Source organism: Klebsiella sp. 10-1, from assembly GCF_009758445.1.
In the GTDB taxonomy this organism is placed as follows: domain Bacteria; phylum Pseudomonadota; class Gammaproteobacteria; order Enterobacterales; family Enterobacteriaceae; genus Klebsiella; species Klebsiella scottii.
In genome coordinates, this window is record NZ_WQRE01000004.1 from 1 (window position 1) to 115,343 (window position 115,343).

Genomic DNA, 115,343 nt, shown 5'->3' on the forward strand with positions numbered 1-115,343 from the left:
GACCAGTTGAGCGGATTCGCGTTTAAACTCTGCACTGAAATTTCTTTTTTTCATTGAGGCACCTGTAATGTTCTGAGGTGAGCATATCACCTCTGTTCAGGTGGCCAAATTCAGTAAACCACTACAGTTGCGAGAACAATCTTCCGGCAGGGCTTCGCCTGTCTCTGAGGGCATCGGGGCAATTGGGATCCATGCATATCCATAAGCCAGGAAGTCCACGGAAGAATGAATGTATTCTGCATGGAAGAAGGCTAGCTTCGTTTGGTGTTTTTTTCGCGCGGCTCCCAAACGCGAGTAATACCGTTGTGGCTTTTTCCAAAAGATTCGATGGTATTGTATCGTCAAAGATTATTTCTGGTAGTTTGGAGAGCGATACCGCAGCAGTCATAGTCTCATTTACAAGTCGATTAAATGGCGCGTAATCGTACAGCGCCAGATAAAGTTTAGCGTCCACATCACTTACATCTTTGACTGATACCCCTCGAAACTTTAGAAAGTTCTCAATCGCTGCCAATTGTTGACTATGGTCTGCTGAATAGAACTGTTTAAGATTAACAGCAGCAAGGGTGTTTATATCGACCATTGATCCACGGTCCTCAGGAGAACGTAACTGTAGTTCTCCTACTATTGACACGAATGATTCGGCCGATACTCCGGAAAGCTGTGCGCCGAATACACCAGCATTTTTCTTACCCTCATCACTGAAGCTTGCGGTCGAGCATATGACTTGGAACCTCTCGGCTGGTATACCAAGACGTTCTCTTAGTCTACGTATCAATAATCCGACTTCAGCACCTTGTGCTCCTCTGTAAAGATGAGCTTCATCAAGAACGATAAGAAATTTCTCGTCCGGGCAAGCGTCCAACCATTCTTTTGTTGCGTCAAATATGCCACGCTCAATGGGACGCATCATCATATATTCAAGCATCGAATAGTTTGTAATGAGAAGATCGGGTGGAGATGCATGAACTTCATGGCGTGTAATTAGTTCAGAATCGTGTGGACGGCAGATTGCTCGCTTCGCCCAAGGCACAGGAGCTTTACCCAACCAGTCGGAAACACTTTCTTTGGATGGCCATTTTCCCCGTACCTTTAAAGTATCAAAGAGTTTAGCCGCGCGGTATTCTTCCCCGTCGGAAGGGGAATGTTCATAGCGTCGTTTCGCATCCTCGATCTCACCGAAAAATTCACCAATAGATGCTAGTCGTTTACTATCTTTATTAGGTGTGCGCAGGCCCGCATATGGGGTACGGCTGGTATAACGCGCGAAGAGGACGGGACGCTTAGCCCATTTTTCGAATAGAGCAACGGTTTGAGGGGAACCGAACATTGTTCGCAATCGACTTAATTGGTCGTTCACGAGGGCGTTCATAGGATAAAGCACTAATGCGCGAACAGCATTATATTTTTTAAAGCGCTCTGGGTTCTCGCAGGCTTCAATTGCGAACTTGCCTAATATCGGTAAGAGGAATGATTCAGTTTTGCCAGAACCTGTTCCCGTCATAATCATAAGGTTTCGATTATTGTTGAGAATCTCTTGTAGGGCCTCCAATTGATGGGTATAGGGGGAAGGGTAAATTACTGGTTTTCCTGATTTTGTGTCAGAAAGAACTCTCAATGCTTCAAGTGCCGCTGGTGGCAAACTATCAATCTCATTATAAGGACTGGCGCTCTTATAGCGGGGAGTCGATTCCAGATATGGAGCCTGATAGATGCCACCGATCTGATTCAATAGTTCACGACGCTGTTTGACTATGGAAGGGTGGCCGATGTGATATGTCGCCTCGATATAATGCGTCAGGCTCTGCCGTAATTCGTCAATTGTTTGTTGTATTGTGGCTGTTTTCATTTAGTGCTCCCATACTAATCCCGAGTTAGCCAGAGGGATTCCTCTAGCCAATGAAGTTCTTCTTCACTATTATGTAAAGGCAGTGAAAATTGCAGCAAGGCGCGATGAGGCTTTAAACGTTCACCGACCAGACTAAGACGCCTAATCGCCCAAGAAGGAAGAGGAGATGTAAAGGACAGCACAGTTATCTCCTTTTCATAAACAACTCTGACCTGTTGCGGAGAGCCAGTAAGTGCATCCATCGCAGCGAGTAATCGCCAGGCTTCATCACAATCTCGAAAGCGCGCATCTCCTGAATGAATATCAACGAAGCGTTGGACTAATCCGTCCCGAATTTCGGCAAGGCACCACAGTCTTGCCCCGTAGCGTTGTGGGCGTCGGGCAATATAAATTCCAGCATGTTGTTCGTTTATTGACTGCCATCGGCCTTTATAGTATGAAGTTGTATTGCTAATATCAATTATCTCAAAATTCTCTATTTTTTCCGGGTGTATATCGTTGGGGAGTCTGCTGATCCACGATTTTACAAGTTTGTCGGCTGTAATCGAAACTGGTGCACGTAGCCATGTAATCATAGGTAACTCAATAAGTCCTAGATCGATAAGTGTTTGCCGACATGATTGCGTATTGCTTGGTGTGAGTATTCTTAAACCACTCGGGTAATAAACGAGATTAAAGTCATTTACCTGTGGCGGAGTGACATCATCACCAGCCACTCCCACTATAATGAATGTCCCATCTCTTCGAAGCACAAACGCCGGTGGAGCAGGGCGCAAAATGAGGTTCGTTTCCCCCGCGATTTCGTCCCGCATTTCAAGAAGATCACCCAAGTTGACAAGGTCGTCAATAATATCGTAGATGAGTGTCTTTAAGTTCTCAGGCTCGTCAGTTAATGGACCTAGGGAATTCATTACGAGTGAGCATACTGTCCGAATCGAACAAGGAGCTTCAATGAAAACGGTTCTCCGCAACGCTTGAGCGATTAATGCATTATCAAGTTTTTGCAAGTCAGGAAGTCCTAATGAGCGAGATGAATACTTTAGGCAATCAGCCCGGCTAAGTATTTTAATATTGTTCATAAGACCTCCGTCTTAGAGCTCGTTTTCTGGCAGTGTGCGACTAGACGCGCAAAATACGCTCCACGTATTAGCGCAGAGTTTTTCCGTAGCATATCGAATGCATTTGGTGATGCGAGGTCCGAGGGTTTCACAGTATGCGGTTGAAATGCCAATTTCAGTGCAAGACGATAGAGGATGTCTGTTTCCGGAATTTTATAAGCATGAGCCAGTCGAAAGAATTCTAGTTCAGCAGTTTCTGCATCATGATCATATTGCCAATCTTGTGCGCTCAATAAGCCTGAAGCGAATCCTTGTGAATAATAAACTCGCCTATAAAGAAATCCAATGTCCCTTTTACCAGTTTGAACCTTGTTTATATCTTCTGCCCAGTCATTACCGCATAGATATCGTTCAAGTTCTTTTTCAAGTGTGAGAATAGCGTTGCGCCGAGCCAAAAAAGCCATTGGTCCTATCAGCCTCCGAGCTCCCTGCCAATACCGCAGAGCATTGATAATGGTTAGCGGCTGTGGTTCTTCTGCGGACACATGAGTCAGAATATTCAGATCTCGAAAATCAGAAATTTGGCGCTGCGAAGCCATAGCGATCACTTCGTAAGTTTGATCATTGATGCTTGCAACAAACAAACCGCCCTTACCACGAAGCTCTAGTCCGGACAGAGCCTGTTCATAGTCCACTTCGTGACCAATTTCAACAGCGTTCAAATCATATCTCTTTACAGAAGGCAGACTTGTTTCCTCTGTATCATCGGTGAGTCGGATAGTACGTTTGTCTAAACGTAGCCACCGTAAAGATTCTGCTTTCTTGTCGAATCGCACGCTCTCTAGGCCATATTCGTCCAACGATATGAGCAATTCTATACACGCGGAACGATCAACATGTTCAATGTAATTGTCTGCTGTCAGTTTCTGTACGATAAGTTTAGATATTCTCTCATCGTCAACAGGAGCCTTGTAATTGCCAATCGGCTCTATATGAAAAAGCGTGCCGTCTGCGTTGAAGAAACGGATTTCCAGTTTAACAATACGCCCGGCAGGAGCCATAAACCTCAGGGTGGCTGCGTGGTCAAGAAACTGCTCTAATGTGGCTCCCTGCGGTTCAAGCTTGAGGCTAACCCCTGCTTTTCCGGAGACAGTCTTTTGCCAAGGTGCTGCTAAACGCACCCTAATGAGGATTTCTTCGCTTATTATGTTGCTGCCGGTAGCTACGCCGAGTGCAGATAAAGATACATAATACAAACCTATTGGAAGCTTACCGAGCGAAATGAACGTTTTTCCGTTGGGTTCCGGACGCAGATGTACAGGAGGATGTTTATTAATAATGATCTGTAATTCGTCGGCTTCAACATCCGATGCTAGGTAAAACATGACAACTTCTGTGTCAAGAAACTCCAGCGCGTCATCTACATTGTTCCATCGGGCAGTCATACCTATTGATTCGGCTCGTATGCCTAACTTATATCCAAGCCCAATCGACGATAATGCTGCTATTTTTCCAGCATCTACTTTCGTAGGAATTGAAAATTGCCAAACGTCGGCTCCAGTTGTCTGTGACTGAACAGGAGTAAGCGATAGACTATCGATAACTTCAGTGGGCACTGTATTCGAACAGACAAGTAAATAAGCTTGGTTAGCTTTTACATGCCGTCCCGTGACTTCAACAGCCGTACCATCTGAACGTACCTTTAGTAGCCGTAAAGTCGTTGCAGGGAAAAGCAGCCTTTCCTGCAAAGAGGCTGTAACTTTTTCAAAAGGGCGATCGAATTCGAAAACAGAATGATTATCAGTTGGGTATGCCGAGAGTGGTTCTTCTGTTCCTCCGGTGTAAGAAAATAATGCCCGGCCCGGCATCCATGCATTGCCTCCACCATAATAACGAAAGCGCATATGAGAGTGTTCTAAATCAAGCGGGGATAGTCCGGCCTGACGAAGAGATGTTGCAATGTCGGGAATTACGAGCCTTAGGTTCCACTCTGTTAAACCTCTTTGCCGTGCAATTAGCCGAGGTTTTACTGTACAAGTTTTCGAGATAGTTACATTTTCTTGGATACTTTTTGAAGAAGATATAAAGCTTGTACTATACAAATTGACGAAATGAGCCTCACGGAGTACTCGTCTTACTTCCTTTAGGCGAGTACCAAATGAACCAAGCTTATCGAAGTCGTCTATGATGCGGCGCAATGTGCTTTTCTCAATGGGGGAGATAACATCAACGACATCTTCAAGACGCATCGCCATTACAATTCGTGCTGTTAGAGTTTTTTGTTGTAAGAAACCCTCGAACCGAGATGAACCACCATGATATTCATCGCTTAGTAGTTCACCTATTTCTTCTAATGTAAGCTCACCACTTCTAGTCAGTAAATGGCGAAGATTGTATAGGTGATCGGCAAAAAAACGTTGTAGATATCTTGGCAGAATGGCTTGCGTGATTGGCCAAGAAATAATAGGGAACTGCTGTGCCCATGACCCGGAGGGGGTGACACTATTAAAATCAGTAGTAAATCGTCTATACCATATACGGATTTGATCACGGTCTCCAAACTTAGGCCAGGAGGGAAAGGCTATAGCAAAGGAATCCCAATATTCGGTTCCGTCATATGTGTATCCTATCTCAGCAGCGGCAGCGATCCATACCAGCCAAAAAGTGCGAGTAGCACGTTTTGTTGTATTCAAGTTGGCATTGAGAAGCGATTGAGCAGTAGAAATCTCTGCTTCGCTCAGACCATGCTCGATCGCATAAACGGGATAATTTTCGGTAGTCCGCAGATCACGTAGTCGAGAATAATGCTGGTATAGCCTCTCTTGAAGTTCTGCTAGATTCACTTCTCTTCCTCCCAACTCCTTTAGGCAATTTTACTAGTTATTACGTCCAGTTTTAATCCTTTAATTAGTAAGGATATATCGTCCCGTCTCCAGTTCTTATAATAACCCTGCCTTAGAGCTCGCGGTTCAATCCATCTCTTACGCGCAAGTTCAGATATTTCATCAATAGTTTTTAAGGTTGAAAGGTCGGGCGTACCCCTACCAGTCGCGAGAATTTCTTTTGCATTTTCAGCGAGCTGGCAGAAAAATACCTCTCTTTGGATTCCATGACGTAAAACCGCTTGGTTAATCCCGAGTTGTTTCAGGGCAGCTTTGATAGTTCTGAGCCGCCAATTTGAGCCTTCGCCAAAGCAATGTTGATCGGCATACGGGTGCTCTGCGAGTCGAAGATATTCACGCATCTCCCCAAATAACTCATCGGTAATATGAAAATGCCCCCAGCCGACGGTATAACCGATTGGTTCAAAATAACTTATGCTATCTAGCTTCAGTCGATTATAAAGTGATGAACGTCCCATGGAAGAACTTGTTGTTACTGCGAGTAAGTGAGCGTATTTATCTTTACCAGAAATAATGCCCGTCGTTGAACCATAATTTCGTAGGAAATCGTCATAAACTTCTCGTGAGCGGATTAAACAGGCAATCGCTTTACCGCCTAAAAGCATATTGTAGGGGGGAACCGCTCCAAGAACGTAAGCATCAAGTATGTTAACTAGCCGACTTGATCGATCATTAGATGTCCATCCGATTAAATTATCACGTACAGATAAGTTAAAAACTGGATCTCCTAATGCAAATATTCCAGCAAGTCGGTCATGCCCTCTGTCCCACACGAGGTACCGCATGCGGCGACCGTAACCATTTGATACTGGAACAGACCAGGTTAAAGATGCTGCCCTAAAGAGTTTGGATTCGAACGAATTCGCAGAAACTTTTATCAATGATAAGCGAATCTTAGTTGGATCAATCTCATTTCCGTTGGCAAAATATGGTATGGCACTTGGCAAGAATTCAGATATAAATTGCTCAGAGGAGCGTAGACGTTCTTCACGTTGAGCGCTGTGCAGTTGACGGATAGATTCTTTTCCTGACTCAGGACGAACTAGTGTTCCATCCGGCCCTTTTTGAAACCCCAGCTGTGTAAAATGTGAGCGTATTTTGCGTTTTAAGCTAGCCTCTGGGGTAAAGGCTTGTGCTACTGGGGCTTTCTCTCCATTGCTCTTACACTTAACTGATTTCAATGCCTTACCTTAATCTTCTAATTCAGTTAGTTAATGTACAGTTTATAATACTTGCAGGTTACTTTCATCACAATGGACATAAAATTTTTCTTACTTCCATAGTTTTAACATTGGTCTTCTGGTGGGGGGCATTGATTAGCGGTCTAACATAAAAGACTTGATAATCTGTGTTTCTCTATTGTATTGAAAATGATATGTTTTTTATTTTTTCAAGTATTGAAGAATCTATGTGAGGTGATCAGGAAAAAACGGCTGGATTAGTGTGTGAACTTTTCAATCTCAGTGGATGAGAGTACGCTCCCAAGTAGAAATGACTGATCTTGTTTAGCAAAAGCATCCTGTTCATTTTTGATACTTGGATTTACATTGGATTCTAGCACGAACGAGGAACGAACAAATTTTCTATTGGTAAATTTCATAGATGCAAAGCGGTTCTCTGCTAAGCCATTTACAGCTAATAGGTCAAACAGCACTACACCCTCAAAACCAAGTTGATCGAGTTCAATTGCCAGACCTTTTAATTGACGCAAAGGGTGAAAATCCGCTGTGGCAGTTATAACAGCTATTTCACCAATAATGCGTATTTTTTGAATCATAATTTTCACATTCTCGCTGTATATAAGCTATCGATCGCAGAATATGTGTTTTTAGATAAACTTATTGCCTTTTCAAGGGTATCTATCATGCGACTGCCATCTGCAAACTCTTCCATATGGAAAAGTGTATGACGATGTTTCCTATAGAATGTATAGCCGTTATTCAAAGCATCCTGCATCCCTACATTTCTAACCATTGCACTGTATTGAGGTTTTAAAGTACATAACCCACGATTGATATCAAAAAAGTCGCCAAAACCATGTTCTGCATCTTCAACAGACATATTGTAAATGCACATCTGCTCTTTCAGCACTCCTTCGAGAGCCCGTAGGTCCGGATAGAGTAATAGGCAATAATCTGGTAACTGTGGTGAGGCTAATTTCACACAACAGCTAGAGATTAGCAGTTTTTTTACTGATTCAGGTAAGAGTTCATAGCTTCTAGGAAATGCCGTTTTTATATAGTCATCGGCCATCTCCTTTCTAACTATCTCAGCGCTACTATCATCTTTACGATATAAGACTTGTTCTAATCCTTTGAGATCCAGTAAATCTGTAAGCATGAAAATAACACGACGATAACATGACAAAGGTTTACCCTGTATTTGTAAAACTCTTGTCCGTCGATGGTGAGTGAGAGTTAAGTGGTCTTGATGTGCAATACTTTTCAGCGTTACCTGCTTACAGTTGTCCTCATCACGTAAGAGATTGAGTTCAATATCACCAGCCTCCAAAACACATTCTAATATAGGATCGAATGATTCTGTAGTTATTCCTTTCAATGAATAATTGACGTTTTCAAATTCTGCTGGGTCGATTGTATCCCTTAAATATGAAGCAAGTGTTTCACCAACTGGTTGATTTTTACCTAGTTTCCACTGAATCGTAGTTGTACCTGTATGGTTGAGGTGAAAATCAACAGTTGAGAATTCCGACCCAGTAGAGCCAAAAACCACCCTTTTCCTTTTGGGAAATGTTTGTATATCTCCATCAAGCTGATAGCCGTGAGATTCCAGAAAGTTCTGGATATTGAGATCAAGGTTTTCTCGGTTAAGATTCAGATCTCTGTAGTCAACCACGATTTTCACACCCCTTTCTCTCAATTATTTGTAATCTTTTAACAGAAGATTATAACACCATTTTTAAATTAAGTCATGCTCTATAAAGTGATGATGGCGAAGATTGGTATTCCAGTAAAAATCCTAGTTTATTAGATAGTTAAACGGCAGTGTGGAGTCGCCTCGGTGAGGCAAATGCAAAGGGAAGGTGGCATATAACGAAGACTCAAGCCACACGCTTTCATGCGGAACGGAATTATTTTTAATGGAATGCAATTAATTATAAGATCAGAGTTAATTTATAATAACACCATATAACTATAGTGGTGGTTTTAAATTGATTATTCTAACTGAAAAATTGGAATTTCAAGTGAATTTGCGATCAACTAAAAGATTTTCACATATTTAGAATACCTTTCAAAGGCTGGTTGTAAAAATAATCACCTACAGTTCATTATTTCCTCCTTAGGAACAATATATTAATCTCTGCCAGTTATGCTTATACTATATCTAAAACCCCAAACCCCTTTCACCGCTGCAACTGAGGGGCGCTAAGCCCGGCTATATAGGGGCAAGTTTTTCTCCTGTGAGCTTTTCGTTCTTCATATCAGCTTCTGGTTAATCGTTTCCCAACACAACCCGTCCTGCAAGGGTAAATGGCACGCATGCTGCGCCCTTGCACGACAGAACGATGCCGGGAAAGCGAACCGTCAGGCGATACGAAGACGAAAATCACACGACTGATGGAGAAAAATCATGGCCATTTCCCTGCATACCACCTGGACAAGCGCCCCTAACACCGCAGCGGCGACCAGCGTATCCCCGCTGGACCCGTCAGGCTCCTCAAAAACGAAATTTTCTAAAACCAGAACCGACATTTACCAGACTGTTACTGACAACATCATTGCAGCGCTGGAAACTGGTGTAAAACCGTGGTCCTGCCCGTGGCAGCGTGTAGATGGCATGTCTGGTCTACCTTCCAATTACGCCACTGGTGCGGCTTATAGTGGCATGAATATCATGTTGCTGTGGTGCAGCGCATCTAAACAGGGTTTCAGCGATTACCGCTGGATGACCTACAAACAGGCACAGGCAGCAGGTGGACAGGTTCGTAAGGGTGAACGTGGCACAACAGCCATTTTCTACACCACACTCGAAAAGGAAAACGACGCCGGAGACGTTGAACATATCCCGATGCTGAAAACCTTTACCGTATTTAACGTTCAGCAAATCGACGGTTTGCCCCTGACAACTGAAACGGGCAGTCCGGAAGCAACCTTTGACCCGGTGCCGCAGGCTGAGAACCTGTTACGGAAGAGTGGCGCAAACATCATCGAGAAAGGACAAAACGCCTTTTTCAGCCCATCAACTGATGAGGTCTGGCTACCGGAGCGCCATCTTTTCGCTGATGCGGCAAACTTCTACGCTACCGGCCTGCATGAGCTGGTTCACTGGAGTGGGGGTAAAAAACGCCTGAACCGTGAAATGAAAGGGAAGTTTGGCAGTGCGGATTATGCAGAGGAAGAACTTGTCGCGGAGCTGGGAAGTGCCTTTCTGATGGCGGATTTGGGGATCGATGGCGAAGTACAACATGAAAGCTACATCGCTTCCTGGCTGAAAGCGCTGAAAAACGACAAGCGCTATATTTTCAAAGCGGCCAGCGCAGCCTCTAAAGCACATTGTTATTTGATGAATAAACTCTGAGGCCGGAGCCGGATAACCGCAAGGGAATGCGGTTACATGTTTTTTACCGGCAACGCTGCAAGGCGCAGACTGAGGCGGAACGCAGCACAGCGAGTACCGAACAGTCTGCGCCTTGCAGTGGAATGAACAAAATCGACCGTCCTGGCGATATCGCCGCCAGGACGGTGAGGCCATCCCGATGGCCTGAGTAAAAGCTTACGTATAGCGGTCTAATGACAGGTGTTTCAGTTCATCAACGGTATAAATGCGAAACACCAGACGGTGGCGTTCTTCCAGCGGGACGCGCTGATGGTTGATGATGACATGCCTGATGCTGTCAAACAGCAGTTCAAGCGCACGCTTCTTCTGTTGATCGGGCACAACATAAAAAACGTAAATCCACTGCTTGCGGGTACGGGCCAGCAGGTGGCTTGCCATGATCGACTGATAACGGGCTCGGGTTTTCAGGCGGCGCTCGGTTTCAATGGCAACAACCTTACCGTCAGGCAGAGTCAGTAACCCGTCCGGGCGATGTTTCACCTGATACTGGCTGATAAAGGTGGCACGGTCACCGTTAATCCATCCTGAAGCGCCTTTCTTCTCCAGAATAAGCCTGGCGGCCTGATTATCAAGATGATGCTCCAGCGTCCAGCCGGTAATTTTTGATGGTTCAAACCGCGCGGGAAAGATTTTATCATTCGGGGTTAGCACCACGGCCAGCCCGTCGCTGGTGATCCCCCATAATGAAATCTTCATTGTTCGTGATTCAAGCGCATGCTTCTGTATTAACCCCATTCGCTCTGTTTTTGCCAGCAGCGAATAAAGCGACTTATGATCCCGGAAACCAAATAGCAGCATCAGCGTTTTAAAATCGCTGTAGGTTTCTTCTTTCAGGAAGTTCAGCAGTTGTTTTATTTTTTCTCTGTTGCGTGTCTGGCGCTCTTGATATGTCGAAATCAGCATACGCGCTCCTTAAAAATCCAGCGGGGACAGGTGTTCTTCCTCATCAGGTTGGGGCTTTGCCGGTTTGACTTCGTTTTCGTCGAAGAAAAGAGCCGGATGCGATGTCATCTCATCCAGCGCGGTTGGTTTATCATCGTCACCAAAATCCAGTGCGATCTTCACAGGTGCCGCCGCTGCGGCAATATCAGGGGAAACAGAAAAGGTTTTTAACCGGCGCTTTCTGACCTTTATCGGTGAAATTAATGATGCAGAAGGTAGCGTTTTTGTCGTAAAGATAAAGCTGACAAAATCGGGCAGGTTCAGGATCATATTGCTGTCAATAAAGAAACGTTCGGCCTGGCGGATTGTGCGCTCACTGTCGATGGTTTCCGTCAGCATATTATCCGTCTTAGCCTTACGGAGTTCGTCATCCACCAGAATCGTGCCTGACATTCTTGCCACCCATTCCGCTGTATCCGGGTCCATAACCCGGTATACCAGCTTGAATTTTGCATTTTCTACCACAGCGCCGACAACGGCGTCACCTTTCAAATCTGCCGGGCAGTCTTTTAAATCGGCGATGGACTGGTGGTCCATAATAATATGCACACCTTTATCCCGCGCCGCACCTAGACCTTCCAGCGCTGGTCTGGATAAATGGTATTTCAGTTCGGAAAGATAAACAGCAATGGGGCGGGGGACGTCTGTTATACGGTCGCGCCTTTCTGCTAACTGGTAAAGGCGAACCAGCAGCATCCGCTGTGCGGTTATAATTTTGCTGTTTCGCATGGAACCGACAACATAACAGCAACCACCTTCATCAAATATTTTCCTGAGTGAAAAACCTTTCGGTGAATTAACGGCATTGAGTAATGCCAGTTCCTCAATCTTGCCGAAAAATGCTTTGATTCTTTCAGCAATACCCTGAACATAATCACCGTTATAAACATCCCGGAGTGTTGCCGATGGATTATCGCTGACAAATTGCGCGGCGATACGCGCGGCTTTTCGGTCATCAATGCGATAAAAGTCAGATTCCTGTCCTTTTTCCGCAAGGCTGAACCCTGCAACAAACAGTTCTTCCAGTTCATCGGGCGTAATATCTTCAATCAGGTTTAACTGGTATTGCTGTTTTCGTAGGTCAATTAAGGCAAAAGGCTTGCCTGCATCCTCACAGGCTTTGCGGTAAAGGTGTGGAGCCCATTCATCATCCTTGGGGTCCATAACAAAGACACCTTCACCGGCCAGAATGCTCTGGTAGAGCAATATCCCGGCTGCGACCCCTTTACCGGCTCCGGTGGTGCCAATAATGTCCGCGTGTTGTTTCTGCCAGTCCTTTAACGGGAGATACATCGGTTCATTCTCCCTGTCCATGCCAGTAAAGATTCCTTTATTCAGGTCGATATAATCCAGCGGGTTATAATGCAGAGTTTCCGGTAGCAGGGATTTCACGGTGCGGACATCAGTACGTAATTCCCGTTCAAGGGTGGTCTTTTTAACAAGGCGTTTCTTAATTCTATCCAGTTCCGGCGTGAATACCCGACGAAGCATAATATGAAAAATAATCCCGGTTACAGTGAATACAATCCGTACTGACCAGGCCAGTACTGTATTATCACTGGTGAGTTTTATTTTATACAGCCACTGAAAGGATCCGATAACTATCGGGGCCAGTGTGCCAGAGAGAAAACACAGCAGGGAAAAAGCAATAATCAGCTTTTTCCAGAGCGGCGCTTTCTGCCGTTCATCGTTTTTCATCGACGCAAAAAACGGCATCGTCAGCCCCGCTAATAACGCCAGTATCAGTTGTTGCTGTTGTACAAAAGCGAGCAGCGCCAGCATCCCGTTCACTATCGGCGACAGTGAAGCGGCAAGCTTATTTAAAACCATCGTGCCTCCTTCGTCAGCTATTCGCCCCATGACATCGCCCCGTCAATTCGCCCCACGGTGTCGGGCGAAAAGGCGGGGCGAGTGTATGGGGTAAAGAAGGTGACCGCTGTGCGACCATGTGCAGGAAAGCATGCTTCCCTGCACCAAACGGCGTGCGCCAGTACATGCGGGCTGGACGCCCTTATTGCCTGTCGCATGGGGGTAATGTCGTGGCTGGACGCCGCGTCAAAACCCCCGAGGTCAAAGGCGGCACACCGTCGCACGCTACGCGCGACCACCCCCTTTAAGACGGTCGCTTTCGCCTTTTTCTTCCCTTGGCTCGTTCCTCGCAGCGGGAATAAAAGGGAAGCTGACCTTTAAAGAGGGTGGTCGCGCCACGCTACCGGCTTTTGGCCGGAGACTTAGCCGCGACGGTGTGCGGGGCGATGCCCCCCAAATAAAGCGCTGTCGTGGGCGACAGCTTTTCGCTCGCTGGGGCGGCGAAATTTATTCGGCTCCCCCCGGCCGGCAAAATCCGCGTGGGCGCGGCTGTTTGCCGGTGAGGCGCGGTGCCTGTACTATTTTCGCTCCTTAACCCGCGAAAATAATTCTGTCCGCTGCCTCATTTTTACGGCCCACATTTCTTCACTCCTTAATTCGCGAAAAATGTGCTGGGCCGTAAAAACCTGAAAACCGCCACGCCTTAAGCCTGATTCGGCTGAAATGTTTTGGCGCTATAGGGGATCTGCGAATAAAACTAAGGCAGGGATTAATAGTGGCTCTCGCGGATTTCCCTGATGATGTCGGAATAACACTGACGACTTTCTTTAATGCTGGTTTCATCCAGCGTAAACCCTCGCCGGTTGGCTTCATCTGTCAGCGTTATTCTGTCGGTGGGATTCAGCGTTTGCATCAACTGCAATAACCGGCAGACAACCCGGTAGTGATAAATTTCATAATAAAGGCCGCATCCGTACATTGCCTCATTTTCAATGTGCTCAATAACACAGGCTGCGCGCATGGAATCCCCACGCTGATGTGTCCAGGGATGCTGAATAAAACCCGAGTTGGTCATAAAGATAACCTCCGCTAATTAACTACGCACGCGGCCAAATTTACTGATTATCTGGCTGGTGATTGCCGGGTCTGCCGAATCGCACTCAAGTAAAAATGATTTTCTGGCATCGGCAGTATGGTCCGGCAGAAAACCGTGCTTGTTCTTTTCCACGATATTAAAGAATGCGCGTTCGGCCGAATGGCATTCATTGCCGCCGCCGTTACCGGTGGCTTTACCGTACATGCATAACACCACTTTACAGGTGTCAGCGGCCATGACGGAGGTTGAATATGACGCCATAATGCAGAGCAATAATGCGGAAGATATTTTTTTCATCTCGGTCACCTTCATATTTAAACGAGGGTTGCGTAATTCGATAATTTATTTATTGAAGCCCTTTACTGAATACACCTCTCATGTCTTTGACATGAAGGGGTTTGAAATAAATATCACTCATGCGGCGTATGTCACCGTGAATATCAATGCTGACTATCACATCAATGCTTTTTAGCACCTTGCGTAACAGCACGTCGAAAGGCATGTTCCGGCAGTCGGGGTTTTCATAGCAGCGGTCAATTAACCCTTCAATACATTCTTCCGGGCTGCCCGCATGCAGGGAGGTCATCAATCCCTCATGCCCGGAACCGACGATTTTCAGTGCATCCCAGGCTTCCCGGCCGCGAATTTCTGCCAGTAATATCCGGTCCGGGTTCATACGATAATTGGCACGTATCAGTCTGCCGGGCGTGACAATAGCATTATCCCCGGCATCCGCCGGATAAAAGAGATGGACATAATTGGTGTGGTGATAAAACCGGATTTCGGGATTATCCTCAATGGTGGTCAGCCTGAGGTGCCGGGGAATATGGTGCAGCAGCGTTTTCATATAGGTGGTTTTACCGGATCCGGTTTCACCGACGATAAAAATCGTCTTGCCGTATTCCACCGCTTTTTCCATAAAGCGGGGCATATCCTCACTCTGATAATAGCGGGTCAGTTCAACATCTTTGCCTTCCGTTCGCTCCTGACCGGTGACCTGATTATAAAATCCCGCATCAATCCATGACTGATGTGTTTTCTGCCCGAATGCAGGCTTGCGCAGCGTAATGGATACGGTATTGCGCTCACAGGCCGGGGGAATAATGGCCTGAATGCGCTCGCCTGATTCAAGCGTGGCGGAAAGGATCGGCGAGGTGTCGTCGATGTTATCGTCCTGCCAGGACGCCAGCGCTCTGGCAAAGGCGTAACACTGACGCAGCGTAACCGGGGCTTCGTGTCTTCGCCATTTCCCCCGGATTTTGGTATGCAGTTCACCCGGCCGGTTAACGGCAATTTCCGTCAGGCCATCCTGCGCAATAAACTCACCAAACAGCTGGTTTTTCATAAAATCCAGCGACAGGTTTTCAGCGTTCATACCACCTCTTTTTCAGTCGCAGCTGCCAGATGGATGAGAAATCAATATCGGTGCCGGTCATGATGCCGATCACATCACCCTGATTCAGGTACAGTGTGGGCGGGATATTGATACTGTTATCCAGCGTCGTTTTCGCCATTTCCGCCGTGGCGGCGCGGGTGTTTTCGGTGTAGTCGGTATTGCGGTCTTTCCCTGGGGCAGCATCCGACGCCGCCGCTGCCACGTCCTGGACGGTACTGAGCATCAGGGCATTGCCGAAGCGCTCCCAGAAGTGATTGTCGATCCAGCCTGAGATCCCCGCCTCGCCGAGCGGGCCGCTGGCCTGCGTATTGCTTAGCGGGATTTGCAGGCTGCCGGGCTCAGGCGTGCGCAGCTCCGTCCACAGCACAAACATCCGGCTGCGTCCATGCTGCAGCGCCCCGGTGCGGTAGATGCCACGGGCGACCGTTCCCGCCGGGATCAGCGTCACATGGTTGCTGGCGCTGTAAACATCTTCACTGATCAGACAGGAAATATGCCCCCCGACATCGGACACGAAGCGCCACATCATCGAACACGGGATATAGCGGTCCACCGGGATATAGAGATCAGGATCGAGGCCCAGCCGTCTGACGCCGGTGACACGGGCGACGCCCGGATTGTCGTTGTTACCCGTTTCCGGCGCAGCAGTCTCTGGGCTGCGCAGGCGGCCATCCTTTCCCCTGGTCAGTACTGACGGACAGGATGTGTACGTCGTGGATGATGACCGACTGTCGGACGTTTCTGCGTTGCTGCGCGGTTCATCCGGGGACGTGCGTACATTATCGGCCGGCATTGTTCGGGTGTTGTTCGGCCCGTCAGCCAGCGCGGCTGCCTTGTTCAGGGCGGGTGGGGTCGGTGGCTGGGTCGGTGCGGGAGTGACGGTCTGACGGGCAGGGGCTGTTCGGTCCTGTGTGTGCGGCCCAAACAGGCCAAACGGGTTACTGTCCATGCCCAGATTTTGACGCTCATGCAGCGTCTTTCCGGCAGAGGGCGGCGGCGCGGTGTCTGCTTCTTTCTCATTACCCCCTTTCAAGGCACTGAAAAGACGATCGCCGCCGGATGCCAGGGCGATCACCAGCGCCAGACTCAGCAGGCTGACGATCAGTGTGCGGCGACCGGATGCCTTACGAAAACGGGTCACTTCCGGCTGGCCGGGCGGTGTTCTTTGCTCCGGCTCCTGATACGCCATTGCCGCACGGGCGCGTTCGCGGGCTTCCGCTTCCCGCTCTGCGGTGGTTTTTTCCGGCTCGTCCGGGACAGGTTTATCGGTCATCTGGCCTCCAGCGTAACGGACGGTGAAACGGTGTCGCTGCGGGTTATCGCGATGCGCCCGAACCCGTCGTTTTCGATCCCTACCACCGAGGTGCCGTAACGCAACACCAGTTGTGGCGCTGCCGGCACCACCATCACAATGTAATTACCCTGCTTAACTGTCCGGGGCGTGAGCGCCTGCTCCCGTCCGTTAACCACCCGGAAAACAGACGGCAGGGTTTTGATGGGGGAAAAACCGATATAAGCAAAACGACCATCATCCCAGGCAAAATCCGGTGCGATGGAGGCCGAACCGGCGGCGACCCGTTTGGTGTAGCGCCAGTTGCGTGGCGTGCTGGCCTGTCCGAATGCTGCCGCTATCTGCTGCTTCTCCTGTCTTTCACGCTGCTGCGTCTGACGCTCGGCGCTGGCGGCGGCGGATTGCTGGCGAACCTCGGCCGGATAGTGGTAACGGATAACGAACGCCTGCGCGGGGGAATCGTGGTCCAGTACGTTCAGCTCCAGGCTGTAATCACGCTTTGAGGTCACCACGAAGAGGTTGGTCTTCCAGTCCTTTGCCGTGGGCAGGAACACCTGGCTGATGTTGTTGCCGCTGGCGTCCGTCACCGGCTGGGTGATGGGGTTCGGGCTGACGCCGACCCGGTTATCACTTTTCGTGACCGTCCAGCCTTTTGGAAAACCCGCTTGTGCATCAATCACAGTTTCATCGCCGTCAAACAGCAGCGTGGTGACGTAGCCGGGACGGGTATTCACCACGGTGGCGTTCTGGCTGTTATACGATACGTTCTGCATCCGGCTGTCATAGCCGCTGCCGCGCGGGGTGGCGGCGCTCCATGCCGCGCATGACACCATTAAGCCCGTCAGGAGCAGGATGTTTTTCAGCATCATTCGCTCCTCAGTTCTTTATCGCGCTGGTAGCTGGTGACGATAAAGCCCAGCGGGTTCACTTCCCGCTGGCTGTCCGTCAGTTGCTGATGCGGGACATAGCGGTAAGTGAGGCGGATATTCCAGAAGTCCGTTTTCACTGAATTATCAGAAATACGACGGAGGGTGCGCTTAATACGAAGTGTTGCCAGGTTATCGGGTCCGGTGGCAGGTGCATGCACATTAGAAATAATGTCGATATAGACGACATATTCGGCTTTATTAAAAATAACGTCCGGAGCCTGGTTGCCGTTAAACCTGTCCAGATAATCCCGGTTCACAGTGTCGCTGTTAAATAACTGTACGTCGTCGTAATCACGCTGGAGGGAGAAGTAATTATACCCTTCGCGCAGACTGACATAGTGTGCCGCCAGTGAGTGGGCCAGTGCTTTTTCAGACGCAATATCCCGCTCTTTAATGCGGGTCATATACTCATAACGACCGGTCTGTTTGTCCACCGACCACAATTCAATGTCAGTGGTTTTCAGCGGCAGCAGAATAATCATGGCCGTAATTGCCAGTGCAGCCAGAATCAGCCCGGCAGCGGCCACCCGCCAGGCAGTTTTGCGGGAACGCTCTTCCTTTTCCAGCAGGATGGATTCAAAAGAGCGCGAGACATCGATGATGCGCTGAATATCAGACATGGTGAGTCAGCTCCTGAATTATGGCGGGGGAATTAACCGGCTGAGGATCGCCGGACACCGGCGGGAGGTCGTCCTGATGCTGCGCGCAGCCTGCAAGCGCGCACAGCACCAGAAGCAAGATGCTGAATTTCATGAAAGCCTCTTATCGGATAAATGCAGGAAAGCCGCACCGTTGGCAGAGGCCACGGCGTGACGGAGAGATGAGATTAACGGTCGGCAGGATTACCGGGGACGCTGCTGATTCTGGCGTTTCATGCGTTCAATGGCGGTGGCACGTTTCTGCCAGGCGCTCACCGTTTTGCCCGCCCCTACGGCAATGAATCTGCCGGTTGTCGCTGCTGCGGCCATGCCTCCTTTGGCGGTCAGTCGGCCCCCGGTCTTTATGCCGGGTCCGGCAACGTCGGCAGATTTGCTGGCCAGTCCGCGCAGTCCGCTCATGGCTGCACCCTGTAACACGGCCTGTACGGCGGCACCGCTCAGCGCAGTGGCTATTTTCGCTGAAAAATACACCACGACGCCTGCGGCAATCCCGGCCAGCAAACATTGCGCCGCAAGGGTCACCATATTGCTTTCAGCAGACGTTGCTGTCGCTGCATCCAGTATTTTATTCAGGTAGTTGATGGCGATTCGGACAGACAGGGCAGAGAACATGATCGTTAAGATTGCGGTAAATATTGTTTTCAGCCAATTATCAAACATGGGTTTAAGAAAACCGTACAGCAGGCAGAAAATAAAGAGTGGGGCGGTGGTGGTCATTAACAGAATGGTGATTTCGGCGAGCAGGTTGACAAAGGTTGCAGCGAGTAACAGAACGATTGCACCGCCCCAGACCAGCACCTCGGCAAAGCCGCCATTCACTTTAACGTAGGTGGCGGTATCGAGATTAAACAGCGTTTGCCCCAGCGCTTGTGCCTTTTCCCACACCGTGTCGAGCAGCGCCCAGACATTATCATCGCCACTGATGCCGTCCTTAAGCCCTTCAATGGCCGCAATGATGGCATTCAGCCAGCCCTCGCGGTTTAAAACAAAGGTGGTGATCAGCAACATGCGGCCCACATCCCAGACAACATCCTCAACCGGTGTCTGGAGTTTACCGCCAAGCGTCTGATACCCGCGATACGTAATAAACAGGGTGAAGGAACTGACGATAATCACACTGATCAGGGTGCCGTAGGTAGAAGACTGACCTTCTAACACGGCATTGAGTCCATCCATGATGTTTTTGTCCATACCAACAAAAATACCACCGGACATGGTGCCTCTCATTAGTCAGGAACAGACAGGGGATAAAACAGGGAGGGATCCCTGTTTTTGTTGGCGGGGATCTTACTGAGTGACGGATTTTCTTTTTTGAGCTTCCTGCTGAAACAACGTCTCGAATTTCTCCCTGATACCGGGTTTGCCTGTCTGGGCAAACATTAATGCTGCCCGGTGTGCAAACTCGCAGTTGTCGCTTGCCTCGCCATCCCTGAGGCATTGCGTATAGACCTTATAGGTTTCATCGGGATGTTCTTTATACCAGGCTTCTGATTTCGTCTCTTTACAACCGGATAAGACGAGAATGCCTGACATGACGGATAAGGTTAATACGGGTTTTAACATGTTAACCTCCCTATAAAGAGTTCAGATCGGCAACGAGCGCAGTTAATTGCTGTTGCTCAAAGGCTTTCTGTTTTTGCTGCTCCAGCAGCGTCGCTCGCTGTTCAGTCTGTTTGACTGACATCTCCCACTGGCTGGTCAGCGCATTCAATTGTACGCTTTTGGCCGCGATGGCGTTAGCCAGGTCCTGTGACTCTTTCGAATCCTGCGCATTAGCAATACGGTCTGATAAATCTGATATATCGCCGAGCGTGCCCGTGATCTTGTTTTCAACCTCGGACGTATTTTCTATCGCTACGGCCTGATTCAGGATCATCTGTTTGCAGCTGTCCAGATAGCGCTGCGAAGAGCTGGAGGGGTTACAGGTATCGAACGTTTTATATTTGTTATACAAGCTATTCAGTTCAGACGAATATGACCCGCTCTGGTTGCTCAGCAGGTCATCCAGTGAAATACCGTTTTGACGAAGATTATCAATATCGGTTTTCAGGCTTTTGGCCTCGCGGAGAAATGCCTGAACGTCACGCACGCCCGTTGCCGTGGCTAATTGCTGCTTGTAGGCATCAAGTTCACTTCTATAGTGGGTGACGGTTTCCTGCCACTGCTGGAGTTTCTGGATCCACTGATTCATGGATTCGGTATTCTGTACGGCGTCGAATACCGGTATTCCGGCGCTTAGTGCCTGGGTGGAAATTAACAACGATAATGCCAGTATGATATCTCTGAACTGCATTTTCATTACCTCCGTCATGGATATTACAGGGCTTGTTGAAGGAAGGCGGCTTTCCAGTCATCAGGCTGCATTCCTTCCTGATACAGGGTGTCGAACAGTTTCAGGTTGTCTTCGCTGCCGCTCAGCACTTTGGTAAGTTTCCCGAGGCCTGATAAATCCATTTTCGCCATCGCCACAAAAGGCCGGGTTTCACCTGCGCGTAACGGCATTTTCAGGACCACCATAGAGCGCTCACCCGGATCGAGGTTTCTGACGATGTCGTACACGCTTTCCGGCACTTTCATCTTTTCCACGTAATCCGCCCGGCTGGCTTTCGGGTTGGCAAGAAATATCTGCGAGCTGCACTGCTCGATAATCGCCGGGGCAATCGGGTGTTTGACGATTTCGTCAGGCGACTGCGTGGCGGGGACGAAGATGCCGTTCAGCTTGCGGATCACCTTCAGCATATTGAGCGAGAAGCGGGATAATTCGACATCGGCCAGCCATTTCCAGAACTCGTCCATGAACATCACCAGCCGGCGACCATCCAGCAGGCTGGTGACGCGGTAAAGCAGATAAAACGTGATGGGGCCGCGAATATCTTCATCATCGAGAAATTCCGTACCGTCGATACCCACGTTATCGACGTCTCTGATGTTGAAGGTGTCCTCCTCATTGTCGAATACCCAGCCGAACTCGCCGCCCTGCGCCCACTGTTTAAGGCGAATACGTAGCCCGTTGGTGCGGGCGTCGAGGGTTGGTGGCTCCGGCAGGACTTCCAGTAGCCGGGTGATACCGAATTTGCGGTATTCCGGCGGGTAGTCGAGCATAATGGTATCCACGGCGGCACTGATGCGCTCCTCATCGCGCGGATCGAGCGGCTTACCGTTGCGGCGGCACAGCATGCGTACCAGCCGTTTGATAAAGCTGATATTTCGCCGGGTTGGGGCCAGCGAAAACGGGTTAAACCCGGTGGGAGTGCCGGTACCGATACGGAAGTAGCGTCCGCCCATCTGGCGTATTGCCATCTCCGCCGCCCGGTCCTTGTCGAAATACACCGTGGTGAACCGCTGGATTGTGGCTGAGGTGCTGAACGTCGCCGGATTGCGGTACTTCTGCATCAGTTGCTGCATCATGGTCATCAGCATCGTTTTCCCTGAGCCAGTTTTACCAATAATCGCCGTATTACCCGGCGTTTTTTCGTTGAAGTCATCCCGTCCGCTCTGGCTGTCGTGCAGGTTCAGGTAATACCCGCCACCGCCAGGGGATTTGAGGATGGCGATGGCATCGCCCCAGGGATTGCCGTTTCGTTTATGAGGATGAAAATTGTGCAGGCTCGCCAGGTCGGCAAAGTTCTGGCTGCTGACGGCCACCAGACGGGGGCGCAGCGTATACACCCCCGGCAGTTGCGCCAGGTACGCGGCGGGCAGCGACAACGTGGACAGCGTCGTCATGATGCCGAGGTCGGCGAAGGGCTGCGCCAGCGCGTTGGTGTCCTTCACCACCTGGTTGGGGCTGTCTGAGGATACCAGCAGGGAGAAGTGATATTTCCCGCAGGAGACATGCCCGGACTGGAGCAGGTCACGCAGGACAACCAGCTCTTCGCGCTGCGAAATGGCGTCGTCATCCGCCGAAGTCAGGCGCTTTTCCGCCAGACGAATATGCTTCTGTGCCTCATCGCGGGCCATGCAGGTGAAGGACTGCGTCAGCACATACTCGCTTTCGGCATACAGCAGCGCGTCCAGCAGGCCGGTCGCGGTCTCCGACGAGTAATCTTTGATTTCCAGACTGCGAAAAAAGCGGGAGCCGCAGACGGTCTGGCATTCGGCGGTGTCGGTAGTAAAAAAGACATCCGCTGTGCTTAACGTTTCATAAAACGGCGCCCGCGTGACCGCCACCTTTTGCCACTGGCCGGTGAGCAGGCGGTGATAAAAGGACAGCTGGGCGGAATACACCCGTCCGTTTTCTTCATACATCCCCAGCGGCGTCGCCGTATAGCGGGACAGCGCGGAAGCCAGTGCCTCCCGGTATTCCAGCATCATTTTCAGAGCATCATCCAGCGCCGCTTTGCGTTTACCGGACGGCTGCGCCTTCATGGCCTTTTTCTCCAGCGGAGAGAATGGCGCGTAGCAGAGGGTGAAAAACAACCGGTGCCGCCAGAACGGTTTTTCGCTGATAGGCTGGTAATACAGCCGGGTCACTTCATCAGAAAAGGGAATACCTGAATTCGCGTCAAAGGCATCGTGGTACTTTTCCCGGATACGGTGAAGATAAAAGGTAACCGGTAGGCCTTCATACGCACGAATAATGTTATTGAGATGCGTCGCCATTAACGTCAGGTGATGTTCATCCTCGCATTCAAAAACGGTGCCCTCCAGTTCCCAGCTGGCAAGCAAATCACCCTGGCGGTTTCTGATGACGTGCGGGTGAATATGGGAGGAATACGGAATGTATTTCTCCAGCGTAACGCGCTCGTTTAACTTCATTTTTTCAATAAACTCCGAGACGTCGACGGCGTCATAGTGGTTTGCCAGCAGGGCATTGGCACCAAAATGTTTATTGGAGCCAAACCGGCCACGGGTTTTAAAGGCCAGCCAGAGCAGCCCGAAATAGTGAATTTCGGTTCTGGCCTTTGCCTTCATCTCCAGCCAGGCAGGGATAAGCAGTAATATCAGGTAATAGCTGACATAGACCGCCAGCAGGACGATGGCCCCGCTGACCATCACGAACGGCACGAGGGGAATGCCGGCTATGGCGGCAGGCCGCGTCAGCGCTTTGTTCAGCGTAGCCATCGTTACCTCACTTATGATGCCCAGTAGGCACCGAAACCTGACGCCCCGACGATAAGGATGGCGCCAATGATGACGTTGCGCATGTCGTGCAGGCTCTTGCCGTCAAACAAGACTTTGTATCCCACCCACATGGTGGCGAGCGTGATGGTGACGGCGGCCAGTCCGAGCAGTCCTGTGGATGTGTTGCTCAGCGTCTCATTGGCTTTATTAAATCCGCTGTCTGCTGCCAGCACCGGGCTTGCTATTAACAAGGAAGAGAGGACGGGCCAGTCAGTTTGTTTTCGTTTCATCATTGTTCCTCTTGGGGCCGGGAAAGGGTAACTCGCCGCGTATCACGGCATTGGGGTAGCGCAGGGATGTCAGAACTGAAGTGGCGTTATCGGTAAGCTCGCCACGCATGACGGCGGTGGGGTAACGGATTTCAGGCACGAGCTTTTCGGCGGCTGGTCGCTGTCGGTCTTCTCGCGTTGACGGTACGGCGTAGCCGATGCGCTGGATGTAGCTGGTCTGGTTAAACGCGGATTCCGGCTGTTGGCCGGTAGTGAAATTTCCTGAGTAGTAGCAACTGAGCGCACGCTTCAGGGAACGGCCGCGGCGGTAGCAGTCGGTGAGGATGTGCTCAAAGACGGACAGGTTGGTACAGGGGTCAAGAAGGTCACGGGCGGTCACGTCGTAATGACGGAAGTTGGTGCTGGTGATTTGCATCAGCCCGACCGAATAGCGTCGGCCCTGTGCTGCCAGCCACCCGGTGAGGCTGATGGCCTCATCCCTGCTCGTGGGGAAATGTGAAATCACGCCTTTGCCACTGGGCAGAATTTCAGCGATGGCATACGGATTCAAACCGGATTCGACCCGCGCCACATCAAGCGCCGTGGACGGGTGAATGCTGGGGGCGCACTGCAAAGCCGCCGCCAGAAATACGGTGGTGGAAAGCATGATGGCCTCAGAATGGTAAACCGGGCAACGCGTACCGCCATCAGACGGCACAGGGCCGGGAAAAGGGGGTAAGGGCGGTTAAAAGGACTGAGTATCCTGTGTCGCGCCACCGTCATCCCTGGGCTCAAGGAGCACTAACTTGCCGGAGATAGCAATACCGGGTGTCAGCATGATATTCAGGCCAGACTTAACGTTATGAGCGAACGCCACGCCAACCCTGGTCCAATACGTGTTTATTTCGCCCTGTGCATCGGGTTGACTTTCCTGAGTGACAAATACGTGGTAAATGGGTTTTCGCATGACGCCTCCTCTAATAAAAACAACAATGAGTTAAATGAATGTCACATCCCAATTCTGCATTCCGGTTTTAACGGGTCAGCGAGAACATTCAGCGGCACCCTGAATTGTGGTTTTGTGACAGCCTGAACCTTATTTTTAAAGAGCAATACCCGACCTGGGGAAATTAACGACCATTCGGGTAACTATTATGTAATGAGGTTTTCAGGATCAGATATTCAGGGCGGTATATAAACGATAAATTCAAAGTTAAAATGAGAGAGATAAATTAGTGGTGGAGGGGGTAAGCTCTGCGAAAAATAAAAGTAATTGAAATGTATAATAAAGACGACTGTATATTCATAGTTAATGACAGAGACATGTAGAGAAAATATTCCTGTATGTCTCTGTGACCATTATTAACGTGTTCGACGTTCAAGTTTTTCCTGGCATTCTGTGCAGGTGGTTATGCCCGGGAGTGCCTGCCGTCGCTTTTCAGGAATGGACTTACCGCATAGACGACAATGGAATAATGATGGCGTAGACCCTGGCTTAAAACGACTCTGTTCAATCATATCCTCGAGTCGTTGCTCATTAAATTCCTGATCGCGGTCGATCTCATCTGGCATGTGCGGCCCTCCGGTCTGACGCCTCCTGTTCATAAAGTGCGATACGCTTCCAAACGATGGTCAGTGACAACCCGTCGACTTTCGGCAGCAGGGTTTGCGTTACCTGCATCATGGCGGCCAGCGCATCGGCCGATTCCAGGTTGGCCACCCGGAATTGTTGCCATTGCCGCCAGATGGCCGCATCCGTCTCTTCGTCCGGCTCTGGCGTCCGGCCATAAGGCACACGGACGCCCAGTAACCGGCGGCGAAGGCAAACTTCGTTGGAGGTGAGGCCAAAATACTTATTGAGTAGCGCAATTGACCCGCCGAGCCGGATGGCATGATTGATACGTTGCTGCTGCAGAACCTCCTCACGGGATTTAGCCAGAAGCAGGTGTAATGCGTCGTGATGAACCGTCACAGCCAAGAACTGCGCAGACTCCCGACTGATGATAAACAGCTCGTCTAGTGATAATTGGTTGAGGGCATTCATTTCGTCGAAAGTGAATCCGAGCGATTCACAGTAACGAATGTTGCCATCCTTCAATGCATGCAAGGCATCGGTTAAAACGACGTAATTCAGTGACGGGATAATCATGGTGTTTTCTCCCTTCAGCCTATTGAGCGGCGGACTAATTTAATATTGATCCATTCGTCAATCTCCGATTCGAGCCAGGCGACACTGGCTGGGCCAATCTTGATTGAGCGAGGGAAGGTACCGTCTTTCATATACAGATAGATTTGAGAGCGCTTCAGGCCCGTTTTTTCTTCAACCTGTTTCAGACGTAATAACTGATGAGATGTCACGGTATTCTCCTGTGGAAGATGTAGCGCTAGCCGGGAGATAACACGACAACACAAAGTCGTGGTGCGGTGAAAGTTGATGAACCCGTATTACGGGAAATCCAATCCTTAATACGGGTTTTTATAGCGAAGGGCATCATCTTACTTTTGTGTTGGTAGGGAAGGGGGTGATCCGCGCTCAAGCGCAGTTTTGAGCGTGTCGCCACTGAATCGGTCGGTAATGCCTTCCTCTGATGCCCATTGCTCAAAAATGGATAGCAACTTGTAGGGCTTTCCTATCAACGGGCTGATAGTTTCATTATTTCTACAGGCAAGCCAAAATAGTCTTGATAGAGGGGATGATATGCGTGTGGAAGAATCCGAGGGTGATTTTTTTTCCAGCCAGCCAGTTGAATAGTTTATTTAACTCAGTTTGCCTGATAACAAAACATGCATCCTTCGGTAAGTTATAAATAGGTAAGTAGGCATCATTAAAGCTTAAATCTATGCCATTTAATGAGATTCCATTGCGTAATGAAATTCTATTGTGAACTAGAAAGGTTTCCCCTGATAAGGAAACAGTGATGCCATAGTTATTGTTCCCTCTAAGTACAGGTGATGGTATTTTTAGATTGTGAGCAAGTAGGCATTGTATGAGAAAATATTCATATCCAAAAAGACTTGTATCAATGACGCCATGAGCAGTGTGAAAATATTCACCTTCGGTGCTGAAAATTAAGTTGCTCTCGCTAAAAAAAACGATTTCACCCGACGTAATTTTGCCGTCAGGTAAGTTATTATCTTTAGGTTTTAGCTTCAACTTATGGTCATGGGATTTTATTTTCCTCAAGGTAATTGGAGACTGAAAGTATATCGAAAGGAGGGTTTTTCCCTGCAGAGCATATCGATAGATATCACTTTCTTGTATTTTCCTAATGCCGTTTTTCTTTGATGCTTTAACTGCTTCTTTGATAGTTAACCAGTCTGAGTTTACATTTTTATTCTTAAAAAAAGCGAGTCTGTCTGACATAACATATCTCCTTTTAAATATGCGTGCTGATAAATATAATGCCCTCTCATAATATGAATAAAGAATGACTGTTGATGGAAGGTTGGATGTTTTTCCAGTATTATCCATTCGTATTGATTTGCAATATAAGAATGCCGCAAAGACTTCGCGGCATTTTGGTTTATTTTAAATTTGGATTAATGTCGGGGTTTTCAAAATCAGGAACAAAGGAAAGATATTTTCCACCAATCTTTATAGCCCGTCTGTTTGCTTCTGCATCATGAATGTGTAACGGTGGGGTAACACCCTCTTTCGCTACAATGCCTGTTTCTCTAAAGAACCCTTCGAAACCTGCGGGAGAGAACATCAGCAATATCTTGATAGGTTTAATGCTGTTATTTCTAAATTGGTGATAAATGCCCTTAGGTACATAAACAAAATCACCAGGGTTTGCCTGAAAGATATTTTCTCCGGCTTTTACGGTTAATTGGCCGTCTAGTACATAAAATATCTCATCAGCGTCTTCATGAAGATGCCAGATCGGACCACCACCAGGCCCAACAAACCCCTGAATAATAGAAATGTTGCCGCCGGTGTTTTCTTTGTCAAGCTTAATAGTATAGGTATCATTATTTAACCAAAGCGGAACGCCTTCATTGTCTCTAATAATAAATGGTTGCATTATTTGTACCTCACGGTTATGAATTTAAAGAGAGTGGCCGCCATCGATAACTATTCGTGTACCCACTAAGTAGTCAGACTGGCCTGAGCAGGACCAAATAATCGCTTGAGCGATCTCTTTAACATCGCCAATACGCCCAATGGGGATCAAATCGTGCCATCTTTTGTCACGGTCTGCCGCCGATTCGCCGGGAAGTTGGGTCATTTCGGTGGCCAATGGACCTGGGTTTATTGAGAAAACGCGCACGCCGTGCGTGATAGCCTCTTTTGCCGAGACGCGGGTCAATGCATCAACGGCAGCCTTTGAAGCGGTGTAGGCTGCCGTGCCCGGAATATTCAGCCCGATAGACATATTTGATGAAATATTAACGATAGTCCCGGCCCGGTTTTCTTTCATCGACTGAAGTTCGCGCTTCAGACTTTCAAACAAACCAATGACATTAGTATTGAATACGTGATTAAAGTCTTCACTGGAGGTTTCATCGACAAAACCAAAAGAAAATACTCCGGCGTTATTAACGGCAATATCAAGAGTACCGACTTTATTTTTAATTTCATCAAACAGGTTATCTATTAATTGATTATTATTTACGTCGAAAGGAATAACCCATGATTTGCCAGGAGTCTCGGAGATCGCTTGCGCCGTCTCTTCTAGTTTCTGCTTATTTCGACCTGCAAGAATAACGGTTCCGCCAAGTCGTGAAAATGCCAAGGCTATTTCTCTGCCAAGTCCACTGCCTGCGCCGGTTACAAGAATTTTCTTTTGCGAAAAAATACCACTCATCGGTTCTCTTCCTTATATAAAGTAATCTTCGACTTTGCCACCAAGGAGAATATCGCCGCACACCTGCAGGACTTTTTCCTGCGCGACAGCGTGCTGGCAAATAGTGTTGATATCACGTAATGCGCGATCAAAAGGTGTTTCATGGGTGTAGATAGAACCCCCACCCTGTAGGTCATACAAGCTTGAAATGATGGTTCGTGCGGTTTGAAAGGCATTTCTTCGACTCAAAGCTGACTGCACGCGCCAATGAGTAATATCATCATGAGCGGCATCGGCTTCGAGCGCCTGCCATAATGTACTTACGCTGGTGAGCGCCGCGTTTCTAGTGATGAATAACTGATTCTCTGCGTTAGCCACCGCCGTCTGTACGCGCTTTGAGTTTCGCCATTTCACATCATTGATTCTGTCTGTGCGGTCGTCGGCGACGTCGTAGATATAGTCCAGACAGGCTCTCGCAAGCCCCAGCGGGATACCGGCCATTTTGCGTAAAATTGCATCCGGCGTTTTGTGCAGTGGCCCTTGACGTTTTGGTTCCGAGAAATTGAACGCGTGCTGTTCGGGAATGAACAATCCTTGCGTGGAGTAGTCCTGACTGCCGCTTCCCCGCAGGCCGGTGGTGAACCAGGTGTCGGAAAAAAGGTAGTCGGCAGGACGCGCCAGCATGACTCGCCAAAGGGGCTTGCCGTTATCATCCAGTATAAGATTGCCGTTACGGTAGAGGAAGCAACCTGCCGAGATGACATCGCCATGAGGCGATCCGCTGGCAAAACGCCATTTGCCAGTGACAATGTAGCCGCCATCAACTATCTCGGCTTTTCCCTGCGGGTGTATCCAACCCGCCACAGCCAGATTGGCATGTGGAAAGATCTCTTTGGCACTTTTTTCTTCCAAGAAACCTGAATAAATACCTGAGTCACAACCAATCATGGCGCACCAGGCGGTAGCCGTATCGCCCCGGGCGAGTTCTTCCAGCACAAGGATTTGCTCAATCGACGTCAGTCCGGCACCGCCCCATGATTGCGGGAAACACATTCCAAATATCCCAATGCCACGTAGCCTTTCAATAATATTGAGTGGTATCCTGCGATGCTCTTCTATTTCACGAGCGGAGTTACGTAATTTGCCACGTAAATCTCTTAGATTAACTAATATATTGCTAAATGTATTTTCTTCATGAGTTATCATGGATGCGCCTCAATAAATGAACCTATATAATTAAATCTTAAAAGTACATATTAGTTATTATTAATAACTATATCGCCCGGATGCGAAAATTCCCTTTGGGTCTAAAGTTTTTTGCAAGCTTCTGATGATTTCACCTTCACGAAGCGTTCTGGCATTACGACTATTGGCGAGAGGATGTTCTACGTCCAAACGATAAGGGTAAAAACCGGAAGCACTAAATTTTTCATGAAGAAGTTTCAGAGCCCGATGAGCTTTTCTTATTTCCTCTTCTACGCGTTCAAAACGAATGGATACAACGAGATCAATAATCTGATCACTCAGCATATTAATTGTGGCGCCGCAGCGCACGCCAGTAGACTCGAAGATATCGTCGAAATGTAGATAAGCCTGTTTAATAGCCTGACCGGTAAAAGGAAGCAGAGGCAAGAAAAATATCCAGCCTTTGCCTTCGGCATCTATTTCAGCCGGTGTAGTACCGAGCGTCTTCTCCAGAAGGATATCATGATATTTAGTATCCCCTTGATAGGCAGCGTTGACTAGATTGGCGACGATATCATCTTGATAAGGATTCATAGGGCTGTCGTTCCAGATCAAAGAGATGAATTTCTCGCCAGCTTTTACAAACTCGGTTTCCAGCGCGGTGGAAAGTGCCGATACTACTGAGGCTGCTCCCGAAAGGGGCAAATGAACGAGAAACTCGCCCTTATTCGCACCATACGTCAGTGTTGATGTTTCATCATAAACCTTAAGTACACCGTGAATTAACCCTTGTGCTGACCAACGCTGGAAGGTATTGATAGCATACTCTAAGTTTTCGGGAGAAAAGGAAATATAGGCGACGCGAGATTTTTCTGGTCGATGAAGTAGCCGTACAACGCCACCGGTTATAATTCCGAGATTCGATTGGGTGAATAATTGCACCAGTGAAGGACCAATCCCGTGGGAGTATAATGCGCTATGTTTTCCCTGTTCCGGCCACCAGCCCACTCGGTGCAGTGTCCCGTTGGCGAGAACAATTTCCAGGCCGAGAAGATCTTCTGTACGCTGGTGCCTCAACCCGACGCCCCGATCGAGAGCATTACCTAAAAAACTCGTTTCTGCAGATGAGGCTGTCACATTAATAAAACGATGGGTGTTCAGTAATTTTTGCGATAATATTCCCTGCGTCACACCTGGCTCAATGACAGCATAACCCTCTGCGATATTAATCTCGCGAATTTTATTTAATCCGGTCAGCTTCAACTGCACGGCGTTGTCTGACGGAGGTTTTGTTGAACCTAGCCCCCAATTGTATCCAGTTGAGTAGGGATAAAGCGCTGTTTCTCCGTCAAATTGATCTGCCAGCTTAACAATACGAATTACTTGTTCAATACTGGAAACATCCACTCGGCCAGAAACCGATGGGGAAGTATATTCACCAACATCATTCGGTGTTTTTACATAGGCGACGACGTTTTTATGATCTAAATGCTGTTCGAGAAAGGAGATGAACTTTTTGCTCATTTAATCAATCCTCTATTTTTCGATAGCTAATATTCGGGTTCAGAAAGAAATAGTGCATTTCATTACTGTATGAACCATCGTGATTTTTCAATCGTCCCGGACGCATCCCCTCAAATTCAAACCCTCCCTTTTGCGCGACTCTTTCTGACGCGATATTGCCTTCTTTGACACCAAGTTCTAAACGTACATAACCAGCTTCATTAAAGGCCCATTTTTTCAAAAGATTCAGCGCCCTTACGGCGTAGCCTAAACCACGATATTCCGGCAATATCCCGTAACCCACATCACCTACATGAGGTGGTACAACATTGCGGATAACAATTTTTCCTACAGCATTACCAGTTGAGCATTCTATAATAGTTAGTAATATATTAGGGCCTACGGCTGAATTAAGCCCGCAACGCCTGATTTTTTGTTTTATTTCATCAAGTGATGCTGTTTCGAATAAACCCCACTTCGATGATTCAGGATTTGATTGCTCTAACCATATACAAAATGTGTCTTTTGTTTCAGCTAAACGTAGTGCAATTTTTTCATCGCGATAAATATTACTATCCACTGCAGGGAATAATAGGGTTTTTCCCGTATTAGTTTGATTATTCAATAATGAAAATACTGCAAATTCCTCTAGCTCTGAATTTGCATTAAATTTTTGTGTAATACCTTCAAAAGTGTATCCGCTCAATATAAGGCTATTAATGATTTTATGATGATCAATCAGAATGTGAGTCTCAACTCTCAGTGTCTTATATTTTTCAAATAAAAAAACTGAAAGTTTACGGAATAGTCTGGTTTTTATTTTTTCTCCTAATGGCATATGTATGTTAATGTCTAGAATTATGCTGCTATCATCATTTTCTGATGGCCGCAAGAAAATGTCTCCTATATGCTCCGGCTTGCATTTTCGTATAACAAATATTTTATGTGTGTATGATTTTTTATTGGGTGTGTCATTTGATAACCTTGCCTCGCAACTTTGGTCGATAATTTTATCACTCTCGCTGTGGTAAATGATTGGGATCTCATGCTTGTATTTTTTTTCGGGAAATAAGTGCGATTCCGGAATAGTTTGAATGTTATTTTCATAGCCTAATGAATTAGTTTCACTGTTCATGGTCTATTCCTATTGATACAGTCAGATATTTGTCTGAGGATTAACAGCAGGCGTATCGTAACGGTTGTTTCTCAAGACAGGGAGTAGGGTGACAATCGCCAATCCAGCTAAAAAAATACCGATGAGAGTTGGTGCACGGTAGCCATAACCTTGGTCGATTGCATAGCCGCCGGCCCATGAACCAATAACTACTCCAAGACAAATAACGGAGGTATGCATAGTGTTAATTAATGAAGTATTAGGGGCTGCTTTAAACACGCGTGAGGACATGGCAGGAGTGAGAGTAATACCAGTAAGTCCTAAAATCATTACAGATATCAGCACTAATATTTTATTTTCGTAGAAGGTATAAAGCCCAAACAGTGCAAGTACTAGCACGACGCTTCCGGTGAAAACAACTTTAATCGGCGATTTATCTGCTAGTCGACCTACAAGAAAGTTACCAATTACCGTGAATGCACCGTAAGCGAAAAGAATAGCCGGGATATATGGAGTATCGAAACCGACAGTGTTTTCAAAATAGGGAACGAAGTAACTGAATGTCGCGAATGTAGCAGCAATAATAAAGAAACTTGTAATAAAAGCCCCCCAGATTGATCTGTTTATAATTGAACCAAATTCAGCCTTAATACTACCCTTGACCTCCGCCTTGAATTTAGGAACAATCAGTATAATACCTATTCCAGCTAAAGATGTAAGGACAATAATTAATGCGAAGGAAACTCTCCAGCCATAATACTGGTCAAGTATTGCTGATAGTGGCAGTCCCGCCACCGTCGCTATCATCATCCCGCCCAATACGATGGAGGCTGCAACGCCAAAGCGTTCCGGTGGAACCATTTTTGCCGCTGTCAACAGCGCAAAACCGAAGAAGGCTGCCGAAGATAATCCGGTCGCAAACCTCGCTACTGCTAAAAGATCATAAGTTGCAGAAACGGTTGCGACGACTTGGGCGACAAGAAATATGCCAGTAATAGTCAATAATGCTGCTTTATTGCTAAGTTTAACTAAAAATGTAGCAAGCAAGGGACCACCGAAAACCATACCTAATGAATAAATGGTAATTAAATATCCAACTTTAGGAATGGAAACACCTAAATCAGATGACATGGATGTGATTAATCCTGCGATCATGTATTCAGATGTTGTCATGGCAAATAGAGTAAAACCTAAAACATATATTGCTGCTGGTAGTGGTTTATTCATAAAAATTCACTCGATGTGATTAACAGTAATGAAACTAATACCCTCGATCATCAGCTTTTGTAAACAGAATATGAATCATAATTGTTATGACATTTTTCACCAATATAATCTGCTGGTTTATCGAATTGTCGTGTTAGGTTAGGAGGTTAAGATATCGAATTTAGGCAATTAAATTGTCATCGGCATATCTTAAAAATAGATAATGTTATTTATTTAATTGATTTTTCTGAATGTGTAAATATCGAAAAGGAAAATAACAATGAGTGAATACGTGCAAGCAATTGTGAAATCAGATACTGGTGGTTTTAGATTTACCGATGTACAGCGGCCAGTCAGAAGGACGGAAAGTGATATTTTAATCAGAGTTTCCAATATATCACTTAATCGGGGAGAATTAGACTTTCCCTGGGAATCGGATAAGCCTGCCGGATGGGATGCATTTGGTATTGTGATCGAGACCAGCACCGACGGTCAGGGACCAAAAATTGGGGAGCGGGTATTAACATGGAGTTTTTCGGGTGCCTGGAGCCAATATCGCGTTGTCGATCGTGCCAATGTCGCTATCGTGCCAGAGAGTGTATCTGCAGCGATTGCAGCAGCGTTGCCGGTGGCAGGATTAACGGCGCTGCGTTCTCTGCGATCCCTTCATTTGCAGCCGGGCCAGTCTCTGGCCGTTACCGGTGCAACGGGCGGAGTCGGGCATTTGTTGGTTCAGTTGGCAATGCATGCCGGTATTAAAGTTTCGGCGGTGGTGCACAGTCAGCGTGGATTCGATTGGCTGCAAGCCAGCGACGTTAAACCCAACGAGGTACTATTGGCTAAAGAATACCCTTTTGAGGGAACCTTTGATGCACTGGTCGATACCGTCGGTGGCGATTTACTGGCTCATCTATTAGACAATGTTGTTCCTAATGGCACAGTTCTCATTCTGGGCGTTGCCTCGGGACAGGTGGCGAGCATAGACACCACAATTTTGGTATCACGAGGAATCGATCTGATTTCTTATAAGGATTATTCCCCGGCCGGAGAAGATTTAAACACCTTGCTCACTCTCGTTGATGAGAGGATCATTAAAGTATACGCGGATAATATTGGTAGTTGGGATAAAGTCATTAAACAGGATTTCATGCATCTTCTCGCTCCAGGCAAAGTCACGCTCAACGTACCTCAGGACTAAGCTCAACTCGTACATAGTCCTCTATGCTGTCGCCACGCAAGGATATTGCAATAATTGTGGCGACATAGCGTTATCTTTTAACTAATAACACATTGATATTTAACTTCTGTCAGTTTTTTTTGTATCTTGATACCTCCACGAGGCATAGATGTTCGTGTAAGAGATGTAAGAGAAGACTTATGGATTTAAACGCGCTTAAAATCTTTATTAAGGTAGGGGAAACGCAGAGTTTTACCAAAGCTGCGCAGGCATTGGGCCTCACCCAATCAGGGGTCTCACGTGCAATTACCAGGCTTGAGCTCGACCTTCGTGTTACCTTGCTTAACCGCAATACCCACTCTGTAAGTCTGACTACCGATGGCGTTTTTTTATATGAATCCTCAAAAAGCCTGATTCATGAAATGGATGAGGTTGGGCATTCGATTACCGGCAGAACGGTATTCCCTGAAGGCGAACTAAAAATAACGACACCTTCTGCCTATGGCCGATTGGTAATTATTCCTATGCTCAAAGAGATTCTGGACAGATATCCGGCATTAACAATTGACGCGGTTATGACTGACCGATTGGTTGATTTGGTGGAAGAAGGCTTTGACGCGGCGATTAGAATTGGCAGCGTACAGGACTCACGGCTTATCGCCAGAACTATTAAGCATTTACGTTTTGTCACCGTTGCGTCACCGGAATATTTAAACAGCCACGGAATTCCTAAAGAGCCAGCGGAACTGGTACAGCATAACTGTCTGGCTGTTAAAGCACAGAGAACTGGGCGTAGCACAAAGTGGTTTTATTCTATAGCGGGAGAACAGCAGGCTTTTGATATTAAGGGTAATCTGGTCGTCGATACTGCGGATGTACTGTTAGAGGCGGCACTCAGCGGGATGGGAGTTGTTCAAATAATGGACTTTGCGGTCGGTAAATATCTCGAAAACGGTAAACTGGTCGAGCTACTACAAGAATACTCCGAGGCTTCGATTCCGCTTTCATTAATTTATGCAAAATCGCGCCATCGTTCGCCTAAAATCAGTACATTGCTGGCGGCGTTAGGAATAAATACTTGACCCCCAACACAGATGCAATTGTGCTTGATTTGTGAGGGGCCAAATTCAACATCCTGCTCAATTCTGTGACTAAAAACCAAGCTTTGTATGAAGCTGATGGTGTTTTAAGTATATAGGCGAAGTATTTAGTCTTAAACGGGGCTCATTAGCTGAGCCCTTTTTCAAGCTTATCAATCGGTATATACCGAAGTTCAGACTTTGGACTGCTGATGGCCCAAAATATAGGATGGCACGAATTCCTCTCTGCATCTGTCCAGATAATCTGACCACCACTGCATCATCGCCTTGCGGGCTTCCAGATGCTCCGCCTTGTGGATGTAGGCTGCCCGAACGCTATTGCGCTCCTGATGGCTCATCTGACGCTCAACTGCATCCTGTGACCAGAGACCTGATTCTATCAGGGCACTACAGGCCATTGCCCGGAATCCGTGGCCGCAGACATCCTCTTTAGTATTATATTCCATAAGCCGCAGCGCCTTATTAACCGTGTTTTCACTCATTGGTCTGGATGGATTATGGATGCTGGGGAACAGCAACTTCTGATCACCGGTGATTTCTCTTATCTGCTTCAGTATGTCGATGGTCTGTCGTGACAGCGGCACAATGTGCGGCGTGCGCATTTTCGCCCCCCTGCTGGAATAGCGGACGCCTGGGAGCGGTTCTCGTGTGGCGGGGATCGTCCAGATTTTATTTGTGAAACTTATCTCTGTCCAGCGGGCAAACCGCAGTTCGCTGGAGCGAATAAAGACATGCAGGGTAAGAGAAACAGCCAGCCGGGTTAATTCCCGTCCCTGATGATAGCCATCAATGCGACTCAACAATTCGGGTAGTCGTTCAAGGGGAAGGGCGGGGTAGTGTCGTTTAACCGGTGCTGCGATGATACCTTCGAGATTCGATGCCGGATTGCTCTCAATCATCCCCTGATGCACTGCATGCCGCATGATGTTGCACATATGCTGCCGGGTACGTGCTGCGACTTCCAGCAGACCTTTTTGCTCAATGCCTTTCAGCAGGTCGATAAAGTGACGAGGTTTCAGTTCAGCTACTGGCAAGTGTCCAATCACAGGAAATATATGATTGTTCATGCTGGCAAGCAGACGGGAGGCGTGGTTCTCAGACCATGTTCTGTTGCTTTTATGCCAGCTCAATGCAACGTGCTTAAATGTTTTTTCCGGTGAGCGGGCTGCTTTATCTGCAATACGTTGCTGTGATGGATTGATATTCTGCGTTAGCAGCTTGCGTATACCATCACGTTGCTGACGAGCGTAAGCCAGAGAAACATCGGGATAGGCACCTAAGCCGAGGCGAGATTCTTTACCATTGATACGATATTTGAGATACCAGAGACGTGACCCGCCTGGATTGACTAAAAGGTACAGTCCATGAGAGTCGGAAACTTTGAAGGGTTTAGCGGATGGTTTTAAGCTACGGATTTTAGCGTCGTTCAGAGACATATGGTGGTCACTCCATAATCGAACTGAAATGACCCCAAATCAGACCACCAATCTTGCCCGATGCGGAGGGGGAAATGAAAATGCATCGGGAAGATTTTTCACGCTAACATCGGGGAGTCGCAAGGCCATACCAAAAATGCAGTCCGGCGCGTGTGAAGCTCTTCGGATTATTAGCGTTGCCCGGCGTAACGCAGTCAAAGCCCGCAAGCAGGTGATTAATCAGCTTCGTGCGTTGCTGATTAGTGGACCGCAGGATGTTCGCGACAAACTCTGGAAATCGAAACCACATGAGTGCATAGTCGCCTGCATTAACAGCGAAGTGTCAGAGCACTCTCCATTGCGTATAGCTCTGTGCAGCACGCTTCGAAGCCTCGCGAAGCGATGGTTGGCCCTGACTGAAGAGATGAATGAACTGGACGAATCACTCGATAAACTGACCCGCAAATATGCCAGTAACCTTCGTAGTCAGTTTGGTGTAGGTCCACATACAGCTGCAACGCTGCTGGCAGTTGTAGGCGATAACCCCGAACGTTTAAAAAATGAAGCGGCCCAGGCATCGCTCTGTGGCGTAAATCCGTTACCAGCATCATCAGGAAAAACAGTCAGGCACAGATTAAACCGTGGCGGCTCACGTGAAGCAAACAATGCTCTGTGGACCATAACCCTTGTGTGTATGCGAAGTGATCCGCGAACACGAACCTATGTCGACAGACGAACTCGTGAAGGGCTATCGACCAAAGAGATACTAAGATGCCTAAAACGTTAGATCGTCCGTGAACTCTATCCATTGATTTTATCGGACCTCGCCTATGCCAATCACCCGATCTTGACATAGGAGCGTCAATAGCCCAATGGAACACTTCTTCCGTAGTCTGAAGAATTAATGAGTATCAGTAGTAGATTATACATTCCATGCAATAACGGGCTATATCACTGGGTTTTACAGTGCGCTCAGGCAGCATGAATATAACGGAGGATTATCACCAAACGAATCGGAAAACCGATACTGGAAAAACGCTAAAGCGGTGGCCAGTTTTTGTTGACAACTACATTTCTTATGACTAAATGGCATGGAGTTTGCATGTTTCAGACTGGGGGGAATCTATGTCTGAAATGCTTAAGTTTACACCGCATGAGTTGAATGTTATGAGTGAAATCATATGGAAACTCGCATCTGAAAAAAACTCTTTCAGTTTAAGAAGTTCACTGTTGCCTCAAGTTACCAGTTTGCTTGGTGCGGACTACGGTGCTTCCTATGTCTGGAGTTCGGATAGCAGGACTTCACATGATGGGGTTGCCATTAATATTGATGACAGTGCGATACGCAAGCACGACCTTGAATTTCAATTTATTGATCCAATCACACCACTGTTAAGCGCAAAAACTAATCCAACTCGCGTTTGCGATGTTATGCCACACACGCTGCTATCCAGCACTCGCTACTATCAAGAGTTTCTCAAACCGAACGGGTTATTCCATGGAATAAATGTGTTCTTCACCAGAAACCATATCAATGTGGGCGATCTTAGAATTTGGCGCTCTGAAAAGCGGCCAGCATTTTCATTCAGGGATGGTCAAATATTATCAGTCTTACAGCCCTATTTTTGTCAGGCACTGCCACAACCCTCTAATAAGACAAGCCTTTTAACCGGGAGAGAACAGGAGGTGGTGAGTCTGGTCAGCAAGGGATTGAGTGATAAGGAGGTCGCACGCCTCCTGGATATTGGCTTTACCACCGTAAGGTCACATCTGACCCAGGCACTCCGAAAACTCGAATGCGTGAATCGTACCGAGTTAGCCTCAAGAAGATTTGATTAACTCCTCAATGTTGAGGATACAAAGACTCACAGCAGGTTGGTATTAATAAATATGTACACATTTCAATCGGGGAATAACTGTGAGTAAGAAAAGCCTTCTTGTGCTGGTATGTATCATGGTGATTCATGGATACGCTCATGCAGCAAACCAGTTACCAACAGACCTTAACAAACTTACTGCAACTGAAGCAGCTCAGATGATATGCAAAAAACAAATCACCAGTGAGCAGTTAATACGAGCCTACCTGAACAAAATTCAATCACATCCCAACCTTAATGCATTTATTAGCGTAAATCCGGACAGGGCTATAGCAGAGGCAAAGGCATGGGATAAAAAACAAACAACGAGTAGCGGCTGTTTGCCTCTGGGAGGGGTCCCGGTGGCTGTGAAGGATAATACTCAGGTCATCGGATTTCCTAACACAGCAGGAACACCAGCATTAGCTCACTTTATGCCCAAGACTACCGCGCCAGTGATTCAGAAATTAATTGATGCGGGCGCAATCGTAATTGGTAAAACTAATATGCATGAACTTGCGTATGGTGCTACCGGTTATAATACCGCCATGCACATGCCCGGAATCGTTGGCGTTCGCAATGCATATGATTCCAGCCGTATTCCAGGTGGTTCCTCATCTGGAAGTGCCGTCGCTGTTGCTGCAGGTATGGTACCGATAGCAATGGGCACCGACACTGGTGCTTCGGTCCGTCAGCCGTGCGCATTGAATGGCTGTGTAGGATTTCGCCCAACTACTGGACGTTATAGTCAGCAGGGGATAACCCCAATTTCGCATACGCGAGATACAGCTGGCCCTATGGCGCATACCGTTGCTGATGTTGCATTGATGGATCATGTGATCAGTGGAGCTGAGATTCTGCCCCCAGCAGAGCCGCAACACATACGCTTAGGTATTAGCCCTTATTTTTGGCAAGGTCTCGACAAAGACGTTAGTGAAAATGCCCACCGTGCTTTGCAAAAGCTCAGAGAGGCAGGTGTTGAGCTCGTTGTTACAGAAATGCCAGGTCTTGAGCAGGCAAACGTTGCAGTTTCTCTGCCCGTTGTGGTTTATGAAGGAAAGCACGACCTGATTAAATATCTCAGCGATAACCAAACAGGTGTGTCTTTCGAACAGGTAGCTGCCAAGGTGTCCAGCCCTGATGTAAAAAATATTTTCGACCACGCATTGATACCACAAACAGTAGTTGATGCGAATGGCAGTATTGTTCCTGCGGAGGTTATTCACCAAAAAGCGGTAACAGAAGGTTTGCCGCATCTGCTGAACATTTATAAAAGAGCATTTGCTAACAATCGCCTGGACGGACTCATTTTTCCAACATCACCTGTGATTGCACCTCTTGCCGATGACAAAGTCAGTTCCGGTGCCGAGTTTGCAAAACTGATTCATAATACTGACCCAGGAAGTAATATCCGTTTACCCGGCTTAAGTATTCCTGCGGGATTGGGTGCGCAAACCCATATGCCTGTAGGTATCGAAATCGATGGACTCCCAGGAGACGATGCGAAAATTCTGGCAATAGGTGCAACAGTCGAAAACATAATCAAAGAATAATTAATCAAAGAATTAATGGGCTGTAAATCAGCCCATTAATTTATTTTCTCGCATCCAGAAACTGCTCCCTATAAACTTTAGGTGACAAGCCAAACTGTTTTTTGAATGAACGGCTAAAATGAGTACTGTGTGTAAATCCCCATTCAAAAGCAATTTGTGAGATCAGCTTATCTTTCAAAGCAATATTTTCCAGATCCCGGCAACAAAATTCCAGGCGTTTGACCCAGATGTATTGCGCTAAAGGTATTTCTTCACCCTCAAAAATTCTATATAAAGAGCTAACTGACATGCCCAGGTCTGATGCGATCGTAGCAACAGAGAGTTCTGATTCAGCAAGATTCATCTCGATATGTTTTTTTATTCTTTTCAGGTGATAAGACTTCACAGAAGTTAACTGAGTTTGATTGTTCTGGGGCATGCTCTGCAGTGCCCCGGCAACCATTTGCAAAATTGCACCAGATACACCTGACTGTGCCTCAGGCGGAAGAACGGAAAGTTGCTCTAATGAGGTAAGAAAATTCGATAACAGATAACCCATGGCATGCTGTCCAGATATTTTATATGCACACAATCTCTCCGGTGCAGTAACATGTTGTTTTAAAAGCATACGTGGAATTCTGAGGACCAGTTTCTCAAAATCTTCATTAAACCCCATACGATAAGGGCGTGTGCTATCAAAAAGGATAAAATCCCCCGGTTGAAGTCGAGCAGACCTGTCATCCTGTTCAAGATATCCATTTCCTTTCAGCTGTAAACTGAAGAGGAAGTACTCATCATCACGTCTGTCCATTCTGATCTGACGGCTGTTGCGAGATACAGTCTGACTACAGGCGTTCAATTTCATGACATCTATTTCTGCGACGCGGTCATGGAGAAGCTCAGCATGTATAGCTTTCGCCGGTGAGGAACTTGTCATTGCTAAATCAAGAGCAACAAATCGCTCACAAACTATTTGATGCCAGAAATCGTAACGTTGTGATTGCGGAAGCGTATGAGTGCTGATCAACATGTTAATTCCCCATTCCAGATATACTAAGACAATCCCTGCAAAAAAGATGCCCTGATTACACTGGCAGTGAATCTGGTCAAGGGAATCGGTAAAAACAATCAGTTTATCTGAAAACTTCCGTCAAAATGCATGCGTATATAACGCACATTGCTGGAGTTGCACCATTATGAGGCCCATCACATATTTGCATGCTTCGTAAAGGTGCAACAGCACTTGCAGTAAGTTTGAGCATGGATGGCAATAAGGCAGGTGCAATGGAGGGTAGTGGCTGGCTGTAATAATCCCCGGAGCTTTCTCAACGAACAAAGTAAAAAATTACAACGTCAACACCGGGGTAGAAATAATGGTAATGCGCAAAATGATAGCGAGTCTGCTGGCGGTATCTGGTTGTTATACTCTTTCCGCTTCAGCTTATGATGCTTTTGATTGGGATTCTCCCTGGGCTTTTGGCGACTGGAGCGGAATGAGAGAGGATCTCAGTAATGAGGGATTTAACTTCGGGCTTCAATATCTGAATGAAACTGCTGCAAACGTTGCTGGAGGATATGATACCAGTACAGATGTGGGTACATCTGACCAAACAACAGCCTTGTTCAGTTATGACCTGAGCAAAATGACTGATGTTGATGGCCAGCTCAATGTCATCCTGACAAACCGCAATAACCATCGTCTGATTACTACTGAAAGGATCAGCGATCCTCGTTCAGGCACATTACCTAATCTCAGCCAGGAGGTATGGGGATATGGTTCTGTTAACCGTATTACTCGCCTGACATATACGCAGGGCATTGCTGACAAGATGTTCCAGCTTACTTTTGGGAAAATGACTCCCACCGCCGATTTTTTTCCGAGCTATCCTGAATTCCAGTCTCTTTTAAACAGCGGCACTGTTCCGGGCATCAGCCCCATCTGGTACGGCTGGCCAATTGGTTCCTGGGGTGCACACCTTACCTGGAATATTACGCCGGAAGTATATCTTCGAGCAGGGGTGTTTCAACAGAACCCAGAGTTAACGAAAAATGATAAGGGTATGTCTCTGACCTTCTCTGGTGGCCAGGGTGAAATATATCCCGTACTGCTGGGATGGCGTCCTCACTGGGGACCAAATAAGCTGGTCGGCAATTACTTCATAGGGGCTTTTTACAGTAATGTAACTGCTGATGATGTTTATGAAGGTAAAAATGGTGGTGCCGAGGCGCTTAATCCTTCGGCGGGTTATAAACAACACAATAATAAGCGTGCCGCGTGGATCTATTTAGACCAGCAATTAACGGGGCCTGGCGGTGAGAGCAAGAAGGGGCTAAAAGCTTTTATTAATGGTGAGGTGAACGATAAAAGCACATCAGTTCTCCAATATGCATATGGTTCCGGAGTCTATTATACAGGTTTGTTAGAGAGTCGCCCTGATGATATTGTCGGTCTGGCTGCTACTTATATTAAAATTAACGACAGATGGTCTCAAAATAGAATAATAGCGAACGAACTTTCAGGGTTAACAGATTATTCGGATCCGCGTTATTTGCCGCCAGGAAGTGGAGAGGTTTCTGTCGAAGTTTTTTATCGAATTAAAGCAACAGGATGGCTGACACTCCAACCCAATATCCAGTATTACCACTCACCGGGGGCGAATAACAGCGTGCCCAATGCCTGGGTTATAGGTTTACAGACGAAAATTGATTTCTAATTAGCAGGAGACAGTTGGATGATTAAATTTACCCCTTTAACTTTGGCGATTATTATTGCCTGCTGCCAGTATGCTAATGCTGAGGAGACAGGGAAAAATAAGCCATGGATGAACAAATCGCTTGATGCTGATCAACGTGCTGAAATGCTTGTGAAAGCAATGTCGCTGGACGAAAAAATTCGCCGGGTACACAGTGAAATGGCGCTTCCTATTTTAGGATTTGCCGTACCAGCAGGAGCTATCGGTTCTGCTGGTTATGTGCCAGCTGATAACAAACTGGGGATTCCAGCTTTGCAGGTCAGCGATGCCAGCTTGGGTGTTACCAATCCTGCGGATGTCAGACCAAAAGATGGTGCTACTGCTTTGCCGTCAGGGTTATCGAGCGCGGCAAGCTGGGATCCTGTATTAAGTTATCAAAACGGGCAGATCATCGGCAATGAAGCGTGGAGTAAAGGATTCAATATCTTACTTGCTGGAGGAATAAACCTGGCACGAGATCCCCGCAATGGGCGAAATTTCGAGTATTACGGCGAAGACCCGTTACTTGCAGGCATTCTGGTGGGAAACAGTATTCGGGGCATACAAAGTCAGCATGTTCTTTCTACGATAAAGCATTTTGCGATGAACGATCAGGAAACTGCTCGCCAGGGGATGAGTGCAGATATTGCGGAAGATGCGATGCGCGAAAGCGATCTGTTAGCCTTCAAAATCGCGATGGAGATAGGGCAACCGGGCGCAGTAATGTGCGGCTATAACCGAGTAAATGGCACCTATGCGTGCGAAAACGAGGAGCTATTGCAGAAAATACTGAAGGATGACTGGAAGTATCGTGGATTTGTAATGTCAGACTGGGGTGCAGTTCATAGTGCAGGAGCCGCACTCAAAGGACTGGATATCGAAATGGGGTCTCAGTTGGATAAGCTGCTTTATGGAAATGTTTGGTTTGACAAACCCCTGGCAGAGGCAGCCAAAAATAAGCCTGAATATGCAACTCGCCTGGATGACATGAACCGCAGGATCTTACGTTCCCTCTTTGATAGCGGTTTATTTGAACATCCTCCAACCATCACACCGATTGATTACAAAAATCATGCTGAAAAAGCCCAGCATGCGGCAGAAGAAGGAATGGTATTGTTGCGAAATGAGTCCCGATTCCTTCCTTTAAAAGATAGGGAACAAAACATCCTCGTGATTGGGGGCAATGCAGATATCGGTGTACTGACAGGGGCAGGGTCATCACAGGTCACCCCACCTGGAGAGCCTCCAATGATGGTTCATACTGGTGGAGAAGGAATGCTGAATTCACTCCGGGATCAGACTTGGTTTAAGTCATCCCCACTTGTGGCGTTGAAGGCTAACTTACCGAAAAGCAACATTACATTTAATGATGGCCGTAATACGGCTGAGGCGGCAGCATTAGCGAAAAAAGCCGATATCGTTATTGTATTCGCAACGCAATGGATGATGGAAAGTTATGACGCCTTCGATTTGTCATTACCGGATGGTCAGGATGCGATGATTGAAGCTGTAACGAAATCAAATCCGAATACTGCTGTTGTACTGGAAACGGGTGGTGCCATTAGTATGCCCTGGCTGAATAAAACTAAAGCGGTTCTTGAGGCCTGGTATCCGGGCTCCGCAGGTGGTCCGGCTATTGCTAATATTCTTACGGGCGTTGTTAATCCATCAGGTCATCTACCTGTGACTTTCCCCAAAAACCTTGCGCAATTACCAAGACCCGAAATTGTCGGGTTTGGTCTCTCTGATCACGCTAAAGTGAATGTGGATTACAACATTGAAGGTGCTGATGTAGGTTACCGGTGGTTTGCGCAGCGAAATGAGAAAGTCTTGTTCCCGTTCGGATTTGGCCTTTCATACTCAAGATTCACTTTCAAAGGATTGCATGTTGACTCTACAAATCCGCTGCAGCTGAGCATGATTGTCAAAAATGTGGGTGATACAAAGGGGAAAGTGGTTCCGCAATTTTATCTGCACAGTGTGAATAAACGCCCTGCTACGAGATTGCTGGGTTGGGACAAGGTGGAACTTGCCCCCGGTGAAGAGAAACGCGTGGCCGTCACAGTTGATCCACGCCTGTTAGCTGATTATTCAACCAAGAATAAGCAATGGGAAGTGGCTGCAGGGGATTATATCGTCGTTGCTGGAGCGTCCTCAGAGAACCATGCTGAAAAAGCTAAGGTGGTATTGAAACCTGCTACGTATACAGACACCGCGATCAGCCATTAATGAAATGTATTAGGTCAGACCTGATTTGACAATTATCGTGTTCAAAACACAACAAAATCTGACAGTCTGCCGGGAGTGAACAGCGGAAGTTCGCAATTGAGTCATCACAGGTATTAATAACATTACTGCGTGTTAATCAGATAAAGATCCCGCTATACCATGTCGTTGTATAAAGTTCTTTACCTGACAAGTCGGTCGCCATTTATTGGCGACCGACTTGTGCATCAAATCTCCCTTAATTAATTCCTCAGAATCTGTCTATCGTCTATTCGATTTCCATCCGTATTGACCTGCTCCCCCATAAATGAGTACAGAGCGGACTTAGTAAATTCCGCTTCGGCACGAAGTAGGCAGTCAGGGAAGACATGTTTGCTCTGAGCGTAGCGCGGAAGTTTGCAATGGTTTTAATAACGAAGGAAGGCACTGCCAGCATTACGATGCATTTATGAACGGGGTGCAGGTCACACGTCGAACAGCATTTGTTAGAACATGGTTATATTAGCCATCGGGTCGAAGTATCAGACGATATACGCTGGATACCAGTGCTACGGCCAATATTAAAGCCAGACATTCATTCATAGCCGTTTTAACCGGTACAGCAGACATTCCAGCCTGGCTTGCTAGCAGAAAACACATGTTTCCGTCCAGGGCCGGAGCTGCTGTCCTAACCCAACATCTCAACAATCCACCGAGCAGAAGAAATGGTATAATAGTCAATGAGATGAGTAGAGGGCTAAGAAAATAAGGTTGAACAGCAAAACGGTAAAGAAATGCTATACAAACGCCAACAACCACTCCGATGAGCATTTTTAAGGCCATATCATAAGGTTTTTTTAGGCTTGCTAACGCCATTGTAAATATGCATGTTCCCAACGTGACAAGTTCTCCGGCAGCCCAACCACTCAGATAAAAAAAACATGCGCACAGCAAAACACCAGCGCTTGCTAATAATGCAAAGCGTAAAGCTTTTATTTTATCATGACGTTTTTGAGCAGGATCATGAAGTGAAAAATTGGAGCGCCATTTCAATAATCCACTATGCCAAACTTCATCTGGAGTCGTTTGTGTAAAACGTGTTGTGATAATTGTAACTACGATGACACCGATGAATGTACACTGAATGCGAGATAACGCGAGTTCCCAGGCATGATGCTTCAGCATTAATGCTGGAACTAAGATTATAATTATAGTTACTGCCATCATTTGTGGTGCATAACCTTTTGTACCTAGGCTAATTCGCATCGCAAAGATGGTAATAAATATAGTCAAAGAAATTAAAGCGATAATAATCCATGCCTGGTTTGTGATTTTGAGGATAGCAAGCCCAAGTAATGCGCCAGTAAGGGTGCCTATTATACGATAGATACCCCGCTGGAACATCATACCTCGAGTCTGTTGAGATATTACCCATACAGGCATTGCTGCCCAATAGGCGTTCTCAACACCAGCCAACATTGCGATTGAAAAGGATAACCAGGCAGCAATACTCAGCCGTAGACCGTGTGAAATATGTATGTTCATAAATTTTTATTAATTTTTTAATTCATTCATTAAACTGTATTTGCCTGACCAGACGAGGGGCTGTTTCAATCAAGAATATGCCAATAAAAGCGCAGGCTAATGAAACACTACCAACGATCAGCATTGGGGCCTTCAGACCAATATGGTCAGCTATTCCACCGGCAATAACAGGCATTAGCACACCACCAACAAGTTCACTTATGGCTGTCGGTATGCCCACTGCGACTCCAATCATATTCCCTGGAACTGACTCCCCTGGAATAATTGCGAGAAAAAGTGGTGCGAGACTAAAACCAAAAATGCCAGCAATGAACAGAATAGAAAACATAGCGACAGGAGTATGTGTGTAAAACACGAACCCAAGCATGAGCACTCCATAAGCCGCGGCACAGGTAACGAGAACCGCACGCCTTCCAACATAGTCAGAAATTGCAGGGCCTACAATCATTCCAATAAAACCGCCAAATCCCCAACCGGATACAATCAAACCAGCAGTAGACAGTGGCAGGGATTTTACTTGGGTGAGATACAAAGTGACAAAAGTCGAAAAGACAAAGAGTCCGGTCTGGAATAATGAGCCAATGAGGGTTGTCAGCCAGATATTACGATAACACAGTACCTGCCAGAGATTATTTTTAGGCATGCTGTGTGAAGAGTTATGTGTAATACATGGCGACTTCATGGTCCTTATCAGCCATAGGGTGATAGCGAAACCAGGTATCCCTAAGATGAAGAAAATCCAGTGCCAGGACATATATCCACTCATCTGAGTGGCGATGACAGGACCCAATCCGATCCCAAGTAAAGGAAAAAATGATTGATGTAGTCCCAGATTCAAGCCTTTCTTCTCTGGCCGAGAGAAATCGGAGATTGCGGCTACACTACTGCTGAATACCCCACCTTCTCCAATTCCAAGCAGCCCTCTGACTATTAACATCTCACTAAAGCCTTTTACAACACCAGTAAAACAAGTCATAAGAGAAAAAAATGCCGATGAGAAGATCAATACTTTCTTTCTGCCAATAATATCCGATAGATTACCCAATCCCCATGATGAAACAGCCCAGGTAAGGGCAAGCACGGACGCAATAGCACCAGCCTGTAAGTTGTTGAGACCTAGCGCGGGTATCAATATCGGAAACAAATAAACAACGACCAGTCGATCAAGCCCCACAACGCCGAAAAGCAGGGCAAGCATTATAACCATCCGTTTCTCATAGCGAACATCATCAGGCGAAAATTTGCTCATCATCTTACCCTATTTAATATAGTTTTAATCAGGCTTCTTCATCTTCTGAAGAAGTGTTAACTCCATCATCAAATAGTGGAGCATCATTCCTGTGAACAGGACGCAAAGATTGGTTATTGAAAATTAACCGGGTGACATCATTTCGAGAATAGTGACCAACAGCATCCCCTGAAACCTTGGCCATTGTTACAGCATCAAGATTTATATCAGCGTAAAGAATACCTTCTTCGTCTTCACCAAGGGGGGCGACAAGGGAAGCACCATCAGGGCCATAAATGCGTGCGAAGCCACCACCGGTTTTGAGCAGTGCGCGTTGTTCATCGGTTGAGCATAAAAGGTCGACAGTGTCCTGAGGGGTGATTGCACAGGGCGCAATGACATAGCACTGGCCTTCAACGGCATAGGTGCGTGAAACAGCGGTATTAACCTCACCACCGATTGCGGGCGTCACTTCAGTATAAAGTGAGAAACTTGGCCACGCAGCGACATGAATCTGCTCATGCTGGCTGTACATGGCAAATTTTGTCAGAGGCTGAATATGTTCCCAGCAACATAGTGCACCTAGTTTACCCAATGCAGTTTCGTGCACGGCAATATCACCACCATCGCCCTCTCCAAATACAAGACGCTCAGCATGCGTAGGTTTCAGTTTGCGACGAGTAGCGATGGTTTTGCCTTTATCGTCAATGATTGCCTGTGACATATACAGGCTTCCGTTATCTCTCTCAGTAAATCCCATTACAAGGTGAATCCGGTTATCAGCAGCAGCTTTCTCAAGCCTCTGATATTGCTCACTTCCGACAACAAGCGCTTGTTTATGGTAGGCATTCATAAACTGCATTGTCCATGCAGGGGTGCCAAGCCAGACAAACCATGGGTAACCAGGCAGAAAATTTTCAGGGAACGCAACCAGACTGGCACCGTTTTTGGCAGCTTCGGTAATGATGGTTATCGCTTTGTCAATGCTGGCATCGAGGTTCATATAGACAGGTGCAGCCTGCACAGCGGCAACACGATAGGCATGAGAATAGATGGTCATACTGAATTCCTTAAACAGGAGGGGATTATCACTATCATTAGGTAAATTCAGTCAATGGAGTGAACCCTGTTTCCTGCTTGTTTTGACCTCACTTACTCCGTACAAAGGTTATTCTATCTTGTGAATACTGGCGGTAGCTTCATCAAAATCTTAAGCGTTAAAAATCCCAGCAGTGCTGGACTGATCTCGCGTTCGCAGACAAATAATGAGAATGGAATCGACCTGACCGCGAGGGGGATCGGTCTGAAGGTAGGGCGGATCAATTTTTGCGGGTCTTCCGCAACTGGGTGGAACCTTTCATGCCAGAGGACTCATTACCCGTCGCCTCAGTAACGCCAACCCGGCGCGTCCGTACATCTGCCGCTTCAGCATTTTCAGGCGATTGACGTGTCCTTCGACTACACCGTTACTCCATTTGCTGGTGATGGCTTCACATATTGCTGCTGCATCAGCTTCCATCCCGGCAGCAACACGCCGAAGCTCAACAGGACCGCTTTCGCTGACATCAGTGAACCACTTATTTAGTTGTTACTTATTTTTGGTTTTCTGGATCCGGTAGAAGTCCAGCACAAGTTCTTGTGCTATTTTCAGCTGCGGTTCTTTTCGCACATCAGCCCGATGAAGTGAGAAGCATAATTTTCTTCCCCCCTTATTATTCGCCATGGCATCAACCAACGGCTTACGCGAGAAGCTGACGGAAGACGGGCGGGTTTAGTAGCCAGGCCAGCCCCACATGTTCGCCATCTGGCAACCTCATCCCTGACGGTTGTTTCGCTACCCTCGAAGCCATTTGCCACCATTTCTTACCATATCTGGCTGGCATTATGATCACCGCGTTCGCGCCGTTCTTCCAGCCACTCACGCCATAGATTCAGAAGGCCGGGTCTTGTCGGGCGCGTCGGCATTTCAGGGAATGTACCGGACTGGATCCAACGCCTGACCGTTACACGTGATAATCCGGTGGTGCAGGATATTTCACGGATCCCACATCCGTTCTTATGAAGGGTAATTACCTCCACCCAGCGTTGATGACGTTTATTACGAGTCTGCTGTTTGAGACGCTCCGGGCGGCGGATATTTGCCGTTGGTATCTCTGGTTCAGATGATTTCTTTGGCGATATCTCACTGGCGACAAGACGTATCAGAGGCATATGTCTGTACATCATCCGTTCAAGTGCATCGCCTATGTTTTTCAGGAGGTGCCAGCGATCTGCCACCTGCCTTGCCTGAGGCGCACCTTCACTTGCTGCAGTAGCATAGATATCGCCACGATCGTGAGAAACAACCTGTATTTCAGGATATTTTCTGAACCAGGCTGCCAGAGCGCTGATCGCGACCGGGGAGCAGGACCAGAGGACGATGAGTCTCGAGATTGACTATTAAAGTACCGTAACGATGGCCTCGTTGCCATGCCCATTCGTCGATTCCTACATTTGGTGTAGCAGGTTGCTTTGTCTCAGGAGTGTCTATTACTCTGCGAAGAAGGGTATCCGCGCTGGTTCGCAGACCTGCCGCTGTTGCAGCCCGCCGTCCCGCTTCTCCACCGGCAATCAACCCCAGTTGATACTGTAATTTTTGCAGTGACTGCGAAACCTGCTGCCTTGAAGCAGCAAAAGGAGCCAGGGATTCGGCAAAGATTTTACGTGAACAGGATGGGTTACGACAGTACCAGTGGCGAACGGCAAATATCAGCCAGAGCGTCTGCCCGGAGCATGGCAGATGCTATATTCTGCGTCGTCGACAGCTGTGTACATAACTGCTGCGCTTCATGCATTCAGGGCAGCGCGAGGTTTTGCGCGTTGCCTGCAAATGGATGATCACTCCATCAGGGCCAGAAGTTTGTCGGATTGATTGCCACCCGCCAGGCAGTTGCAAAAGCGTCTTAAGTGAAGGCATAGAGTTATCCATAACTTAAAACAGCTTAGGTCTTTGTTATCTAATAAGTTTAATTGTTTTTCTTCCACCCAAGTTGCGGAAGACCCTAAAAAATATACCAGCATCCAAAACGATCTCCGGCTGCCCCTGCTGTAAGAAGTAGCGCTGCAAACGTTAAAGTATAGGCGTCAACTACCCATTGTAGGCCTGTAATCCCCGTTCTGAGGCTGCTTCCTATTTCCGGAAGTGCAACATTGACTATCGTGATATCCAGTTGGACCACAAGAAAACCAAAGCTGTTCGCAAGTAAGGTGCCTGTTACGGAATTATCCGCTCTTTCTACAGCAACAAAAAGGTGGATGAGATTATCGAACAGGGGCTGGTGACCCTTGATGATGCCAAACGCGAAGCGCTTTTTGCCTCGGCCATTGAACTTGCCATCGCGGATGTGGCTCTGCTTCCGCTTTATCATCCCATCAACGTCTGGGGGCTGCGCAAACCTCTGAGCTATCCGGGACGCAGCGATGAGCAAACCATTGCCATGGAGATCGGCGTGGCTGGCGGCGCAGGCGCGCAAACATGAAACACCGGGATCTGATCCGCGCCGGGCTACTGGTACCGGCAGGCAATATGGCGCTGGAGTATGAACTGCCGCGCTGGTTGCCGGAGACGATTGCGTTGAACGTCGCGCGTGTGCGGCGTCCGGGCAGTACAACGTTTTCTGCCTCAGCGCTGGAAACGATGCAGCAAAATATCGCTCCGGCGCTCGACCAGATGGATCGTCTGCCGCTGAAGGTGGCGCTGTTTGGCTGTACCAGCGGCAGTTTTGTTGGCCGGCCCGATGCGCCGGAAGCGATTGAGCGGCAAATTACCGCGACCCTCGGCGTGCCCGCCGTGACCACCGCCCATGCCGTCATCAGAGCATTGCGCGCGCTGGGGGCGAAGCGAATTTTTATGATCACTCCTTACCCGGACGAAATTAATTTCGCCGAGGTGGCGTTTTTGCGCCGGTACGGCATAGAGACCACGGGCTATAAGTCGTTCAACTGTTCGTCGGCGTATGCGTCAGGCTGCCGCAAGGGGAGCACGGTTTATTAATTTCAGCCCGCTACGCACGGATATGCCGTCAGAGGCCCGAGCCGAATGGTGGGTAGTCGCCCACGGCAGCGATGCGGCGTTGATGCTGGCGTTGATTCACGAGATTGTCGTCAATGGAGATGCCGATCCGGCGTTTCTCGAACACTACTGCGAAGGCTGGCCGCAATTCGAAGCCTACGTACTGGGAAACGCCGACGGTCAGGCAAAAACGCCGCGCTGGACGGCGGAGATTTGCCGGATCCCGGAAGACGAGATTGCCTCGCTGGCCCGTGAACTTGCCGGGAAGCGGGTGCTGGTGACGGTCTCGCACTCCTTACAGCGCGCGGAGCATGGCGAGCAGCCAGTATGGCTGGCGCTGGCTGCGGTATTAGGCCAGCAAGGATTACCCGGCGGCGGCTACGCCTATGCGCTGGGGGCTACGGTAAACATCATAACGTGGTCGCCTTCCCGGCGCTTCCTCAGGGCGTTAATCAGGTTAAGACTTTTATTCCGGTGGCCAGGATTGCGGACATGCTGCTTCATCCAGGTGAAGGCTATGACTTTAACGGTCAGCGGCTGCTCTATCCGCATATCAAACTGGTATGGTGGGCCGGCGGCAACCCGTTCCATCACCATCAGGATCTCGGCAGGTTGCGTCGCGCCTTCAGCAAGCTGGATACGCTAATCGTTCATGAGCCCTTCTGGACCGCCACGGTGCGTCATGCCGATATCGTTCTGCCTGCCACCATGACCCTTGAGCGTGACGACATCGGCGGCACACCGACCGATCCTCTGTTGGTGGCAATGCAGAAAGTAAGAGCGCCGCAGGGCGAGGCGCGGGATGACTATACGATTTTTACGGCGCTGGCACGACGTTTTGGCGCGGAACATGCCTTTACGGAAGGTCGCAGCAGTCAGCAATGGTTGCGCCACCTTTACGCACAAATGCAGGAGAAACTAGCAGAGTATGGCATTAACGTGCCTGATTCGACGCCTTCTGGCAGGCAGGAACGCTGCTATTGCCACAGATTCAGGACGGCGATCGGCTGATGCGGGGCTTTCGTGCCGACCCGACCAGCGCGCCGCTGCCCACGCCCAGCGGGAAAATCGAACTTTTTTCACGCACTAGAGCCCGTTTTGGCTATGCGGATTGTCCGGGTCATCCGGCGTGGCTGCTGCCGGGGCAGCAACCCGATCGGCATCACTCCCTCTGGCTTATCGCGAACCAGCCTGCCACGCGACTGCATAGCCAGCAATGGAGCGCGCAGCACAAGCAAAAAAACGGGAAATATGTCAGATACACCCGCTGGACGCCGCGAAGAGAGCGATTTACTCGGGCGATATCGTGGAGATTTTTAATCCGCGCGGAGCGCTGCTGGCCTGCGCGAAGGTAACGGAGGACATCATGCCCGGTGTGATTCAGGAGCCGACCAGCACATGGTTCGATCCGCTGAAACCGCTGGCTGACGCGCCTTTTTGCGTCCATGGTAACCCTAATATCGTCACCCTTGACGAAGGCACTTCATCGTTGGCACAGGGGGGTACCGGGCAGATCGCCACGGTAGAGATGGTAAAATATGAGGGCGTTCTGCCGCCGGTAAAAGCGTTTATCCCTCCGCTGCTGACGGCAGCCATCAAGCCCCCGCCGGAGGTATAATGCTCTGCCCGCGATATTGCGGGCGCGTTTTAATTATCCAACTGGCTGATGATGGCAAGACGTGCGCGATAGCCGTTGCGGATATGCATACAGGCTGCCTCCTGCGCCGCCTCGGCATCGCGGCGGGCGAGGGCGTCGACCATTGCCTGATGCTCGCATTTCGCTTCTTCCGCCCGATCAGACAGCGCGTAGGTCGTGCCGCGCAGCAGAGAGAGGTGGATACGCAGGTTATCAAGCATTTCATTAAGATAAGGATTATGGGTGGAGCGATAAATCTGACGATGAAACAGGCGATTATGATCGTGCAGCGTTTTACTGTCGGTCATCGTTTTCTCCGCATCGACCATCCTTTGCAGGAGTGCGATTTCTTCATCGGATGCGGCGGTCACCGCCAGCTGCATGGCGATTTTTTCAAGCCCTTCACGGACGGCAAAAAGCTGACGCAGGCGATCGTAGCTGATATTGGCAACAATCAGCCCACGCTTGGGGCCCGGTTCCGCCAGGCCGAGCGTTTCCAGTCGGTGTAACGCCTCACGTATCGGCGTTCTGCTAAGACCAAACTGCGCTGCCAACCGCGTTTCCTGTAACCGTTCGCCGGGGAGAAGTTCGCCGCGTTCAATCGCGGTAATCAGTATCTCAAAAGGTGACGATGTCACATCACGCTCGCCAGGTTTTAAGTTCATAATTTTTAATAAATATTTTCCAGTTTGCAGGTAAGGCTGCTGGGGTCGAGTGCAATTGATGATAGCGTCATATTGCCACAGTAAATAATGTTTTATCGCTCATTTTGTTATTAGCATAGCTAAATAACATCTTTTGACCTTCGCTACGTCGCTGATATGTTTACGTCATGATTTATTGTATACAAATGAATTCAATTAATCATTGTATTGTTTTATATGATTTATTTTAGTTACCAGCATCAGGGAAACCATCATGACGATATCAGACGTCGCATCTGTCCCATATCCGCGAGGGGCGCAACTCAGCCATTTTATTCATCACGCACATGAAATTCGCATCCCTGCCCCGGTTCTGCATGAAGCGAAACGCGCGTTGATCGATTACCTCGGCGTGGCACTCGGGGCGGTGAATGACGATGCGGTACGGGCGGTACGGCAGGTTGCCCGCGTCTGGAACGCGACGGGCGAGGCGCGCATCCTGCTTGGCGGAACGACGACGCCGGGGCTGGCGGCGCTGATTAACGCCACGATGGCGCACGCGGCGGATTATGACGATACTCATCCCGCCGGGGCGGGGCATCCTGGCGGCCCGTGCTGGTCGACGGCGCTGGCAATGGCGCAGGCGCATCCGGTCAGCGAGGAACGCGTGCTGAAGGCGTTTATCGCCGGATTTGAAGTGATGGCGAAACTGGGCGGCGGCTGGGTGCCAGGCGTCGGACGCAATCTGCAGCGCCGCGGCTTTCATCCGACCTCGATCGTCGGGCGAGTCGGGGCTACGGCGGTAGCCTCTTCAATTCTCGGGCTTAACGAAGCACAAATACAAAACGCGCTCGGCGCGGCTGCGACCATGATGGGTGGACTGCAAAAATCCTCCGGTACCCACGGCAAGCCTTTCCATGCGGGTAAGGCGGCAATGGACGGTATTCTTGCCGCGCAGATGGCGTCCGAAGGTTTTGTCGGCGCGCACCATTTCTATGAAGCCGACGGCTGGGTAAAAAACTTTATTCAGGACGGCAGCGCGGAGCTCCCGCCGCTTGATTTCGGCGAAAGCTGGGAACTGCTGACCAATGGCTACAAGCTGTATGCCAGCTGCCGTGGAACGCATGCCTCCATCGAGACCGCCCGCCAGCTTTACCCCCAGCTTAAAGGACGGAAGATCGTTCGCATCAAGGCAAAGGTGCATCCAATGGGAATGGTGAACGCGGGGATCCTCAATCCGCAAACGCCGCTGGAGAGCAAATTCAGCATTCCGCACTGCATTGCGCTGGCGCTCAGCGGGTACGCGCTTACCGATACGGATTTTACGCCGCAAACGGTGGCCGATCCCGCCGCCCGCGCGCTGCTGCCGCTAATGAACGTGCAGGCCGTTGAGGGGCAGTCCGCTAGTTCGGCGTTTATTGACGTCTGGCTGGAGGACGGCGAGAAACTTCACGCCGCGACTGAGGTGTATCGCGGCCACGCGCAAAACCCGTTAACCGATGAGGAGCTGCACGCCAAATTCGACTCTCTGGCGATTCCTGCTCTGGGTGAAGAGTGCAGCAGCGCGCTCTACCAGGCCGCCGCGCATTTTGACAGTCCCGGCTCGCTGGCGCAGATTACCGCGCTGCTGGCAGGCGACAACGCCGACTTTAGTAAGGATACCTATTAATGACCATCGCCCGACAAATGGCAGCAAACCTGCTGCGCTTCTCGCGCCAGACGTTTTCACCGGCAGCGCAGGAGCTGGCGCGAACCGCCATTATTGATACGCTCGGCGTAACGCTGGCAGGTGGCGTGCAGGACGGGGCGGAGAAACTTCGCCATGTGATTGCGCCTTCTGCGGCAGCCGGCAAAAGCCGCGTTTTTGGTACCGATTTGCGCCTGAACGCGCTGGATGCCGCGCTGCTGAACGGCGTATCGTCCCATCTGCTGGATTTTGATGATTCCAACTCCTGGCTGCATGGGCATATTTCTGTCGCCGTGCTGCCCGCCGTGCTGGCGCTGGCGGATCAATATGAGATTAACGGCGAGGCGATCGTGCGTGCTTATCTTTGCGGGTATGAGACCGCCGTGCGGATGGGCAAAGCGGTCAGCCCGTTCCAGTACCGGCACGGCTGGCATCCGACGACGACCGTGGGGATTTTTGCCGGTGTTGCCGCCTGCGCCGTACTGCTGGCGTTAACGGAAGAACAAACCGCGACGGCGCTATCAATTTGCGCGTCATTATCTTCCGGCATTAAATCCAACTTCGGCAGCCAGACCAAGGCGCTGGTGGTGGGGCAGGCGGCGCGCAGCGCGGTCATGGCGGCCCTGCTGGCGCGCGAAGGCTTCAGTGCCGGACAGACGGCGTTTGAGCACCATCACGGCTATTTCAACGTTTTCAACGGCAGCGACAACGTCGACCCATCCGCGCTGACCGAATCCTGGGACTGTACGCCGTACATTCTTGATACCGAAAAGAGCAACAACTTTAAATATTTTTCCTGCTGCTACGCCATCCTGTCACCGGTAGACGGCGCGCTGGCGCTGCGCGAGCAGACGGGACTCAGTCCGCAGCAGGTGGAGCGTATTGAGGTGCAGGTCCATCCGATCCGTTTCCCTCATATCAATATTCCACAGCCGGAGAATCCGCTGGCGGGGAAATTCAGCCTGCATTATTGCGTGGCGCGTGCCTTTGTCGCGGGCACCCTGACGCTGGACGATTTTATTGAAAACACGCGTTTTGCCGATCCGGTAACCCAGGAATTATTGCGCAAGGTGACGCTGAGCTGCCATGACCAGCCGACGACCCACAGCGCGTACGTGACGCTGACCGCCACCGACGGACGACAGTTTCATCAGCATATCGCGGGAGCCCGGGGCTCCAGCCCGACAAACCCACTGCCGGAAGGCCTGCTGGCGCAAAAATTCCTCGATTGCGCTGGCCGGGTGTTGTCTCCTGACGATGCGCGGGGGCTGCATGCGCGCCTACTGCAAGACGACTATCGCTGAGCGGAGCGGCCATGACATTACAGTTAATCCCCGCCGATATTTCGCCGCTGTTTGCTGGCGTTATGGTGTTTTGCAGCTTTTTTACCTCGGCGCTGACGGTCGCTATGGGCCTGGGCGGCGGCACGGCCCTGCTGGCCGTGATGGGGCTGGGGATGCCGGTAGCCAGTCTGATGCCGGTCCACGGGATGGTGCAGCTGGGATCGAATCTCAGCCGTACGTTCATTCAGCGTATTTACGTCGTCTGGCCGCTGGTGCTGTGGTTTTTGTTGGGCAGTGCCGTCGGTATCGCTCTCGGCGCGCCGCTGGCGGCCGCGATTCCGGACAGCTTGGCGCGTATCGCGTTAGCGGCGTTCATCCTGTGGACGGTTTTTCACAAGCGTGGCGAGGCGAAGCCGCTGAACAAGCTATTTTTCGTCATCGGCGGCGGGATCAGCAGTCTGGGGACGATGATTGTTGGTGCGACCGGCCCGATGGTCGCCGGGCTTATCAGCTCTCAGGGGCTGAAACGGCAGCCGCTTATCGCCACACATGCGACCTGCATGGTGCTTCAGCACGGGCTTAAGATTCTGGCCTTCGGCCTGATGGGGTTTGCCTGGTCCGCATGGCTGCCGGTGCTGACGGCGATGATCATCAGCGGGGCGCTGGGTACCTGGCTGGGCTCGCGGCTGCTCGATAATCTGCCGGAAAAATTGTTTCGCATGGTGTTCAGGCTAACGATGCTGCTGTTGAGCGCACAGCTGATATGGCAGGGCGTGCAGGGATGGCTGAGTTAGACCATTTTCTCATTTGTTCCGGCATATTCGTTATTTGCCAGGGGCTGGGGGATGCGCTGAACATAGTCAGACAAGTTGATAGAAAATATTAGTAAATATAAAAAATTAACCGGGAAAAGGGGCGATTATGCGCAAAAGTATCAAAACGGTGGCGGCAATTCTGCTGATTGCGTCCGGGAGCTTCGTCCTCCCGGCGTATGGCGCAGACGCGTCCGCCAGCAGCGGCGAAACGCTGAAGAAAATTAAAGCTCGCGGAGAGCTGATTTGCGGCGTGCATCCTGCGCGCCACGGCTTTTCCTCCATCGATAATAAAGGCAACTGGGTAGGGCTGGATGTGGATTTTTGCCGCGCGCTGGCGGCGGCCGTTTTTGGCGATGCGAGAAAAGTCCGCTTTACGCCGCTCTCTACGGCACAGCGATTTCCGGCGATTCAGTCCGGAGAAGTGGATGTGCTGTCGCGCAATATCACCGCGACCCTGACCCGCGACGTGTCGCTGGGTCTGAATTTCGCGCCGCCTAACTTTTATACCGGCACCGGCTTTATGGTGCGCTCCAACAGCGGAGTAAAGAAGATTGAGGACCTTGACGGCGCGACCGTCTGCATCACGCCCGGCAGCAGCACCGAGCAAAACGTGGCGCAGATCTTCACCTCCCGTCATCTGCACTATACACCGGTCGTGATTGAGAATAACAAAGAGTACGTTGCCGCCTACTTGGCCGGGCGCTGCGACGCGATCGCTCGCGACAAGGTTGCGCTGCCGGGAGTGAAAAACTTCGACGCGGAAAAGCCGGAAGACCATACGATCCTGCCGGGTATCTATTCGAAGGAGCCGCTGGCCATGGCGGTGCGCAAAGGTGACGACCAGTGGTTTGATATTGTTAAGTGGGTGGTTTATGCCACTTTCAACGCGGAGGAGCTGAAGATCAGCCAGGCGAACGTGGACGAGCAGCTGAAATCCGCCGATCCGGATGTCCAGGCCCTGTTGGGCGTGAGCGGCGACTTTGGTCAGAAGCTGGGGCTGGATAATAAATGGGCTTATAACGTGGTGAAGCAGGTCGGTAACTACGGCGATATTTATAACCGCCACTTTGGGCCGCAAAGCACGGAACCCCTCGATCGCGATCTGAATAAGCTATGGAACGACGGCGGCCTCCTGTATGGCTTACCGATTCGCTAATCTGAGCGTCCCTGCGAGCAGGGACCTTTCTTTTGGTTTGTATGCCCGATCCTGACATGATGAAACAACCAGAACACGCAAATACCTGCACACAATATCCCGCTGCGCCGACGCGGGACGCCGCGTTTCGTCCCTCCTCGCTCGTCGACAGCAAAACCACGCGCGCCTGGTGTTACCAGATCCTGCTGGCCGTACTGCTGGTGTGGTTTTGCGGATGGCTTTACAACAACGTGGTGGAAAACCTGCAAACGCAGCGCATCACCACCGGCTTCGGCTTTCTGAAGCAAAGCGCCCAGTTCGCCATCGGCGAAACGCTAATCGACTATACCCCGCGTGACACCTATGTGCGCGCGGTGCTGGTCGGTTTACTCAACACCCTGTATGTCACCGTCTGCGGCATCGTGCTGGCAACCCTGTTGGGCTTCATCGTCGGTCTTGGCCGCGTCTCGAAAAACTGGCTGCTGGTGAAGCTGGCGGAAGGCTATGTCGAGCTGCTGCGCAACGTGCCGGTTATTTTACAGGTGATTTTCTGGTCGGTGGTGATCCGCAACCTGCCGTCGCCGCGCGCGGCGCTCGAACTGGGCGGTTTGGGCTATCTGACCAACCGCGGTCTGACCTTTACCGTTTTGCAGGCGCACCCCGGCTGGCTGTGGACGTTTTGGGCGCTGCTGGCGGCGCTGGCGTTAAATATCGTCCTGTCGACGCTGATGCGACGGCTACGCGAGCGGCAAGGACGCCTGCTACCTGTCGCCCGCCTGCGCGTGGTGCTTATTATCGCTTTGCCGCTTTTGGCCTGGTGGTTAGGCGGCGCCCCTCATGCGATTGACCGCCCGGAACTGCGGGGCTTTAACTTTCGCGGCGGCTTTACCATCAGTCCGGAATTCACCGCCTTGCTGCTGGGTATTGCGCTTTATTCCTCCGCTTTTATTGCGGAAATCGTCCGCGCCGGGATCCAGTCGGTGCCGAAAGGGCAGTTTGAGGCGGCGCGTTCGCTGTCGCTATCGCCCTGGCATGTGATTCGGCACGTCATTATTCCGCAGGCGATGCGGGTGATGGTGCCGCCGCTGGCCAGCCAGTATGTCAGCCTGGCGAAAAACAGCTCCATTGCCGTGGTGGTGGGCTATCCGGAACTGGCGAATATCAGTAATACCTTAATGAATCAGACCGGCCAGGCGCTGGAAGCGATCGCCATTATGATGGTGGTGTATTTGATTATCAGCAGCACAACCTCGCTGCTGATGAATATCTTTAACCGCTACGTCGCCATTAAAGAGCGCTAAGGGGGGGAAATGCAACATTCGGCTATTTACTGGCTACGGCGTAATCTGTTCAGCAACGTTGCTCAGACTGCGCTCACCCTGGCGCTTCTGGCCCTGATTTTCATGGTTGGCGGCAAGCTGCTGCGCTGGGGCGTGACGGATGCGGTATTTACCGGCGGCGTGGAGCAGTGCCGCGCGGCGGCAGGCGCGTGTTGGGCGGTGATCGGCGAAAAATACCGGCCGATTCTGTTCGGGCTGTATCCTTATGAACAGCAGTGGCGTCCGGCGCTGGGCATGCTCATTTGGTTCGTCAGCGTGGGATTGTCGCTGTCGCCCGCGTGCTGGCACTCGCGGTTTTTGTGCCCGCTGTGGGCCGTTGCGCTGGCGGCAATGTCCTGCCTGATGAGCGGCGGCGTATTTGGCCTGCCGCCCGTTCAGTCTGCCGACTGGGGAGGGCTACCGCTAACGCTGCTGCTGTTTTCCGGCACGGTGGTTATCGGCATGCCCGTCTCGTTAGCACTGGCTCTGGGACGACGTTCGCCGCTGCCGTTTTTGCGCGGGCTGTCGGTGATCTTTATTGAAGGATTGCGTGGCGTGCCGCTGATCACCATTCTGTTTGTCGCGGTGAACGTGTTTCCGCTGTTTTTGCCTACCAATATGGAGATCAACAAACTGCTGCGGATCATCGTCGGCATCGCGCTGTTTTTCGCCTGCTATCAGGCGGAAGTCATCCGCGGCGGCCTGCAATCCGTACCGCGTGGGCAGTATGAAGCGGCGACCGTGCTGAACCTCGGCTACTGGCACACGACGACGAAAATTATTCTGCCGCAGGCGCTGCGCATCTGTCTGCCGGCGGTAACCAACCATATTATCGCCGCGATGAAAAATACTTCATTCGTGATTATTATCGGCCTGTTTGACGTCCTTACCGCCACCAGTGCGGTGATGCAGGACCCGTTGTGGCGGCGCTACTACATCGAAACCTACGTCTTTATCTCGGCCATTTATATTTTGTTCGGCTTTATGCTTTCCCGCTACGCCATCTGGGTAGAAAAACGCATTGATGCCAGCCACCACTCTGAAGGAGTCGCCTGATGTCCGTCGCATTACCAAACCCGATTATCGAAATGAACGCCGTCAGCAAATGGTACGGAAAATTTCAGGTGCTGAACAACGTATCCTTTAACGTGGCGAAAGGGGAGCGGGTGGTGATCTGCGGCCCGTCGGGTTCGGGAAAATCCACGTTAATCCGTTGCATTAATCGCCTGGAAGAGCATCAACAGGGGCAGATCCTGGTGAACGGCATCGAAATGAATGACAACGTGCGCAATATCAACCGCATTCGTTTGAGCATAGGCATGCTGTTTCAGCAGTTCAATTTGTTCCCGCATCTCAGCGTGCTGGACAACCTCACCATCGGCCCGCGGCTGGTGCGCAAGATGAACCACAGGCAGGCCACGGAGCTGGCGATGCACTACCTGGAGAAAGTGCATATTGGCAATCAGGCGCATAAATTCCCGCTTCAGCTGTCGGGCGGCCAGCAGCAGCGGGTGGCAATTGCCCGTGTGCTGTGCATGCAGCCGGAAATTATGCTGTTTGATGAGCCCACCTCGGCGCTCGATCCTGAGATGATTAAAGAGGTTCTGGACGTGATGCTGGATTTGGCGGAGGGCGGAATGACCATGATCGTCGTTACCCATGAGATGGGATTTGCGCGCACGGTGGCGGACAACGTGATCCTGATGGCTGACGGGCAGATTGTTGAGTCCGCGCCGCCGGGACGCTTCTTCAGCCATCCGGAACATCCGCGCACCCGACAATTTTTGGAGCAAATATTGAGTCACTAACCTAACCGCGCGCGTTGCTTTTGATTATTCCACAATAGCGCCTAAGGCTTTGCTACGGATTGTTCAACGCGCTGCGGCCTCTTTACTTATAGGGCCGCAAAGGCCACGGTTTGACGATAATATAGGCCATAAGCGAGCTGATGACGACACTAACATACCGCAGGAGGCCTGCAACAATGCTCTGCTCAGGCTCCGAGCCTGGGTAAGAAATACCATGACGTCCTTTTTCAATTTGCCCACCGATGGCGATACCCACAGCAAGCGTCAGTCATGTCGCGGTAAAATCATTTCCTGACAGATGCCCGATGACCGGCAAAATATGCCTGTTCATGTCGGCAAGCAGACGGTCGGCGGTGTTCTGCGTGCTCTTATGCCATGCCAGCTTATTGCATCTGAACCGGATAAATATTCAAAAAAGAGGCATTAAAAAAAACGCTTAAGTCTCCTTAAGTGGGCTTCTCAAATATGAGCAAACACCTTGGGATCCACTTCGGAGTTAATGAAACTGCCGTTCGTAGTTGCTTATTCCATGTCTGTCAGAAACGACAGCATCCGTAATCAGACTCGCTTTTGCCCACATTAACGTCAGGATGAAATTTATCTTCCGGTAAGTTGTATATTCGGTGCATCAACCCTGAAGCATCTGTCCAGATTATTACCTGCCAGAGAGGATGCATGCTCCCGTACGCGGTAGCTCTGTTTACCGGGTTGTTTACTCACCAGACCCGCTTCTTTCATCAGCCGGCTGGTTTTATAACGGCCAACATCTTTACCTTCATTTCTCAGTAATCTGGAGGGCGTTCTGGCTCCTGCTGAAGATCGGCTTATCTGATGCAACTCTGCCCCCCTGCATCGAAGAGCTTCACGCGTAATATGCGATTTTTTACTTTGCTCCCGGTGATAATAAAAAAGACTCTGGTGCACTCCCGGTACCTGGCAGAGCTCTTTTACGCTATATGGCCCGCTTAATGCGGTGATAATTATCAGGGCCTTATGGAGTCCGACATTAGCAAAGCCGTAGCTTTTTTCAGGATATCTTTATCTCTTTCAAGGCATTTTACCCGCTCTTCCAGCTCCCGAATATACTTCTGTTCAGGCGTGAGAGGCGTTACGCGGGTATTGCCCGAAATGGCTGGAGCCAGCTCCCCACGTTCCATTTGTAACTGCCTGACCCAGCGACGCATTGCCGTAATACCCACGGCAGAAGCTTCGCTGGCGTCCCTGAATGAACAGCCATGGTCTACAACGAGTTCTGCGCATTCGCGCTTAAATTCAGGAGTAAATATTCGTGCGCTCATATGATCACCTCATCAGTGATGTCAGTTATAACCTCTGAGCGTGTCTAAAACCATTGAACCACTACACCTACAAAATCACGCTGCCAAAGTTCAGCGGGTTGCGCATCACGTGGGCCAAGGTATGTAAATTTTCAGTACAGACTTCCCGCGACCAGGCGCCGCCGAGGCAAATCCGAATGGCGTCCGGCGGGTTGTTATCGGTACAGAAGGCGGCGCTGGAGACGGCGCTGACCCCGAGATCGCGCAGCTGCACCGCCATTTCCGCAGGGTTCCAGTTAAAATGCCGCGGGAGCAGCAGCCACAGGTGGAAGCCCTCCGGGGTTGCCCGATAGGTGAACTCCTTGAGAATGTCGGCGGCTATTTTCTGGCGGATCGCCGATTCGGCGCGTACCGACTGCAATACCCGGTCCGCCGTCCCCTCCTGAATCCACTGCGCGGCCAGGGCATTTGTCAGCGGACTGGCCATGACGTTCAGCGCCCGCAGTGCTCCCGCCAGCAGCTGCGTATTGCGTTTCCCCGGTCCTTTGACAAACGCCGTGCGCAGCCCGGGGCCGAAGCATTTCGACATTCCGGTAAGATACCAGGTCAGTTCGGGAATCAGCTCGCTGAAAGAGGCGATATGCTGAGTCGCCAGCGCGGCGTACGCCTCATCCTCGATCACCGGGATACTGTAGCGCAGCGCGACGTCCGCCAGCGCCTCGCGCCGGCGTAACGGCAGGGTCAGGGTGGTCGGGTTCTGGATCGTCGGGTTGACGTAGAGCGCGCAAATATTGCCGGTCTGGCACTGATGTTCAAACGCGCGCGGCAGCGGGCCGTCCTCATCGCAGGGGAGGGATTGCAGCGTAATATTTAGCTGGCTGGCGATGGCTTTCAGTCCGGGATAGATCAAATCGCTGACGCACACGCTGCCGCCGTGGCGACACAGCAGCGTCAGCAGCCCCACCAGCGCGCTGTGGATCCCCGGCGCGACCAGAATCTCGTCGATGCTGACCGGCGGCAGTTGCTTCTCCAGCCACACTTTCGCCATCGCTTTATCATCCGCGAGGCCGCCAAAATCCTGGTAGCGCAGCAGGCCCAGAATATTTTTCTGGGTAAACAGGTTAATGGCCCCTGCGGCGATCGCCTGCGCCAGCTCCTCTCCCGGCTCAATCGGCGAGTTCATGGTCATCTCATAGCTGCTGCCGCCGTTGAGCGGTACCGAGGGCACTTTGCCGCGGATAAAGCTCCCCAGCCCCGGGCGAGAGTCGATTAGCCCGCGCCGCTTGGCTTCGGCGTAACCGCGGGTCGCCGTGGTGTAGTTAATCGCCAGGAGAGCCGCCAGATCGCGCAGCGGCGGCAGGCGGTCGCGGGGCTGAAACTCTCCGCTGTTGATGCCATCGGCAATGATATCGGCAATCAGCAGGTAGGCCGGGCGCGCCGTATGCTGCTGTTGATGGATTTTCCAGCGGTTGGCGATTTTGTTCAGCATAGGGCTCCCCCTGAAAAGAGCGGCAAAGAGAGACACTATTCCCTGTTGTTCGGTGCCATGCAATCATATTTAATATTGATTGCATCATTGATTGCATAATGATTTTAATTGTGTGCATTTGTGGTGCAAAAAGGCATCAAATCGGTGCATTCCCGCGGAATAGTGTGGGTTCTGTACAGAGCTGAAGGCGGGGCGACTGCCGGGATAAAAATTTTTTAGCGCACAATTTGAGCAATTGATAGGTCATTGATTGCATCACCGCGAGCGTCCTCTGGCACGGCGCTTGCTCTACTCCCATGGCATCACCTGCGGATGTGCCATAACGGGGAGAGACACTCCCCCTATAACTATCGGGAGAAGAGCGCTATGCCAAAAGTCACATTACCAGCCCACCAGACCGGTGATTTCCTGGTCGATTATGAAGAGAAAGTCTTTGAGGACGTAAAAGCCGAGCCGGGGCAGAAAGCGCTGGTAACATTCCATACCGTCGCTTTCGAAGGTTCGATCGGCTTCGTCAATATGCTGCAGGCGACTCGTCTGCAGCGCAAAGGTTTCGCCACCTCCATCCTGCTGTACGGCCCGGGGGTGATGCTCGGTGTGCAGCGCGGGTTCCCCACCCTCGGCGCCGAAGCTTTCCCGGGCCATCAGAACTACGCCAATCAACTGAAGAAGTTTATGTCCGAAGGCGGGAAAGTCTACGCCTGCCGCTTTGCCCTGCAGGCGCTGTACGGCCACGGCGAACCCTCCCTGCTGGAAGGCATTCGCCCCATCAACCCGCTGGATGTACTCGATCTCAAACTGCTCCACGTGCGGGATAACGCAGTCATCATCGACACCTGGACGATGTAAACGGAGGCGCATGATGGCTGAATCACGCATTATCCGCGCGGCAGCAGCCCAGATTGCACCGGACCTTCATGAGGCCAGCAGGACGCTGGCCCGGGTTCTGGAGGCAATCGACGAGGCTGCAGAGCAGGGAGCGGAGATCATCGTTTTTCCGGAGACGTTTGTCCCCTACTACCCCTACTTCTCGTTTATTACCCCGGCGATCAGCGCGGGAGCCGCCCATCTCAAGCTGTATGAACAGGCCGTCGTGGTGCCGGGGCCGATCACCTGCGCCGTCGGTGAGCGCGCGCGTCTGCGCGGCATCGTGGTCGTCCTGGGGGTAAACGAACGCGATCGCGGTACGCTCTACAATACCCAGCTGGTTTTCGATGCCAGCGGCGAACTGGTGCTCAAGCGGCGCAAAATCACGCCGACCTACCATGAACGTATGATCTGGGGGCAGGGAGACGGCGCCGGGCTGAGGGTGGTGGATACCGCCGTCGGGCGGGTGGGCGCCCTGGCGTGCTGGGAACACTACAACCCGCTGGCGCGCTATAGCCTGATGACGCAACACGAAGAGATCCACTGCAGCCAGTTTCCCGGCTCGCTGGTCGGCCCCATTTTCGCCGAGCAGATGGAGGTCACAATTCGCCACCATGCGCTGGAGTCCGGCTGCTTTGTCATCAATGCCACCGGCTGGCTGAGCGAAGAGCAGATTGCTGAACTGACCCAGGATCCCCACCTGCAGAAGGGGCTGCGGGGCGGTTGCCACACCGCTATCATCTCGCCGGAGGGCCGTCATCTGGCGCCGCCGCTGACCCAGGGCGAAGGAATACTGGTTGCCGATTTGGATATGGCGCTGATTACCAAACGCAAACGGATGATGGATTCGGTCGGCCACTACGCCCGCCCGGAATTGCTTAGCCTGCGGCTGGATAACACGCCGGCCCGCTATGTCGTGACGCGTGAAACAGAACCCGAAACCGGAGGAGGTCGCGATGCAGAACATACCGTCCACGCGCCAGCAGCTGATTACTGAGCTGCTGACTCAGGGGGTTAACGTGATTAACCCGCAGCAGGAGCACGTCAGCCGCCACGGCGGCGCCGGGCCATCGGATCATCAGGCGATGAACATTGACGGCGTGACGGTGATGGTGCCGATATACACCCACGCCGCCCATCGCTCGCCGTGGCAGGTGAAGCACGAGGCGTCCGGCGCCGCCCGGCTGTTTAACAACGCCATCCCGGTGCGGGAGATTAGCTTCGCCAGCAAACCCAGGTTTTATGATCGGCAAACGGCGGACGGGATCCCCTATTCACACATTGCCACCCTGCACGGCACGGACGTCCTGGCGACCACCATCCTACAGACCTGTATTCGCTATGAGAACCGGGCGAAGGCGTGCCAGTTCTGCGGCATCGGCCAGTCGCTGGCCGCCGGGCGCACCATTGCCCGTAAAACGCCGGAGCAGCTGGCCGAAGTCGCGAGGGCGGCGGTGGAGCTGGACGGGGTAAAACACATGGTGATGACCACCGGTACGCCGTCGGGCAGTGACCGCGGCGCGCGCATTCTGGTGGAAAGCGCCCTCGCCATCAAAGCCGCGGTGGACCTGCCGTTGCAGGGGCAATGCGAACCGCCGGGGGACGCCAAATGGTTTACGCGGATGAAAGAGGCCGGTATCGATGCGTTGGGGATGCACCTGGAGGCGGTAACGCCGGAGGTACGTGCGCGCATTATGCCGGGCAAGGCGCAGGTCAGCGTCGAGCAGTACCTTGAGGCCTTCGCCGACGCGGTGGCGGTCTTCGGGCGCGGGCAGGTCAGCACCTATATTCTTGCCGGCCTGGGGGACACGCCGGAGGCCATTCTGTCGCTATCGCAAACGCTGATTGATCTGGGCGTCTATCCGTTCGTCGTGCCCTTTGTGCCGATCAGCGGTACGCCGCTGGAGCACCATCCGGCACCGGACAGCCGGTTTATGTCCTCGATTTTGCAACCTCTGGGCCAGATGCTGAACCAGGCGCATTTGCGCTCCAGCGATATCAAAGCTGGCTGCGGCCGCTGCGGCGCCTGTTCGTCGCTCTCCAGCTTTGAACAGGCCACGGCCTAAGGAGCGAGCGATGAATGAATATGCCGGATATACCATTAAATGGGTCACGCTGCCGTGGGAGCGCGAACAAGCCTATGCGCTGCGGCGGCAGGTTTTTTGCCGCGAGCAGGGGCTGTTCGCCGATGACGATCGCGATGAGATCGATAATCACGCCCACCTGCTGGTGGCGCTGGGCTGCTTGGCCGGCTGGCACGACCGGGTGGTAGGCACGGTGCGCATCCATCAGCAGTCGCCGGGAGTCTGGCTGGGGTCGCGGCTGGCGGTGGACGCTGCATATCGCCGCCAGGGGCAGTTGGGGCCGATGCTGATCCGCCTCGCGGTATGCAGTGCGCATGCCCTGGGCTGCGAGGCGTTTTATGCCCAGGTTCAGCATCAGAACGAACCGCTATTTCGCCGCATGCGCTGGCAAACCCTGGAGTGGCTTGAGCTGCGCGGCGTCAGGCATGCCCGGATGCAGGCCGATTTAGCGTTTTACCCGCCCTGCGACGATCCCCGGAGCGGGATGGTGATCCCGACCTCGCGCCCTCCGCGAACCGCTGACGCCGCGGCTTTTCTGACGGGGGGGCGCGTATGAATCCGAGCCTGCCGGCGCTGATCGCGCGGTTACACGCCTTTAGCGGCATCGCGCACAAGCGCGACATCCAGCAGGTGGCGCGCGTGCTGCGCGACGCCTGGCCCAATCCGTGTCCCAACGGCGATGACTGCGCGCTGATCCCGGACGGCAGCGGCTACAAGCTGCTGGCGATAGAGGGATTTATCAACCGCTTTGTGGAAGAAGACCCGTGGTTTGCGGGCTGGTGCGGGGTGATGGTCAACCTGAGCGATATCGCCGCGATGGGCGGGCGCCCGCTGGCGGTGGTCAACGCGCTGTGGGACGAGGCGCAGCCGCACGCGGCGCAGATCTTACAGGGGATGGCCGCGGCCTCGCGCGCCTATCAGGTGCCAATCGTCGGCGGACATACCAACCTGCGCAGCGAGTGGTCGCAGCTGGCCGTAGCGGTGCTCGGCGAAACGGCCAGTCCGCTCAGCAGCAGCGCAGCGCAGGCCGGGCAGACGCTGATGGTCGCCATCAACCTGCAGGGGAGGTGGCACCCGCCGGGAAATAACTGGGACGCGGCGACCCGTGCGGATCCCGCCGAACTGCGCCGGGCTCTCGCGCTGCTGCCGGAGCTGGCCGCCGAGGGGAGCCTCTGCGCCGCGAAGGATATCAGCCAGGCGGGGCTTGCCGGGACGCTGACGATGATGCTGGAGAGCTGCGGCCTCGGCGCTGAGGTAACGCTTGAGCAGATCCCGATCCCGCCGGATATCGACCTGGAGCAGTGGCTGTGCGCCTTTCCCAGCTTCGGCTTTCTGCTGGCGGTGGACGAGGCGCGCTGCCACGAGGTGGCGCAGCGCTTTGCCGCCTGCGGTATCGCCTGCGCCGCGGCGGGGCATTTTACCCGCGAGCAAAAGCTGCTCCTGCGCTACCGGGAGCAGCGCGCGTGTTACTGGGATCTGACGCAACAGGCGTTTACCGGCATAACTCACCAATAGAGGAACAGATAATGCCTGCAATGCATTTTGTGGTGTGCTGGCCTGACGGCAGCAAAGAAACCTGTTATTCGCCATCGACGGCGATTGAGAAATACCTGTTGGTTAACCATCCCTACGCGCTGAACGAGTTTGTGCAGGTGACCACGCGCGCGCTGGATGAGGCGAGCGAAAGGGTCAAAGCGAAGTTTGGCTATTACTGCTCCAGTGCGCAGGATCAATCGGCGGCGATTGTGCAAAAGGCGGCGCAGTTCAGCCCGGAGCAGAGAGTTACGGTAGAAAAAATCACCCCCATTACAGCCTGACCTTAACCGAGAAAACGATGAATACGAACTCCTATCCTGTCGTCATTATTGGCGGCGGTCAGGCCGGTCTTGCCATGAGCTGGAGCCTGACGCAAAAAAACATCCGTCATATTGTGCTGGAACGCCATCGTCTGGCCTGGGCCTGGCGGGAGCAGCGCTGGGATAACTTCTGCCTGGTGACGCCAAACTGGCAATGCAAACTTCCCGGCTTTCCTTATGACGGCGACGATCCCCACGGCTTTATGCTGCGGGACGACATTGTGGCCTATATCGAACGCTACGCCCGGAGCTTCAACGCCCCACTGCGCGAAGGGGTCAACGTCCAGCGGGTAGTGAAGCGCGACAGCGGGTTTACGCTGTTTACTTCCCTCGGCGAGCTGCAGGCCGACCAGGTGGTGGTCGCCGTGGGGAACTACCATCACCCGCGCTTTCCGGAGCTTGCCGCCCGGCTTCCCGAGCGCATCGTGCAGATCCATTCCGCCCACTACAAATCCGCGCAGCAGCTGCCGGAAGGGGAGGTGCTGGTGGTGGGCTCGGCGCAGTCCGGCGCGCAAATCGCCGAAGATTTACACCTCGCGGGACGCCAGGTGCATTTATGCGTCGGCAGCGCGCCGCGGGTGGCGCGTTTTTATCGTGGCCGCGACGTGGTGGACTGGCTTGAAGATATGGGCCACTACCGCCTGACGGTGGAGGATCATCCGCAGGGCGAGGAGGCCCGGCGCAAAACCAATCACTATGTGACCGGGCGCGACGGCGGGCGCGATATTGATTTACGCGCGTTTGCGCTCCAGGGAATGCGTCTGCACGGGCGTTTGCTGGCGTATGCCGATGGCAAACTGCACACCGCTGACGACCTGCGGGCCAACCTTGATGGCGCTGATGCCACCGCGCAAAAAATTAAAGACAGCATCGATGCGTGGATTGCCCGGCAGGGCATTGATGCCCCGGTCGAAGCCCGCTACCAGGCGCCGTGGCAACCCGATGGGCCTGCTGAGCCGATCGATCTGGCGGCGATCTCGGCCATTATCTGGGCGGTCGGCTTCCATACCGACTTCAGCTGGATCGAGGTCCCGGCGTTCGATGAGAAAGGCTATCCGCGCCATCAGCGCGGTGTCTCGGTTGAGGCGGGCCTCTATTTCCTTGGGTTGCCCTGGCTCTGGACCTGGGGGTCGGGGCGTTTCGAAGGCGTAGGCGATGACGCTCTGTGGCAGGCGGAGATCATCGCGCGCAGCGCCGGGCATATCGCCGCGCAGGAGGCCGTCGATGCGAACAGTGCAGAGTGAGCACGATCCCTTTCTGCGCGACTTCTGGCGGGAAGAGTCCGCGCGGCTTTACTGGGAAACGGATTTTACCGAGGTGGTGGAAAGCCTTGACGGCAGCCCGCGCTGCCGCTGGTTTACGGGCGGGCGCACCAGTCTCTGCTTCAACGCCCTGGACCGCCATTTAGCAGAGAAGGGGGAGAAGTGCGCAATTATTCATCGCGACTATCTCGGGCAAACGCACCGGCTTAGCTATCGCGAGCTTTGGCAGCAGGTGAATACCCTCAGCAGCATGATGCAAAGCTGGGGCGTGAAGCCGGGGGACCGGGTACTCATCGCCCTGCCGATGACGCCGCTGGTGGCCGTCGCTATGCTGGCGTGCGCGCGTATTGGCGCGGTGCATGTCGTGCTCTATTCCGCTGTCACCGATGAGGCTCTGATGCAGCGCATCGCCGTCAGCCAGCCGGTGCTGCTGTTGCATAGCCGCGAGCAGCGAGGCCGTAAGGAACTGCCCGTTATCGCCGGGCGGATGGCCGGACTGCGGGTGGTAGATACGCACAGCCGGGCGTTTGGCGAGCTGTTGGCACGACATCGTGGCAGCGTCGTGCCCTGTACCTGGCTTGCGGCCTCCGCGCCTTCGCATCTGCTGTTTACGTCGGGGACTACAGGAACGCCGAAAGGGATCGTCCGCGACACGGGCGGTTACGCCGTGGCGCTGCTGGCCAGCCTTGCACATCTCTTTCGGCTGCGGGACGACGAGATTTTCTTTACTACCGCCGACGCCGGCTGGGTGACCGGGCACAGCTACGGGATCTATGGGCCGCTGCTGGCGGGGCTGACGACGGTGCTCTGCGAGGTTAACTCGCCGGGAGAATACTGGTGGCAGATGGTGGAAACCCTCGGCATCACCCGGATGCTGACCATTGCCGGGGCGATCCGCATGGCCCGGCGGCAGGGTAAGCCGCGCGCCGATCTGACCTCGCTGCGCACGCTCTATCTCGCCGGCGAGCCGCTGGATAACGCCACCGATGAGTGGGTGGCCGCACAGCTGAGGGTGCCCTGCGAGAACCATTACTGGCAGACCGAATCCGGCTGGCCGCTGCTGGCCGGCTCCGGTAGAGCGCTCTCGCCGGTGTTCACGCGCGCGGCTGAGGTGGTTCATCCCGCCAGCGGGAAAACCTGCGCGCCGGGAGAGACGGGCATGCTGGTGATTAACAGTACGCTTGGCCCGGGCGGGATGTCGACGTTGTGGCAGAATGATATCCAGCACGACCAGTACTACTGGTCGTATCGGCAGCGACAGTGGCGCTATGCTACCCACGATTGCGCGATAAGGGTTGGTGAGCGGATTATTATCCAGGGGCGGATGGATGACGTGATGAATATCGGCGGCAAGCGCATCGCCACCGCAGAGATAGAAAATGCCCTGATGGGGCTTGAGGGGGTTGTCGAGGTGGTTGCCGCCGGGACGGCGCACTACCTGCTGGGGGAAATGGTGGCGCTGTTTGTGGTCACCGATATCGCCGATCCTGCGCAGCAGGCCGCGCTCAAAAAAAACATTTGCGCCCGGCTGGTGGCGAGATGCGGTCGCTTCGCCGTGCCGCGGCGCATCCACATCACCTCGGCACTGCCTAAAACCTTCTCCGGGAAGGTGATGCGCCGCATACTGGCTTAGGAGCGGCAGGCGCCTTGAGCCTCACCTGCGCACCTCTCGGAGATCGAAACGGATCGGGAGCGTCACGCTGAACGACGGCTGCCCAGCCCCAGCTGATGGCGGATGTTTTCGACCACTTCCGGCGTGGCGCTGCGCCAGGCGATCTGGCGTGCCAGGTCGGCGGGTAGCATAAAAAGCAGCAGATAGCAGATCAGCGTGACTCCGAGCAGGATCAGCAGCGCATGTAACAGAGATTGCCCCAGAAACGGCATCAGCTTCTCCGTTTTAAACCGGGATCGAGGACGTCGCCTGCGATATTGAAAGAAAGCTGTGATCGCTGAGGTGAGACTGTAGCGCGGACATGTCATTTGTGGTCAGAGAGACGGACATCTCAATTTATTTACTACATTGTATATCAAAGCTAAGTTCAGATGTCCGGGCCAGGGAAAAGTTCGAATGTCCGCTTAGTGCTGTGAGTTCAACAGGTCGATGCAACGCTATCCTTAATCGAAGGGTGCGTAGCCCGGAAAGTAACGGCATCGCGGAAAGCTTCGTGAAGACGATAAAGCGGGACTACACAGCATCATGCCAAAAGCGGACAGCCAGATGGCGTTGATAAATCTGGCAGTGGCGTTCAGCCATTACAATGAACATCATCCGCACAGTGCCCTGGGATACCGCTCACCACGGGAATATATACGCAGAAAGTTATCGTAACCATAAGATAGAAAAAGCGTCTGGATATAAAGAGTCAAATCCAATTATGAAAGTAAGGACAACAGATGCAAGAGCATTAGAAGGGCTCATCGCCAAATTATATAAATTGCAAGGGGTGACATCGGCTAAAACGTTTATATTATTATCAACCTATTTGGAAAGAACTATTCAACCTGAACATAGTCCTGAAATCGGTTTGTCGCAAAATGTCGATAAGTGAATAAGATTGTTTTTAATTAAAAATAGATAGCATGCAAGTTATGAGGTGGACAGTATCGCGAAGGAAACATCAGGATATGTCACCTGAGTGTCGCGATAGATGCCCTTACCGGGAGGATGACATGGACAGTTGAACAAGCGTGTATGAGGCGAAAGTTTCGTTAGTTACCTGATTTATCGAGTAATCTTGATTAACTGTATCTGTTTTAATCGCGACAACTTTCAGGATATATTTTATTTTTATTGCAACGTTCCATAGCCTCGCACGAATGAGATTTGTGCCCGGCCATTGACAATTTTCCAGGCATCGGAAGGCGGAGCAATAAAGCCTTGTAGCGCCAGTACCTGTAAAAATACGGCATCCTGCCGCATATTCAAAGACAGAAACGCATTGCGTAAAGCGTTAATGGCTTCCACTTCCACGCTCTCACTTGCCACCAGCAGAGGCATCGGGGCAGGATCGCTGTAAGTCAGTATGCGAACATGGCGTGTTATGACCGCTGAAACGGCGCTGGATGCATTCGCGGATGCCTGGGACGATAAATACCCACAATCAGTAAAAGCTGGCGTGCGTACTGGGAAAACCTCAATACGTTCTTCGGCTATCCGCCTGACATCCGAAAATCTATCTACACCACGAATGCCTGAACAGCGTGATCCGCGTAGCTATCAAGAAGCGCAAGGTGTTCCCGACGGATGACTCGGTACGAAAAGTTATTTACCTGGCAATCAAGGTTGCATCGAAAAAATGGAGTATGCCGCTCCCGAACTGGCGATGAGCCGCTTTATTATCGAGTTCGGTGACCGCCTGAGCGATCACCTTTGACGTGGTGGCAGTTACACAGAATTATTTAAAGGGTTACTTTTTTTTGAGTTTAATAACAAACCGGCCTTTTTTTTGGTTTTTTCGCCTCTGTCGCCATAGGTGATTGCGATATTTAAAAAGTCATCAGTATCTGTATCAAAATCAAGCTCTATTTCTTCGTGCTGATTAGAGTTGAGTAGTTCATACGTTTGTTCAATATTCACAGCTTTTATCACTGTCATAATCTAACCCTTGTCATTGCAATGTCTCTTACAACACATTATTAAATGTCATTTTCATGACATACAAATGACAACAATCTATCCTAGTATGTTCCTGTCTCTCTGCAAGAGGGCTATGGGGTTGCCATCTAAGGGGAGCGATGCTCCCTGTCCGCGACATGAGGAAAGCATTGATGATGATCCCACCTGTACTTTTTGCTGGCGCCGCCTGATGGGGCAGGCACCTTTCCCTGCCTTCGATGTACCGCGGCTTTTCATCGGTAGCCAAACCAACCATGATTATCGTCACACTTTCCACTACAAGCACTTGAGCTGTATGCAGTGATTCGTTATAAGGATGCTCAGGACGTAATCAGAATGACCTGAGCGAAACCTGGTTCCATTGTTGCATTATCCGGCAACAATGGAATCAGGTTTTTTTTTGCTTTTTTTGGTATGCCTTCGTCAGAAAGGGTCCCAGAATTAAACAGTGAGATGGCTGAAATGAAAGTAGAAAAAATACTCAGCAACAACGCTGTCCTGCTCTCCAACTCTAAGCAAGAAGAGATTGTGGCAATTGGGCGGGGTATTGGTTTTGGCAAAAAAGCGGGAGATGTGATCGACAATAGCCAGATTGAGAGTCAGTTTATCAAAAAATCAGAAGGTCTGGCTGATGTTCTTTCGCAATTATTGTCGGAAATTCCGCCGGCGTATCTGGCCGTCACGCAGCAGATCATTAACTTGGCGCAACAGCGACTGGTTATTACTGTGCAGGATACTTTGTTTCTCTCATTAAGCGATCACATCAATTTTTCCATTCAGCGGCAAAATAGTGGGCTGGCGATAAAGAATTTTCTCCTGTGGGATATTAAACGTTTTTATGCCCAGGAGTATTCTGTTGGACTTGAGGCATTACAACTTATTGAGAGCAGACTAAATATCAGACTTCCGGAAGATGAAGCTGGATTTATTGCCCTGCATCTGGCGAATGCCAGAAATAGCAGTGATATGCAAAGCACGATGCAAAGTGCCACCATCATTAAGGATGTACTGACGATCCTGAAATACGATTTGAACCTGACCTATGACGAAGAATCTCTGGATTATCAGCGCTTTATTACCCATCTTAAATTCTTCGCACTGCGTCTGATGAACCGTAATACCATCGAACATGGTGATGAAAGTATTTATAAAGGGATTACCGATATGATGCCCGCTGCCTATGCTTGCGCGATGAAAATTCATGGCTATGTGGAAAGGAATTATCAATGCCAGCTCACCACCGATGAAGTAATGTTTTTGACTATCCATATTAATCGTCTGAGCGGTGGTTAACAGCAGCAATATAAGGAGAAAACAGTAATGCAAATGAGATTTCCGGAAGGTTTTCTGTGGGGTGGCGCGATGGCCGCAAACCAGATTGAAGGTGCATGGAATGAAGGCGGAAAAGGTATTTCGACTTCAGACCTGCAGCCACAGGGGATACATGGCAATGTCGTTGAACGCGATGGCACCAACGACTGTATCAAGGATGTCGCAATCGATTTTTATCACCGATATCCTGAAGATATTAAGTTGTTTGCCGAAATGGGCTTCAAAGTTTTACGCACCTCAATTGCCTGGGCGCGTATTTATCCGAATGGTGACGATGGCGAACCAAATGAAGAAGGGCTAGCCTTTTATGAACGTCTGTTTGATGAAATGGCGCATTATGGGATCCAACCGCTGATCACGCTTTCCCACTACGAAATGCCTTACGGGTTGGTCAAACACTACGATGGCTGGGGCAGTCGGGCAGTGATTGAGTTGTTCGAGCGTTATGCGCGTACAGTCTTCACCCGCTATCGGGAAAAAGTGAAATACTGGCTCACTTTTAATGAAATTAATATGGCATTGCATGCGCCATTTACTGGCGTCGGGCTGACAGGAGAACGAAGTCATCAGGAAATTTATCAGGCTATCCATCATCAACTGGTCGCCAGTGCGCGCGCAGTTAAAGCCTGCCATGAGATCATCCCGGATGCCAGAATCGGCAGTATGCTGTTGGGGGCAATACGTTATCCTGTTACCTGCAAACCGGATGATGTACTGAAGTCACAACGTGTTAATCGAGACTGGCTTTTCTTTGGTGATGTACAGGCCCGTGGCGCGTATCCAGCCTGGATTAAGCGATTTTTTCGCGATAATAATATTGAGTTGACCATGACAGCACAGGATTTGCAGGATCTTAAAGAAACGGTCGATTTTATCTCTTTCAGTTATTATATGAGTGGATGCGCTGCCGCGCAGCCGGAATTATATCAGAGCCCTCGTGCGAATATTACCCGGATGATCCCTAACCCATATCTTGAGAGTTCCGAATGGGGATGGCAAATCGATCCACAGGGGCTGCGCTTCCTGCTTAATGAATTGCACGATCGTTTTCAGAAGCCATTGTTTATCGTGGAGAATGGGCTAGGGGCAAAAGATATACCCGCTGCAGACGGCTCAATTGAGGATGATTACCGCATTAAGTATTTGAAGGCTCACCTTGTGCAGGCCAGAGAGGCGATAGAAGATGGCGTGGAGTTGCTGGGTTATACCAGTTGGGGGCCAATTGACCTAGTAAGCGCCGGGACTGCGCAGATGTCGAAACGTTATGGTTTTATCTATGTCGATCGTGACGATGACGGGAACGGAACACTGGAACGCCGACGGAAGAAGAGTTTCTTTTGGTATCGTGATGTGATCCACACTAATGGCGCAAATCTGGCTGATTAATATCCAGTCGCAGCAAGAGGAACAAACCGTTTTTTATCGCGGTATAGATTTGACAACCCCAACATCATCTATACCGTCTCCTGTGGCTTTTTTGTTCCTTTTTATGTTCTCCTTCCGTGAAGGAGGAATACCTGTGGCCTGATTAATCATGTCGGAAGTTTTAGCTATCAGTAATAAAAAGCATCTCCTGGGCTGATAAAAGACGTCAAAAACGGGGAGACAGAGCTGGGTTGGAATAATAATGTTCCGAATCGACATACCTGATATTAATCAACAGGGCCTGATTTATCTCTGTTCTGCTTTCTGATTTTCTCGGCGATAAAATTTAGTGATAAGTTTCACAAATTAGTCAGTTGCAGTGGTAATTTTCAACAGAACTTGTTAAAAGTAGTTATCAGCTAAGGACGTAACCAGATAATTTCTGGGCGAGACCTGGATAAAGCAGTGTGTTTGCACACTGCTTTATCCAGGTTTTTTTTTGCTTTTTTTCCTGCTGGCCAGCAGAGATGGGCAATACAAAGGGTGGCCTGATTATTACTGTCGTTTGTGAAACGGGATGTCTCATTATGAATAGCAAAGTACTGGCAGAGGATATTCTGCAACGGGTGGGTGGAGAGAGTAATGTTGCAACGCTCGTGCATTGCGCGACGCGCCTGCGTTTCAAAATTGTCGATAACAGTAAAGTGAATCTGGCAGAACTCGAAATGCTGGACGGCGTCATCGCTGTGGTTAATGGGTCTGGTCAGTTACAGGTGGTGATTGGCAACCGCGTTCCGGAAGTTTTTCGCGCGTTTGGCGAGATATCCAGCCTACTGGATGACGGTAAAAAACAACCGGTTCAGCATGAGGAGAAAAATAAAGCCTCATTACTGGGGCGGTTAATTGACTTAGTTGCAGGGATCTTCACGCCGCTATTAGGTGCGATGGCGGCTGCGGGGGTGCTGAAGGGGGCCCTGGCTATTGTACTTGCCGCAGGATGGCTGGGTAATAAAGAGAGTACTTATATTATTTTGCATGCAGCATCTGACAGTATGTTTTATTTCCTGCCGATGTTGCTGGCAATAACGTCGGCGCGAAAGTTTGAAACCAATATATTTGTAGCCGTTTCTATCGCAGGGGCACTCATCTACCCCAGCGTTCAGGGGTTATTCGATGCAGGTCAGCCGGTGACGTTCTTTGGCCTGCCGGTCGTCATGATGAAATATACCGGTACGGTGATCCCGGTAATCTTCAGCATCTGGCTGATGTCGATAATCGAGCGTTTTTTGAACCGGTATATTCATGAAAGTGTGCGCAATATTCTGACGCCGTTCTTCTTGCTGACGTTGATGGTCCCTCTGACACTAATGACTATCGGGCCCGTTGGCATTTCAATCAGCCAATTTGTCGCCTCTCTCTTTGTGTCGATTTATAGCTTTAACCCGATTATTGCCAGTGCGCTGATGGCCGCAGCGTGGCAGGTACTGGTGATCTTCGGTGTGCACTGGGGTTTTGTGACAGTCTTTATCAACGATATTTCCGTGATGGGACACAGCTTTCTTAAAGCCGCTTCCAGCCCGTCTGTTTTTGCGCAAGCCGGGGCATTACTTGCAGTCATGCTGCGTACCAGAGACAAAAAACTGAAAGCTCTGGCGGGGAGTACATTTATTGCTTCATTGTTCGGCATTACCGAACCGGGGGTTTACGGTGTGACGTTGAAGCTTAAAAAACCCTTTATCTGCGCGGTGATTGCTGCAGCATTGGGTGGCGCAGTGGTGGGTTATGCCAAAAGCTCGGCTATTTCACTGGGCATGCCGGGGTTGCTGACTCTGCCAATTTTCTATGGTGAAGGTTTTGTTGGCTTCATTATCGGCTGTAGCATCGCCTTTATTGGCAGTCTGGCTCTGACATTAGTGGTAGGGTTCGATGATCCCGTCGCACCGCCAGTCGTTGCAGAAAGTGTGCCTGGGGAAAATCGCGCCATGTCACGCAAAACCCCGGCTGCAAAAGCGGTTTCGGCTGTTGCCGAGCAGATTACTGCCCCGGTTGCAGGCACCCTTGTCCCGCTAGCAGAGGTCGACGATAAGGTTTTTTCAGCAGGGATTGTTGGACCCGGCCTGGCCATTCTTCCGGACGAAGGGCGAATTTATTCCCCGGTGGATGGGGTCATTGCAAGCACTTTCGCCAGCGGTCATGCCATTGGCATTCGTTCAACGGCGGGGGCGGAGATATTAATTCATGTCGGGATTAATACCGTTCAGCTTGATGGGCAATATTTCGATATGCAGGTAAAAGAGGGCGATGAAGTGATAAAGGGCCAGCTCCTGTTGATATTCGATCTAGATGAGATAAAACAGGCAGGCTATGACATCGTAACGCCGGTTATCATTACCAATAGTGAAACCTGGGATGGGTTACAAATCAGCGACAGGACTCACATACTATCTGGAGATGCAGTGATGTCGCTGTTGCGGTAAATTTGCTGATTGCGGAATAATAGAGATCGCAGGCCATGATTATTGTCATGGCCTGTTTTGACTATATTAATGCATAATTGCTCTACCCCACAGGACGTAACTGATTTAATTCAGGCGAGACCTGCAACTGACGGATTATTATCCGCCGGTTGCGGGTCTTTTTGTTTTAAGGGGATTCAATATCGAGGGGAAATAATGAAGGTTAAGAACCAGATCTATAAAAAAACCATAATTACGGTAGCATTATTGACGTGTTACGCAGCCGGTGGGCAGGCGAAGACGCAAAAATTAACTATCGAGCAGCGTATGGAGGTGATGGAAGCTCAGTTGCACGCAACACAGCAGAAACTACAAATGTACGAAGAAAGAGAGAAAGCGCAGCAGCATGCTGTTGCCGCATCCACAATATCTACTGCGCCTCGATCGGTTGCGACGACGCAGACTGCGGCTATAGTGCCAACTGCAGAACCGGAATTGTCTCCCGGGACGTTGAAAAGGATCAGCCAGTACGTACAGGATGACAGCGGCTTTAAATATTCCGGTTATTTCCGTTCCGGTTGGGCGACTACCACCAACGGCGGGCCTAAATCATGGGGAGTGGGGTCGCTGGGGCGTTTTGGTAACGAATATGATGGCTGGTATAACCTGGCGTTAAAAAAACGGGCATGGCGTGACGGGGATAAATCCGTCTGGGCAAACGTGCAATTCGAAGGTGATCTGGGGCTCACGCAGAGCAATGAGTCATTTGAGAAAGGAATGTCGGGCGGTGGAATGGGCAAACTCAGTAAGCTCTACGTGGAAGGGAATGGGCTGCTGCCGTTTGCTCCTGAAGCCTCAGTATGGGTGGGTAAACATACGCTGCCTCAGTATGAAATTCAGCTTCTGGACTGGAAAAGCAACCGGACTTCATCAGGTGCTGGCGTAGGGATAGAAAACTGGAAGCTACCGGTTGGCGCACTCAGCATGGCGCTGACGCGTAATGATGTAGATAACTACAGTACGGTTTGCGCGTCAGGCTCTTCCGCATGCAACGATACGACACAGGTGAACATTAATATTGCAGAAGTTCGTTATAAAAACCTGCCAGTAACCGAACATTCAACTCTGGAACTGGGAGCGAAATATGCCTTCGCCAACCAGACGAATGAACAGAAAAAAGCACAGGCGGATAATGACTATTATCAGGTGAAATCCTCCTGGCTCGGGCAGGCGATTTTACGTACCCCGGTACTGGAAGGGGCAAATGAGTTAACACTGCAGATAGCCAACAACTCTCTGGCTAGCCAGTTTATGAATATCTCTAGCGCCAATCCTGATTTTGATTTCAATAGTTCTTACTATGGTATTCACCGTGGTGGAATCGGGTGGCGACTGGTGGATCAAGGAGAGGTTTATTTGGGAGAGAAAATCATCATGGCACATGCATTGGTATATGGCCGTGGTTACGATCTGTATTCACCCTATACCGGCGCGCATACTGATTTTAAAACCGCACGCGCGGTAATTCGCCCGTCATGGATCTGGAACAAAAACATGCAGACCGCCCTGGAACTAGGCTGGTTTACACAGGAAAATCGTACCAATAACACCTCGTTGAATGAGTCTGGCTATAAGGTGACATTGGCGCAGGTATATAAAGTGGATACCAGTATCCTCAACTCCCGCCCCGAGTTACGTCTCTATAGTACTTATCTGAAAGCGCTGGAAAACGAGATTGATCATCAGAGATTTAATGACGATAAAAATTATCAGATAAGTTTTGGTGCGCAGGTCGAGGTGCTTTTCTGACTTGTACAGCAGAGAGTGGGAGTTATTCTACTGACACTGTCTGCCATTAATAAGCTGCGTTGATGGATAGTGACGCCATCAACGCAGAAAGATAACTATCCCCATTATACATCAGGCAGGGTGGATATTTTTAGTGTTTATAAAATATTGCACCAGAATATCGCTAAGGTAAAATTTATCACCTTTATGGTATATAGACTATTATCTCTATTTCCACTTAAGCCTCTTTTGGCAGGCCGGCGACGGCTATGCAGGATCTCGCGGGTGGGTTTTTACCATTAAAAAATTTTTTATAGACCTCATTGAACTGTGGAAAGTGGGACATATCGGTAAGAAAACAGGTGGTTTTAATTACAGTATCCAGCGATGCATGACTTTTTTTAGAATTCCCTCAATATTTTTCAGTGATTGACAGGCTTGATTTTTATACCAGACCTGGCTTTTCTCGCCATATGCGATGAGGCAACAAGACTTTTTAAAATGTGTCATGAGTTCGACCTCTTGGGTTAATAGAGCCTTCACGCCATTAATCAAAAAAAGAACAGTCCATGTTCTGAAACGCAAAAAGAAATATTGGTATTAGAAAATTACCTACGCTTTCACTCCGGTATTCCATCTCCCTTCGTAGCTTATTTAACTTCATGAAATATAATAAATTGTGCAAATTTTGTATGCTAAAAACGATGATATTACATGTAAATATATGATGGGATGAACGCTTTCCCACAATCATTCGGGTGATCTGATCGCGCAGGGATCATAACATGACGAGAATCCCAATGTTCTGCTTTGTGGATGCATGTGGCACGGGCGGCACATCGTTGTCCGCTGGGGTGGCGCTCATAATGGGTAAAATCAGAAAGCAGCCCCTGAGCAACCGGGAACTGCTTTTTGCTGTCAACAAATTACACTGTTGCTGACTCAGGCCACCTTATGCTGCCGCGCATAAATATACGGCGCAATGTACCCTTCGCGGCCAGAATCCAGATAATCCGACCACCACTGCATCATGGCTTTACGGGCATCGATATGTTCAGCACGGTGGATATACGCCGCCCGAACACTGTTGCGTTCCTTATGGCTCATCTGTCTCTCCACGGCATCCCGTGACCAGAGTTCAGATTCAACCAGTGCGCTGCATGCCATTGCCCGGAAGCCATGTCCGCAGACATCCGCTTTGGTGTCATAGCCCATTAAGCGCAGTGCCCGGTTAACGGTATTTTCGCTCATCGGCTTATACGGGTTATGGTCGCCGGGAAACATCAGCTCAAGGTGACCGGATATCTCCTGTATCTGTTTCAGAATGGCAATCGCCTGTCGGGAAAGCGGCACGATATGCGGAGTGCGCATTTTTGCACCACGACCGGAGAAGCGGACTTTCTCAATCGTTTTCCGTGTGGCGGGAATGGTCCAGATTTTATGTCTGAAATCAATCTCGCTCCAGCGGGCAAAGCGCAGTTCGCTGGAACGAATAAACAGGTGGAGAGTCAGCACCACCGCCAGCCTTGTCAGTTGCCGCCCTTGCTGATAGTCGCCGATACGCTGCAGCAGTTCAGGTAACCGTTCCAGTGGCAGGGCGGGATAGTGATTTTTAACCGGCGGCGCGGTGACGCCCTCCAGATGCAGCGCCGGATTGTTTTCGGTCAGTCCCTGCTGCACGGCGTAACGCATGATCTTGCAGAGTTGCTGCCGGGTTCGGGACGCGACTTCCAGAAAGCCTTTATCCTCGATAACTTTCAGTAACGCCGTGAAATGCTGCGTTTTCAGCAGAGTGACGGGCAGATGACCAATTGCCGGAAAGATATGATTTTTCATACTGGCAAGGATGCGCTCTGCATAGTCAGCCGACCACTTTTTGTTGGTTTTGTGCCACGCCAGTGCAACGGCCTCAAAGCATTTTTCCGGTGACGCGGCAGCTTTTTCAGTCATGCGTTGTTGCGCGGGATTGATATTCTGCGCCAGCAGTTTACGGATACCGTCGCGCTGCCGGCGGGCATCGGAAAGCGAGACCTGCGGATAGGCACCTAAAGCGATACGGGATTCTTTTCGGTTGAAGCGATATTTTAGATACCAGAGGCGTGAACCGCCCGGATTGACAAACAGATACAGACCATGAGAATCGGTCAGTTTAAAGGGCTTATCAGATGGCTTGATACTACGAATTTTCGCGTCGGACAGGGACATATGGTGGTCACTCCATTATCGAACTGAAATGACCCCAAATCAGACCACCAATATTCCCGGATGCGGAGAGATAAACAGATATGCATCGGGAAAGATTTTTACGCTAACTCATTGAATCAAAAACATACAGAGACTCGCCGAGATGCATAAAAACTAGAATTTGGCTCCTCTGACTGGACTCGAACCAGTGACATACGGATTAACAGTCCGCCGTTCTACCGACTGAACTACAGAGGAATCGTTTGAACGAGGCGCATACTACTGGCCCCGCATTTTTGTGTCAATACTAAATTTAACTAGCTGATTCAGATGGCTAAATTTAGCTCAGCTCGTTGTTTTAGTGCACAATTCGCGTGTCGTCCGCGTCCTGCTCTTCATTATCACGTAATCTTTGCAGCGGGTCCTGGCGGTAAAAGTGGCAGAAACGTTGCCAAAGCGCCGGAAAACGTGGGGCGAAGAATTCTGGTGCGCTAAAGAAATATTCTGACAGGACGGCAAAACACTCCGCCGGGTCGGTTGCGGCGTAGGCATCAATACTGGCGGCGCTCTCGCCGACCAGGTCAATCTCATCCTGAATGTTGTTCATGGCCGCATGGAGATCGTGTTCCCAGCCGGCAACCTCGCGTAAGGGTATTAGCGGTACGCCGCTGGCGCGATCGCCGTTACGGGTATCAAGCTTGTGCGCCACTTCGTGTACTACGAGGTTAAAACCAGATGCGTCGAAAGAGTCCTGAATATCCAGCCAGTTAAGAATAATGGGCCCCTGCTGCCAGCTTTGTCCTGATTGCACGACCCGCTGGTTATGCACCAGGCCAATGTCATCTTCCCACTCATCATCAACGACGAACGGGGCAGGGTAGATAAGCACCTCGTGGAAACCGTCCAGCCACTCAATACCGAGCTCGAGAACCGGCAGGCAAAACAGCATCGCGATGCGCGCGCTTTGTAGCGGACTCAGCTCCAGCCCCTGTAGGGCAACCAGGCGTTTTTGCTGCAGAAAGCGCGCCGCCATCTGCACAAGCTGCTGCTGCTCCTGTGTGGACAGGTTGGCTAAAACAGGAATGGCAAGCGCCTGTTCCCACGGAATTCCCGCACTGTCGGACTCTTCATTTGCTTTCCAGGGCCATTTAAACATCACATTGCTCGCAAAGTCGTCACTTGAACATAATTAAAGAGACAGGAACTATTAAAATGCCAAAGAACCTGGCATTATAGCAACCTCAACAGCGGAGAGATGCCGGAGCGGCTGAACGGACTAGTCTCGAAAACTAGAGTAGGGGCAACTCTACCGGGGGTTCAAATCCCCCTCTCTCCGCCACTTCACCTTTCCATCTATCTGATTCGAAATCCTTTAATTAAATTCCTGTTGTTCAGTATACCGTTACGTATGCCATCTGATGCCGGCTCTCGCTGGACGGGATTGAACGCTTCTCACGCCCTCATAAGCTATCACTTAGCGATTGCTCAAGGTAGCAGTTTGCCAGTATCTCCTTCATTTTGTGAGCTAAGTCGTGTGATGCAGCCTGTGGTTGCGCCCATTTAAAAATGAGCCACTGCCGGCGATTGCGCCTTAGGTTATCTCTGAATCTGGTATCGGTCAGCCGCTAACAAAAAAGCCCGCACGAGGCGGGCTTAGGTTGGTGAAATAGCATCAGAACTGATAGTTGATACCGACCGCGAACTGATTGTCAGTCGCCGCACCGGTGACAATGCTGTCTTCCTCATCGAGAAGATTGAATTTATAGGCGGTGTAGACGTTGAAGTTTTTGTTGAAGTAGTACCAGGTACCCAGCTCAACATAGTTCATGATCTCTGCATTGCCGTGCCTGTTGTTGCCGAGATCCTGACCTTTCGCGAAGACGTAGCCCAGGGAAGGGCGCAGACCGAAATCGAGCTGGTACTGAACGACGGCTTCAACGCTCTGCGTTTTATTGGCGATAATGCTATTTTCCATCGGGAGCATATTGCGTGATTCGGCATACATAACGGCCGTATACAGGCTATTGGCATCATACTTCGCCGCGATGCTCCAGACTTCCGCCGTTTCGCCTTTGCCGTCGGCAGCCTGTTCGTCAGTACGGTCGGAATTACCGTAGGCGGCGGCAAAACCAAATCCGTCGAGGCTGTAGTCAACGGACATGCTGTAACCGTCGCCGTTTGCTTTCAGACGATCGCGGTTGGTATTTTTACCCTGGTACTGGAGAGCAAAGTTCAGCCCATCGGACAGGCCAAAAAAGTCAGTATTGCGATATGTAGCAACGCCGTTGGCACGGCCGGTCATAAAGTTATCGGTATGCACCAGACCGTCGCCGCCCCACTCAACCAGCATATCGGTGTAGCCCGCTGCGTCGTATACCGCCCCGTAGTTACGGCCATAATCAAATGAACCGTAGTTGGCGTATTTTAAACCGGCAAATGCCAGACGGGTCGCGCTGCCCTGGTCGCCTTCTGGCCGGTTAGCTTTCATATTGTACTCAAACTGACCGTAGCCGGTCAGGTCGCTGTTGATCTGCGTTTCACCCTTAACGCCGAACCGCGCATAGGAGGTATCTTCAGAGTTGCGATTGCCTTCGTCGGTATCGGTCATAATATGCTCGCCGACCATTTTGCCGTAGAAATCGACTTTATTACCGCTCTTATTATAGATTTCCGCTGCGCTAGCGGCCCCAGAAATTAATAAGGACGGCACCAGAATTGCCAGTACTTTTCTTTTCATTATATATTCCCTTTTATTTATAATTAATGTGAATGTCAAAGAGTCGTGCTCGATGCAAAATAAATACTATCTGCGAAGGTTCATTTTTATTTAAATTAAAAATGTAAGTAAATTATATGTAATATTACAAAATGTTTCATTTTGGTTCTTTATATTAATATTCTATAGGTTGCAAGTGAGCTATTATTTTGGTTTATTGTCTTTTATAACAATGAATTATTGATGATGGTTGTGAATTCATGCTCGTTATAAAATTTATGGTGTTTATGGTTTAGCGTCTCAGGTATGTTCTGGCGATAAATATCCTTCTTCTACGATCGGGAATTTCGGAAAATAACCGCTAACGGAGGAATATAAAATCGGTTGTTCAGGGAAATAATATAGCGGGGGGAGTGTAGGACATATTATCTATCGGGAGCAGGCGAGAGGCGGCGCAGGAGGCATCGATTCGTCGATGAAAATCCCCGGACGTTGCGGATGCCTGATGGCAAACTTCGCTGTATAATGTGACTAAAATCACATTTTTATTGCAAGTGACGTTTCGTTACTGAGGAAGGAGAGCGGTTAAATGGAAGAGAAAGCGAAACGGAGTCTCGGCGGGAAGCTGGCGCTATGGGCTTTTTACGCCTTCTGCGGTTATTTCCTGTGGGCAATGGCGCGCTACTGGTGGGTCGTCGGGCACATTCAAAGCATTCCCGGAGTGGGTATTGACGGGGATCTGGGTTCGACGACGGGTAAATGGCTGGGCGCGCTGCTGGGTTTTCTTGTCCTGGGTATCGTCGGGTTAATCCTTGGGGCTATCGCATGGTATACGCGGCCTGATGGCAGGAGATATGAACATCAGGATTAAAGTTGCTATGATCGCAGCCTACCTTCTCTCAAAGGAAAGCGCATGGAACTGGTTGACTGGCAGCAACGATTTGAAACCTGGCTGATAGGCCATCACTCGCAGGGCGACTCCGCTCACGACATCTCACATTTTCGTCGCGTGTGGAGCACTGCTCAACGGCTGGCCGCCAACCGGCAGGTTGACCGTTTGGTGATCCTGACCGCCTGCTACTTTCATGACATTGTGAGCCTGGCGAAAAACCACCCCGAACGCAGCCGCTCATCGGTGATGGCGGCGAAAAAGACGCAGAGCATTCTGCAGTCGTCATTTGCCGATTTTCCCGTCGACCGCTATCCGGCCGTGCTGCACGCCATCGAGGCGCATAGCTTCAGCGCCGGTATTCCTCCCCTGAGCGAAGAGGCGAAGATTGTCCAGGATGCCGACCGGCTTGAGTCCCTGGGGGCGATTGGCCTGGCACGCGTTTTCGCGGTTTCCGGCGCGCTGAATAATATCCTGTTTGATGCTGACGATCCTTTTGCCGACAGGCGTAAGCTGGACGATCGTACCTATGCGCTGGACCATTTTCAGTGCAAGCTGCTGAGGCTGCCAAAAACGATGCAAACCGATGAAGGGAGAGCGATGGCGGAACACAACGCCCGCTTCCTCGTGCAGTTTATGGCGAAGCTCAGTTCGGAGCTGCAGGGCGACCCCATCGCGCTGGATGAAGCGGTTTTGCGTCGCTTTGACCCACAGGCTTAAAACTGCCTGTGCTATGGATATCTGTGCTCAACATCCCCTGGCCTGAGGGTAAACTCATGACCCACTTTTTTATCCAACCCCGGCTTCCGCTGCCCGGGCTACCCCTTCCTTCAATGCTGACAGAGATGAAGGGAAAGGAAAAACAGTGGATCAATAAAGTCCCAAAATGAAAAAACGCCCCTTCGTTCGAAGGTGCGTTTTTTTAACGCTCAGACAGTCCCGAATATGGGCACTAAACTTCTCTATCCTCATATTAACTAAATAACTCCCGGATCTGTTATATCCGGGAGTTATTCCATTACTGTTGGATACCTTCAACCGAGATAATAAGCTCCACATCTTGTGATGCCGGCCCGAGGTCGCTTTTAATATTGAAGTCTTTGAGGTGAATGTTGCCCGTAGCCTCAAATCCAGCACGTTTGCCGCCCCATGGGTCATCGCCCTGACCAATAAGTTTCGCGTCCAGAACAGCAGGACGGGTAACGCCATTCAGTGTCAAATCACCGGTGATATCAAGCTTTTCACCATTCTTTTTGACTGCCGTAGATACAAACGTCGCTTCAGGGAACTTGGCTGTATTGAGGAAATCAGCACTTCTCAGGTGTTTGTCACGTTCAGCGTGATTGGTATCAAGGCTATTGGTAGCGATTTTTACATTAACCTTATCAGCCGATGGATTACTTTTGTCATAGGTGAAAGTGCCATCGAAGTCTTTAAATGTCCCGTACAACCAGCTGTAACCAAGATGTTTAATTTTGAAGTTTACAAATGCATGTTGGCCTTCTTTATCAATTTTATAATCAGCAGCTAAAGCTGATCCTGAAATGAACATCGCGGTAAACAGAGAAAGTCCCAGCAAGCGTTTCTTCATTTTTTAACCTCAGGGTGTGAAGACGTTTTACCCAGCATTCTGAGTAGCGTTTCGTCTTTATCAATAAAATGGTGTTTAAACGCTATGAGTCCATGAAGAATAGATACAATGACAACTCCCCATGCTACCCATAGGTGTAATACGCCGGCAATGTCGGCCTGTATCGCAGCATCCGATACGATCGCCGGTACACTAAACCAGTCAAAGACGGTTATAGATTTGCCATCAGCTGTAGATATGAGATACCCGCTAATGACGATAGTGAAAAGTGCCAGATAAAGTAATGAATGAGCGAATCCAGCAGCGACACGCGTTAACTTAGAATAACTTTTTAACGCAGGAGGGGGAGGGGATATAAACCGCCACAAAATACGAATTATGAGCCCCATCATTAAAAGAATACCAATTCCCTTATGGATTCCTGGGGCCCTATGGTACCAGGTATCATAATATCCTAATGTAACCATCCACAACCCGAGTGCGAACATCGCATACACCACGACAGCCGTTAGCCAGTGCAGCGTCATGGATATAAAGCCATAATTTGATTGTGAGTTTACCAGACGCATTTTCAAAACGCTCGATTATGTAACAAAAAAAGTACAATGACTTTGTTTCATTAATTAATCAATCATTAAGTTAAAATTAATCTTGATTTTAACTCTGATTCAAATTTATTGTTCAAAACTCATTTTTTTCTACAAATATTCAGCGGCAAGCCAAATTGAATGCATTTATTTATGTAAATGAGGTTTACATAAATTCAAAAAAATATTCATTTCTTTATTTTAAAAATAGAGAATCTTATAACCGATCGCATTAGTCCGGATGGTTGATACGATGGACTTTGGTTGCGTTATAGTTAGCGCCGGGTTTATCCCAATATATCCATTGAGGACGATGCGGCACTAATCCGCAAAATACTTTGCTCAAGCCGCGGCATCACCTGTCACAAACTCATTTCAGATCGGCTATCAGGATTTCATGACGCTGGCGTACCCAGATACGCTAAGGGATTCCATACTTGTACTGGAAAGGCTGCTCCGGACAAACCCGACTGAGATAATGACAAATATGGCCGGCTCCAGCGATCCGATCTTCGGTCTTTTGTGGTTCCCAGGCTATCAGTTTTCTCTCCGTCTGGCTGATGCAGGAGCTACTGTATTCTGGCGTGTGGATAAATATGTCGATTATGGCGTGCTGAAGGATATCACCCGTTATGCAATGGCGCGAGCGAGCGCCCACGGACCGCGCGCAGAGATCGGAAAACGGTATTGTGAATGGCAGGAAGATCGACTGGGTTCAGCAGAGCTGGTTACTAACGCCGGGGTACTGTGGAACACGCTTTATATGCAGGAAGCCGTGAGCTGGATGCGCAGTAATGATGAAGAAATCGGGGATGAGAATATCGCCCGGTTATCCCTACTGATGCAGAGGTATATACGTCCACGCTGGCGGAGGATATTCTGAAGGGAGAATTGAGAACATTAAATTTCTATTTAAACAATCAATTATCTGCTTTGCTTACGTTTCACAATCTATCCGGGCTGTATAAAGAACCGGCTTTTCTGCCTCAGGAGCGAGCTGGGCGTGACGCCAAATGCTTTCCGGAATGCATGACTGAAGTGAGTGAAATCAGAGAATCCGTAGTCAAGCGCAGCCTCAGATACGCTGCATACTCGCCCTTGTTCTAGCGCATCGCGGCTGGCCAAAAGCCGTTCCTGCCAGATAACGGCTGCTGGCGTTTTCTGATGCCGGGCAAAAGTCCGGGTCACGGTGCGTACTGACACGTGGTGAGCGAGAGCAATATTCTCAACGCTTAGCTCAGGATTAGTTAGATTTCTGCTGATATAGCTTCTCATTTTTGCATATAAATCGCGTTCTGAAGCCACGTTATGGTGATCCTGAAGCTCCAGGCTCAGTATCAGCAGATCCAGCATCGTTTGTGAAAAGCGACTGGCCACATCCGAATTGTTGACCAGAACGGGCGTATTCGCTGCCTGGCAAATCATCTCACGCAGCGGAATAACGCCCGGACGGGTATCATCAAGGACCGTGGCGGTCAGGGCGTCGCTGGCAGGCACTTTTCCTGCCAGCAGATGTCGGGGGATCCGTATGAGATGGTTATTTTTGCCCCCGATGCTGAAGCGAAAAGTCTGTGCCGCATCATAAAGAACCAGGTCATTAGACGCCAGGCATGCCTTTCGTCCCCCCTGTTCCAGCTGTCCGTATCCCCCCTGAATATAACCGAGCCACAAATCATCGTCCGGTCCCGTTCTCAGATGTCGTGATTTTCGCTCCCAGTGGTGAAGCGTTGAAGTGAGAGTGCAGACATCCACCAGACCCACTTCACGCACGGCCAGTTCACCGTCAAACCTGCCGTCAGCAAGCGGTTTGCCATCTGAAGGAATGCAGTGACGAAGAATAACATCATTCCAGTATTCGAAACGGTGATGCACTGAAACATGTTCGGTGGAATAGCGTATATCCCGGGAGGCGGAATGACTGTTCACGGCGACACCTCATATCAGAATGAATTGTTTCAAACTGAAAGCAATATTTGCGCCATGACTGTTTTGCGAGAGATTTCAGAGCGAATTGATGTATTCAGATACGCCAAACGACGGGGGGCGCACTATTAACGGGCAGTGCTGCACTGTTTCTTTTCATCACGAGTCACCCCCTGATTTATAAATATCAGGGGTGTCCCTCCCAGCCAGACGATTGTCCGGTTGAGCCAGGTATCCGGCAGATTTCTCCTTAGTATCAATGGTGAATTAACCCATCGCTGAAACTATTTACCGGGAGTCTTTATGGAATCTGCCATTGATAAACACCTGAAATGCCCGCGAACGCTTTCCCGCCGGGTTCACGACGATTATCAGCCACCGTTCCCGATGTTTGCCGGACGGGCCGGTAGCGATCTGACGCAGGTCGTTATGGCCTATCTGGGCGTGCAGTTTCGGGAGGAAAAGCGTGAGAACGCTGTCCGGGCAATGCAGCACATTGTGTCGACCTTCAGCCTGAGCGACGGGCCGGGTAATCATGATATCTCTTTTCATACCGACAACCAGGGCTACGGTAATTTTATCGTAGTGGGGTACTGGCGGGATCCGGCTGCGTACTGCCGCTGGGTCCGTCAGCCGGAGCTCGATCACTGGTGGTCTTCTGATGAACGTCTGCAGGATGACGTCGGTTATTTCCGGGAAGTTATTGCCCCGCGGGCGGAGCAGTTTGAGACGCTGTATGCCTTTAAAGAAGATCTGCCGGGCGTCGGCGCGGTAATGGACAAGATCAGCGGTGAGATTCAGGAGCACGGCTACTGGGGATCCGTGCGTGACCGTATTCCGGCCTCTCAGAATGACTGGCTGCAGCCTGACGATGGACTGCGCATTATTTCGGGCGATCCTGATGCCGGCGGCAGGGTGGTGGTGCAGGGCCATGACAACATCGCGCTTATCCGTTCAGGGCAGGACTGGATGGAGGCGGATGAGCAGGAGCGTCAGCTTTACTTCACAGAGATGCTCCCTCCTTTGCAGGCTGGTATGGATTTTCTGAGGGATGAAGGTCAGACGCTCGGCTGCTACAGCAACCGCTTTGTCCGCAACGTGGATATCAACGGAAATCTGCTGGATATTGCCTACGATATCGGCTTCTGGCGTTCACTAGACCGGCTTGAGCGCTGGGCAGAATCGCACCCCACGCATCTTCGCATTTTCACCACGTTTTTCCGGGTGGTAACCGGTCTGCAGAAACTGCGGCTTTACCACGAAGTTTCCGTTTCAGACGTCCGCTTTCAGACCTTCGAGTACATCAACTGCCATCCTATGACCGGGATGCTGCGTGACGCTCAACGCTGAACAACATCGCTATCCATCAACAATTCTCCGGGGGATTACTTTATGCACGCATTACGCTTTTTCCTGCCTGCCATATTGCTTGGTTCTGTGCCAGCGCTCGCCGTTGAAGTCGCGCCTGGCGACTACAGTCAATTTCCCGACGGCACCACGGTGGGGCTGCTTTATTATCAGCACGCCTCAACCGGCTCAGCGCACTCCCGCGGTGACAAAGTCAGCTCTGATTACAACCTGACTTCTGATATCGGCATGTTGCGTCTGCTGCATACCGTACAGATTTCTGAGTCAGCGACGCTGGACCCGCAGTTTCTGTTGCCTTTCGGGCGGATATCTGGCGGCGGCGATGCGGCTTCCCTCGGCTCAGCCAATGGTACCAGCGATCTGATCCTTACCGTACCTTTGAAGGTCAAACTCAACGCAGGAGGCGACATTTTTGGCTTTGCCCCTTATCTCTATGTGCCCAGCGGCAGCTATGACCACAACGATGCGCTAAATCTGGGTGAGAACCGCTGGAAGGTCGACCTGCAGGCGGCCTGGGTGAAATATTTCACTGAAAAGTGGGCGCTGGACGTGGTCGGTGACGCCATCTGGTACGGTGACAATAACGATTATGGGCCTGGTTCATCCCGCCTTCAGCAGGATAACGCGTGGGCAGCCCAGATTATGGGACGTTATATGCCTGATCCTACACTGGCGTTCGGTCTGGGTTTCGGTCAGACCTGGGGCGGTGAAACAACTGTTGACGGTGAAAATCAGGATAATCCGGCGCAGACCACCAACGTCCGTATCACAGCAACCAAATTTGTGACCCCTCGCGATCAGTTCCAGATACAGCTGGGAAGGGATCTGCGCGTTGAAAACGGCGCGGAAGAGAATTTCCGGTTGAATCTCCGCTATGCACGCGTTTTCTGACGCTGTCCTTTGTGACCAGGTCACTGTCCGTCTCAGCCAGGTAGAGGCAGTGCCGGTGCGTTATGTTCAGAACAGGATTCAGTCAGTCATTTTTCATGTAAGGAATAAATATGTCCATTGAACGTCCCAATGCCAGTCAGTTGCAGCAGCTTGCACGCGAGCTTCATCTGCAGATTTCTGAGAGCGAAGCGGCAGAATATCTTGCCCTTATGCAGCCAAATCTCGATGCCTATGACCTGATTGAGGAGCTACAGGATGAAATCCCACAGGTTGAATATCCGCGTGAAAAAGGATACCGCCCGGAGGGCGAAGAAAATCAGCTGAATGCCTGGTATTACAAAAGCGAAGTGCAGGGGGCTCCAGAAGGCCGGCTCGTCGGGAAAACCGTGGTGCTGAAGGATAATATTTCCCTGGCCGGCGTCCCGATGATGAACGGCGCCGCTTCGCTTGAGGGGCATGTACCTGCTTTTGACGCCACCGTAGTAACGCGCCTCCTTGAGGCCGGCGCCACCATTGTGGGGAAAGCCACCTGCGAACATTTCTGCCTCTCCGGGGGCAGCCACACGTCAGACCCGGCTCCGGTACATAATCCCTGGCGCAGGGGGTACAGCGCCGGCGGTTCTTCATCGGGCAGTGCAGCGCTGGTCGCCGCCGGGGAAGTGGATATGGCGATAGGCTGTGATCAGGGAGGCTCCATCCGTATTCCGTCCGCTTTCTGCGGCGCTTACGGCATGAAGCCTACTCACGGTCTGGTTCCCTATACCGGCATTATGCCGATTGAAGCCACCCTCGATCATGCCGGACCGATTACCGCGAATGTGAAGGACAATGCCCTGATGCTGGAGGTCATGGCCGGACCGGACGGGCTTGACCCGCGCCAGTACACCTCTCGTGGCGGAAACTATACCGCTGCGCTTGATAAAGGGGTCAGCGGGCTGAAAATCGGGGTGGTAACGGAAGGATTCCAGCTACCCAATCTCCAGCCTCAGCTTGCTGAAAAGGTCCGTAATGCCGTTGCGCGGCTGGAAAGTCTTGGCGCATCCGCCCGGGAAGTATCAGTGCCCGGTCATCAGCTTGCCGCCGCGCTGTGGTCGCCTATTGGTTGCGAAGGACTCACCATGCAGATGATGCATGGCAACGGTATGGGATTTAACTGGGAAGGGCTCTACGACGTCCCCCTGCTGGACAAACATGCAGCCTGGCGCGACAGCGCAGACACGCTTTCTCCCTCGCTCAAAATCTGCATGCTCATCGGCCAGTATGGCCTGACGCGCTATAACGGCCGTTATTACGCGAAGGCACAGAATCTGGCCCGCCGGGCACGGGCAGACTATGACCGCGCGTTCGGTGATTTCGATCTGCTGGTCATGCCGACCGTCCCGATGACGGCCCAGCCGCTGCCGCAACCGGGCAGTTCAATTACCGAGTATATCTCCAGGGCATTCGAGATGATTGGCAACACGGCTGCGCTAGACGTGACGGGTCATCCAGCCATGTCTGTGCCCTGCGGGCTGGTTGACGGGTTGCCGGTCGGCATGATGCTGATTGGGCGCCATTACGCCGAAAGCACTATCTATCAGGCCGCCGCCGCGTTTGAAGCGAGCGGTAACTGGCAGGAGATGTAGCCGTTAACAGCCCGTATGCTCAGGGTGAAACCGCCGGACCAAAGGCCCGGCAATAACCTTAAATTTATCGGAGAAATATCATGGCTCTCGACCACGAACACCACCATGACCACACCGAACCGCCGGAGGAAATTGCGCTTCGCGTGAAAGCGCTGGAGTCGCTGCTGACGGAAAAAGGCCTGGTAGATCCTGCGGCGCTGGATGAACTTATCGACACGTATGAACACCGAATTGGCCCCCGAAACGGTGCGCTTGTCGTGGCAAAAGCCTGGAGCGACCCTGATTACAAGGCCCGTCTTCTTGCAGATGGCACAGAGGCCATTGCCGAACTGGGTTTTTCAGGCGTGCAGGGGGAAGACATGATGGTTGTTGAAAATACCCCCGAGGTTCACAACGTGACGGTCTGTACGCTCTGCTCCTGCTACCCCTGGCCAACACTCGGTCTTCCGCCCGCCTGGTACAAATCGGCGCCGTATCGATCGCGCATTGTCATTGAGCCGCGCAGCGTTCTGGCCGAGTTTGGTCTGAACATCAGTGAAGACAGGGAAATTCGGGTGTGGGACAGCAGCGCTGAGTTGCGTTATCTGGTTCTGCCGGAAAGGCCCGCCGGAACGGAGGGCTGGAGTGTGGAGCAGCTTGTCGCGCTGGTCACCCGTGATGCCATGATTGGCACGGGAGTGGCGCTTCAGCCGGGCGATAAGTAGCAAGCGCTATTTCTTTCAACTTTTTTGGAGAATTCGATGAACGGGATACATGACCTGGGCGGTATGCATGGTATGGGCGCCGTCATTACTGAAGAAAACGAGCCTCCCTTCCATCACGAATGGGAACGGCGCACATTTTCGCTTTTTGCCTCTCTGTTTGTTGGTGGTCACTTCAATGTTGATATGTTCCGGCACGCCATTGAGCGCATGACCCCGGCGCACTATCTCGAAGAAAGCTACTACGAACACTGGATGCATGCTTTCGAGACGCTTCTGCTGGAGAGGGGCGTTATTACCGCCGATGAGCTTGCCGGCGCGGTTAAGCCGCGGTCAGCATCGCCGGAAACGCCGGTGCTGCGGCAGGATATGGTGCAGGCGGTTGTCAGTACCGGGGGTTGCGCACGGGTAGATATTGATGTACCGGCCAGCTTCCAGCCTGGCGACCGCGTCAGAGCAAAAAATATCAATCCTGCGGGGCATACCCGCCTGCCGCGCTATGTCCGCGGTAAGATCGGCACGATTGTGATTGATCATGGGGTCTTTATCACCCCGGATACGGCTGCTCACGATCTGGGCGATCATCCTCAGCACGTTTACAGCGTGAGCTTTTACGCGACTGAGCTGTGGGGCGATAAAGCACCGCCTAAAGACACGGTGCGAATCGACCTGTGGGACGACTATCTGGAGGCGCTATGAGTACAGAAATCCGGATAGCCTCCGATGCTACCGCCGCGGATAACGCCCCATTTGAACATCCGTGGCAGGCGCAGATTTTTTCGCTGATTGTCTACCTCCATCAGGTCGGGCAGTTCAGCTGGAAAGCGTGGGTTGATGTTTTCAGCGAGGAAATAAAAGCCAGTCCATTGCGGGAGGGGGAAAGCATTAACGATGCCTATTACCGGCAGTGGGTCTCCGCCGCAGAAAAAATGCTGTTCTCCCTGGAACTGACAGGAAAGGAAGATATGACCCGGCGAACCGATGAATGGCGCCAGGCTTATCTGAATACCCCGCACGGGATGCCGGTTGCACTGATCAGCGCGACCTGCGCGCCGGCGCATAATCACCACCACCCGGCACTTCGTGTCCCCGTGGCGGTCAGCCCGGCATCCGCCGGTCTGAAACCCTGAATATTATTCACAGTCAGATAGAAGGAAGAAAAATGGACCATACCGTTAATGACATTCAAGTCAAGCAGGCACCCATCCCGCTTAATGCCATCCTGCCGTGGATTACATTTATCACGCTGATGGTGATGCTGTCCGTCTATTTTATCGGGGCGGAGCAAGGGGCAACTGCCGTTTTCTCCGGCAATCAGGTACACGAATACTTCCATGATGCCCGGCATCTGCTGGGATTCCCCTGCCACTGAGGACAAAATCATGACGGGAAAACTTCTGTTACAGGGGATGATGGCGGGGATACTCGCTGGCATTATCGCCTTCAGCTTTGCCCACGTCTTCGGCGAGCCGCAGGTCGATCGCGCGATATCATTTGAAGAAGCCCTTTCCCATAAGCAGGTGGGTGAGGAGGGCGGGCATCACCACGAGGGAGAAGCCGATGGTGAAGCGTTTAGCCGGAAGACGCAGTCCGGTGCCGGTCTGCTGAGCGGGATGATCCTGTTCAGCGCGGCGATGGGCGGCGCGCTGGCTCTGGTCTGGTCGCTGTGCTGGCAACGAACCGGACCGCGCCAGGCAAGAGCGCTGGCGCTGTCATTGTCGTTGGGCGGGTTTCTGATCATGAGCATGATGCCGGGGCTGAAATATCCTCCTAATCCCCCTGCCGTGGGTGATCCTTCAACGATTGGCTATCGGACCGCGCTCTACTTCAGCATGCTGTTGGTTTCCGCTGTGATTGTGGTGACTGCTGCCTGGAGTGCCCATCATCTCAGACCGCGGCTGGGGAGCTGGAACGCTGCGCTGTGGGGAGGGTTGGCAGGGCTGGCGATGCTGATTACCGCCTGCATGCTGATGCCCGCAGTGAATGAGATCCCGGAGGTCTTTTCCGCCGATCTGCTGTGGCGTTTTCGCCTGAGCGCTTTCGGCACTCAGCTGACAATGTGGTGCGTAACGGGGCTGCTGTTTGGTACCTTTGCCGAAAGGACGCTGCGCAAGCCGAGGCATCGTGACCTGGCGGAAGGATGCTGATGGCATGACCTCAGTGATCCAGCTGATTTGCCAGGGTGAAACCCTGGCAAACAGGAACTCGCGCTTCCCGTTTGACGATCCCCTTACCGAAACTTCCCTGAACCAGGTCCGCGAGCTCAGGCAGCGCTTTGGGCCATTCAGTCAAATCTGGACCGCCCCGGAGCTGGCAGCACGGCAGACTACGCGTGAGCTGGGCCTGCGTGGCGAGTCAGTTCCGGAACTTGCTGAACCCGGATATGGCCGCTGGGCAGGGAGCCCGATTAAAAAGGTTGTTGAGCAAGATTATGGGGAATTTCAGCGCTGGCTTTCCGGGGAAGCTCCGCCGGGAGGGGAAAGCATTGCGCAAGTTATGGACCGCGCGGGAACATGGTTGTCTGTTAGAGCGGCTGATCGAGGGGGGCAGGGCGCGATTGTTTCCTCTGCAGTTATTCGTGCGATAGTTATTCAGCTGCTCAATGCGCCCGTTAGCGCCTTTCAACTGATTGATATTCAACCATTAAGCGTGACGATGCTGCGCAGTAATGGAAAACGATGGCATCTGGCCTGTCTGGGAAAATAAATGGATGGATGAGTCCTGAAACGGTCCATGTTTAACAGAAGTAGCCAGGCAAATTGTTGATTATGGTGCCCTTCGTCATCGCAGATACTCATTGCTCGGAATGTAGCTGCACAGTAGTTCATCTTCTAACAATAGCCGAAATATTTACTCAAATGCCTTTTCTTTACTGTCGGCATTTCAACGCCAAATTCCTATCCTTCAACGACACCATACCCTGCATCCGAATTCAGCATTCATGAAACAATTACAAAAAGCCAAAGACGAATTTCCCCGCCTGAAAAAGGGTAATCATTTACCCATACTCAAATGAAACAGGCACTGTCACCTGAGTGACGAATGCGGCCTAACCGGTCGCTGTACGGTTACCCCCGCCTGCCTGGTGGGGTACCGTTTTCCTGATAGTGACGAGACAAGAGCGCCGGTCACGGCGTTTAGATTTCTGTTATCAGCAACATGATCTTAAGCATACCGCTAGATGGAAATGTCAGTAACAGACATTCAAAAAAATAAATTATTTATTTAAATCAAATTGTTATTTTTTTTTGTTCACATGGGCAGAAAATGAGTAATGCTTTTTTGTGAACTCAGACACAAATCTCATTTCCTTAGGTTGCGCGATATGTATAGCTCGGAGTAACGTTCAATCAAGTTGAGCATGGTTGTACATAGACAAGTATGAATGTCACTTGCCATGTTCCTTAATTATCGACACAGATTACGAGGCAAAGCGTTATGTCCTTGAATACCAGACTAGAACCAGAACTTATCATACTGAATGAAGCTCCTCAGAACAGAAACACCCTGTTTAACTCGATCAGTAAATTACTACTATCCAAAAATTTTGTAGAACCGAGCTATCCAGACGCACTGATTGCCCGGGAAGAAAATCATCCGACGGCCATGCAACTCGAAAAGATGGGGGTCGCAATCCCGCATGTCGATGTGGAGCATATCCGCGAAGAAAAACTCGTCGTTGTTACCTGTCCTGAAGGGATCGTATTTAATCAGGCTGAAGATCCAGATAATACCATGAAGGTCAATGTTATTTTCTTTTTACTTCTAAAGGAAAAGGATGCACATCTTGAATTCCTGATGAAGCTTATTGGACTTTTTCAGCGCAGCAATGAGATGGATAAAATCCTTTGGGCGAGTTCAAAGGATGAAGTTATGGATATTTTGACAGAAAGTCTTTATTAGGCAATTAGTACCGGTTCTTATTACCTCGTTATTCTTATTACTATATTGGAGTCTGAAATGAACAAAAAAATCATCTTCGCCTGTACCAGTGGTATTGCGACTTCTGCAGTTGCAACTGAGAAAGTTGTTCAGTACTGCAAAAGCCAGGGAATTAATGTGGAACCAATCCAGTCAAATATTGGCACTATTAATAAACAGGATGGCATGGCTGACTTAATTATTGTGACTTCAGCTGTTAAGACTGAACTGCAGACGCCAGTTCTGAACGGTCTTCCTCTTCTTACTGGTTTTGGTGAAGAAGAATTACTGGAAAAAATCGTAGCCATCCTTAAACAATAAAGGTGAGCGTGATGGATAAAGTCTTTTCCGCCGTCCAGTTTATTCTGGGACTCGGGCCTACGATCATGTTGCCGATAATCATTTTTATTATGGCAATGTGTCTTCAGACCGGCTTCAGTCGCGCACTGCGTTCGGCTCTGACCATCGGCATGGGTTTTATCGGTATATTTCTGGTCTTTGGTTTGCTGGTTGATACTCTTGGCCCTGCAGCAAAAGAAATGGTCAGTCACACCGGTATTGATTTACCTGTTGTTGATCTGGGCTGGACACCGCTGGCAGCAATCGCCTGGGCTTCTCAGGTGGCACCATTTGTCGTGCCAATGACCATTGGTATTAACGTACTTATGCTTACCCTTAACTGGACCAAAACCGTCGATATTGATGTCTGGAACTTCTGGCATTTCTCAATGGTCGGCGCGATGGTCTATGGGGTGACGGGCAATTTCTTTTTTGGACTACTGATTGCCGGCATCACAGCGGCCATTACTTTTGTGATGGCTGACTGGTGTGCCCCTATGATCCAGAAGTATTTCAACCTGCCAGGCATCTCATTACCAACGCTGTCTGCAGTTATTTTCTTCCCGATTGGTGTTCTGGGGAACATGGTGCTCGATAAAATTCCGGGCATTAACAAACTGAATGCGGATCCGGACCAAATCCAGAAACGCTTCGGTGTCTTTGGCGAACCGATGATGTTAGGGGTGATTTTAGGGGCGGGTATTGGTCTGCTGGCGGAATATGATCTTAAAGGTGTGTTAAACCTGGCGATGAGCCTCGGAGCGGTCATGCTGATTATGCCTCGTATGGTTAAATTGCTGATGGAAGGTTTGCTGCCACTATCTGATGCTGTTCGTAGTTTCCTGAAGAAGCGCTACCCCGATCGCCATGACCTGTACATCGGTCTGGATATCGCGGTCGCGGTAGGCCATCCTTCCGTCCTGTCCACCGCTCTGCTGCTTATTCCTGTCGGTGTGCTTCTGGCGGTTGTTCTTCCAGGCAACAGACTGTTGCCGCTTGGTGACCTTGCAAACATTTGGGTTCCGATCTCTATGGTTGTACTGGCCTGTCGCGGGAATATTGTCAGAGCATTTCTCATCGGTATTCCTTGTCTGGCGGTGAACTTGTATGTGGCGTCGGCGGCGGCTCCTATCCTGACCAAAATTGCCCGGGACATGAATTTCCCGCTGAAAACAGATGGTGAGATTTCCAGCCTGCTCGATGGCGGTAATCCGTATCGTTTCTGGGCAGTTAAAGTGTTTGAAGGAAATACTATCGCTCTGATTCTTATTCCTGTCATCTTCCTGCTGTGCCTGTGGCTCTATCGTGTCACTAAAAAACAGCTTAAAGCAGAAGAAGCAGCAGAAAATAATGAAGCATCCGCGGGTGACATTCCGCTAGCAAAATAATTCTGTCCATTTTGAAGCAGAAGGATCTGCTTCAGAATAAAACAAACGTTGTCCCTTGCAAATAAAAGGGGAGAGTGATGTATACGATCGGAATCGATGTTGGCACGACAAATTGTAAGGTGTGTTTGTTCGCAATTCCTTCACTGGAATTGATTAATCAGTACAGTTTCAGAACACCGAAAATTGTGGATGGGGAAAATACTGATTTTGATGTTCGCCTCATTTGGGAAGGTATACTACATGGCCTTAAAACAATAACAAACACCTTGGATGATTCTGGCAATATCATTGCACTGGCGGTCGCCAGTGTGGGGGAGGCTGGGGTCCTGCTTGATGGTAATGATAATGTCATTGGTCCGACATTAACCTGGTATGACACCCGGCCTACCCAGCAGTTGGAAAGCATTATTTCTGCAATGGATGTAGAACATATCTATGAGATAACTGGTATCCCTGCGCATTCAAATTACAGTATAAATAAAATTAAGTGGCTGTATGACAATGTCAGCCATGCCCGGGAAGGTCGAAAATGGCTATGTCTGGCGGAATATATTGCCTTTAAATTATCCGGTGTGAAGCGCTCAGAATATTCTCTGGCATCACGGACGATGGTATTAAATATCGCTGAGATGGACTGGGATAAACAGCTCATCACTACCGCTGAGCTTTCACCCTCTTTATTCAGTCCGCTTGTTCAGGCTGGAGTAGCAATTGGTAATGTCACATCTGAGGTTTCTGATCTGACCGGGTTGTCGACGGAAAGCCGTGTCGCTATCGCAGGGCATGATCATATGTGCGGCTCTGTGGCTGTCGGGTTGAGCAGAGAAGATCAGATCCTTAACTCCACAGGAACGACAGAGGGACTGCTGGTCGTGACCGAAGCGGTCAATAATACCGGACGTTTCTTTCGTGCTCGGGTTTCAAATGGCGTGCATGTGCTTCCGGGTCTCCATTCCCTGTATGCCTCACTACCTTCTGCCGGGTATGCAATCGAATGGTTCAGAAATCTCTTTGAGCTCGATATGCCTGCGTTCCTGCGAATGGTGGAAACGCTGCGCAACGAGCAGGATTTGGTTATGGCCGGAACCCTTGACGGTATTTTCATTCCGCATTTGCGTGGCAGCGGTCCGCCGGATAGAAATACCTGCTCCCGGGCATTGATTTACGGTCTTGATGATAAGTCACGGCCAGAAGATGTACTACGTTTTGTATTCCAGGGGCTGTGTTTTGAACTTAAAAACTTGCTGGATTTGTATGAAGAGCTGACAGGGAAAAAATATCCCATCGTGAATGTCATTGGTGCGGCCTGCAAAAACCCTTACTGGTTGCAGCTCAAAGCCAATATTCTTAACCGGGAAATTGTGGCCTGCAATGTCGATGAGGCTGTCAGCAAAGGCGCGGCCATACTGGCGGCGAAAGCCGCAGGTATAGATGTGGAATCCCTCCCAGGAACAACTGAAGAAAAGACCCTGAGTTATCTACCCGAAAGTGATGCGGTTGCTCACTATCAGGCGATTTACACTCAGGTCTACAAGCCGCTTTATGAATCCAAGATGCGCACTGAGCGTCTTTGCTATGGAGTTAACTAATGAAAGCCAGTGTTTACTACAGCAAAAATGATATTCGTTATGAAGATGTCGAGGTGCCAGAAATTGGCGACAGCGATATGCTTATTAAAATGCATTCCTGTGGCCTGTGCGGAACTGACATCCATAAGGCGCAACATCAGACGGTTACCGGTCCGGTTATTCTCGGGCACGAAGTCTCGGGTGAAGTCGTGAAAGTAGGTAAAGATGTTACCCGCTACCGGGTTGGTGAGCGCGTGGTGACGGCAATCCACGTACCGTGTTTTAACTGCCATTACTGTGACAGAGGCTTTTTTACTCTGTGTGACCAGTTCAAGAAAACGAACCTCGAACCTGGTGGTTTCAGTGAGTTTATTCGCATTCCGCGCCTGCATGTTGAACATCTGACGCACCGTATTATTGACACTCTCGACTGGGATCGCGCAGCAATGATCGAGCCTGTCGCCTGCTGTCTGCATGGTCTGAAATCAGCCAATATTCATGCAAAAGATACTGTGCTGGTACTGGGTTCCGGAACTATCGGTCTGGTCAGTGCACAACTGGCTGCGCTGAAAGGGGCTTCAACCGTTATCGTTTCCGACTATTCCCGTTTCAAACGTGAACTGGCACTGAAGATCGGTATCACCCACGCGATCGACCCGGCAAATGAAGATGTTGAAACCCGCGTGGCGGAAATCACTCAGGGTAAAGGTCCGGATGTGGTGATTATTGCCGCGGGTGTCTCGTCACTGGTTTCACAGGCAGTGAATGTTGTCCGCCGTGGTGGTCGGGTGGTTGTGTTCTCGCCATTTGACAAAAATCCGGTGGTCGAAATTGATGCTGGACGCCTGTTCCGCGATGAAATTTCTATCGTTGGTACCTACTCACTCACGCCATATGACATGAAAGAAGCGATTGAAATCGTGGAAAAAGACAAAATCAACACCCGGGATATGATCACACATACCTGGTCCCTTTCGCGTATAGGGGAAGCGATCGAGTTTGCGGCCAATCCTGAAAATGACGTACTGAAAATTATCATTAAAGCAGATGCTTAATCGCAGAAGCCCCCATTATCTGAGGTGGGGGCCAGATGATTCGACGCAATCTTTTTAATTGATGAATTGAGTGTTGGGCTGAAACTGTGAAGTTGATCATATAGTTAATTTTTAAAAAACTCTGTATTATCATAACTTGTTCATACTTGTATACAGACGATCTAACTAGGAGCAGCACAACATGAGTACCATACTGAAAGACTCAGAAATTCCTTTATATATGCAGGTTTCCGAATGGATCCGCGAAAATATTTATAAAGGGGAGCTCGGTAAAGGTGACCGTATTCCCTCCGAGAATCAGATTATGGACTTACTGCATGTCAGCAGGGGAACCGTGAAGAAAGGTGTCACCATGCTGGTGAATGAAGGCTTGTTGATTCAGGTTCAGGGAAAGGGGACTTTCGTCAAGAAAGAGAATATCTCTTACTCCCTTGGAGAGGGACTGCTATCTTTTGCCGAATCACTTGAAAGTCAGCATTTGTCATTCACGACTGAGGTTATTGAGTCATATACAGAGAAAGCCTCAAAAAGTGTTGCGGCAAAACTACGGATAGAACCAGGCGCACCGATTCTTTATCTCAAACGTGTGCGCAGCGTGGATGGTGAAAGGGTTATGTTAATTGAAAACAGAATTAATATTTCGCTATGTCCAGGAATTGTTGATGTTGATTTCAATAAGCAAAATCTGTTTCCGACAGTGGAAGCACTGACAGGGCAAAAAATCGTTTATTCAGAAAGCCGCTACGCAGCAAAAATTGTCGGCAGTGAACGTGGGCACTATTTGGAAGTTAATGAAGAAGCTCCGGTTCTTCATCTTGAACAACTGGTTTTTCTTGAGAATCATATGCCATTTGATTTAGGTAATGTCTGGTTAAAATCAGATAAATATTATTTAGGTACTGTACTTCAACGAAGAAAGAGGTAAATATCATGCCATTAGTAAACGGTAATATCCTGCTCGATCGTATTCGTGAAAAGCGTGTTCTGGCTGGGGCATTTAATACCACTAACCTGGAAACCACCATTTCTATCCTGGACGCCATTGAGCGTTCAGGGTTACCTAACTTTATTCAGATTGCACCGACAAATGCGAAACTTTCGGGTTATGACTACATCTATGAAATCGTGAGAAAACGCGCTGCTACCATGGATGTTCCGGTCAGTCTTCACCTTGACCATGGTAAAGAGCTGAATGATGTCAAGCAGGCTGTCCGGGCGGGGTTTACCTCTGTCATGATTGACGGAGCCGAGCTGCCGTATGAAGAAAATATTGCGTTTACTAAAGAAGCTGTCGATTTCTGCAAGTCATTCGGCGTTCCCGTCGAAGCCGAGCTCGGTGCTATTCTGGGTAAAGAAGACGATCATGTCAGTGAAGCGGACTGTAAAACGGATGTTAATCAGGTCCGTCGCTTTGTAGAAGAGACCGGATGTAGCATGCTTGCCGTTTCCGTCGGTAATGTTCATGGTCTGGAAGATATTCCCCGCATTGATATTCCGTTACTGCAGAAAATTGCCAAAGTCTGTCCGTGTCCGCTGGTTATTCATGGCGGCTCCGGAATTAATGAAGACATCATCCGCAGTTTTGTCAAATATAATGTCGTTAAGGTTAATATTGCCAGCGATCTGCGTAAGGCATTTATTTCGACTGTGGGGCAGGCCTGGACGCAAAATAATAACGAAGCCAATCTAGCCAGGGTAATGTCAGGTGCGAAAGCAGCAGTGGAAGCGGATGTCTACAGTAAAATACTGATGATGAACCGCACATCCTGATAACAAGATAACTTTAAATTCAGCGATCAGATTGGAAGTAAAAATGATTCGAGAGAATATTCGTGTTACTAACAGCACGGGGCTGCACGCACGTCCGGCAGCCACCTTTGTCAAAACACTGAAGAAATATGAATCTTCTGTGACGCTCGTAAATAACGGGAAGGAGACGGTAATTAAAGGGTTGATGAGTGTTTTAGGCGCTGGAGTTAAAGGAAAGTCCAATGTTGAAATTATCTGCGAGGGGCCGGACGAACAGGCTCTGATGGATGAAATAAAAGGGTTATTTGCCAGCGGTTTTGGTGAGAAAGAAGAATAACACCTTTTATTTACGGGAAAGTCTTATACACCTGACTGGTCTATATTCATCCCTGAACGGGAGGTAATACTGTGGCTCAAAAATGGTTACAACGGATCCTACTTGTCAATGATGATGGTATTGACGCGCCGGGTATTAAATTGCTTGAGGGTGTTGCAGAACAGCTTGCAGATGAAGTCTGGGTTATTGCGCCTGCAACCGATAAAAGCGGCGTGGCCAACTCCGTCAGCCTGAGGGAGCCTGTCCGTGTGGATCAACGTGGAGAACGCCGGTTTGCAGTACATGGTACACCTGCAGATTGTGTCACGGTGGCAGTCCGGCAACTGATGAAAGAACAGCCCCCGCAGCTGTTACTGTCGGGTATTAACAATGGCTCCAATATCGGTTTTGAAACCGTGCTTTCCGGTACGGTAGGCGCGGCCATCACAGGCCTCCTGTTTGGTGTTCCGTCGGTCGCACTGAGTCAGGACAAACGACCTGAGGATTTAGTTAACTGGCGTACCGCAGAAGCCTTTTGCCTGCCCGTACTGGACACGTTAATCAGTCGGGGATTGCTGGCGGACCGCTGTTTGAGTATTAATTTCCCTGACCTGCCCGCCGAAAAGATCAGAGGAATTAAAGCCACGCGCCAGGGTATCGGCAAAGTGAAAGGGTTACAGGTCGTTCCCACGACAGATCCACACGGAGAAAATTATTTCTGGATCCGGGTGGAGCATGGGGTCACTGCATTTCCTGAACACAGTGAGGCCAGGGCGGTTTCTGAAGGATATATCTCTGTCACGCCTTTAATGTTTGAAAGAACGGCCATGGAAAGCTGGCACCAGCTTTCCGATATCCTGAATTCGCCGCACTAGCCCTTGACATGGCAGGTACGTTTGTCGCCCTGGGAGGGGCGACATTTTTTCACATTCATGTGTTTAACCTTGGTACCGATGAGTGAGGTCACGATGAAGGCACTAAATTTGTATGGCATACAGGATGTCCGCTATGAAGAGGTGCGGAGACCTGAAGTTGAAAAAGAAAATGATGTTCTGATTAAAGTGCATACGGCGGGTATATGTGGTTCAGATATATCGCGCTTTGGTAAAATAGGGTCATACAACCCCGGTCTGACCTGGGGACATGAGTTTTCCGGTACCGTGGAGAGCACGGGGAGTGGGGTGATATCGCTCAGGAAAGGCGATCGTGTCACAGCCTGTAACTGCTTTCCCTGCTTCCACTGTGATTACTGTCGACAGGGAACTTATGCCCGGTGTACGGATCTGAAGGTGCTTGGGGGGCATGTCAGCGGTGCTTTTGCTGAATATATTCGGATGCCGGCCGAGAATGTCCTCAAATTACCCGACTCGATGGACTTTGCGACAGCAAGTTTTATAGAGCCATCAAGTGTGGTTGTACATGGCATGCGGCAGGTCGATATCAAGCCAGGTAGCAGTGTGGCTGTTGTCGGTTGCGGCACCATTGGCTTACTTGCTGTTCAATGGGCAAAAATCTGCGGCGCGGGAGACGTGTTCGCATTTGACACTGACGAGTCTAAACTTGCGGTCGCGGCGAAAACCGGGGCGACGGCAACATTCTGCGTTAAAGATGACAACCATTTAGCCCGATTCCAGGAAACCACCAATAATGCCGGTGTTGATATCGTCTTTGAGTCATCCGGGAATGCGGCCGGGATAGGCTCATCCCTGCTTCTGGCGGCGAAAGGCGGAACGGTGTTACTGCTGGGTATCCCTTACGGTGACGTTGCTTTACCCCGGCTGAATTTTGAAAAAATTGTGCGTAATGAACTGAAAGTCGTAGGTTCATGGAATTCTATCTCCGCGCCGTTTCCGGGAAAAGAGTGGCAGACGTCCATCCATTACCTCAGTACCGGGCAGATTGATGTCTCCCCATTAATTACAAAACGGGTGTTACTGGAAGATGTTCCGTCGGTTTTGCCGGTGCTTTATAATCGGGAAGAGTTTTTCGTTAAGATCCTGATCAACGTCGAAGCGTTATCCTGAGGGTCGTGTGGAAGATTGTATTTCTCATCATCACTCATGTCTTACATGGGGCAACATGAAATCGTTGCATGAACTTATCATTCTGAATCATTTTTATTACTGCTTTCTTCTGGCAACTAAACTCAGAAAATGCAATCTTCCCTCTGTTAATGGTGTCAACTAAAAAATATTTATGAAGTAGTAGCTTCCACTGCCCAGAAAAATGCAGTTTGACAAACTGGCCTATGATGAAACCCCGTAGTTGTTTGAAAGCCTTTCGGATAAGGGGATGACCTTTCAGGAGTTCGAGTTTAATATAGCATTGATCTATCGTCGTTCTCTGTTGATGATTAAGGAAGATGAAGAGAAGTTTTTATATACTGCTAATAAATAGCACCGTCTTATTATAATAAGACATCGAGGAGCCGCTAATATGAATATAAGGAAAAACCGCTTAAGGTTACTTAAGCGGTTTTCTGCTATCAATTATCAATCCTAAACTACCGCTATGGAGGTGGCGATCATTCTCTTTCAGCCGCTCGTTATTCCACATCTATCGGCGGCGTTCCAATAGTACAAAATAGATGATGGTCATCACCAGCACGATCAACAGTAAAATCAGCGCGGCGGCGGCCCCTTCATTGAGCGACAGGCCCAGGAACGCCCGGCGATAGGCGAAGAAGCTCAGCACTTCGGTGGCATTTCCCGGCCCGCCACGGGTCAGGATATAGGGCAGGTCGTAGGTACGAAGCTCGTTAATCAACTGGATAACAATGGCGATCGCCGAAACCGGGCGCAGCATCGGCAGGGTGATATACCAGAACTGCTGCAAGCTATTCGCCCCGTCAATTTCGGCGGCTTCGTACGGGTCATTAGGTAGTGATGCCAGCCCTGCGGCGAGGATCAGCACCACAAATGACATCTGCTGCCAGACATCAATAAACACCATGCTCCAGAACGCCAACGTAGGGTTGCCCAGCCAGTCGACGCCCGGCAGGCAGATGCTTTCCAGCATATGGTTAATAATGCCGAGGTTCGGCTGCAGCAACATACGCCAGATCAGCGCCACGCTCACCGGTGACATCGCCATAGGAATGGTCAGTAAGGCGAAATAGACCGGACGGGTCTTCACCACCCGGTTGAGCATCAGGGCGATACCCAGCCCGACAATAAATTCACCGCTCACCGTCAGTAATGAATAACGGATCGTCAGCCAGGCAGAATGCCAGAAAGTATCGCTGCTCAGCACGCTGATAAAATTATCCAGCCCGGCAAAAGGGAATATTTCAGTATGCAGCAGCGTATATGACGAAAAAGCCAGTACGACAGAATAAATAACAGGGAAGCCGAGCACAATCGCCAGGGCCAGCAACCCAGGCAGGGCGAATGCCCAGCCTGTTACACGGAATCTGTCTATTGTTACACGGTACTTCGGTTTCACGATAAATTCCTCAGCTAAAGCCATCTGCCGGCCCCCTTTTCTTATTTCACCAGTAACTTATCAAGTTGGTCTGATGCGCTTTTCAGAGACTTGTCGACGGTATTTTCGCCACTCGCCAGCAGGGACAGCTGCGTCCCCAGAACATCTTCATACTGGGCGGAATAAGAGAAAACAGGGAAGGATTTGCCGGACGCCACGATATTCAGCGCGTCTTTATAGTAAGGATACTTCTTCAGTACCTCGGCGTTTTCATACGCATCGGCGCGAACAGGCGCATGCCCCTGCAATGCCCGTGCGGTGGTGACCTCTTTGCTCTGTACCCACTGAATAAAGGTCCATGCGGCCTGTTTTTCTTTATCTGAGACGTTTTTCGGAATGCCCCAACCCCAGCCGCCGCTCTCTCCGTGTCCACCTGGAACGGTTGTCAACGCGAGTTTACCGGCTACGGCCGGGCAGGTGGTGGCGTTATCCAGTTGCGGCAGCATCCACCAGTAGGTCAACATACTGAACGCTTTACCGCTACACATCAGACGCACGGTATCGTCGAGGGTGGCAGAAAGCGCGCCGGTTTGCGCGGCATTCTTGATGGCGTCTGCATACAGCGTCATCGCTTTATTCCCCGCCGGGCTGTTCAGGGCCGATTTGCCTTTATCGTCAATATAAGCGCCGCCGCTGGCGAAGAGATAGTTCGAGAACTCCATGCTGTTTGGATCTCCGCGCTGCCCCTGCATGGCCGCTCCGGACATGTCGCTGTTCTTTTTAATAAATTTGGCAAGCGATACGTACTCTTCCAGGGTTTTGGGCTGCTCGAGCGGCTTTTTAAATTCGGTCTGATACGCGCTCTTTAACTTCTCATCCTGCAACACATCCGTACGGTAAATCAGGCCCATGGAATAGTTGTACATCGGGATCAGAGAGGTTTTATTGGCCGTGACATTAATGAGCGATACGGTCGCCGGAATAAAGGCCGACATATCAAAGTTTGATTTTTTCACGTCCGACGTGAGGTCCGTCAGCCAGCCGGCTTTGCTGAATTCCCCCGCCCACAGAAAATCCACTTCCAGCAGGTTGTAATAGCTTTGCGACTGAATTAGCTGTGAAACCAGTTTGTCATGCATATCGCCGTAACCGATTTTTTCGAACTGCACTTTGATGTGGTACTGCTTTTCGAAATCAGGCAGCATTTTTTCAATGATTTGCGTTTCCGGCACATCTTCCATCAACGCACGCAGCACAATATCTTCTGCCCGAACGGACGCCGAAAGGCTAAGGACTATCAGACCCGATAACAATGTGACTTTCTTACGATTCAACATAATTAACTCCTGGTGAAGGTGCCGGAGTGTTAACGGCGACGATTTTCGGTCTGGTTGGCACGACTTTACTTAACACCGCCGAAGGTCAGCCCTTTGACGATGTAACGCTGAATAAAATGTGAGGCGACCATCAGCGGCAGCACGGCCAGCACAATGCCTGCTGAAACCTTGCCAATCTGGACGCCGTTCGAGGTTTGCAGCGCAGCAAGCGACACCGGGATCGTGGCGGTCTCTGGTCCGCTGAGCACCAGAGCAAAAAGAAACTCATTCCATGACAGGATGAACCCCAGCACGGCGGAGGCTGCGAGGCCCGGCAGCGACACCGGCAGCACCACATGCCAGAACGCGCCCCAGGCGGTAGCTCCGTCGGTCATCGCCGCCCACTCCAGATCCACCGGAATCCCTTCAAAAAAGCCCATCAGGATCCACGTCAAAAACGGCAGGTTTAACGCGGCATAGACCAGCGTCAGCCCGAACAGCGAGTTGGTGAGCCCCACGGAACGCAGCATGGCGAAGGCGGGTAACACGAGCGCCACCGCAGGTAGCATCTGGGTTGCCAGCATTATAAAACGCACCGCTTTACCGCCCGTTTTAAAGCGGGCAAAAGCGTAGCCGGTAGCGGCCGCGAACGGTAGGGCGAAGATCACCGACCCGGTGGCGACAATCAGGCTGTTGCTGTAGCGACGTAAAAAACCGTTGTTCTCAATCAGCGAACGAAAGTTTTCCCCGGAAAACTGCGGGAAGATATCGCTGCTGTAGGCCATGGATTCCGGCACCAGGCTGGTTCTTACAATCCACAGTACCGGCAGTAAAATGGAGAGGCAGGCCAGTACCAGCCCGATATGAAGTCCGATTTTTCGTAGCATGGTTGCTCCTCACGCTCCGATGGCGTCAGCGTTATCCGGGGTTTTGCGGCGATCGACGACGTCTCCGCTGCCGGTGTGGAAAAGATGCAGTGCGTTCGGATCCAGCCAGATGCTGAGCGTTTGACCTGCCTTCGGGTGCGTGTGGTGATCAAGGCGAACAACCACCGGCACGTTGCCGAGGGTGCCGCTGACAATGTTTTCCGCGCCCAGCGCTTCCACCCCGCTGACTGCAATCTCCAGGGGGACCCAGTCCGGTCTGCGCGGGTGGGCATGGAAATCTTCCGGCCGCACGCCGAGAGTCATCTTTTTTCCCGCCAGGTTTTGATAGTCGGCAGCCATCCAGTGCGGCACCGGGATCTGCGGGCCGTCGAATAGTTGCAGGCTGACGCCCGCGTCCGTCCGTTGCACAAAGCAGAGAAGAAGGTTGATGGAGGGCGAGGAGAGAAAGCGAGCGACAAAGATATTCACCGGATAGTTATAGACTTCCAGCGGTGTTCCGCACTGGATCAGATGGCCATCACGCATGATGCAAATGCGATCCGCCATTGTCATGGCCTCGACCTGATCGTGGGTAACGTAGACCATGGTTTTACCGAGGCGACGGTGAAGCTTGATCAGCTCGCTGCGCATCTCGCCGCGCAGCTGGGCATCGAGGTTCGAGAGCGGTTCATCTAACAAAAAAGCCTGCGGTTCACGCACAATGGCGCGGCCCAGGGCAACGCGCTGGCGCTGACCGCCGGAAAGGGCGGCCGGTTTTCGGTGTAGCAGTTTATCCAGCCCCAGCATGGAGGCAGTCTCTGTCACTTTGCTGTTGATCACGTTGCCCGGTACGCCGCGCATTTTCAGGCCAAAGGCCATGTTTTCGGCAACGGTCATGTGCGGATAGAGGGCGTAGCTCTGGAACACCACGGCGATGTTACGATCGCGGGGCGCCACATGGCTCACATCGCGCCCGTCGATTAATAAGGTGCCGTCGGTGATGCTTTCCAGCCCGGCAATCATACGTAAGGTGGTGGATTTCCCGCATCCGGAAGGGCCAAGGAAGATAACAAATTCACCATCCCGGATATGCAAATTCACATTACGGACGCTGTGCTGATTGCCGTTGTAGGACTTCGACACGTTCCGTAATTCAATGGAGGCCATATTGGGTTACCTCTGTTACGTGTTGCCCACCCTGGGACTGGTAACATCCATGTTCGGTTTTGTGCGAAATGAATCTGGCGTGTTCATCGTGAAATGCGATCAGCCTGTATAAACGCCGCCCGTCACATTGACGCCCTGGCCGGTCATAAAACGGGCGGCGTCGGAGCTCAAAAAGGCCACCACTTCGGCGACATCTTCGGGCGTTTCCAGGCGGCCAAGCGGCGTCTGGCGAATGTAATCATCAATCACCTGTTCAGGCGTCATGCCGCGCAGCTGCGCTTCCCACTCTACTTCCCGGCTCTGCATCCCGGTTTTAACAAAGCCTGGGCAGACAGCATTCACGCGGATCCCATCGGCGGCCAGTTCCCGCGCCAGCGCCTGGGTCCAGCCGAGGACGGCGAATTTACTGGCGGAGTAATGGGCCAGTAACGGCGCGCCGACTTTGGCGGCAAGCGATGCGGTGTTGACGATGGTGCCGGACTTACGCGTCACGAACTTGCGCGCGGCAACCTGATTGGTCAGGAAGATCCCACGGGTGTTGACGTCAAAGTTGAAATCCCACTCATCATCCGTCAGCGCAAGGGCCTTTTGCATAGTCGATACGCCAGCGTTGGCTACCAACAAGTGATAATCGCCCAGCGTTTTATCTACCCAGCTAAACCCTTGTTCAACGGATTCACGTAAACGAACATCCAGGTGAAACGCCACTGTGTCCGCGCCCAGTTCGGTTGCTGCTGTCCACGCGGCTTCTTCATTAATGTCTCCGATGGCGACGCGCATGCCCTGGCGAATCAAATTACGGGTGATGGCGTAGCCAATACCCGTGGCACCGCCGGTAACAATCGCCACTTTGCCTTGCAGGTCCGGATAGTGCCCGGACGTCGAATGTGATGTGTGCATGTTGTTTCCCTCTGTGTTGATGGTTATTTTTTACACCAATATAACGAACACAACAAAACAAATTTCTTATGATAAAAACAATTGCGATCACAATTTTTGTTTTGTATGTTTGTTTTTGTTAATTTGAATGTTCGGAGTAAACCGATGACGCACAGCGACACACTGCCTGTTCAGCCTGGCACACCCGGATCCGGTATGCGCTTACGTCGTTCGTCCGCGTCGCGTCAGACTGAGGTTATGCAGCTGCTGGTCCAGCAAGGGGCGGTTTCTGTCCCAGCGCTGGCCGCGAGGCTGTCGGTCTCCGAGATGACCATCCGTCGCGATCTGATAGAGATGGAGCAGAAGGGCTGCCTCTGTCGTATCCACGGCGGTGCGGTATTGCCGCAAAGTGGAAGCGCGGTGGTGATTGACCAGGTGGAGCCGAGCTTTGAATCCCGGCTGCGGCAAAACCACGATGCCAAGCTGCGCATTGCGGCTGCAGCAGCAGAGTTAGGCAAGAAATTTCGCACACTGGCACTGGATGTCGGCAGCACGACTTTCCTTGCGGCGCGTTATCTCGGCCAGTGTTCACATTTGAAAATTTTCACCAACAGCATCCGCGTGGCGCACGACATTGCCCCCGCGAAAGCGGAAATCTATCTCGCGGGGGGGCGGATGCGCCC

Annotated in this window: 111 protein-coding genes, 2 tRNA genes and 6 pseudogenes (1 of these 119 running past the window's edge); 60 read left to right on the forward strand and 59 right to left on the reverse strand. The window is 50.5% G+C overall.

Going from position 1 to position 115,343, the window contains the following annotated elements:
- Positions 1 to 121: 121 nt before the first annotated feature.
- From GO007_RS15415 to GO007_RS15440, 6 genes are all read right to left on the reverse strand, one after another.
- Positions 122 to 1,849 carry a DEAD/DEAH box helicase gene (locus GO007_RS15415; protein WP_143350181.1) on the reverse strand — a complete coding sequence of 576 codons (1,728 nt, stop codon included), beginning with the start codon at positions 1,847 to 1,849 and terminating at the stop codon, positions 122 to 124.
- Between the two features lie 14 nt (positions 1,850 to 1,863).
- Positions 1,864 to 2,928: a hypothetical protein gene (locus tag GO007_RS15420; RefSeq protein ID WP_143350182.1), complete on the reverse strand. Its 1,065-nt coding sequence runs from the start codon at positions 2,926 to 2,928 to the stop codon at positions 1,864 to 1,866.
- On the reverse strand, positions 2,925 to 5,750 hold the full coding sequence (locus GO007_RS15425) for a hypothetical protein (RefSeq protein ID WP_143350183.1): 2,826 nt from the start codon (positions 5,748 to 5,750) through the stop codon (positions 2,925 to 2,927). The genes GO007_RS15420 and GO007_RS15425 overlap by 4 nt, the downstream gene beginning before the upstream one ends.
- A 20-nt stretch (positions 5,751 to 5,770) precedes the next feature.
- Positions 5,771 to 6,991, reverse strand: coding sequence for a Druantia anti-phage system protein DruA (locus GO007_RS15430; RefSeq protein WP_095101392.1), 1,221 nt, complete (start codon positions 6,989 to 6,991; stop codon positions 5,771 to 5,773).
- Between the two features lie 257 nt (positions 6,992 to 7,248).
- Positions 7,249 to 7,587, reverse strand: coding sequence for a type II toxin-antitoxin system RnlB family antitoxin (locus GO007_RS15435; protein ID WP_095102252.1), 339 nt, complete (start codon positions 7,585 to 7,587; stop codon positions 7,249 to 7,251).
- A 5-nt stretch (positions 7,588 to 7,592) separates the two neighbouring features.
- Positions 7,593 to 8,675, reverse strand: a complete 1,083-nt coding sequence (locus tag GO007_RS15440; RefSeq protein WP_196491830.1) for a type II toxin-antitoxin system RnlA family toxin — start codon at positions 8,673 to 8,675, stop codon at positions 7,593 to 7,595.
- A gap of 726 nt (positions 8,676 to 9,401) precedes the next feature.
- Between GO007_RS15440 and GO007_RS15445 the strand changes: the two genes are divergently transcribed.
- Positions 9,402 to 10,349, forward strand: coding sequence for an ArdC family protein (locus GO007_RS15445; RefSeq protein WP_095101394.1), 948 nt, complete (start codon positions 9,402 to 9,404; stop codon positions 10,347 to 10,349).
- 195 nt (positions 10,350 to 10,544) lie between these two features.
- Here the strand turns inward: GO007_RS15445 and mobC are convergent, their stop codons facing one another.
- The 26 genes from mobC to GO007_RS15570 form a co-directional block, all read right to left on the reverse strand.
- Positions 10,545 to 11,291 carry a MobC family replication-relaxation protein gene (gene mobC, locus GO007_RS15450; RefSeq protein WP_095101396.1) on the reverse strand — a complete coding sequence of 249 codons (747 nt, stop codon included), beginning with the start codon at positions 11,289 to 11,291 and terminating at the stop codon, positions 10,545 to 10,547.
- Between the two features lie 9 nt (positions 11,292 to 11,300).
- Complete coding sequence (locus GO007_RS15455; RefSeq protein WP_095101398.1) at positions 11,301 to 13,160, reverse strand: type IV secretory system conjugative DNA transfer family protein; 1,860 nt, start codon at positions 13,158 to 13,160, stop codon at positions 11,301 to 11,303.
- A gap of 748 nt (positions 13,161 to 13,908) precedes the next feature.
- Positions 13,909 to 14,214, reverse strand: a complete 306-nt coding sequence (locus tag GO007_RS15460) for a hypothetical protein (RefSeq protein WP_095101402.1) — start codon at positions 14,212 to 14,214, stop codon at positions 13,909 to 13,911.
- A gap of 18 nt (positions 14,215 to 14,232) precedes the next feature.
- Complete coding sequence (locus GO007_RS15465) at positions 14,233 to 14,532, reverse strand: conjugal transfer protein (protein ID WP_095101404.1); 300 nt, start codon at positions 14,530 to 14,532, stop codon at positions 14,233 to 14,235.
- Between the two features lie 49 nt (positions 14,533 to 14,581).
- Positions 14,582 to 15,610 (reverse strand): P-type DNA transfer ATPase VirB11, encoded by a 1,029-nt coding sequence (gene virB11, locus GO007_RS15470; protein WP_095101406.1) that lies wholly within the window; start codon positions 15,608 to 15,610, stop codon positions 14,582 to 14,584.
- Positions 15,600 to 16,904 (reverse strand): VirB10/TraB/TrbI family type IV secretion system protein, encoded by a 1,305-nt coding sequence (gene virB10 / locus GO007_RS15475; RefSeq protein WP_095101408.1) that lies wholly within the window; start codon positions 16,902 to 16,904, stop codon positions 15,600 to 15,602. The genes virB11 and virB10 overlap by 11 nt, the downstream gene beginning before the upstream one ends.
- Positions 16,901 to 17,791: a P-type conjugative transfer protein VirB9 gene (virB9, locus tag GO007_RS15480; protein WP_370525566.1), complete on the reverse strand. Its 891-nt coding sequence runs from the start codon at positions 17,789 to 17,791 to the stop codon at positions 16,901 to 16,903. Before virB9 ends, virB10 begins: the two co-directional genes overlap by 4 nt.
- The gene (locus GO007_RS15485) at positions 17,788 to 18,471 is read right to left on the reverse strand and encodes a VirB8 family type IV secretion system protein (RefSeq protein ID WP_095101412.1); all 684 of its coding nucleotides are present in this window, start codon (positions 18,469 to 18,471) and stop codon (positions 17,788 to 17,790) included. Before GO007_RS15485 ends, virB9 begins: the two co-directional genes overlap by 4 nt.
- Entirely contained in the window at positions 18,464 to 18,604 is a 141-nt protein-coding gene (locus GO007_RS28955; RefSeq protein ID WP_189339881.1) for a hypothetical protein, read from the reverse strand. Before GO007_RS28955 ends, GO007_RS15485 begins: the two co-directional genes overlap by 8 nt.
- 89 nt (positions 18,605 to 18,693) lie before the next feature.
- Positions 18,694 to 19,725 (reverse strand): TrbL/VirB6 family protein, encoded by a 1,032-nt coding sequence (locus tag GO007_RS15490; protein ID WP_095101414.1) that lies wholly within the window; start codon positions 19,723 to 19,725, stop codon positions 18,694 to 18,696.
- A 72-nt stretch (positions 19,726 to 19,797) separates the two neighbouring features.
- Positions 19,798 to 20,073, reverse strand: a complete 276-nt coding sequence (locus GO007_RS15495) for an EexN family lipoprotein (RefSeq protein ID WP_095101416.1) — start codon at positions 20,071 to 20,073, stop codon at positions 19,798 to 19,800.
- Between the two features lie 10 nt (positions 20,074 to 20,083).
- Positions 20,084 to 20,803: a TrbJ/VirB5 family protein gene (locus tag GO007_RS15500; protein WP_095102254.1), complete on the reverse strand. Its 720-nt coding sequence runs from the start codon at positions 20,801 to 20,803 to the stop codon at positions 20,084 to 20,086.
- Positions 20,804 to 20,826: 23 nt separating this feature from the next.
- Positions 20,827 to 23,574 (reverse strand): VirB4 family type IV secretion/conjugal transfer ATPase, encoded by a 2,748-nt coding sequence (locus GO007_RS15505; protein WP_095101418.1) that lies wholly within the window; start codon positions 23,572 to 23,574, stop codon positions 20,827 to 20,829.
- Positions 23,575 to 23,585: 11 nt separating this feature from the next.
- Entirely contained in the window at positions 23,586 to 23,864 is a 279-nt protein-coding gene (locus tag GO007_RS15510; protein WP_095101420.1) for a TrbC/VirB2 family protein, read from the reverse strand.
- Entirely contained in the window at positions 23,845 to 24,510 is a 666-nt protein-coding gene (locus GO007_RS15515; protein ID WP_095101422.1) for a lytic transglycosylase domain-containing protein, read from the reverse strand. The genes GO007_RS15510 and GO007_RS15515 overlap by 20 nt, the downstream gene beginning before the upstream one ends.
- A 78-nt stretch (positions 24,511 to 24,588) precedes the next feature.
- Entirely contained in the window at positions 24,589 to 24,810 is a 222-nt protein-coding gene (locus GO007_RS15520; RefSeq protein WP_095101424.1) for a hypothetical protein, read from the reverse strand.
- A gap of 395 nt (positions 24,811 to 25,205) precedes the next feature.
- Entirely contained in the window at positions 25,206 to 25,415 is a 210-nt protein-coding gene (locus tag GO007_RS15525) for a TraR/DksA family transcriptional regulator (RefSeq protein ID WP_095101426.1), read from the reverse strand.
- The gene (locus tag GO007_RS15530) at positions 25,405 to 25,992 is read right to left on the reverse strand and encodes a DUF2857 domain-containing protein (RefSeq protein ID WP_095101428.1); all 588 of its coding nucleotides are present in this window, start codon (positions 25,990 to 25,992) and stop codon (positions 25,405 to 25,407) included. The genes GO007_RS15525 and GO007_RS15530 overlap by 11 nt, the downstream gene beginning before the upstream one ends.
- A 14-nt stretch (positions 25,993 to 26,006) precedes the next feature.
- A complete protein-coding gene (locus tag GO007_RS15535; RefSeq protein WP_009635172.1) occupies positions 26,007 to 26,201 on the reverse strand; it encodes an AlpA family transcriptional regulator in 195 nt (64 codons plus the stop codon).
- Positions 26,202 to 26,502: 301 nt separating this feature from the next.
- Positions 26,503 to 27,207 carry a hypothetical protein gene (locus GO007_RS15540; RefSeq protein WP_370525567.1) on the reverse strand — a complete coding sequence of 235 codons (705 nt, stop codon included), beginning with the start codon at positions 27,205 to 27,207 and terminating at the stop codon, positions 26,503 to 26,505.
- Between the two features lie 160 nt (positions 27,208 to 27,367).
- Positions 27,368 to 27,868 carry a cupin domain-containing protein gene (locus GO007_RS15545; RefSeq protein ID WP_095101430.1) on the reverse strand — a complete coding sequence of 167 codons (501 nt, stop codon included), beginning with the start codon at positions 27,866 to 27,868 and terminating at the stop codon, positions 27,368 to 27,370.
- A 24-nt stretch (positions 27,869 to 27,892) separates the two neighbouring features.
- Complete coding sequence (locus tag GO007_RS15550; protein WP_095101432.1) at positions 27,893 to 28,651, reverse strand: SDR family NAD(P)-dependent oxidoreductase; 759 nt, start codon at positions 28,649 to 28,651, stop codon at positions 27,893 to 27,895.
- Positions 28,652 to 28,663: 12 nt separating this feature from the next.
- Positions 28,664 to 29,836 carry an acyl-CoA dehydrogenase family protein gene (locus tag GO007_RS15555; protein WP_095101434.1) on the reverse strand — a complete coding sequence of 391 codons (1,173 nt, stop codon included), beginning with the start codon at positions 29,834 to 29,836 and terminating at the stop codon, positions 28,664 to 28,666.
- 60 nt (positions 29,837 to 29,896) lie between these two features.
- The gene (locus GO007_RS15560) at positions 29,897 to 31,339 is read right to left on the reverse strand and encodes an FAD-binding oxidoreductase (protein WP_095101436.1); all 1,443 of its coding nucleotides are present in this window, start codon (positions 31,337 to 31,339) and stop codon (positions 29,897 to 29,899) included.
- Between the two features lie 4 nt (positions 31,340 to 31,343).
- The gene (locus GO007_RS15565) at positions 31,344 to 32,453 is read right to left on the reverse strand and encodes a GNAT family N-acetyltransferase (protein ID WP_095101438.1); all 1,110 of its coding nucleotides are present in this window, start codon (positions 32,451 to 32,453) and stop codon (positions 31,344 to 31,346) included.
- A gap of 21 nt (positions 32,454 to 32,474) precedes the next feature.
- Positions 32,475 to 33,659: an MFS transporter gene (locus GO007_RS15570; RefSeq protein ID WP_095101440.1), complete on the reverse strand. Its 1,185-nt coding sequence runs from the start codon at positions 33,657 to 33,659 to the stop codon at positions 32,475 to 32,477.
- Between the two features lie 259 nt (positions 33,660 to 33,918).
- Between GO007_RS15570 and GO007_RS15575 the strand changes: the two genes are divergently transcribed.
- On the forward strand, positions 33,919 to 34,836 hold the full coding sequence (locus GO007_RS15575) for a zinc-binding dehydrogenase (RefSeq protein WP_095101442.1): 918 nt from the start codon (positions 33,919 to 33,921) through the stop codon (positions 34,834 to 34,836).
- A gap of 179 nt (positions 34,837 to 35,015) precedes the next feature.
- Positions 35,016 to 35,897: a LysR family transcriptional regulator gene (locus tag GO007_RS15580; RefSeq protein WP_032699293.1), complete on the forward strand. Its 882-nt coding sequence runs from the start codon at positions 35,016 to 35,018 to the stop codon at positions 35,895 to 35,897.
- Between the two features lie 191 nt (positions 35,898 to 36,088).
- On the opposite strand, the gene GO007_RS15585 is transcribed toward GO007_RS15580, so the two are convergent.
- A complete protein-coding gene (locus GO007_RS15585) occupies positions 36,089 to 37,351 on the reverse strand; it encodes a tyrosine-type recombinase/integrase (protein ID WP_095101443.1) in 1,263 nt (420 codons plus the stop codon).
- 100 nt (positions 37,352 to 37,451) lie between these two features.
- On the opposite strand from GO007_RS15585, the pseudogene GO007_RS29560 reads away from it, so the two are divergent.
- From GO007_RS29560 to iaaH, 4 genes and pseudogenes are all read left to right on the forward strand, one after another.
- Positions 37,452 to 38,186 (forward strand): annotated as a pseudogene (locus GO007_RS29560) (transposase); the annotation flags it as partial.
- A 7-nt stretch (positions 38,187 to 38,193) separates the two neighbouring features.
- Positions 38,194 to 38,394, forward strand: a pseudogene (locus GO007_RS15595) (IS3 family transposase); the annotation flags it as partial.
- A gap of 61 nt (positions 38,395 to 38,455) precedes the next feature.
- The gene (locus GO007_RS15600) at positions 38,456 to 39,169 is read left to right on the forward strand and encodes a response regulator transcription factor (RefSeq protein WP_095101445.1); all 714 of its coding nucleotides are present in this window, start codon (positions 38,456 to 38,458) and stop codon (positions 39,167 to 39,169) included.
- 79 nt (positions 39,170 to 39,248) lie between these two features.
- Positions 39,249 to 40,739: an indoleacetamide hydrolase gene (gene iaaH / locus GO007_RS15605; RefSeq protein WP_198389049.1), complete on the forward strand. Its 1,491-nt coding sequence runs from the start codon at positions 39,249 to 39,251 to the stop codon at positions 40,737 to 40,739.
- Between the two features lie 40 nt (positions 40,740 to 40,779).
- On the opposite strand, the gene feaR is transcribed toward iaaH, so the two are convergent.
- Positions 40,780 to 41,748: a transcriptional regulator FeaR gene (gene feaR / locus GO007_RS15610; RefSeq protein ID WP_095101449.1), complete on the reverse strand. Its 969-nt coding sequence runs from the start codon at positions 41,746 to 41,748 to the stop codon at positions 40,780 to 40,782.
- A gap of 343 nt (positions 41,749 to 42,091) precedes the next feature.
- Here feaR and GO007_RS15615 point away from each other — a divergent pair, with 343 nt between their 5' ends.
- Both GO007_RS15615 and GO007_RS15620 read left to right on the forward strand, forming a co-directional pair.
- Positions 42,092 to 43,432, forward strand: a complete 1,341-nt coding sequence (locus tag GO007_RS15615) for a carbohydrate porin (protein WP_189339882.1) — start codon at positions 42,092 to 42,094, stop codon at positions 43,430 to 43,432.
- 18 nt (positions 43,433 to 43,450) lie between these two features.
- Positions 43,451 to 45,679, forward strand: a complete 2,229-nt coding sequence (locus GO007_RS15620; protein ID WP_095101453.1) for a beta-glucosidase — start codon at positions 43,451 to 43,453, stop codon at positions 45,677 to 45,679.
- A 498-nt stretch (positions 45,680 to 46,177) separates the two neighbouring features.
- Here GO007_RS15620 and GO007_RS15625 read toward each other — a convergent pair whose 3' ends face one another.
- From GO007_RS15625 to GO007_RS15640, 4 genes and pseudogenes are all read right to left on the reverse strand, one after another.
- Entirely contained in the window at positions 46,178 to 47,200 is a 1,023-nt protein-coding gene (locus GO007_RS15625; protein WP_095101455.1) for an FUSC family protein, read from the reverse strand.
- A gap of 22 nt (positions 47,201 to 47,222) precedes the next feature.
- Positions 47,223 to 48,452 carry an MFS transporter gene (locus GO007_RS15630; protein WP_198389050.1) on the reverse strand — a complete coding sequence of 410 codons (1,230 nt, stop codon included), beginning with the start codon at positions 48,450 to 48,452 and terminating at the stop codon, positions 47,223 to 47,225.
- A 25-nt stretch (positions 48,453 to 48,477) separates the two neighbouring features.
- Positions 48,478 to 49,488, reverse strand: coding sequence for a carbon-nitrogen hydrolase family protein (locus GO007_RS15635; RefSeq protein WP_095101457.1), 1,011 nt, complete (start codon positions 49,486 to 49,488; stop codon positions 48,478 to 48,480).
- Positions 49,489 to 49,785: 297 nt separating this feature from the next.
- Positions 49,786 to 51,396 (reverse strand): annotated as a pseudogene (locus GO007_RS15640) (ISL3 family transposase).
- 322 nt (positions 51,397 to 51,718) lie between these two features.
- On the opposite strand from GO007_RS15640, the gene GO007_RS15645 reads away from it, so the two are divergent.
- From GO007_RS15645 to GO007_RS29580, 5 genes are all read left to right on the forward strand, one after another.
- Positions 51,719 to 51,946, forward strand: coding sequence for a hypothetical protein (locus GO007_RS15645; RefSeq protein WP_157349237.1), 228 nt, complete (start codon positions 51,719 to 51,721; stop codon positions 51,944 to 51,946).
- Positions 51,943 to 52,461: a maleate cis-trans isomerase family protein gene (locus tag GO007_RS29565; RefSeq protein ID WP_095101459.1), complete on the forward strand. Its 519-nt coding sequence runs from the start codon at positions 51,943 to 51,945 to the stop codon at positions 52,459 to 52,461. The genes GO007_RS15645 and GO007_RS29565 overlap by 4 nt, the downstream gene beginning before the upstream one ends.
- Positions 52,462 to 52,483: 22 nt before the next feature.
- A complete protein-coding gene (locus GO007_RS29570; RefSeq protein WP_370525578.1) occupies positions 52,484 to 53,125 on the forward strand; it encodes a hypothetical protein in 642 nt (213 codons plus the stop codon).
- Positions 53,038 to 53,490, forward strand: a complete 453-nt coding sequence (locus GO007_RS29575) for a molybdopterin-dependent oxidoreductase (protein WP_370525575.1) — start codon at positions 53,038 to 53,040, stop codon at positions 53,488 to 53,490. Before GO007_RS29570 ends, GO007_RS29575 begins: the two co-directional genes overlap by 88 nt.
- Positions 53,491 to 53,695: 205 nt before the next feature.
- Positions 53,696 to 54,097: a molybdopterin dinucleotide binding domain-containing protein gene (locus GO007_RS29580; protein ID WP_370525568.1), complete on the forward strand. Its 402-nt coding sequence runs from the start codon at positions 53,696 to 53,698 to the stop codon at positions 54,095 to 54,097.
- A gap of 29 nt (positions 54,098 to 54,126) precedes the next feature.
- Here the strand turns inward: GO007_RS29580 and GO007_RS15660 are convergent, their stop codons facing one another.
- A complete protein-coding gene (locus GO007_RS15660; RefSeq protein WP_223261783.1) occupies positions 54,127 to 54,753 on the reverse strand; it encodes a GntR family transcriptional regulator in 627 nt (208 codons plus the stop codon).
- Between the two features lie 280 nt (positions 54,754 to 55,033).
- On the opposite strand from GO007_RS15660, the gene GO007_RS15665 reads away from it, so the two are divergent.
- The 7 genes from GO007_RS15665 (at position 55,034) to GO007_RS15695 (ending at position 62,806) form a co-directional block, all read left to right on the forward strand.
- Positions 55,034 to 56,428 carry an MmgE/PrpD family protein gene (locus tag GO007_RS15665; RefSeq protein ID WP_095101463.1) on the forward strand — a complete coding sequence of 465 codons (1,395 nt, stop codon included), beginning with the start codon at positions 55,034 to 55,036 and terminating at the stop codon, positions 56,426 to 56,428.
- Positions 56,428 to 57,750 carry an MmgE/PrpD family protein gene (locus GO007_RS15670; protein ID WP_095101465.1) on the forward strand — a complete coding sequence of 441 codons (1,323 nt, stop codon included), beginning with the start codon at positions 56,428 to 56,430 and terminating at the stop codon, positions 57,748 to 57,750. Before GO007_RS15665 ends, GO007_RS15670 begins: the two co-directional genes overlap by 1 nt.
- Positions 57,751 to 57,761: 11 nt before the next feature.
- Positions 57,762 to 58,523 (forward strand): sulfite exporter TauE/SafE family protein, encoded by a 762-nt coding sequence (locus GO007_RS15675; RefSeq protein WP_095101467.1) that lies wholly within the window; start codon positions 57,762 to 57,764, stop codon positions 58,521 to 58,523.
- A 127-nt stretch (positions 58,524 to 58,650) separates the two neighbouring features.
- Entirely contained in the window at positions 58,651 to 59,700 is a 1,050-nt protein-coding gene (locus GO007_RS15680) for an amino acid ABC transporter substrate-binding protein (RefSeq protein ID WP_095101469.1), read from the forward strand.
- Positions 59,701 to 59,756: 56 nt separating this feature from the next.
- Complete coding sequence (locus GO007_RS15685) at positions 59,757 to 60,980, forward strand: amino acid ABC transporter permease (protein ID WP_095101471.1); 1,224 nt, start codon at positions 59,757 to 59,759, stop codon at positions 60,978 to 60,980.
- A 9-nt stretch (positions 60,981 to 60,989) separates the two neighbouring features.
- Positions 60,990 to 62,054 (forward strand): amino acid ABC transporter permease, encoded by a 1,065-nt coding sequence (locus tag GO007_RS15690; protein ID WP_095101473.1) that lies wholly within the window; start codon positions 60,990 to 60,992, stop codon positions 62,052 to 62,054.
- The gene (locus GO007_RS15695; RefSeq protein ID WP_223261797.1) at positions 62,051 to 62,806 is read left to right on the forward strand and encodes an amino acid ABC transporter ATP-binding protein; all 756 of its coding nucleotides are present in this window, start codon (positions 62,051 to 62,053) and stop codon (positions 62,804 to 62,806) included. Before GO007_RS15690 ends, GO007_RS15695 begins: the two co-directional genes overlap by 4 nt.
- A gap of 295 nt (positions 62,807 to 63,101) precedes the next feature.
- Here GO007_RS15695 and GO007_RS29155 read toward each other — a convergent pair.
- From GO007_RS29155 to GO007_RS15710, 4 genes and pseudogenes are all read right to left on the reverse strand, one after another.
- Positions 63,102 to 63,203 (reverse strand): annotated as a pseudogene (locus GO007_RS29155) (hypothetical protein); the annotation flags it as partial.
- A 200-nt stretch (positions 63,204 to 63,403) separates the two neighbouring features.
- Positions 63,404 to 63,730, reverse strand: coding sequence for an IS3 family transposase (locus tag GO007_RS29585; protein ID WP_157349238.1), 327 nt, complete (start codon positions 63,728 to 63,730; stop codon positions 63,404 to 63,406).
- A 59-nt stretch (positions 63,731 to 63,789) separates the two neighbouring features.
- Positions 63,790 to 64,104: a transposase gene (locus GO007_RS15705; RefSeq protein WP_095101479.1), complete on the reverse strand. Its 315-nt coding sequence runs from the start codon at positions 64,102 to 64,104 to the stop codon at positions 63,790 to 63,792.
- A 67-nt stretch (positions 64,105 to 64,171) separates the two neighbouring features.
- The gene (locus tag GO007_RS15710) at positions 64,172 to 65,572 is read right to left on the reverse strand and encodes an aminotransferase-like domain-containing protein (protein ID WP_095101481.1); all 1,401 of its coding nucleotides are present in this window, start codon (positions 65,570 to 65,572) and stop codon (positions 64,172 to 64,174) included.
- 366 nt (positions 65,573 to 65,938) lie between these two features.
- Between GO007_RS15710 and GO007_RS15715 the strand changes: the two genes are divergently transcribed.
- Genes GO007_RS15715 through GO007_RS15750 form a run of 8 tightly spaced genes read left to right on the forward strand, consistent with a single transcriptional unit; the run spans position 65,939 to position 73,274 of the window.
- A complete protein-coding gene (locus tag GO007_RS15715) occupies positions 65,939 to 66,421 on the forward strand; it encodes an MSMEG_0572/Sll0783 family nitrogen starvation response protein (protein ID WP_095101483.1) in 483 nt (160 codons plus the stop codon).
- A gap of 10 nt (positions 66,422 to 66,431) precedes the next feature.
- Positions 66,432 to 67,436: a Nit6803 family nitrilase gene (locus GO007_RS15720; protein WP_223261784.1), complete on the forward strand. Its 1,005-nt coding sequence runs from the start codon at positions 66,432 to 66,434 to the stop codon at positions 67,434 to 67,436.
- Positions 67,396 to 68,505, forward strand: a complete 1,110-nt coding sequence (locus tag GO007_RS15725; protein ID WP_095101485.1) for an MSMEG_0568 family radical SAM protein — start codon at positions 67,396 to 67,398, stop codon at positions 68,503 to 68,505. The genes GO007_RS15720 and GO007_RS15725 overlap by 41 nt, the downstream gene beginning before the upstream one ends.
- 10 nt (positions 68,506 to 68,515) lie before the next feature.
- Positions 68,516 to 69,079, forward strand: a complete 564-nt coding sequence (locus tag GO007_RS15730; RefSeq protein WP_095101487.1) for an MSMEG_0567/Sll0786 family nitrogen starvation N-acetyltransferase — start codon at positions 68,516 to 68,518, stop codon at positions 69,077 to 69,079.
- Positions 69,076 to 70,038 (forward strand): sll0787 family AIR synthase-like protein, encoded by a 963-nt coding sequence (locus GO007_RS15735; protein ID WP_095101489.1) that lies wholly within the window; start codon positions 69,076 to 69,078, stop codon positions 70,036 to 70,038. The genes GO007_RS15730 and GO007_RS15735 overlap by 4 nt, the downstream gene beginning before the upstream one ends.
- Positions 70,039 to 70,049: 11 nt before the next feature.
- Positions 70,050 to 70,340: an MSMEG_0570 family nitrogen starvation response protein gene (locus GO007_RS15740; protein WP_011154627.1), complete on the forward strand. Its 291-nt coding sequence runs from the start codon at positions 70,050 to 70,052 to the stop codon at positions 70,338 to 70,340.
- A gap of 17 nt (positions 70,341 to 70,357) precedes the next feature.
- Positions 70,358 to 71,623: an MSMEG_0569 family flavin-dependent oxidoreductase gene (locus GO007_RS15745; protein WP_095101491.1), complete on the forward strand. Its 1,266-nt coding sequence runs from the start codon at positions 70,358 to 70,360 to the stop codon at positions 71,621 to 71,623.
- Entirely contained in the window at positions 71,604 to 73,274 is a 1,671-nt protein-coding gene (locus tag GO007_RS15750; RefSeq protein WP_095101493.1) for an AMP-binding protein, read from the forward strand. The genes GO007_RS15745 and GO007_RS15750 overlap by 20 nt, the downstream gene beginning before the upstream one ends.
- A 62-nt stretch (positions 73,275 to 73,336) precedes the next feature.
- Here GO007_RS15750 and GO007_RS15755 read toward each other — a convergent pair whose 3' ends face one another.
- A complete protein-coding gene (locus tag GO007_RS15755) occupies positions 73,337 to 73,525 on the reverse strand; it encodes a hypothetical protein (protein WP_223261785.1) in 189 nt (62 codons plus the stop codon).
- Positions 73,526 to 73,767: 242 nt separating this feature from the next.
- On the opposite strand from GO007_RS15755, the pseudogene GO007_RS15760 reads away from it, so the two are divergent.
- Both GO007_RS15760 and GO007_RS28960 read left to right on the forward strand, forming a co-directional pair.
- Positions 73,768 to 73,970 (forward strand): annotated as a pseudogene (locus tag GO007_RS15760) (integrase core domain-containing protein); the annotation flags it as partial.
- Positions 73,900 to 74,190: a hypothetical protein gene (locus tag GO007_RS28960; RefSeq protein WP_189339891.1), complete on the forward strand. Its 291-nt coding sequence runs from the start codon at positions 73,900 to 73,902 to the stop codon at positions 74,188 to 74,190. The pseudogene GO007_RS15760 and the gene GO007_RS28960, both read left to right, overlap by 71 nt.
- Before the next feature lie 239 nt (positions 74,191 to 74,429).
- On the opposite strand, the gene GO007_RS15765 is transcribed toward GO007_RS28960, so the two are convergent.
- On the reverse strand, positions 74,430 to 74,684 hold the full coding sequence (locus GO007_RS15765; RefSeq protein ID WP_463351418.1) for a PhnD/SsuA/transferrin family substrate-binding protein: 255 nt from the start codon (positions 74,682 to 74,684) through the stop codon (positions 74,430 to 74,432).
- A 13-nt stretch (positions 74,685 to 74,697) separates the two neighbouring features.
- Between GO007_RS15765 and GO007_RS15770 the strand changes: the two are divergent.
- Positions 74,698 to 75,015, forward strand: a pseudogene (locus tag GO007_RS15770) (transposase); the annotation flags it as partial.
- Between the two features lie 11 nt (positions 75,016 to 75,026).
- On the opposite strand, the gene GO007_RS15775 reads toward GO007_RS15770, so the two are convergent.
- Positions 75,027 to 75,236 carry a hypothetical protein gene (locus tag GO007_RS15775; protein ID WP_095101497.1) on the reverse strand — a complete coding sequence of 70 codons (210 nt, stop codon included), beginning with the start codon at positions 75,234 to 75,236 and terminating at the stop codon, positions 75,027 to 75,029.
- A 483-nt stretch (positions 75,237 to 75,719) separates the two neighbouring features.
- Here GO007_RS15775 and licT point away from each other — a divergent pair, with 483 nt between their 5' ends.
- The 4 genes from licT (at position 75,720) to GO007_RS15795 (ending at position 82,219) form a co-directional block, all read left to right on the forward strand.
- Entirely contained in the window at positions 75,720 to 76,550 is an 831-nt protein-coding gene (licT, locus tag GO007_RS15780; protein WP_095102260.1) for a BglG family transcription antiterminator LicT, read from the forward strand.
- Positions 76,551 to 76,577: 27 nt separating this feature from the next.
- A complete protein-coding gene (locus tag GO007_RS15785) occupies positions 76,578 to 77,975 on the forward strand; it encodes a glycoside hydrolase family 1 protein (RefSeq protein ID WP_095101499.1) in 1,398 nt (465 codons plus the stop codon).
- A gap of 566 nt (positions 77,976 to 78,541) precedes the next feature.
- Entirely contained in the window at positions 78,542 to 80,431 is a 1,890-nt protein-coding gene (locus GO007_RS15790; protein ID WP_095102262.1) for a beta-glucoside-specific PTS transporter subunit IIABC, read from the forward strand.
- A gap of 195 nt (positions 80,432 to 80,626) precedes the next feature.
- Positions 80,627 to 82,219: a carbohydrate porin gene (locus GO007_RS15795; RefSeq protein ID WP_095101501.1), complete on the forward strand. Its 1,593-nt coding sequence runs from the start codon at positions 80,627 to 80,629 to the stop codon at positions 82,217 to 82,219.
- Between the two features lie 217 nt (positions 82,220 to 82,436).
- Here the strand turns inward: GO007_RS15795 and GO007_RS29160 are convergent, their stop codons facing one another.
- The 4 genes from GO007_RS29160 to mtfA form a co-directional block, all read right to left on the reverse strand.
- Positions 82,437 to 82,544, reverse strand: a complete 108-nt coding sequence (locus GO007_RS29160) for a RidA family protein (protein WP_255430896.1) — start codon at positions 82,542 to 82,544, stop codon at positions 82,437 to 82,439.
- A 596-nt stretch (positions 82,545 to 83,140) separates the two neighbouring features.
- Positions 83,141 to 84,403 (reverse strand): tyrosine-type recombinase/integrase, encoded by a 1,263-nt coding sequence (locus GO007_RS15805; RefSeq protein ID WP_095101505.1) that lies wholly within the window; start codon positions 84,401 to 84,403, stop codon positions 83,141 to 83,143.
- 161 nt (positions 84,404 to 84,564) lie between these two features.
- Positions 84,565 to 84,640, reverse strand: a tRNA-Asn gene (locus tag GO007_RS15810).
- A 100-nt stretch (positions 84,641 to 84,740) separates the two neighbouring features.
- Entirely contained in the window at positions 84,741 to 85,541 is an 801-nt protein-coding gene (gene mtfA, locus GO007_RS15815; RefSeq protein WP_189339883.1) for a DgsA anti-repressor MtfA, read from the reverse strand.
- A gap of 90 nt (positions 85,542 to 85,631) precedes the next feature.
- On the opposite strand from mtfA, the gene GO007_RS15820 reads away from it, so the two are divergent.
- Positions 85,632 to 85,721 (forward strand) — tRNA-Ser (locus GO007_RS15820).
- A gap of 333 nt (positions 85,722 to 86,054) precedes the next feature.
- Here GO007_RS15820 and GO007_RS15825 read toward each other — a convergent pair.
- On the reverse strand, positions 86,055 to 87,119 hold the full coding sequence (locus tag GO007_RS15825; protein WP_095101509.1) for a porin: 1,065 nt from the start codon (positions 87,117 to 87,119) through the stop codon (positions 86,055 to 86,057).
- A gap of 568 nt (positions 87,120 to 87,687) precedes the next feature.
- Between GO007_RS15825 and drpB the strand changes: the two genes are divergently transcribed.
- Both drpB and GO007_RS15835 read left to right on the forward strand, forming a co-directional pair.
- Positions 87,688 to 87,969 carry a cell division protein DrpB gene (gene drpB / locus GO007_RS15830; protein WP_095101511.1) on the forward strand — a complete coding sequence of 94 codons (282 nt, stop codon included), beginning with the start codon at positions 87,688 to 87,690 and terminating at the stop codon, positions 87,967 to 87,969.
- A gap of 42 nt (positions 87,970 to 88,011) precedes the next feature.
- On the forward strand, positions 88,012 to 88,707 hold the full coding sequence (locus tag GO007_RS15835; RefSeq protein ID WP_095101513.1) for a phosphohydrolase: 696 nt from the start codon (positions 88,012 to 88,014) through the stop codon (positions 88,705 to 88,707).
- A gap of 298 nt (positions 88,708 to 89,005) precedes the next feature.
- On the opposite strand, the gene GO007_RS15840 is transcribed toward GO007_RS15835, so the two are convergent.
- Both GO007_RS15840 and GO007_RS15845 read right to left on the reverse strand, forming a co-directional pair.
- The gene (locus GO007_RS15840; RefSeq protein ID WP_095101515.1) at positions 89,006 to 89,578 is read right to left on the reverse strand and encodes a YceI family protein; all 573 of its coding nucleotides are present in this window, start codon (positions 89,576 to 89,578) and stop codon (positions 89,006 to 89,008) included.
- Entirely contained in the window at positions 89,575 to 90,147 is a 573-nt protein-coding gene (locus GO007_RS15845; protein WP_095101517.1) for a cytochrome b, read from the reverse strand. The genes GO007_RS15840 and GO007_RS15845 overlap by 4 nt, the downstream gene beginning before the upstream one ends.
- Before the next feature lie 397 nt (positions 90,148 to 90,544).
- On the opposite strand from GO007_RS15845, the gene GO007_RS29590 reads away from it, so the two are divergent.
- On the forward strand, positions 90,545 to 91,048 hold the full coding sequence (locus GO007_RS29590) for a transposase (RefSeq protein ID WP_223261798.1): 504 nt from the start codon (positions 90,545 to 90,547) through the stop codon (positions 91,046 to 91,048).
- Positions 91,049 to 91,116: 68 nt separating this feature from the next.
- Here GO007_RS29590 and GO007_RS15855 read toward each other — a convergent pair whose 3' ends face one another.
- Positions 91,117 to 92,091 carry an AraC-like ligand-binding domain-containing protein gene (locus GO007_RS15855; RefSeq protein ID WP_095101522.1) on the reverse strand — a complete coding sequence of 325 codons (975 nt, stop codon included), beginning with the start codon at positions 92,089 to 92,091 and terminating at the stop codon, positions 91,117 to 91,119.
- Positions 92,092 to 92,391: 300 nt separating this feature from the next.
- Here GO007_RS15855 and oxdA point away from each other — a divergent pair, with 300 nt between their 5' ends.
- The 19 genes from oxdA to GO007_RS15950 all read left to right on the forward strand — a co-directional run bounded on the left by oxdA (position 92,392) and on the right by GO007_RS15950 (position 109,033).
- A complete protein-coding gene (gene oxdA, locus GO007_RS15860; RefSeq protein WP_095101524.1) occupies positions 92,392 to 93,438 on the forward strand; it encodes an aliphatic aldoxime dehydratase in 1,047 nt (348 codons plus the stop codon).
- Between the two features lie 42 nt (positions 93,439 to 93,480).
- Positions 93,481 to 94,347 (forward strand): transporter, encoded by an 867-nt coding sequence (locus tag GO007_RS15865; protein WP_095101526.1) that lies wholly within the window; start codon positions 93,481 to 93,483, stop codon positions 94,345 to 94,347.
- Positions 94,348 to 94,457: 110 nt separating this feature from the next.
- Positions 94,458 to 95,972 carry an amidase gene (locus GO007_RS15870; protein ID WP_095101528.1) on the forward strand — a complete coding sequence of 505 codons (1,515 nt, stop codon included), beginning with the start codon at positions 94,458 to 94,460 and terminating at the stop codon, positions 95,970 to 95,972.
- Positions 95,973 to 96,052: 80 nt separating this feature from the next.
- Positions 96,053 to 96,676, forward strand: coding sequence for a nitrile hydratase subunit alpha (nthA, locus tag GO007_RS15875; RefSeq protein ID WP_095101530.1), 624 nt, complete (start codon positions 96,053 to 96,055; stop codon positions 96,674 to 96,676).
- Positions 96,677 to 96,712: 36 nt separating this feature from the next.
- Positions 96,713 to 97,372, forward strand: coding sequence for a nitrile hydratase subunit beta (nthB, locus tag GO007_RS15880; RefSeq protein ID WP_095101532.1), 660 nt, complete (start codon positions 96,713 to 96,715; stop codon positions 97,370 to 97,372).
- Entirely contained in the window at positions 97,369 to 97,803 is a 435-nt protein-coding gene (locus GO007_RS15885; RefSeq protein WP_095101534.1) for a nitrile hydratase accessory protein, read from the forward strand. The genes nthB and GO007_RS15885 overlap by 4 nt, the downstream gene beginning before the upstream one ends.
- Positions 97,804 to 97,835: 32 nt before the next feature.
- Complete coding sequence (locus GO007_RS15890; protein WP_095101536.1) at positions 97,836 to 98,045, forward strand: CbtB domain-containing protein; 210 nt, start codon at positions 97,836 to 97,838, stop codon at positions 98,043 to 98,045.
- Between the two features lie 10 nt (positions 98,046 to 98,055).
- Positions 98,056 to 98,820 (forward strand): CbtA family protein, encoded by a 765-nt coding sequence (locus GO007_RS15895; protein WP_095101538.1) that lies wholly within the window; start codon positions 98,056 to 98,058, stop codon positions 98,818 to 98,820.
- A 4-nt stretch (positions 98,821 to 98,824) separates the two neighbouring features.
- A complete protein-coding gene (locus GO007_RS15900) occupies positions 98,825 to 99,379 on the forward strand; it encodes a histidine phosphatase family protein (protein WP_095101540.1) in 555 nt (184 codons plus the stop codon).
- Positions 99,380 to 100,111: 732 nt separating this feature from the next.
- Complete coding sequence (locus GO007_RS15905; protein ID WP_095101542.1) at positions 100,112 to 100,576, forward strand: PTS sugar transporter subunit IIA; 465 nt, start codon at positions 100,112 to 100,114, stop codon at positions 100,574 to 100,576.
- A gap of 57 nt (positions 100,577 to 100,633) precedes the next feature.
- Complete coding sequence (locus GO007_RS15910) at positions 100,634 to 100,915, forward strand: PTS sugar transporter subunit IIB (protein ID WP_095101544.1); 282 nt, start codon at positions 100,634 to 100,636, stop codon at positions 100,913 to 100,915.
- An 11-nt stretch (positions 100,916 to 100,926) separates the two neighbouring features.
- A complete protein-coding gene (locus GO007_RS15915; RefSeq protein ID WP_095101546.1) occupies positions 100,927 to 102,321 on the forward strand; it encodes a PTS galactitol transporter subunit IIC in 1,395 nt (464 codons plus the stop codon).
- Positions 102,322 to 102,398: 77 nt separating this feature from the next.
- Entirely contained in the window at positions 102,399 to 103,910 is a 1,512-nt protein-coding gene (locus GO007_RS15920) for an FGGY-family carbohydrate kinase (protein WP_095101548.1), read from the forward strand.
- On the forward strand, positions 103,910 to 104,944 hold the full coding sequence (locus tag GO007_RS15925; protein WP_095101550.1) for a zinc-binding dehydrogenase: 1,035 nt from the start codon (positions 103,910 to 103,912) through the stop codon (positions 104,942 to 104,944). Before GO007_RS15920 ends, GO007_RS15925 begins: the two co-directional genes overlap by 1 nt.
- A 181-nt stretch (positions 104,945 to 105,125) precedes the next feature.
- Positions 105,126 to 105,869, forward strand: coding sequence for a GntR family transcriptional regulator (locus GO007_RS15930; protein WP_095101552.1), 744 nt, complete (start codon positions 105,126 to 105,128; stop codon positions 105,867 to 105,869).
- A gap of 5 nt (positions 105,870 to 105,874) precedes the next feature.
- Positions 105,875 to 106,714 (forward strand): class II aldolase, encoded by an 840-nt coding sequence (locus GO007_RS15935; RefSeq protein WP_095101554.1) that lies wholly within the window; start codon positions 105,875 to 105,877, stop codon positions 106,712 to 106,714.
- 43 nt (positions 106,715 to 106,757) lie between these two features.
- Positions 106,758 to 107,030: an HPr family phosphocarrier protein gene (locus GO007_RS15940; protein ID WP_095101556.1), complete on the forward strand. Its 273-nt coding sequence runs from the start codon at positions 106,758 to 106,760 to the stop codon at positions 107,028 to 107,030.
- A 71-nt stretch (positions 107,031 to 107,101) separates the two neighbouring features.
- Entirely contained in the window at positions 107,102 to 107,884 is a 783-nt protein-coding gene (gene surE / locus GO007_RS15945; protein ID WP_095101558.1) for a 5'/3'-nucleotidase SurE, read from the forward strand.
- 93 nt (positions 107,885 to 107,977) lie between these two features.
- Positions 107,978 to 109,033 (forward strand): galactitol-1-phosphate 5-dehydrogenase, encoded by a 1,056-nt coding sequence (locus tag GO007_RS15950; RefSeq protein WP_095102264.1) that lies wholly within the window; start codon positions 107,978 to 107,980, stop codon positions 109,031 to 109,033.
- 532 nt (positions 109,034 to 109,565) lie between these two features.
- Here the strand turns inward: GO007_RS15950 and GO007_RS15955 are convergent.
- From GO007_RS15955 to GO007_RS15975, 5 genes are all read right to left on the reverse strand, one after another.
- A complete protein-coding gene (locus GO007_RS15955; RefSeq protein WP_095101561.1) occupies positions 109,566 to 110,477 on the reverse strand; it encodes a carbohydrate ABC transporter permease in 912 nt (303 codons plus the stop codon).
- A gap of 17 nt (positions 110,478 to 110,494) precedes the next feature.
- The gene (locus GO007_RS15960) at positions 110,495 to 111,769 is read right to left on the reverse strand and encodes an extracellular solute-binding protein (protein ID WP_095101563.1); all 1,275 of its coding nucleotides are present in this window, start codon (positions 111,767 to 111,769) and stop codon (positions 110,495 to 110,497) included.
- A gap of 65 nt (positions 111,770 to 111,834) precedes the next feature.
- The gene (locus GO007_RS15965; RefSeq protein WP_095101565.1) at positions 111,835 to 112,635 is read right to left on the reverse strand and encodes a carbohydrate ABC transporter permease; all 801 of its coding nucleotides are present in this window, start codon (positions 112,633 to 112,635) and stop codon (positions 111,835 to 111,837) included.
- A gap of 9 nt (positions 112,636 to 112,644) precedes the next feature.
- A complete protein-coding gene (locus GO007_RS15970) occupies positions 112,645 to 113,781 on the reverse strand; it encodes an ABC transporter ATP-binding protein (RefSeq protein WP_095101567.1) in 1,137 nt (378 codons plus the stop codon).
- A 99-nt stretch (positions 113,782 to 113,880) separates the two neighbouring features.
- Positions 113,881 to 114,681, reverse strand: a complete 801-nt coding sequence (locus GO007_RS15975; protein ID WP_095101569.1) for an SDR family NAD(P)-dependent oxidoreductase — start codon at positions 114,679 to 114,681, stop codon at positions 113,881 to 113,883.
- 195 nt (positions 114,682 to 114,876) lie between these two features.
- Here GO007_RS15975 and GO007_RS15980 point away from each other — a divergent pair, with 195 nt between their 5' ends.
- On the forward strand, positions 114,877 to 115,343 hold the 5' portion of the coding sequence (locus tag GO007_RS15980; protein ID WP_095101571.1) for a DeoR/GlpR family DNA-binding transcription regulator. The gene runs 340 nt beyond the window's last position; only the first 467 of its 807 coding nucleotides appear in the window; it begins with the start codon at positions 114,877 to 114,879; its stop codon lies off the right edge, out of view.

Excerpts from the sequence above, each read along its gene's own strand:
- GO007_RS15415 (WP_143350181.1), bottom strand. The coding sequence starts at position 1,849 with ATGAAAACAGCCACAATACAACAAACAATTGACGAATTACGGCAGAGC.
- GO007_RS15420 (WP_143350182.1), bottom strand. The coding sequence starts at position 2,928 with ATGAACAATATTAAAATACTTAGCCGGGCTGATTGCCTAAAGTATTCA.
- GO007_RS15435 (WP_095102252.1), bottom strand. The coding sequence starts at position 7,587 with ATGATTCAAAAAATACGCATTATTGGTGAAATAGCTGTTATAACTGCC.
- GO007_RS15445 (WP_095101394.1), top strand. The coding sequence starts at position 9,402 with ATGGCCATTTCCCTGCATACCACCTGGACAAGCGCCCCTAACACCGCA.
- mobC (WP_095101396.1), bottom strand. The coding sequence starts at position 11,291 with ATGCTGATTTCGACATATCAAGAGCGCCAGACACGCAACAGAGAAAAA.
- GO007_RS15455 (WP_095101398.1), bottom strand. The coding sequence starts at position 13,160 with ATGGTTTTAAATAAGCTTGCCGCTTCACTGTCGCCGATAGTGAACGGG.
- GO007_RS15460 (WP_095101402.1), bottom strand. The coding sequence starts at position 14,214 with ATGACCAACTCGGGTTTTATTCAGCATCCCTGGACACATCAGCGTGGG.
- GO007_RS15465 (WP_095101404.1), bottom strand. The coding sequence starts at position 14,532 with ATGAAAAAAATATCTTCCGCATTATTGCTCTGCATTATGGCGTCATAT.
- virB11 (WP_095101406.1), bottom strand. The coding sequence starts at position 15,610 with ATGAACGCTGAAAACCTGTCGCTGGATTTTATGAAAAACCAGCTGTTT.
- virB10 (WP_095101408.1), bottom strand. The coding sequence starts at position 16,904 with ATGACCGATAAACCTGTCCCGGACGAGCCGGAAAAAACCACCGCAGAG.
- virB9 (WP_370525566.1), bottom strand. The coding sequence starts at position 17,791 with ATGATGCTGAAAAACATCCTGCTCCTGACGGGCTTAATGGTGTCATGC.
- GO007_RS15485 (WP_095101412.1), bottom strand. The coding sequence starts at position 18,471 with ATGTCTGATATTCAGCGCATCATCGATGTCTCGCGCTCTTTTGAATCC.
- GO007_RS28955 (WP_189339881.1), bottom strand. The coding sequence starts at position 18,604 with ATGAAATTCAGCATCTTGCTTCTGGTGCTGTGCGCGCTTGCAGGCTGC.
- GO007_RS15490 (WP_095101414.1), bottom strand. The coding sequence starts at position 19,725 with ATGTCCGGTGGTATTTTTGTTGGTATGGACAAAAACATCATGGATGGA.
- GO007_RS15495 (WP_095101416.1), bottom strand. The coding sequence starts at position 20,073 with ATGTTAAAACCCGTATTAACCTTATCCGTCATGTCAGGCATTCTCGTC.
- GO007_RS15500 (WP_095102254.1), bottom strand. The coding sequence starts at position 20,803 with ATGCAGTTCAGAGATATCATACTGGCATTATCGTTGTTAATTTCCACC.
- GO007_RS15505 (WP_095101418.1), bottom strand. The coding sequence starts at position 23,574 with ATGGCTACGCTGAACAAAGCGCTGACGCGGCCTGCCGCCATAGCCGGC.
- GO007_RS15510 (WP_095101420.1), bottom strand. The coding sequence starts at position 23,864 with ATGAAACGAAAACAAACTGACTGGCCCGTCCTCTCTTCCTTGTTAATA.
- GO007_RS15515 (WP_095101422.1), bottom strand. The coding sequence starts at position 24,510 with ATGCTTTCCACCACCGTATTTCTGGCGGCGGCTTTGCAGTGCGCCCCC.
- GO007_RS15520 (WP_095101424.1), bottom strand. The coding sequence starts at position 24,810 with ATGCGAAAACCCATTTACCACGTATTTGTCACTCAGGAAAGTCAACCC.
- GO007_RS15525 (WP_095101426.1), bottom strand. The coding sequence starts at position 25,415 with ATGCCAGATGAGATCGACCGCGATCAGGAATTTAATGAGCAACGACTC.
- GO007_RS15530 (WP_095101428.1), bottom strand. The coding sequence starts at position 25,992 with ATGATTATCCCGTCACTGAATTACGTCGTTTTAACCGATGCCTTGCAT.
- GO007_RS15540 (WP_370525567.1), bottom strand. The coding sequence starts at position 27,207 with ATGTCAGACAGACTCGCTTTTTTTAAGAATAAAAATGTAAACTCAGAC.
- GO007_RS15545 (WP_095101430.1), bottom strand. The coding sequence starts at position 27,868 with ATGCAACCATTTATTATTAGAGACAATGAAGGCGTTCCGCTTTGGTTA.
- GO007_RS15550 (WP_095101432.1), bottom strand. The coding sequence starts at position 28,651 with ATGAGTGGTATTTTTTCGCAAAAGAAAATTCTTGTAACCGGCGCAGGC.
- GO007_RS15555 (WP_095101434.1), bottom strand. The coding sequence starts at position 29,836 with ATGATAACTCATGAAGAAAATACATTTAGCAATATATTAGTTAATCTA.
- GO007_RS15560 (WP_095101436.1), bottom strand. The coding sequence starts at position 31,339 with ATGAGCAAAAAGTTCATCTCCTTTCTCGAACAGCATTTAGATCATAAA.
- GO007_RS15565 (WP_095101438.1), bottom strand. The coding sequence starts at position 32,453 with ATGAACAGTGAAACTAATTCATTAGGCTATGAAAATAACATTCAAACT.
- GO007_RS15570 (WP_095101440.1), bottom strand. The coding sequence starts at position 33,659 with ATGAATAAACCACTACCAGCAGCAATATATGTTTTAGGTTTTACTCTA.
- GO007_RS15575 (WP_095101442.1), top strand. The coding sequence starts at position 33,919 with ATGAGTGAATACGTGCAAGCAATTGTGAAATCAGATACTGGTGGTTTT.
- GO007_RS15580 (WP_032699293.1), top strand. The coding sequence starts at position 35,016 with ATGGATTTAAACGCGCTTAAAATCTTTATTAAGGTAGGGGAAACGCAG.
- GO007_RS15585 (WP_095101443.1), bottom strand. The coding sequence starts at position 37,351 with ATGTCTCTGAACGACGCTAAAATCCGTAGCTTAAAACCATCCGCTAAA.
- GO007_RS15600 (WP_095101445.1), top strand. The coding sequence starts at position 38,456 with ATGTCTGAAATGCTTAAGTTTACACCGCATGAGTTGAATGTTATGAGT.
- feaR (WP_095101449.1), bottom strand. The coding sequence starts at position 41,748 with ATGTTGATCAGCACTCATACGCTTCCGCAATCACAACGTTACGATTTC.
- GO007_RS15615 (WP_189339882.1), top strand. The coding sequence starts at position 42,092 with ATGGTAATGCGCAAAATGATAGCGAGTCTGCTGGCGGTATCTGGTTGT.
- GO007_RS15620 (WP_095101453.1), top strand. The coding sequence starts at position 43,451 with ATGATTAAATTTACCCCTTTAACTTTGGCGATTATTATTGCCTGCTGC.
- GO007_RS15625 (WP_095101455.1), bottom strand. The coding sequence starts at position 47,200 with ATGAACATACATATTTCACACGGTCTACGGCTGAGTATTGCTGCCTGG.
- GO007_RS15630 (WP_198389050.1), bottom strand. The coding sequence starts at position 48,452 with ATGATGAGCAAATTTTCGCCTGATGATGTTCGCTATGAGAAACGGATG.
- GO007_RS15635 (WP_095101457.1), bottom strand. The coding sequence starts at position 49,488 with ATGACCATCTATTCTCATGCCTATCGTGTTGCCGCTGTGCAGGCTGCA.
- GO007_RS29565 (WP_095101459.1), top strand. The coding sequence starts at position 51,943 with ATGAAACACCGGGATCTGATCCGCGCCGGGCTACTGGTACCGGCAGGC.
- GO007_RS29570 (WP_370525578.1), top strand. The coding sequence starts at position 52,484 with ATGCCGTCAGAGGCCCGAGCCGAATGGTGGGTAGTCGCCCACGGCAGC.
- GO007_RS29580 (WP_370525568.1), top strand. The coding sequence starts at position 53,696 with ATGGAGCGCGCAGCACAAGCAAAAAAACGGGAAATATGTCAGATACAC.
- GO007_RS15665 (WP_095101463.1), top strand. The coding sequence starts at position 55,034 with ATGACGATATCAGACGTCGCATCTGTCCCATATCCGCGAGGGGCGCAA.
- GO007_RS15670 (WP_095101465.1), top strand. The coding sequence starts at position 56,428 with ATGACCATCGCCCGACAAATGGCAGCAAACCTGCTGCGCTTCTCGCGC.
- GO007_RS15675 (WP_095101467.1), top strand. The coding sequence starts at position 57,762 with ATGACATTACAGTTAATCCCCGCCGATATTTCGCCGCTGTTTGCTGGC.
- GO007_RS15680 (WP_095101469.1), top strand. The coding sequence starts at position 58,651 with ATGCGCAAAAGTATCAAAACGGTGGCGGCAATTCTGCTGATTGCGTCC.
- GO007_RS15685 (WP_095101471.1), top strand. The coding sequence starts at position 59,757 with ATGATGAAACAACCAGAACACGCAAATACCTGCACACAATATCCCGCT.
- GO007_RS15690 (WP_095101473.1), top strand. The coding sequence starts at position 60,990 with ATGCAACATTCGGCTATTTACTGGCTACGGCGTAATCTGTTCAGCAAC.
- GO007_RS15705 (WP_095101479.1), bottom strand. The coding sequence starts at position 64,104 with ATGAGCGCACGAATATTTACTCCTGAATTTAAGCGCGAATGCGCAGAA.
- GO007_RS15710 (WP_095101481.1), bottom strand. The coding sequence starts at position 65,572 with ATGCTGAACAAAATCGCCAACCGCTGGAAAATCCATCAACAGCAGCAT.
- GO007_RS15715 (WP_095101483.1), top strand. The coding sequence starts at position 65,939 with ATGCCAAAAGTCACATTACCAGCCCACCAGACCGGTGATTTCCTGGTC.
- GO007_RS15720 (WP_223261784.1), top strand. The coding sequence starts at position 66,432 with ATGATGGCTGAATCACGCATTATCCGCGCGGCAGCAGCCCAGATTGCA.
- GO007_RS15725 (WP_095101485.1), top strand. The coding sequence starts at position 67,396 with ATGCAGAACATACCGTCCACGCGCCAGCAGCTGATTACTGAGCTGCTG.
- GO007_RS15730 (WP_095101487.1), top strand. The coding sequence starts at position 68,516 with ATGAATGAATATGCCGGATATACCATTAAATGGGTCACGCTGCCGTGG.
- GO007_RS15735 (WP_095101489.1), top strand. The coding sequence starts at position 69,076 with ATGAATCCGAGCCTGCCGGCGCTGATCGCGCGGTTACACGCCTTTAGC.
- GO007_RS15740 (WP_011154627.1), top strand. The coding sequence starts at position 70,050 with ATGCCTGCAATGCATTTTGTGGTGTGCTGGCCTGACGGCAGCAAAGAA.
- GO007_RS15745 (WP_095101491.1), top strand. The coding sequence starts at position 70,358 with ATGAATACGAACTCCTATCCTGTCGTCATTATTGGCGGCGGTCAGGCC.
- GO007_RS15750 (WP_095101493.1), top strand. The coding sequence starts at position 71,604 with ATGCGAACAGTGCAGAGTGAGCACGATCCCTTTCTGCGCGACTTCTGG.
- GO007_RS15755 (WP_223261785.1), bottom strand. The coding sequence starts at position 73,525 with ATGCCGTTTCTGGGGCAATCTCTGTTACATGCGCTGCTGATCCTGCTC.
- GO007_RS28960 (WP_189339891.1), top strand. The coding sequence starts at position 73,900 with ATGAACATCATCCGCACAGTGCCCTGGGATACCGCTCACCACGGGAAT.
- GO007_RS15775 (WP_095101497.1), bottom strand. The coding sequence starts at position 75,236 with ATGACAGTGATAAAAGCTGTGAATATTGAACAAACGTATGAACTACTC.
- licT (WP_095102260.1), top strand. The coding sequence starts at position 75,720 with ATGAAAGTAGAAAAAATACTCAGCAACAACGCTGTCCTGCTCTCCAAC.
- GO007_RS15785 (WP_095101499.1), top strand. The coding sequence starts at position 76,578 with ATGCAAATGAGATTTCCGGAAGGTTTTCTGTGGGGTGGCGCGATGGCC.
- GO007_RS15790 (WP_095102262.1), top strand. The coding sequence starts at position 78,542 with ATGAATAGCAAAGTACTGGCAGAGGATATTCTGCAACGGGTGGGTGGA.
- GO007_RS15795 (WP_095101501.1), top strand. The coding sequence starts at position 80,627 with ATGAAGGTTAAGAACCAGATCTATAAAAAAACCATAATTACGGTAGCA.
- GO007_RS29160 (WP_255430896.1), bottom strand. The coding sequence starts at position 82,544 with ATGTCCCACTTTCCACAGTTCAATGAGGTCTATAAAAAATTTTTTAAT.
- GO007_RS15805 (WP_095101505.1), bottom strand. The coding sequence starts at position 84,403 with ATGTCCCTGTCCGACGCGAAAATTCGTAGTATCAAGCCATCTGATAAG.
- GO007_RS15825 (WP_095101509.1), bottom strand. The coding sequence starts at position 87,119 with ATGAAAAGAAAAGTACTGGCAATTCTGGTGCCGTCCTTATTAATTTCT.
- drpB (WP_095101511.1), top strand. The coding sequence starts at position 87,688 with ATGGAAGAGAAAGCGAAACGGAGTCTCGGCGGGAAGCTGGCGCTATGG.
- GO007_RS15835 (WP_095101513.1), top strand. The coding sequence starts at position 88,012 with ATGGAACTGGTTGACTGGCAGCAACGATTTGAAACCTGGCTGATAGGC.
- GO007_RS15840 (WP_095101515.1), bottom strand. The coding sequence starts at position 89,578 with ATGAAGAAACGCTTGCTGGGACTTTCTCTGTTTACCGCGATGTTCATT.
- GO007_RS15845 (WP_095101517.1), bottom strand. The coding sequence starts at position 90,147 with ATGCGTCTGGTAAACTCACAATCAAATTATGGCTTTATATCCATGACG.
- oxdA (WP_095101524.1), top strand. The coding sequence starts at position 92,392 with ATGGAATCTGCCATTGATAAACACCTGAAATGCCCGCGAACGCTTTCC.
- GO007_RS15865 (WP_095101526.1), top strand. The coding sequence starts at position 93,481 with ATGCACGCATTACGCTTTTTCCTGCCTGCCATATTGCTTGGTTCTGTG.
- GO007_RS15870 (WP_095101528.1), top strand. The coding sequence starts at position 94,458 with ATGTCCATTGAACGTCCCAATGCCAGTCAGTTGCAGCAGCTTGCACGC.
- nthA (WP_095101530.1), top strand. The coding sequence starts at position 96,053 with ATGGCTCTCGACCACGAACACCACCATGACCACACCGAACCGCCGGAG.
- nthB (WP_095101532.1), top strand. The coding sequence starts at position 96,713 with ATGAACGGGATACATGACCTGGGCGGTATGCATGGTATGGGCGCCGTC.
- GO007_RS15885 (WP_095101534.1), top strand. The coding sequence starts at position 97,369 with ATGAGTACAGAAATCCGGATAGCCTCCGATGCTACCGCCGCGGATAAC.
- GO007_RS15890 (WP_095101536.1), top strand. The coding sequence starts at position 97,836 with ATGGACCATACCGTTAATGACATTCAAGTCAAGCAGGCACCCATCCCG.
- GO007_RS15895 (WP_095101538.1), top strand. The coding sequence starts at position 98,056 with ATGACGGGAAAACTTCTGTTACAGGGGATGATGGCGGGGATACTCGCT.
- GO007_RS15900 (WP_095101540.1), top strand. The coding sequence starts at position 98,825 with ATGACCTCAGTGATCCAGCTGATTTGCCAGGGTGAAACCCTGGCAAAC.
- GO007_RS15905 (WP_095101542.1), top strand. The coding sequence starts at position 100,112 with ATGTCCTTGAATACCAGACTAGAACCAGAACTTATCATACTGAATGAA.
- GO007_RS15910 (WP_095101544.1), top strand. The coding sequence starts at position 100,634 with ATGAACAAAAAAATCATCTTCGCCTGTACCAGTGGTATTGCGACTTCT.
- GO007_RS15915 (WP_095101546.1), top strand. The coding sequence starts at position 100,927 with ATGGATAAAGTCTTTTCCGCCGTCCAGTTTATTCTGGGACTCGGGCCT.
- GO007_RS15920 (WP_095101548.1), top strand. The coding sequence starts at position 102,399 with ATGTATACGATCGGAATCGATGTTGGCACGACAAATTGTAAGGTGTGT.
- GO007_RS15925 (WP_095101550.1), top strand. The coding sequence starts at position 103,910 with ATGAAAGCCAGTGTTTACTACAGCAAAAATGATATTCGTTATGAAGAT.
- GO007_RS15930 (WP_095101552.1), top strand. The coding sequence starts at position 105,126 with ATGAGTACCATACTGAAAGACTCAGAAATTCCTTTATATATGCAGGTT.
- GO007_RS15935 (WP_095101554.1), top strand. The coding sequence starts at position 105,875 with ATGCCATTAGTAAACGGTAATATCCTGCTCGATCGTATTCGTGAAAAG.
- GO007_RS15940 (WP_095101556.1), top strand. The coding sequence starts at position 106,758 with ATGATTCGAGAGAATATTCGTGTTACTAACAGCACGGGGCTGCACGCA.
- GO007_RS15950 (WP_095102264.1), top strand. The coding sequence starts at position 107,978 with ATGAAGGCACTAAATTTGTATGGCATACAGGATGTCCGCTATGAAGAG.
- GO007_RS15955 (WP_095101561.1), bottom strand. The coding sequence starts at position 110,477 with ATGGCTTTAGCTGAGGAATTTATCGTGAAACCGAAGTACCGTGTAACA.
- GO007_RS15960 (WP_095101563.1), bottom strand. The coding sequence starts at position 111,769 with ATGTTGAATCGTAAGAAAGTCACATTGTTATCGGGTCTGATAGTCCTT.
- GO007_RS15965 (WP_095101565.1), bottom strand. The coding sequence starts at position 112,635 with ATGCTACGAAAAATCGGACTTCATATCGGGCTGGTACTGGCCTGCCTC.
- GO007_RS15970 (WP_095101567.1), bottom strand. The coding sequence starts at position 113,781 with ATGGCCTCCATTGAATTACGGAACGTGTCGAAGTCCTACAACGGCAAT.
- GO007_RS15975 (WP_095101569.1), bottom strand. The coding sequence starts at position 114,681 with ATGCACACATCACATTCGACGTCCGGGCACTATCCGGACCTGCAAGGC.